Source organism: Helicobacter sp. 23-1046 (assembly GCF_053654635.1).
Window position 1 is genome coordinate 57,672 of the sequence record NZ_JBSIUS010000002.1, and the last position, 115,343, is coordinate 173,014.

Annotated in this window: 111 protein-coding genes and 3 pseudogenes (2 of these 114 cut by a window edge); 51 read left to right on the forward strand and 63 right to left on the reverse strand. The window is 39.9% G+C overall.

The annotated features are described in order from the left end of the window. Positions 1-561, forward strand: partial view of a CNNM domain-containing protein gene (locus ACWIUJ_RS06660; RefSeq protein ID WP_454169808.1) — the 3' portion only. 426 nt of this gene lie to the left of the window's left edge; the window shows 561 of its 987 coding nt (coding positions 427-987); its start codon lies off the left edge, out of view; the stop codon is at positions 559-561. A gap of 57 nt (positions 562-618) precedes the next feature. Continuing rightward, positions 619-1,659: a CNNM domain-containing protein gene (locus ACWIUJ_RS06665; RefSeq protein ID WP_454169810.1), complete on the forward strand. Its 1,041-nt coding sequence runs from the start codon at positions 619-621 to the stop codon at positions 1,657-1,659. A gap of 4 nt (positions 1,660-1,663) precedes the next feature. Here the strand turns inward: ACWIUJ_RS06665 and ACWIUJ_RS06670 are convergent, their stop codons facing one another. The 3 genes from ACWIUJ_RS06670 to gspM are packed head-to-tail and all read right to left on the reverse strand — an operon-like array spanning position 1,664 to position 3,686. Further along, positions 1,664-2,737 carry a cation diffusion facilitator family transporter gene (locus ACWIUJ_RS06670; RefSeq protein ID WP_454169811.1) on the reverse strand — a complete coding sequence of 358 codons (1,074 nt, stop codon included), beginning with the start codon at positions 2,735-2,737 and terminating at the stop codon, positions 1,664-1,666. Next, complete coding sequence (locus tag ACWIUJ_RS06675; protein ID WP_454169813.1) at positions 2,737-3,114, reverse strand: hypothetical protein; 378 nt, start codon at positions 3,112-3,114, stop codon at positions 2,737-2,739. The genes ACWIUJ_RS06670 and ACWIUJ_RS06675 overlap by 1 nt, the downstream gene beginning before the upstream one ends. Positions 3,115-3,122: 8 nt before the next feature. Next, the gene (gspM, locus tag ACWIUJ_RS06680) at positions 3,123-3,686 is read right to left on the reverse strand and encodes a type II secretion system protein GspM (RefSeq protein ID WP_454169815.1); all 564 of its coding nucleotides are present in this window, start codon (positions 3,684-3,686) and stop codon (positions 3,123-3,125) included. 247 nt (positions 3,687-3,933) lie between these two features. On the opposite strand from gspM, the gene ccoN reads away from it, so the two are divergent. From ccoN to ung, 13 genes are all read left to right on the forward strand, one after another. Continuing rightward, positions 3,934-5,397 (forward strand): cytochrome-c oxidase, cbb3-type subunit I, encoded by a 1,464-nt coding sequence (ccoN, locus tag ACWIUJ_RS06685; protein WP_454150381.1) that lies wholly within the window; start codon positions 3,934-3,936, stop codon positions 5,395-5,397. Between the two features lie 17 nt (positions 5,398-5,414). Then, complete coding sequence (ccoO, locus tag ACWIUJ_RS06690; RefSeq protein ID WP_454150383.1) at positions 5,415-6,134, forward strand: cytochrome-c oxidase, cbb3-type subunit II; 720 nt, start codon at positions 5,415-5,417, stop codon at positions 6,132-6,134. 9 nt (positions 6,135-6,143) lie between these two features. Continuing rightward, positions 6,144-6,362 carry a cytochrome c oxidase, cbb3-type, CcoQ subunit gene (locus tag ACWIUJ_RS06695; protein WP_454150385.1) on the forward strand — a complete coding sequence of 73 codons (219 nt, stop codon included), beginning with the start codon at positions 6,144-6,146 and terminating at the stop codon, positions 6,360-6,362. Between the two features lie 13 nt (positions 6,363-6,375). Then, on the forward strand, positions 6,376-7,257 hold the full coding sequence (ccoP, locus tag ACWIUJ_RS06700) for a cytochrome-c oxidase, cbb3-type subunit III (protein WP_454169817.1): 882 nt from the start codon (positions 6,376-6,378) through the stop codon (positions 7,255-7,257). A 14-nt stretch (positions 7,258-7,271) separates the two neighbouring features. Beyond that, complete coding sequence (locus ACWIUJ_RS06705) at positions 7,272-7,475, forward strand: DUF4006 family protein (RefSeq protein WP_454150388.1); 204 nt, start codon at positions 7,272-7,274, stop codon at positions 7,473-7,475. Between the two features lie 166 nt (positions 7,476-7,641). After that, a complete protein-coding gene (locus tag ACWIUJ_RS06710; protein ID WP_454169819.1) occupies positions 7,642-8,430 on the forward strand; it encodes a hypothetical protein in 789 nt (262 codons plus the stop codon). Positions 8,431-8,439: 9 nt separating this feature from the next. Then, complete coding sequence (locus tag ACWIUJ_RS06715; protein ID WP_454169821.1) at positions 8,440-9,057, forward strand: hypothetical protein; 618 nt, start codon at positions 8,440-8,442, stop codon at positions 9,055-9,057. Continuing rightward, entirely contained in the window at positions 9,054-9,374 is a 321-nt protein-coding gene (locus ACWIUJ_RS06720) for a hypothetical protein (RefSeq protein WP_454169822.1), read from the forward strand. Before ACWIUJ_RS06715 ends, ACWIUJ_RS06720 begins: the two co-directional genes overlap by 4 nt. Then, positions 9,374-10,135: a hypothetical protein gene (locus ACWIUJ_RS06725; protein ID WP_454169824.1), complete on the forward strand. Its 762-nt coding sequence runs from the start codon at positions 9,374-9,376 to the stop codon at positions 10,133-10,135. The genes ACWIUJ_RS06720 and ACWIUJ_RS06725 overlap by 1 nt, the downstream gene beginning before the upstream one ends. A 13-nt stretch (positions 10,136-10,148) precedes the next feature. Then, a complete protein-coding gene (locus ACWIUJ_RS06730; protein ID WP_454150398.1) occupies positions 10,149-10,529 on the forward strand; it encodes a hypothetical protein in 381 nt (126 codons plus the stop codon). Between the two features lie 63 nt (positions 10,530-10,592). Further along, positions 10,593-10,823 carry a YdcH family protein gene (locus ACWIUJ_RS06735; protein WP_454150400.1) on the forward strand — a complete coding sequence of 77 codons (231 nt, stop codon included), beginning with the start codon at positions 10,593-10,595 and terminating at the stop codon, positions 10,821-10,823. 3 nt (positions 10,824-10,826) lie between these two features. Continuing rightward, a complete protein-coding gene (gene gatC / locus ACWIUJ_RS06740; protein ID WP_454169826.1) occupies positions 10,827-11,105 on the forward strand; it encodes an Asp-tRNA(Asn)/Glu-tRNA(Gln) amidotransferase subunit GatC in 279 nt (92 codons plus the stop codon). A 28-nt stretch (positions 11,106-11,133) separates the two neighbouring features. Then, complete coding sequence (ung, locus tag ACWIUJ_RS06745; RefSeq protein WP_454169828.1) at positions 11,134-11,859, forward strand: uracil-DNA glycosylase; 726 nt, start codon at positions 11,134-11,136, stop codon at positions 11,857-11,859. 9 nt (positions 11,860-11,868) lie between these two features. Here ung and mnmA read toward each other — a convergent pair whose 3' ends face one another. Continuing rightward, complete coding sequence (gene mnmA / locus ACWIUJ_RS06750) at positions 11,869-12,903, reverse strand: tRNA 2-thiouridine(34) synthase MnmA (protein ID WP_454169830.1); 1,035 nt, start codon at positions 12,901-12,903, stop codon at positions 11,869-11,871. A 172-nt stretch (positions 12,904-13,075) separates the two neighbouring features. On the opposite strand from mnmA, the gene ACWIUJ_RS06755 reads away from it, so the two are divergent. The 8 genes from ACWIUJ_RS06755 to infB are packed head-to-tail and all read left to right on the forward strand — an operon-like array spanning position 13,076 to position 20,682. Then, positions 13,076-13,924 (forward strand): ATP phosphoribosyltransferase regulatory subunit, encoded by an 849-nt coding sequence (locus ACWIUJ_RS06755; RefSeq protein ID WP_454150408.1) that lies wholly within the window; start codon positions 13,076-13,078, stop codon positions 13,922-13,924. A gap of 9 nt (positions 13,925-13,933) precedes the next feature. Beyond that, positions 13,934-15,187, forward strand: a complete 1,254-nt coding sequence (locus tag ACWIUJ_RS06760; RefSeq protein ID WP_454169832.1) for an adenylosuccinate synthase — start codon at positions 13,934-13,936, stop codon at positions 15,185-15,187. Between the two features lie 23 nt (positions 15,188-15,210). Further along, entirely contained in the window at positions 15,211-15,636 is a 426-nt protein-coding gene (locus tag ACWIUJ_RS06765) for a flagellar FliJ family protein (protein ID WP_454169834.1), read from the forward strand. Then, positions 15,633-16,400, forward strand: a complete 768-nt coding sequence (locus tag ACWIUJ_RS06770; protein WP_454150414.1) for a MotE family protein — start codon at positions 15,633-15,635, stop codon at positions 16,398-16,400. The genes ACWIUJ_RS06765 and ACWIUJ_RS06770 overlap by 4 nt, the downstream gene beginning before the upstream one ends. 16 nt (positions 16,401-16,416) lie before the next feature. After that, on the forward strand, positions 16,417-16,881 hold the full coding sequence (locus ACWIUJ_RS06775) for a tRNA threonylcarbamoyladenosine biosynthesis protein TsaB (protein ID WP_454169836.1): 465 nt from the start codon (positions 16,417-16,419) through the stop codon (positions 16,879-16,881). A 15-nt stretch (positions 16,882-16,896) separates the two neighbouring features. Further along, entirely contained in the window at positions 16,897-17,820 is a 924-nt protein-coding gene (gene thrB, locus ACWIUJ_RS06780; protein WP_454150418.1) for a homoserine kinase, read from the forward strand. 21 nt (positions 17,821-17,841) lie between these two features. Further along, the gene (locus ACWIUJ_RS06785; RefSeq protein ID WP_454169838.1) at positions 17,842-18,072 is read left to right on the forward strand and encodes a DUF448 domain-containing protein; all 231 of its coding nucleotides are present in this window, start codon (positions 17,842-17,844) and stop codon (positions 18,070-18,072) included. A 36-nt stretch (positions 18,073-18,108) separates the two neighbouring features. After that, entirely contained in the window at positions 18,109-20,682 is a 2,574-nt protein-coding gene (gene infB / locus ACWIUJ_RS06790) for a translation initiation factor IF-2 (protein WP_454169840.1), read from the forward strand. On the opposite strand, the gene ACWIUJ_RS06795 is transcribed toward infB, so the two are convergent. The 4 genes from ACWIUJ_RS06795 to ACWIUJ_RS06810 form a co-directional block, all read right to left on the reverse strand. Next, on the reverse strand, positions 20,679-21,728 hold the full coding sequence (locus ACWIUJ_RS06795; RefSeq protein WP_454169842.1) for a type II secretion system F family protein: 1,050 nt from the start codon (positions 21,726-21,728) through the stop codon (positions 20,679-20,681). The two genes, infB and ACWIUJ_RS06795, sit on opposite strands and share 4 nt — an antisense overlap. A 12-nt stretch (positions 21,729-21,740) precedes the next feature. Next, positions 21,741-23,240 carry a GspE/PulE family protein gene (locus ACWIUJ_RS06800; protein ID WP_454169844.1) on the reverse strand — a complete coding sequence of 500 codons (1,500 nt, stop codon included), beginning with the start codon at positions 23,238-23,240 and terminating at the stop codon, positions 21,741-21,743. Positions 23,241-23,246: 6 nt separating this feature from the next. Beyond that, positions 23,247-24,962, reverse strand: a complete 1,716-nt coding sequence (mshL, locus tag ACWIUJ_RS06805) for a pilus (MSHA type) biogenesis protein MshL (protein ID WP_454169846.1) — start codon at positions 24,960-24,962, stop codon at positions 23,247-23,249. Between the two features lie 135 nt (positions 24,963-25,097). Further along, on the reverse strand, positions 25,098-25,226 hold the full coding sequence (locus ACWIUJ_RS06810; RefSeq protein ID WP_454169847.1) for a hypothetical protein: 129 nt from the start codon (positions 25,224-25,226) through the stop codon (positions 25,098-25,100). A 107-nt stretch (positions 25,227-25,333) separates the two neighbouring features. On the opposite strand from ACWIUJ_RS06810, the gene ACWIUJ_RS06815 reads away from it, so the two are divergent. Both ACWIUJ_RS06815 and ACWIUJ_RS06820 read left to right on the forward strand, forming a co-directional pair. After that, entirely contained in the window at positions 25,334-27,127 is a 1,794-nt protein-coding gene (locus ACWIUJ_RS06815) for an HsdM family class I SAM-dependent methyltransferase (protein WP_454169849.1), read from the forward strand. Then, positions 27,127-27,951 carry a restriction endonuclease gene (locus ACWIUJ_RS06820; protein ID WP_454169851.1) on the forward strand — a complete coding sequence of 275 codons (825 nt, stop codon included), beginning with the start codon at positions 27,127-27,129 and terminating at the stop codon, positions 27,949-27,951. Before ACWIUJ_RS06815 ends, ACWIUJ_RS06820 begins: the two co-directional genes overlap by 1 nt. A 36-nt stretch (positions 27,952-27,987) precedes the next feature. Here the strand turns inward: ACWIUJ_RS06820 and pstB are convergent, their stop codons facing one another. From pstB to ACWIUJ_RS06845, 5 genes are all read right to left on the reverse strand, one after another. Continuing rightward, positions 27,988-28,737, reverse strand: a complete 750-nt coding sequence (pstB, locus tag ACWIUJ_RS06825) for a phosphate ABC transporter ATP-binding protein PstB (protein ID WP_454170032.1) — start codon at positions 28,735-28,737, stop codon at positions 27,988-27,990. 194 nt (positions 28,738-28,931) lie between these two features. Further along, on the reverse strand, positions 28,932-29,792 hold the full coding sequence (pstA, locus tag ACWIUJ_RS06830; RefSeq protein WP_454169853.1) for a phosphate ABC transporter permease PstA: 861 nt from the start codon (positions 29,790-29,792) through the stop codon (positions 28,932-28,934). Between the two features lie 163 nt (positions 29,793-29,955). Continuing rightward, a complete protein-coding gene (pstC, locus tag ACWIUJ_RS06835; protein ID WP_454169855.1) occupies positions 29,956-30,900 on the reverse strand; it encodes a phosphate ABC transporter permease subunit PstC in 945 nt (314 codons plus the stop codon). A 91-nt stretch (positions 30,901-30,991) separates the two neighbouring features. Further along, complete coding sequence (locus ACWIUJ_RS06840; RefSeq protein WP_454169856.1) at positions 30,992-31,180, reverse strand: hypothetical protein; 189 nt, start codon at positions 31,178-31,180, stop codon at positions 30,992-30,994. 39 nt (positions 31,181-31,219) lie between these two features. Then, positions 31,220-32,113, reverse strand: a complete 894-nt coding sequence (locus ACWIUJ_RS06845; protein WP_454169857.1) for a substrate-binding domain-containing protein — start codon at positions 32,111-32,113, stop codon at positions 31,220-31,222. A 256-nt stretch (positions 32,114-32,369) separates the two neighbouring features. On the opposite strand from ACWIUJ_RS06845, the gene ACWIUJ_RS06850 reads away from it, so the two are divergent. Both ACWIUJ_RS06850 and ACWIUJ_RS06855 read left to right on the forward strand, forming a co-directional pair. Beyond that, positions 32,370-33,239, forward strand: coding sequence for a winged helix-turn-helix domain-containing protein (locus ACWIUJ_RS06850; protein WP_454169859.1), 870 nt, complete (start codon positions 32,370-32,372; stop codon positions 33,237-33,239). Further along, positions 33,181-35,250, forward strand: a complete 2,070-nt coding sequence (locus tag ACWIUJ_RS06855) for an ATP-binding protein (RefSeq protein WP_454169860.1) — start codon at positions 33,181-33,183, stop codon at positions 35,248-35,250. The genes ACWIUJ_RS06850 and ACWIUJ_RS06855 overlap by 59 nt, the downstream gene beginning before the upstream one ends. 104 nt (positions 35,251-35,354) lie before the next feature. On the opposite strand, the gene ACWIUJ_RS06860 is transcribed toward ACWIUJ_RS06855, so the two are convergent. From ACWIUJ_RS06860 to ACWIUJ_RS06870, 3 genes are read right to left on the reverse strand one after another with little or no spacing between them, the layout of a single operon-like run. Beyond that, positions 35,355-36,809, reverse strand: a complete 1,455-nt coding sequence (locus ACWIUJ_RS06860) for a phospholipase D-like domain-containing protein (RefSeq protein ID WP_454169861.1) — start codon at positions 36,807-36,809, stop codon at positions 35,355-35,357. After that, positions 36,809-39,730, reverse strand: a complete 2,922-nt coding sequence (locus tag ACWIUJ_RS06865; RefSeq protein ID WP_454169862.1) for an AAA domain-containing protein — start codon at positions 39,728-39,730, stop codon at positions 36,809-36,811. The genes ACWIUJ_RS06860 and ACWIUJ_RS06865 overlap by 1 nt, the downstream gene beginning before the upstream one ends. After that, a complete protein-coding gene (locus ACWIUJ_RS06870; RefSeq protein ID WP_454169863.1) occupies positions 39,643-40,152 on the reverse strand; it encodes a protein kinase domain-containing protein in 510 nt (169 codons plus the stop codon). Before ACWIUJ_RS06870 ends, ACWIUJ_RS06865 begins: the two co-directional genes overlap by 88 nt. Positions 40,153-40,391: 239 nt before the next feature. Here ACWIUJ_RS06870 and ACWIUJ_RS06875 point away from each other — a divergent pair, with 239 nt between their 5' ends. Next, on the forward strand, positions 40,392-42,059 hold the full coding sequence (locus ACWIUJ_RS06875) for a hypothetical protein (RefSeq protein ID WP_454169864.1): 1,668 nt from the start codon (positions 40,392-40,394) through the stop codon (positions 42,057-42,059). Positions 42,060-42,885: 826 nt separating this feature from the next. Here ACWIUJ_RS06875 and ACWIUJ_RS06880 read toward each other — a convergent pair. From ACWIUJ_RS06880 to ACWIUJ_RS06930, 11 genes and pseudogenes are all read right to left on the reverse strand, one after another. Next, positions 42,886-45,213: pseudogene (locus tag ACWIUJ_RS06880) on the reverse strand (type IIG restriction enzyme/methyltransferase); the annotation flags it as partial. Between the two features lie 153 nt (positions 45,214-45,366). Then, positions 45,367-45,987, reverse strand: coding sequence for a DUF7149 domain-containing protein (locus ACWIUJ_RS06885; protein WP_454169865.1), 621 nt, complete (start codon positions 45,985-45,987; stop codon positions 45,367-45,369). Between the two features lie 139 nt (positions 45,988-46,126). Then, positions 46,127-46,939, reverse strand: coding sequence for an aldo/keto reductase (locus tag ACWIUJ_RS06890; protein ID WP_454169867.1), 813 nt, complete (start codon positions 46,937-46,939; stop codon positions 46,127-46,129). A 164-nt stretch (positions 46,940-47,103) separates the two neighbouring features. After that, positions 47,104-48,417 carry an MBL fold metallo-hydrolase gene (locus tag ACWIUJ_RS06895; protein WP_454169869.1) on the reverse strand — a complete coding sequence of 438 codons (1,314 nt, stop codon included), beginning with the start codon at positions 48,415-48,417 and terminating at the stop codon, positions 47,104-47,106. 38 nt (positions 48,418-48,455) lie between these two features. Beyond that, positions 48,456-49,712 carry an NAD(P)-dependent alcohol dehydrogenase gene (locus ACWIUJ_RS06900; protein WP_454169871.1) on the reverse strand — a complete coding sequence of 419 codons (1,257 nt, stop codon included), beginning with the start codon at positions 49,710-49,712 and terminating at the stop codon, positions 48,456-48,458. A gap of 143 nt (positions 49,713-49,855) precedes the next feature. Then, a complete protein-coding gene (locus tag ACWIUJ_RS06905; RefSeq protein ID WP_454169873.1) occupies positions 49,856-50,824 on the reverse strand; it encodes a carboxymuconolactone decarboxylase family protein in 969 nt (322 codons plus the stop codon). 100 nt (positions 50,825-50,924) lie between these two features. After that, a complete protein-coding gene (locus ACWIUJ_RS06910; RefSeq protein WP_454169875.1) occupies positions 50,925-51,527 on the reverse strand; it encodes a sugar O-acetyltransferase in 603 nt (200 codons plus the stop codon). A gap of 13 nt (positions 51,528-51,540) precedes the next feature. Then, positions 51,541-52,812 carry an aldo/keto reductase gene (locus ACWIUJ_RS06915; RefSeq protein ID WP_454169877.1) on the reverse strand — a complete coding sequence of 424 codons (1,272 nt, stop codon included), beginning with the start codon at positions 52,810-52,812 and terminating at the stop codon, positions 51,541-51,543. Positions 52,813-52,833: 21 nt separating this feature from the next. Continuing rightward, positions 52,834-53,331: a flavodoxin gene (locus tag ACWIUJ_RS06920; protein WP_454169879.1), complete on the reverse strand. Its 498-nt coding sequence runs from the start codon at positions 53,329-53,331 to the stop codon at positions 52,834-52,836. A 182-nt stretch (positions 53,332-53,513) separates the two neighbouring features. Next, the gene (locus tag ACWIUJ_RS06925) at positions 53,514-53,945 is read right to left on the reverse strand and encodes a (R)-mandelonitrile lyase (RefSeq protein ID WP_454170034.1); all 432 of its coding nucleotides are present in this window, start codon (positions 53,943-53,945) and stop codon (positions 53,514-53,516) included. Positions 53,946-54,032: 87 nt separating this feature from the next. Further along, on the reverse strand, positions 54,033-55,058 hold the full coding sequence (locus ACWIUJ_RS06930; protein WP_454169881.1) for an aldo/keto reductase: 1,026 nt from the start codon (positions 55,056-55,058) through the stop codon (positions 54,033-54,035). Positions 55,059-55,191: 133 nt separating this feature from the next. Between ACWIUJ_RS06930 and ACWIUJ_RS06935 the strand changes: the two genes are divergently transcribed. From ACWIUJ_RS06935 to ACWIUJ_RS06950, 4 genes are all read left to right on the forward strand, one after another. Further along, entirely contained in the window at positions 55,192-55,497 is a 306-nt protein-coding gene (locus ACWIUJ_RS06935; RefSeq protein ID WP_454169883.1) for a hypothetical protein, read from the forward strand. A 50-nt stretch (positions 55,498-55,547) separates the two neighbouring features. Next, a complete protein-coding gene (locus ACWIUJ_RS06940; protein WP_454169885.1) occupies positions 55,548-55,949 on the forward strand; it encodes a hypothetical protein in 402 nt (133 codons plus the stop codon). Further along, entirely contained in the window at positions 55,946-56,482 is a 537-nt protein-coding gene (locus tag ACWIUJ_RS06945) for a TIR domain-containing protein (RefSeq protein WP_454169887.1), read from the forward strand. The genes ACWIUJ_RS06940 and ACWIUJ_RS06945 overlap by 4 nt, the downstream gene beginning before the upstream one ends. Positions 56,483-56,664: 182 nt before the next feature. Beyond that, on the forward strand, positions 56,665-57,615 hold the full coding sequence (locus ACWIUJ_RS06950) for a DNA-methyltransferase (protein ID WP_454169888.1): 951 nt from the start codon (positions 56,665-56,667) through the stop codon (positions 57,613-57,615). Here the strand turns inward: ACWIUJ_RS06950 and ACWIUJ_RS06955 are convergent. The 9 genes from ACWIUJ_RS06955 to ACWIUJ_RS06995 all read right to left on the reverse strand — a co-directional run bounded on the left by ACWIUJ_RS06955 (position 57,593) and on the right by ACWIUJ_RS06995 (position 64,911). Then, a complete protein-coding gene (locus tag ACWIUJ_RS06955) occupies positions 57,593-58,150 on the reverse strand; it encodes a hypothetical protein (RefSeq protein ID WP_454169890.1) in 558 nt (185 codons plus the stop codon). The genes ACWIUJ_RS06950 and ACWIUJ_RS06955 overlap by 23 nt on opposite strands. Then, positions 58,147-58,353: a helix-turn-helix domain-containing protein gene (locus ACWIUJ_RS06960; protein ID WP_454169892.1), complete on the reverse strand. Its 207-nt coding sequence runs from the start codon at positions 58,351-58,353 to the stop codon at positions 58,147-58,149. Before ACWIUJ_RS06960 ends, ACWIUJ_RS06955 begins: the two co-directional genes overlap by 4 nt. 445 nt (positions 58,354-58,798) lie before the next feature. Next, positions 58,799-59,344, reverse strand: coding sequence for a ClbS/DfsB family four-helix bundle protein (locus tag ACWIUJ_RS06965; RefSeq protein ID WP_454169894.1), 546 nt, complete (start codon positions 59,342-59,344; stop codon positions 58,799-58,801). Between the two features lie 121 nt (positions 59,345-59,465). Continuing rightward, the gene (gene rnhA, locus ACWIUJ_RS06970) at positions 59,466-59,894 is read right to left on the reverse strand and encodes a ribonuclease HI (protein ID WP_454169896.1); all 429 of its coding nucleotides are present in this window, start codon (positions 59,892-59,894) and stop codon (positions 59,466-59,468) included. Continuing rightward, complete coding sequence (locus ACWIUJ_RS06975; RefSeq protein ID WP_454169898.1) at positions 59,869-60,975, reverse strand: hypothetical protein; 1,107 nt, start codon at positions 60,973-60,975, stop codon at positions 59,869-59,871. Before ACWIUJ_RS06975 ends, rnhA begins: the two co-directional genes overlap by 26 nt. A gap of 43 nt (positions 60,976-61,018) precedes the next feature. Continuing rightward, the gene (locus ACWIUJ_RS06980) at positions 61,019-61,852 is read right to left on the reverse strand and encodes a peptidylprolyl isomerase (RefSeq protein ID WP_454169900.1); all 834 of its coding nucleotides are present in this window, start codon (positions 61,850-61,852) and stop codon (positions 61,019-61,021) included. Positions 61,853-61,877: 25 nt separating this feature from the next. Beyond that, positions 61,878-62,573, reverse strand: a complete 696-nt coding sequence (locus tag ACWIUJ_RS06985) for a CheB methylesterase domain-containing protein (protein ID WP_454169902.1) — start codon at positions 62,571-62,573, stop codon at positions 61,878-61,880. Positions 62,574-62,582: 9 nt separating this feature from the next. Then, a complete protein-coding gene (locus ACWIUJ_RS06990) occupies positions 62,583-63,422 on the reverse strand; it encodes a CheR family methyltransferase (protein WP_454150487.1) in 840 nt (279 codons plus the stop codon). A gap of 55 nt (positions 63,423-63,477) precedes the next feature. After that, positions 63,478-64,911 (reverse strand): Do family serine endopeptidase, encoded by a 1,434-nt coding sequence (locus tag ACWIUJ_RS06995; RefSeq protein WP_454169904.1) that lies wholly within the window; start codon positions 64,909-64,911, stop codon positions 63,478-63,480. 240 nt (positions 64,912-65,151) lie between these two features. On the opposite strand from ACWIUJ_RS06995, the gene ACWIUJ_RS07000 reads away from it, so the two are divergent. Then, on the forward strand, positions 65,152-65,979 hold the full coding sequence (locus ACWIUJ_RS07000; RefSeq protein ID WP_454150491.1) for a hypothetical protein: 828 nt from the start codon (positions 65,152-65,154) through the stop codon (positions 65,977-65,979). A 2-nt stretch (positions 65,980-65,981) separates the two neighbouring features. Here ACWIUJ_RS07000 and ACWIUJ_RS07005 read toward each other — a convergent pair whose 3' ends face one another. Next, the gene (locus ACWIUJ_RS07005; protein ID WP_454169906.1) at positions 65,982-66,536 is read right to left on the reverse strand and encodes a hypothetical protein; all 555 of its coding nucleotides are present in this window, start codon (positions 66,534-66,536) and stop codon (positions 65,982-65,984) included. A 70-nt stretch (positions 66,537-66,606) separates the two neighbouring features. Beyond that, entirely contained in the window at positions 66,607-67,740 is a 1,134-nt protein-coding gene (tgt, locus tag ACWIUJ_RS07010) for a tRNA guanosine(34) transglycosylase Tgt (RefSeq protein ID WP_454169908.1), read from the reverse strand. 124 nt (positions 67,741-67,864) lie between these two features. Between tgt and ACWIUJ_RS07015 the strand changes: the two genes are divergently transcribed. Genes ACWIUJ_RS07015 through ACWIUJ_RS07040 form a run of 6 tightly spaced genes read left to right on the forward strand, consistent with a single transcriptional unit; the run spans position 67,865 to position 75,590 of the window. After that, the gene (locus ACWIUJ_RS07015) at positions 67,865-69,355 is read left to right on the forward strand and encodes a TrkA C-terminal domain-containing protein (protein ID WP_454169910.1); all 1,491 of its coding nucleotides are present in this window, start codon (positions 67,865-67,867) and stop codon (positions 69,353-69,355) included. Continuing rightward, on the forward strand, positions 69,356-70,414 hold the full coding sequence (gene aroB, locus ACWIUJ_RS07020) for a 3-dehydroquinate synthase (RefSeq protein ID WP_454169912.1): 1,059 nt from the start codon (positions 69,356-69,358) through the stop codon (positions 70,412-70,414). Between the two features lie 22 nt (positions 70,415-70,436). Further along, complete coding sequence (locus ACWIUJ_RS07025; RefSeq protein ID WP_454169914.1) at positions 70,437-72,164, forward strand: mechanosensitive ion channel family protein; 1,728 nt, start codon at positions 70,437-70,439, stop codon at positions 72,162-72,164. A gap of 46 nt (positions 72,165-72,210) precedes the next feature. Then, the gene (locus ACWIUJ_RS07030; RefSeq protein WP_454169916.1) at positions 72,211-73,512 is read left to right on the forward strand and encodes a MiaB/RimO family radical SAM methylthiotransferase; all 1,302 of its coding nucleotides are present in this window, start codon (positions 72,211-72,213) and stop codon (positions 73,510-73,512) included. Next, on the forward strand, positions 73,499-75,214 hold the full coding sequence (locus ACWIUJ_RS07035) for an AAA family ATPase (RefSeq protein WP_454169918.1): 1,716 nt from the start codon (positions 73,499-73,501) through the stop codon (positions 75,212-75,214). Before ACWIUJ_RS07030 ends, ACWIUJ_RS07035 begins: the two co-directional genes overlap by 14 nt. After that, positions 75,195-75,590, forward strand: coding sequence for a hypothetical protein (locus tag ACWIUJ_RS07040; protein ID WP_454169920.1), 396 nt, complete (start codon positions 75,195-75,197; stop codon positions 75,588-75,590). Before ACWIUJ_RS07035 ends, ACWIUJ_RS07040 begins: the two co-directional genes overlap by 20 nt. Before the next feature lies 1 nt (position 75,591). Here ACWIUJ_RS07040 and ACWIUJ_RS07045 read toward each other — a convergent pair whose 3' ends face one another. The 3 genes from ACWIUJ_RS07045 to ACWIUJ_RS07055 form a co-directional block, all read right to left on the reverse strand. Beyond that, positions 75,592-76,170 carry a toxin-antitoxin system YwqK family antitoxin gene (locus ACWIUJ_RS07045; RefSeq protein WP_454150508.1) on the reverse strand — a complete coding sequence of 193 codons (579 nt, stop codon included), beginning with the start codon at positions 76,168-76,170 and terminating at the stop codon, positions 75,592-75,594. An 84-nt stretch (positions 76,171-76,254) separates the two neighbouring features. Continuing rightward, positions 76,255-78,741, reverse strand: a complete 2,487-nt coding sequence (locus ACWIUJ_RS07050; RefSeq protein WP_454169922.1) for a hypothetical protein — start codon at positions 78,739-78,741, stop codon at positions 76,255-76,257. Positions 78,742-78,881: 140 nt separating this feature from the next. Then, complete coding sequence (locus tag ACWIUJ_RS07055) at positions 78,882-80,090, reverse strand: tetrahydrodipicolinate N-succinyltransferase N-terminal domain-containing protein (protein ID WP_454150512.1); 1,209 nt, start codon at positions 80,088-80,090, stop codon at positions 78,882-78,884. 208 nt (positions 80,091-80,298) lie between these two features. Here ACWIUJ_RS07055 and ACWIUJ_RS07060 point away from each other — a divergent pair, with 208 nt between their 5' ends. Continuing rightward, a complete protein-coding gene (locus ACWIUJ_RS07060; RefSeq protein ID WP_454150513.1) occupies positions 80,299-80,799 on the forward strand; it encodes a flavodoxin in 501 nt (166 codons plus the stop codon). Between the two features lie 64 nt (positions 80,800-80,863). Here the strand turns inward: ACWIUJ_RS07060 and ACWIUJ_RS07065 are convergent, their stop codons facing one another. The 4 genes and pseudogenes from ACWIUJ_RS07065 to ACWIUJ_RS07080 form a co-directional block, all read right to left on the reverse strand. Beyond that, on the reverse strand, positions 80,864-83,986 hold the full coding sequence (locus tag ACWIUJ_RS07065; protein WP_454169924.1) for an efflux RND transporter permease subunit: 3,123 nt from the start codon (positions 83,984-83,986) through the stop codon (positions 80,864-80,866). 166 nt (positions 83,987-84,152) lie between these two features. Continuing rightward, positions 84,153-85,568, reverse strand: a complete 1,416-nt coding sequence (locus ACWIUJ_RS07070) for a methyl-accepting chemotaxis protein (protein ID WP_454170036.1) — start codon at positions 85,566-85,568, stop codon at positions 84,153-84,155. 3 nt (positions 85,569-85,571) lie between these two features. Beyond that, a pseudogene (locus ACWIUJ_RS07075) lies at positions 85,572-86,156 on the reverse strand (PDC sensor domain-containing protein); the annotation flags it as partial. A gap of 129 nt (positions 86,157-86,285) precedes the next feature. Beyond that, positions 86,286-86,873: an NAD(P)H-dependent oxidoreductase gene (locus tag ACWIUJ_RS07080; RefSeq protein WP_454152010.1), complete on the reverse strand. Its 588-nt coding sequence runs from the start codon at positions 86,871-86,873 to the stop codon at positions 86,286-86,288. Positions 86,874-87,030: 157 nt separating this feature from the next. Between ACWIUJ_RS07080 and ACWIUJ_RS07085 the strand changes: the two genes are divergently transcribed. From ACWIUJ_RS07085 to groL, 5 genes and pseudogenes are all read left to right on the forward strand, one after another. Further along, the gene (locus tag ACWIUJ_RS07085; protein WP_454169926.1) at positions 87,031-88,314 is read left to right on the forward strand and encodes an NTP/NDP exchange transporter; all 1,284 of its coding nucleotides are present in this window, start codon (positions 87,031-87,033) and stop codon (positions 88,312-88,314) included. Positions 88,315-88,373: 59 nt separating this feature from the next. After that, positions 88,374-88,985, forward strand: coding sequence for a nitroreductase family protein (locus tag ACWIUJ_RS07090; protein ID WP_454169928.1), 612 nt, complete (start codon positions 88,374-88,376; stop codon positions 88,983-88,985). Between the two features lie 100 nt (positions 88,986-89,085). After that, a complete protein-coding gene (locus ACWIUJ_RS07095; RefSeq protein ID WP_454169930.1) occupies positions 89,086-89,253 on the forward strand; it encodes a hypothetical protein in 168 nt (55 codons plus the stop codon). A gap of 224 nt (positions 89,254-89,477) precedes the next feature. Next, a pseudogene (gene groES, locus ACWIUJ_RS07100) lies at positions 89,478-89,744 on the forward strand (co-chaperone GroES); the annotation flags it as partial. 27 nt (positions 89,745-89,771) lie between these two features. Continuing rightward, positions 89,772-91,406, forward strand: a complete 1,635-nt coding sequence (gene groL / locus ACWIUJ_RS07105) for a chaperonin GroEL (protein WP_454150521.1) — start codon at positions 89,772-89,774, stop codon at positions 91,404-91,406. Between the two features lie 94 nt (positions 91,407-91,500). On the opposite strand, the gene ACWIUJ_RS07110 is transcribed toward groL, so the two are convergent. The 15 genes from ACWIUJ_RS07110 to ACWIUJ_RS07180 all read right to left on the reverse strand — a co-directional run bounded on the left by ACWIUJ_RS07110 (position 91,501) and on the right by ACWIUJ_RS07180 (position 105,077). Beyond that, positions 91,501-91,755, reverse strand: a complete 255-nt coding sequence (locus ACWIUJ_RS07110; RefSeq protein WP_454170038.1) for an outer membrane beta-barrel protein — start codon at positions 91,753-91,755, stop codon at positions 91,501-91,503. A 69-nt stretch (positions 91,756-91,824) separates the two neighbouring features. Then, positions 91,825-92,091 carry a hypothetical protein gene (locus ACWIUJ_RS07115; RefSeq protein WP_454169932.1) on the reverse strand — a complete coding sequence of 89 codons (267 nt, stop codon included), beginning with the start codon at positions 92,089-92,091 and terminating at the stop codon, positions 91,825-91,827. Between the two features lie 296 nt (positions 92,092-92,387). Next, on the reverse strand, positions 92,388-93,014 hold the full coding sequence (locus ACWIUJ_RS07120; RefSeq protein ID WP_454150525.1) for an outer membrane protein: 627 nt from the start codon (positions 93,012-93,014) through the stop codon (positions 92,388-92,390). Between the two features lie 282 nt (positions 93,015-93,296). Next, entirely contained in the window at positions 93,297-94,262 is a 966-nt protein-coding gene (gene hemB, locus ACWIUJ_RS07125; RefSeq protein WP_454169934.1) for a porphobilinogen synthase, read from the reverse strand. 10 nt (positions 94,263-94,272) lie between these two features. Further along, on the reverse strand, positions 94,273-95,565 hold the full coding sequence (locus ACWIUJ_RS07130) for an ArsS family sensor histidine kinase (RefSeq protein WP_454150529.1): 1,293 nt from the start codon (positions 95,563-95,565) through the stop codon (positions 94,273-94,275). Between the two features lie 93 nt (positions 95,566-95,658). Next, a complete protein-coding gene (locus tag ACWIUJ_RS07135) occupies positions 95,659-96,261 on the reverse strand; it encodes an energy transducer TonB (RefSeq protein ID WP_454169936.1) in 603 nt (200 codons plus the stop codon). Continuing rightward, complete coding sequence (locus ACWIUJ_RS07140) at positions 96,254-97,039, reverse strand: ABC transporter ATP-binding protein (RefSeq protein WP_454169938.1); 786 nt, start codon at positions 97,037-97,039, stop codon at positions 96,254-96,256. Before ACWIUJ_RS07140 ends, ACWIUJ_RS07135 begins: the two co-directional genes overlap by 8 nt. 10 nt (positions 97,040-97,049) lie before the next feature. Continuing rightward, positions 97,050-98,108: a FecCD family ABC transporter permease gene (locus ACWIUJ_RS07145; protein WP_454169940.1), complete on the reverse strand. Its 1,059-nt coding sequence runs from the start codon at positions 98,106-98,108 to the stop codon at positions 97,050-97,052. Between the two features lie 8 nt (positions 98,109-98,116). Continuing rightward, the gene (locus ACWIUJ_RS07150) at positions 98,117-98,875 is read right to left on the reverse strand and encodes a class I SAM-dependent methyltransferase (protein ID WP_454150537.1); all 759 of its coding nucleotides are present in this window, start codon (positions 98,873-98,875) and stop codon (positions 98,117-98,119) included. An 8-nt stretch (positions 98,876-98,883) separates the two neighbouring features. Beyond that, positions 98,884-99,945, reverse strand: coding sequence for an ABC transporter substrate-binding protein (locus tag ACWIUJ_RS07155; protein WP_454169942.1), 1,062 nt, complete (start codon positions 99,943-99,945; stop codon positions 98,884-98,886). 124 nt (positions 99,946-100,069) lie between these two features. Next, positions 100,070-101,947, reverse strand: coding sequence for a menaquinone biosynthesis decarboxylase (locus ACWIUJ_RS07160; protein ID WP_454169944.1), 1,878 nt, complete (start codon positions 101,945-101,947; stop codon positions 100,070-100,072). After that, the gene (locus tag ACWIUJ_RS07165; protein WP_454150543.1) at positions 101,948-102,418 is read right to left on the reverse strand and encodes a hypothetical protein; all 471 of its coding nucleotides are present in this window, start codon (positions 102,416-102,418) and stop codon (positions 101,948-101,950) included. Beyond that, complete coding sequence (locus ACWIUJ_RS07170) at positions 102,408-102,767, reverse strand: AtpZ/AtpI family protein (protein WP_454150545.1); 360 nt, start codon at positions 102,765-102,767, stop codon at positions 102,408-102,410. Before ACWIUJ_RS07170 ends, ACWIUJ_RS07165 begins: the two co-directional genes overlap by 11 nt. 2 nt (positions 102,768-102,769) lie before the next feature. Further along, positions 102,770-104,077 (reverse strand): glutamate-1-semialdehyde 2,1-aminomutase, encoded by a 1,308-nt coding sequence (hemL, locus tag ACWIUJ_RS07175; protein ID WP_454169946.1) that lies wholly within the window; start codon positions 104,075-104,077, stop codon positions 102,770-102,772. Positions 104,078-104,156: 79 nt separating this feature from the next. Next, entirely contained in the window at positions 104,157-105,077 is a 921-nt protein-coding gene (locus ACWIUJ_RS07180) for a DMT family transporter (protein WP_454169948.1), read from the reverse strand. A 124-nt stretch (positions 105,078-105,201) separates the two neighbouring features. Between ACWIUJ_RS07180 and ACWIUJ_RS07185 the strand changes: the two genes are divergently transcribed. Then, positions 105,202-105,834 carry a LysE family translocator gene (locus ACWIUJ_RS07185; RefSeq protein ID WP_454169950.1) on the forward strand — a complete coding sequence of 211 codons (633 nt, stop codon included), beginning with the start codon at positions 105,202-105,204 and terminating at the stop codon, positions 105,832-105,834. 7 nt (positions 105,835-105,841) lie between these two features. Here ACWIUJ_RS07185 and htpG read toward each other — a convergent pair whose 3' ends face one another. Next, positions 105,842-107,707 (reverse strand): molecular chaperone HtpG, encoded by a 1,866-nt coding sequence (gene htpG, locus ACWIUJ_RS07190; RefSeq protein WP_454150554.1) that lies wholly within the window; start codon positions 107,705-107,707, stop codon positions 105,842-105,844. Between the two features lie 262 nt (positions 107,708-107,969). On the opposite strand from htpG, the gene ACWIUJ_RS07195 reads away from it, so the two are divergent. Genes ACWIUJ_RS07195 through ACWIUJ_RS07205 form a run of 3 tightly spaced genes read left to right on the forward strand, consistent with a single transcriptional unit; the run spans position 107,970 to position 112,091 of the window. Further along, positions 107,970-108,143, forward strand: a complete 174-nt coding sequence (locus tag ACWIUJ_RS07195) for a hypothetical protein (protein WP_454150556.1) — start codon at positions 107,970-107,972, stop codon at positions 108,141-108,143. Then, positions 108,079-110,892 (forward strand): TonB-dependent receptor, encoded by a 2,814-nt coding sequence (locus ACWIUJ_RS07200; protein ID WP_454169952.1) that lies wholly within the window; start codon positions 108,079-108,081, stop codon positions 110,890-110,892. Before ACWIUJ_RS07195 ends, ACWIUJ_RS07200 begins: the two co-directional genes overlap by 65 nt. Positions 110,893-110,930: 38 nt before the next feature. After that, positions 110,931-112,091 carry a cytochrome-c peroxidase gene (locus tag ACWIUJ_RS07205; protein WP_454150560.1) on the forward strand — a complete coding sequence of 387 codons (1,161 nt, stop codon included), beginning with the start codon at positions 110,931-110,933 and terminating at the stop codon, positions 112,089-112,091. A gap of 34 nt (positions 112,092-112,125) precedes the next feature. Here ACWIUJ_RS07205 and ACWIUJ_RS07210 read toward each other — a convergent pair whose 3' ends face one another. Both ACWIUJ_RS07210 and ACWIUJ_RS07215 read right to left on the reverse strand, forming a co-directional pair. Then, a complete protein-coding gene (locus ACWIUJ_RS07210) occupies positions 112,126-112,887 on the reverse strand; it encodes a carbonic anhydrase (protein WP_454169954.1) in 762 nt (253 codons plus the stop codon). A gap of 130 nt (positions 112,888-113,017) precedes the next feature. Then, positions 113,018-113,695 (reverse strand): lysophospholipid acyltransferase family protein, encoded by a 678-nt coding sequence (locus ACWIUJ_RS07215; RefSeq protein WP_454150564.1) that lies wholly within the window; start codon positions 113,693-113,695, stop codon positions 113,018-113,020. A gap of 132 nt (positions 113,696-113,827) precedes the next feature. On the opposite strand from ACWIUJ_RS07215, the gene mqnE reads away from it, so the two are divergent. Continuing rightward, complete coding sequence (gene mqnE, locus ACWIUJ_RS07220; RefSeq protein WP_454150565.1) at positions 113,828-114,994, forward strand: aminofutalosine synthase MqnE; 1,167 nt, start codon at positions 113,828-113,830, stop codon at positions 114,992-114,994. A gap of 32 nt (positions 114,995-115,026) precedes the next feature. Next, a protein-coding gene (lpxC, locus tag ACWIUJ_RS07225) for a UDP-3-O-acyl-N-acetylglucosamine deacetylase (RefSeq protein WP_454150567.1) crosses the window boundary here: on the forward strand, positions 115,027-115,343 show its start. 592 nt of this gene lie beyond the right edge of the window; only the first 317 of its 909 coding nucleotides appear in the window; the start codon lies at positions 115,027-115,029; its stop codon lies off the right edge, out of view.

Sequence of the window (115,343 nt, forward strand, 5' to 3'; positions counted from 1 at the left end):
ATTACATTTTTGTTTCGCAAGGATAATGTAACAAAAATGAGTCGCGATGAAATCCTCGCTCTAATGGAAATGGGGGAGAAAAGTGGCTCTCTTAGCGCACTTGAAATGGATGTGTTAGAGCATTTAATCTTGCAAAAAAATCTTTACACAAAAGATATAATGACTGATAAAAGCCTTGTTTTTAGTTTAGGTTCTGATACGAGCCTAAAACAAGCCCTTGTAGAATCTAATAAGCGGACTTTTTCGCGTATCCCTCTTGTCTCTTATGATGAGCACGGCGCACAGAGCGTTTCTACACTTGCTCATCGCAAGCGCATTTTACACGCTAATCTTAATGGCGATGGTGAGCAACGATTGGATTGCATCGCCAAACCAATGCGCAAAGTTAAGGCAGATATGCCTGTGTTAGCTTTGCTTAGACTTTTTGTGATGAAGCGAGAGCATTTGTTTGGCGTGGTGGAATCGAGCGCGACAGATTCTAATGGTGCGTTTGTGGGCGTGGTAAGTTTAGAAGATGCGATAAATGCCGTGCTTGGTGTGGGCGACTTGCAAAAGCATTAAGGAGATTGGCGTGAGAGTTTATAATGATAATTTTAGACGACAAGTGAGGTGCAAGCGATGACTTTGTTAATCATATATTGCTCTGTGGCAATCGTTTTTAGCTTCATTTGCTCTATTTTTGAATCAGTGTTTTTAACTACCACACAATCATTTGTAGAGAGTTATGCCAAAAAAAGTCCCAAAATTGGCGGATATTTAAAATACCAAAAGGCAAATATTGATGAGACAGAGGGTGCGATTTTGGTGCTTAATACCTTTGCGGTAACGGCGACAAGCACAGGCATAGGAATCGAGCTTGCCGAGCTTTATGGTGAGGAGTGGCAATTTATCGGGTCGAGCATTTTCGCGGTAGTAATGATTTATGTAACGGAGATTTTCCCAAAAACACTTGGGGCGATTTACTGGAAAAGGCTTGTGCCTATTGTGTCGGTGTGCATTTATTATTTAAGCAAGGTAACCTTTCCATTTGTATATATAGCGAAGTTTCTTATGCGCGTGTTTTCGTTTGGGGCAAAAGATGGCACAAGCCGTGATGAAATCCTCGCGGCGAGTGAAATTGGCAATAAGGGCGGTGCGCTTGGCAAGGTAGAGAGCGATATGGTGGGGAATCTGCTAGCGTTGCAAAATATGCAAGTGGCGGATATTTTAACGCCGCGCAAAGTCGTCTTTGCTCTGCGTTCTAATGACACCTTGCAAAAAGTTATCAATGAAAAGTATATCACGCCATATTCTTATATCCCTGTATTTGAGGAAGATAGCGAGTTTATTGTAGGCATTGTCTCGACACAAAAGATTCTCACTATCGCATTGGAAGGCGGGCAAAAAAGACTTGTATCAGAGTTTATGGAATCTGTGGATATTGTGCCTGATGATTTAAGCGTAACAAAATTGCTTAATTTGTTTATGGTGAAGCGCGGGCGAATGTTTGTCGTGCAAGATAGATATGAGCAGTTTTTTGGAATCGTAACTTTTGAAGATGTGATTGAGGCGTTGCTTGGTGAAGAGATTGTCGATGAGTTCGATGTGGCTAAAGATATGCAGGAGCTGGCAAAAGAGCGTCAAATCCGCAAAAAACATCAAACGCAAAAAAAATCATAGCAATCTACAACCATTTGGGGTTGGTGGTAAGGCTTACAGAGAGCCAGATTCTATAACTTGGAATCGCAAGGGCTGCCTCTATTTCCTCGCGAATGGCATCTAGGTGCGCCACAGGGACATTAAAGTCTTTGCCCACCAAAATATTTATCTCTATCATAAAGAATCTGCCTGATTTTGCCGTGTGTGTGTCATAATCACTAAAGCCATATTTTGCGCTCAAATGCTCCATAACCGCACTCACTTTTTCATCAAGCTCTTTTGGCGCGACCATTATTAGGTCTTTAAAGTTTGCGATGGCAATTTTAGTGGGGCTCACGCAAAGCAATACTGAAAGCACGCAAAGCAATGCGGGGTCAATGTATTTTGCGAGCGAGCGAGATTCTTTGAGGTTTGTTGTGTGTAGAATCTCAAGCGGACTAAAAAATACCCAAACCATACCAAAGGCGACAATCGCGCCGAGATAAAGCACACAATCAATTTGCCACTCAATATTATCCACCTTAATTAAATCAGATTCTAAGTGTTTGTATGCAATGTGTGTATAAATAAATAACGCCAAGCAAAAAACAAACGCACACACTCCATATATCGCCGCTCCGCCTACATCGACTTCATATCCACCACCAAATATGCTAGAAAGCGAGCTTATAAAAGCAAACACGCACACAAAAATAAGCACCAATGATTTAAAAAGATTTACCATTGGCTCAAAGCGCACATAGCCGTATTGAAATATATCATCATCTTCTTTATAAATGTAGCGAGAGGTAATCACACTTAGCGCACCAAGCCCCACGCTTATAAGTGCGACAAATCCATCAAAGATTATGGAGAGTGAGCTTATGACTATGCCAAAACCAATGCCAAAGATTGCCAGCACCAATGCGCTAAACATCGAAACTTTAAGCACTTTTTGTTCTTTTGTATTTTGCACTTTTGGACTGCTTGTCGCTTGCAAATGAGAATCTAAAGGGGTAAAATCCTTTTTTAGACGAATGGATTTGCCATAGTTTTTTACTCTGGCGAGTGTTTGGCTAAATGGTGTGCTGTGGGTTGATTGGGTGGAATCTTTAGCCATTACAGCCCGATTTGTTCTGAAATTTTGATACGCGCATTGTGCCCGTTTTTGTTAATAGTGATAGAATCTTGCGCAATATGCAAGATGACAAAATGTGGAGTTTGCCCGACAGGATACCAAGAGCCACTAATAAGAGCCCTTTTATTCATAATTGCCTCTAAAACCAACACGCTTGCTTTTTCTTGCTCATCATCATTATCCGCTATTGTTATTTCTTGCTTTGTAAAAGGATTGTGTGAGATAGTTTTTGGATTTTTGGTGTTTTGAAGTTTTTTACCCAAATCTTGCGCACACGCCTTATCGCAAGCGATTTGCAAGTCTTCACAAAAACTCATACTAACGCACATCGCACTTGCTAGAAAAATTTTATACCACATTGTATTTCCTATATTCTCATATCTTGGATAAGCATTTCAAATACTAAAGAATCTTGCGCGCCAATCTCGATAAAATCAAGGCTCATATATTGTTTGCTTAGATTCTCAAGCGCAATAATAAACTTTGCCATATCGCCAAATTCGCCACTTCCTTTTAACACTATAATGCCAAGTGCTTCATTTTCAATTTGCACGGAGTGAATGCTAAGTGCGCTATTTTGGGCGAGCGTGATGATAGTCTCAAGATTCTCAAAAATGGTGTTGTTTGGTGTGTAGATGTTTTGTGCTAAGGATTGCAAGATTGCGTTAGATTCATTAAGTTTATCTATCATTAGAGTTTTGCTAGATTGGATAGAGCTTTGTGAGTGCAGAGCTTCGTTGTAGATATTTTGCAGAGCTTGGGTGTCCTCATTTGCTTGTGTTATAAGAATCTTGGTGTGCGTATTTTGCTCTCGTAGCGGGGTTATAAGATAAGCTAAACAAATACTAAAACACACCAAAAGCACGCAAATAAAAGCTAAGTGTTGTTCTCTTGGGCTTAAGAGTTGCCACTTGGTGTTAAAAAATTGCATTTTTACCCTTATGATAATTATAGAGTTTTGAGAATCCAGAGAGATTCTTTAATGGTTTTATTCCATAATTTTTACTATATTTTGATTTATGCAACAAAAAACATTCCATATTTTCATAATGTGTAGAGAAATTTTTACGCGTAGGACGAGGTTTTGTCTAATATTTTTGATATTTTTGATATTTTTCTATTTTACTTTTATAGAAAAAGTGTTACAATACAAGGTTATCACAAATTAAGGAGTGGATATGCAGGAAAATGCTTTAGAATATGATTATTCCATAGCAAAGTTGTTTGTATTCTCTGTGCTTATTTTTGGGTTTGTGGGCTTGCTGATTGGTGTGATTATCGCCTTTCAACTTGCTATCCCTGAGCTCAATCACTTGGCTTCAGAGTATGGAATCTTTGGGCGGTTAAGACCATTACACACAAATGGGATTATTTATGGATTCACGCTTAGCGGTATCTGGGCGGCGTGGTATTATTTAGGGCAAAGAACACTTAAAATCAGCTACCTTGAGCACCCATTCTTGCGTGCTGTTGGACTTTTGCACTTTTGGGTGTATATCGTGCTAATGGCTTTAGCAGTGGTTTCGTTATTCGCAGGATTGACACAATCTAAAGAATACTCAGAGCTTGTATGGCAACTTGATATTATGGTGGTTGTCGTATGGGTGCTATGGGGCATTAGCCTTTTTGGTAGTATGGGAGTAAGACGCGAAAAGGTTATCTACATTTCGTTGTGGTATTTTATCGCTACATTTGTGGGAATCGCTACGCTCTACATATTTAATAACCTCGCTGTCCCAACAGCTCTTGTCGCTGGGGTTGGAAGTATTTTCCATTCTATCTCATTTTATGGTGGGACAAATGATGCGATGGTGCAATGGTGGTGGGGACACAATGCGGTGGCATTCGTCTTTACTTCGGGGATAATCGGGATTATTTATTACTTCCTTCCTAAAGAATCTGGACAAAGAGTATTCTCTTATAAACTTACGCTATTCTCATTTTGGGGACTTATGTTTATTTACATTTGGGCTGGCGGACACCATTTGATTTATTCTACTACGCCTGATTGGATTCAGACTTTGGGTTCGGTGTTTTCTGTGGTGCTTATTTTGCCTTCTTGGGGGACGGCAATCAATATGCTTCTAACAATGCGCGGGCAATGGCATCAAATTAAAGAATCTCCAATTATTAAATTACTCATTTTGGCTTCTACATTTTATATGCTTACCACGCTAGAGGGACCGATTCAATCTATCAAGTCTGTGAATGCGCTCGCGCACTTTACAGATTGGATTATCGGGCATGTGCACGATGCGGCACTTGGCTGGGTTGGATTCACTATCATTGTGGCGGTGTATCATATGGTGCCAAGAATCTGCAAGCGAGAGATTTACTCAAAAGGTCTTGTTGATTTCCAATTTTGGATAATGACCATAGGCATTATATTCTACTTCTCAAGTATGTGGATTGCAGGTATCACACAAGGTATGATGTGGAGAGCTTCAAATGAATATGGAAGCTTGATTTATAGCTTTATTGATACAGTGCGTGATATTGTGCCATATTTCTATATTCGCGCTATTGGCGGGACTTTATACTTGATTGGCTTTATTGTGTTTATCTATAATATTTTGATGACAATGACTTCAGGTAGAATCCTAGATAAAGAGCCGGCGAATGCTACGCCTATGGCAGCTTAAAATGAGGGAGGTTGAAGATGTTTAGTTTTTTAGAAAGAAATCCATTCTTTTTTACGCTTGCTTTTTTGGCGGTATTTGCTATCGCTGGGTTGGTGGAGATTCTTCCCGGTTTTGCTAAGACAGCGCGACCTATTGAGGGATTAAAGCCTTATAGTTTGCTTGAGACTGCTGGCAGACAAGTGTATATCAAGGAGGGTTGCTATAACTGCCACTCTCAGCTTGTGCGTCCATTTAGAGCAGAGACTGAACGATATGGAGCGATGAGTTTTAGCGGAGAATATGCGTATGATAGACCATTTCTTTGGGGTTCAAAGCGCACAGGTCCAGATTTACATAGAATCGGCGATAGAAAGTCAAGCGATTGGCACGATGGACACATGTGGGAGCCTACTTCTCGTGTAGCTGGCTCGATAATGCCTTCATATAAGCATTTGTATAGCAAAAATGTTGATTTTGAGACAGCTTTTGCTGAGGCTTATACACAAAAAGTTGTTTTCAAAGTGCCTTATGACATTGAAGGTGGAGTGCAAATTGGCGCAGATGAGTATATCAAAGGACAGAGAGATACACTTGGCAAGGCGCAATCAATCTTTATGCAAGAGGCAGGAGTGGTTGTCGATGAAATGGTAAGTTCTGAGGTTAAGGAAGCATATAAAAATGGCGAGGTAAGAGAGATTGTCGCGTTGATTGCTTATATGAATAGTCTTAGCCAAAAACGCAGAACACCAAGCAAATAGGGGTTTGTTATGGATACACAAAGTGTTATTGTAGAGTTTATTACCAAGTATGCGAATGAACTTTATACAGGGATTTCTTGTCTTTTTGTGATTCTCTTGTATGGCTACATTTATCACTTGTATTCATCACAGGCAAAAGGCGAGAGAGATTATGAAAAATACGCAGACCTAGCTCTTAAAGATAATTTGAGTGATGCGCTCATAGAATCTAGAGAGACAAAAAAGTAAGGGAGGGAAGCAAATGCAATGGTTTAATTTAGGTGATAATGTAAATGCCCTAGCACTACTTGGTGCAGCGGTCATTTTGATACTAACGGTGGTAATTTTTGGTTTATATCTTAAAAAAATCAAAGATATGAAAAGCGAAGGCGAGGCGATAGACCACAACTGGGATGGAATCGGCGAATACACAAACGATATACCAATCGGTTGGGTAGCGTGCTTTATAGGTGTGCTTATTTGGGCATTTTGGTATTTTTTTGTGGGTTACCCACTAAAGAGCTTCTCACAAATCGGGCAGTATAACGCAGAAGTGCAAGAACATAATGCTACTTATGCGAGTAAATGGGATAGCCTTGATACCAATGAGCTAAAAGAAATGGGCAAGGGAATCTTTTTAGTCCAATGCGTGGAGTGCCACGGACCAAATGCTGATGGAATGGATAATAAAGCACAAAACCTTACCGCTTGGGGCAAAGAAGAAGGAATTGTTCGCACCATAAAAATGGGAAGCAAGGGACTTCTCAATGATAATGGAGATGAAATGGAAATGGCGGCACTTGATTTCATAGAAGACAAAGACGCTAAGGCTGTGGCGGCGTATATTATGCAAGAAATTTCTGCCATTAAAAAGACTAAGAATCCAGAGCTTGTAGAGCAAGGCAAGGTAGTGTATGAAGAAAATTGTGCATCTTGCCACTTTGCAGATGGCACAGGTAGAGTAGAGGGCGATATGATTGGAGCGGATTTGACCAAGTATGGCTCACAAACTTTCTTGCAAGAAGTGCTAAAGAGCGGAAAAAGAGGCAACATCGGTATAATGCCTTCTTATGATTATGCAAACTTTGCACCTAAGCAAGTAGAGGCACTCAATATATTCATTCAGTCGCTTGAAAGCGAATAATTAAGGAGGCTATGATGGATAAGTTATTTGGATTAAACGGATTGGCAGGATTTGCTTTGGCGGTTGTGGTATTGCTAAGTGTCGTTGCTTTTTTAGGGACTTGTGCGATTTTGACACAACAAGAGCAGGCGACAAATTTCTACAAAATAGAGAATCAAAGTGATATAAAAGAACGAGGCAACAATGTTGCTGACTTTTATAAAAATGTAAAGGAGTAACCTATGGGACTTAGTTTAATAGAAAAATTACTCGCTGCGCTCATTATTTTAATGATGCTCACAACGATTGCTATGCCATTTATTCCTGAGTTGTTTTTGCATTTAATCTAACACAGGTTGGGCTTTGAGAGTTATTTTGTTGGTGTTTTGCGCGTTTGGACTCTTCTTGAGTGCCAAAGATGCGGAACATAGATTGACTGATAGCTCTATGCGCCCTTTAGATTCTGCTGGATATGGGAATCTCGCTTCTTTAAGCAGGGATTTTACTCCAAACACACTTCCACATATTTTAAATGGCACTTCGATGCCTAGAGATGAGTATCTTATTGATGATGAGGGAGAGAGTAGCGAGTCTTTTGTCTTTAATCCTGACAACTTACTTGTGCCAAAGAGCGTGGATTTTGTGGAGCGATTAAGCGCGGAACTTTACCAAAAAACGGGTTTTGTGCTAAAAATTGCTCTTGTGCTTGACACAAACGCGACACTGCAAAAACTCCAAACACAATTTTTTGGTGATTTCCCACCAAGCGCAAACTATCAAGACAATGCACCCCAAGATTCTCAAGCGCGAAAGAATCTTACCAATTTGCTTTCTTTAAGTTTGCAAGAGCCCTATGCGTTATTTTTGTTTTTTGCCGATGAGAAAAAAATCGATATTATTCAAAGTCCCAAACTCTTTAATGATGAGTCGTTGTATTTTGAGTATATGGCACCGCTTTTACCACAAAAGGGCGAGGAGCTAGATTCTAAGCGTATTTCGGCGATTATGCTCAATGGATATAGCGAAGCGGCGGATTTGATTGCGAGTCATTATGATGTGAAGTTGGAGTTTAATATGCCACGAGATGAGAGTGGAAGCAGAGATTTTGTGAGGGTAAGTATGTATGTTATGTTGCTTATTTTGCTAGGCACGCTTGGATTTGTGTATATTACCTCAAGGTTTCGCTCAAAATAAAGGAAAAAAATGAACAAAAATTACTGGCCTATTGCTATTGTTGGGATTATTGTTTTTGGTATGGTGATTATTAGTGTGGGAGTGTGGATTGCTGTGAAAAATCCTGTGGTTGATGAGCGGATATTTGGCGAAAATAAGCGCGTGATTGATGAACATATCAACGATGTCCTTAGAGAACAACGATTTTTTGAGAATCTTGCTAGCGTGGCTTTTAGCACAGGTGGAGATACCATAGCATTGCAAAATCCTTATGATAAGGCAAATACGCCAAATATCTCAAACCACACGCCAGAGTTTTTTCGCATTCACCCCACAAATCCGTGCGTGATAGAGATTATTCCTAAAGGCGCAGAGTTTAGCGATTTTGAGAGTGCGAGTGTGAAAGTGCATTTGAGCTCACTATCTGAAGGTTTTACAGATATGAGCACATTTAGCTTTGATGAGCAAAGTATTAGTGGGACAACACCCTTGTTATATGAGTTTGCTCCCAATGACATCTTTTTGCTAAAAAGTGGTGTTTATACGATGGAAGTGAGCGTGCAACTCACCAAAAAGCCATTGCAAGGTGTCCCACACACGGACACACTCAATGCGTTTTTTACGACAAAGGTGGAGATTCTCAAATGAGGGTGCGCCATAGCCTTGCGTCTAAAGATTCTAAGAGTGGATTTGTTTTGATTGAGACTCTGCAAGGACTTGTTTTATGTGCTTTTGCCCTAAGTCTTTGCTTCGCGCTCGCGCCATTTATGTCTCATAAGTTTGCCATTACACAAGCAAGTCTTGCAAGCGGTGCGCTTTATCCACAAATCCTAAATACCCCATCGAGTAATTTGGAGCTTCATAGCGCGAATAAAACTTTTGTTTTCTCAAAACACACTTTAAGGAGGCAGGATTTGGCACTTCCTATTTCGCTTACTTATTTACACATTGTTTCTGTGCGCTAATGCAAAAATCTCGCCAAACCAAATCCAAATATGTTATTTGTGCTTCGCGCTTTCGCGCTTCACTCTCCATAGAAATGCTTTTTGCCATCATAATTTTTGGGATTATAGGCGTTGTGTGTGCAAGTGTATCGCTAAATTTCACACGCTTTATCGCTCAAGGCTCACTTAGCAATGTCTTAGATTCTCACATCGCCATTTTGAAAATACAAAATTTGCTTGCTAAAAGTGTGGGGCTTCATATCACGCATAACGAGGCGCGTTTTTATATCCCAAATACGCAAAAACTCTTTGGTTATGGGGATAAAACCTTTAGCGAGGCAAAAATGACAAATGGGACGCTTCTGCCAAGTATACCGCTAAAAATCGCTCATATTAGCGATAGGACAGCGATATTTGCTTCTAGTGTGGCGGAGCATACTTTTAGTGTTGATGAAAATATGTTGTTTGTGTGTGGAGATTCTACAGGTGCGATGAGTGAGTTTATCACCCAAATTGTCGCAGTTAGTGTCGCTAAAAATGCTATTACGCTAAAATCCTCGCCACCAAAGAATTGCAAAATTGCCCTACCTTTAGAATCTCCACATTTTCATTTGAGCCATTCTCTTAACACACTTTGGCTAAATGGTGAAGTTTTACTCAATGGAGTGAGTGATTTTAGTTTGACACTTTTGCCCTCAAACTTTTTGCACTTTAGATTCTGTGTTGCTCAAAAATGCTTTGAGGGTGGAAGTATCATTAACGCCCAAATCACAAGTTTATAACCAAAGGCATTAGATGGCACACAATCAATGGCACTGCACACACAAAAGGGCGTTTTCCACGCTTTATGGGGTATTTGTCCTTGTTTTTGTTTCTATGTGTGTGGGGTTTGTGGTGCTGTATTCACCTATTGCGCCTATCGCTCATATTCACGCTAAGACACAGCTTGATTTGTATGAAAACTCCCTTTATGAAGCGACTTTAAACTGCTTAGACAATTTTGGTTTTGATGAGTGCAAGAATGTAGAATTTGTGTTTCCTCACAATTACACAGCCAAAGCAGTGATAAGCGACTATGATGGCGTGTATTTGCTTGATACTTTTGTAAGCTTGCAAAATCCCATTACCACCACACAACAAAGTATCATAAACCGACATATTGTGCTAAAAAAGTAGCGTTTTTATGATATTTTTTGCCAAAATATTTTACAATATGGTAAATTTTTTAAGGAGTGCGTAATGTTTCACGAATATAGAGATGAGGTAACCAAGCTAAAGACCAACAATGCACATTTTGCTAAGATTTTTGATGAGCACAATGAACTTGATGATAGAATCACAAAGATTGAAAATGGCGAGGAAGTCCTCCAAGATATGGAGCTTGAAGTGTTAAAAAAACAAAAGTTGCGATTAAAAGATGAGGCGTATGCGATGATTTTAGCCTATCGCAAAGAACAAAAAGGCAACTAAGATATGCAAATCGATGACACACTGCTTGCTAAGTTAGAGCGATTGGGGATGCTTGAGATTAGCACACAGAAAAAAGAGCAAGTCAAATCTCAGCTTAATGAGATTTTGAAGTTTGTAGAGAATCTCAATAATGTAGATGTCCTCTCTCAAACTCAAAAAGAGGACAAAAATACTCCATTGCGCGCGGATGAAGCGGTGCAATCCCACATCGCAGCAGATGTCTTGGCGCATTCCCCGCACGCCAAAGATGGATTTTTTATCGTGCCAAAAATTATTGAATAACCCATTGGTGCGAATAGAACCTAAACAAATGCGCCTAGATTCTATAAAATTGCCCAATGAATGGAAAGAGTTGCTTCACAAAGAATTGCAAAGCGATGAATTTGAGCGCATTAGAGCGCATTATTATCAAGCGTTGCAATCAGGCGCAACCATTTATCCACCACCAAACCTTACTTTTAATGCTTTCAACCTTACACTCCCTAAGGACATAAAAATCGTTATTTTAGGGCAAGACCCATATCACGGAAGTGTGCGGGTGCGTTTGTCTAGCGTAGATTCTCATAATGTTTGTGAAATCCCTCAAGCAATGGGATTATCTTTTAGTGTGCCAAAGCCTTTGCCTCCACCACCATCGCTTAAAAATATTTATAAAGAACTCGCTCAAAGCGTGGGCTTTAAGATTCCAACACACGGCGATTTAAGCGCGTGGGCAAGAAAGGGTGTATTTTTGCTTAATAGCATTTTAAGCGTGGAGGCACACAAGCCCACTTCACACAAGCATTTTGGTTGGGAGGGGTTTAGTGATAGCGTGATTAGTGCGATTTCGCTTCACTGCGATGGCGTTGTATTTTTGCTGTGGGGGAATTATGCTAAGAAAAAAGCCACGCTCATTGATGCAAGCAAACATTGTATCATTACCGCACCACACCCAAGTCCTTTGGCACAAGGATTTGTTGGCAGTGGAGTGTTTTTACAAGCAAATCAATACTTGTCTGCCACACAAGGTAGGGCGTTTGATTGGAATGTAGAATAATATGAGAATCTAAACAATCACACCACCACCAAGCACCACTTCTCCATCGTATGCCACTAATGCTTGTCCCTTTGCTACACCAAAGGCTGGTTCTTGTAGCTCTGCAGTGATAATATCATCTTCAAGGTGCAATGTTGCCTTTATAGGTTCGCTACGATAGCGGATTTTGACTTCGTATTCCCCGCCACTAAAGTCTTTTGGCAAGGAGCGATTTTGTGCTCTCACGCGCATTATTTTGAGCTCCTCTTTTGTGCCCGCGATAATTTCGTTGGTTTGTGGATTTATATCCATTACATAATGTGGTTCGTGCGCGCCAAAGACGCTAAATCCCCTGCGCTTCCCAATAGTGTATTGCATATAGCCTTTGTGTTCCCCGATTACTTCGCCTTTAGCGTTTTTGACTTTTCCTGTTTGCTCGACTTGTTCGTATTTTTTTAGTATATCAATATAATCACTTTCCACAAAACAAATTTCTTGGGAATCTTTATAAGTTTCAAGCGTGCCTAAAAATGGCAACATTTTTAGCGCAATGGGTTTAATATCGCTTTTTTTACGCCCACCAAGTGGAAAGATAATGGAATTTATAGAATCTTGACTGAGCGCGTAGAGAAAATAACTTTGGTCTTTGGTGGAGTCAAAGGCTTTTTGGATTCTCTTTATACCATTATAATCACAGATTCTCGCGTAATGCCCTGTGGCGATAAATTCCGCACCAAAGCCCTTTGCTTTTTCAAAAGCCAATCCAAATTTGATATGTGGATTACAAATAGCGCAGGGATTGGGTGTTTCTCCTCGCTTGTATGCCGCGATAAATTCCTCATATACGATTTGTTTAAACTCGCTTTGTGCCTCGATAATATGAAATTCTAACCCCAAATGTTTAGCGACTTTTTGGCAGTTTGCGATAAAGACTTGGTGTTTTGCCTCTTTGTCGTGCAATTTTAGATAAATGCCAATTACCTCATAGCCTTGCTCTTGCAATAAATGCGCACAATACGAGCTATCTACACCGCCACTCATTAAAAGTGCCACTTTTTTTTTCATTCATATTCCTTTGTTGTTTCAATGTTGTAGAGTTGCATTACAATAAATGGGCTTGGATTGTAAAATATTAAAGTAAATCTTGCTCGCCTAAAGCCTAAATCTTATAGCGCAAAGAGATTTTGTGCTATAATGCGAGATTTTGGAACAACAAAACAATAACAGGATAACTAAAATGATTTTAGAGCACGAGTTGCCTCAGGGTAGCAAGTTGTATTTTGGCAAATCCGCAAAGATTAAGCGCAATATAGAATCTTTAGCGGTAGAAATGCTACATAAAGAAGATTACAAAGAGATTGCTACGCCTACTTTTAGCTTTCTAAGCCATCAAGATGATTTTTCAAATCGCGATATGATTCGCATAAGTGGGGAGGAAAATCATCAAATTGTTTTGCGTTATGATAGCACCATTGATGCGATGCGCCTTATTACCAAGCGTATCGCACGAAGCTCAAGCCATAAAAAATGGTTTTATATCCAGCCTGTGTATGATTATCCCACCACAGAAATCCATCAAATTGGCGCGGAAAGTTTAGAATCTACATCGCTCACGCCCATTATTGAGCTTTCTACAAACATCATTAGTGCGTTTGATTTGCACCCTACTTTGCAAATTTGTAATCAAAAAATCCCCTTGCTCTGCGCTAAACACTTAAATGTGGATATTGAGTTTTTTAGCTCGCCAAATATAGAATCTATTGCCAAAAAGGCACATTTTCTCCAAGAGCTTGTAGAAGTGCATAGCAAACAAGACATTCAAAAGTGCCTTAACAATGTGCCAAATTTCCTTACCAATGAATTGCAATCAATGCTTGAGTGCGTGCAATCTTGCACTTATGAGCACATTATTTTTTCTCCATTGTTGTATGCGCCGGGAGGATATTATGAGGATTTGTTTTATAGAATGTTTTTAGATAACCAGATTCTTGTTATTGGTGGGCGTTATGTGATTTCAGATACGCCATCTTGTGGTTTTGCGATTTATACGGATAATGTCGTAGAGAATCTTTTAAAGATTGATTAGAGGTGAAGTATGGCAGATTTGGTTGTTGGGATTCAGTGGGGCGATGAGGGCAAGGGCAAGATTGTAGATTTGCTCGCTAAAGAATATGAATATGTCGTGCGCTGTGGTGGCGGGCATAATGCAGGGCACACTATCGTTTATAATGGCACAAAATACGCCCTGCATTTAATGCCATCAGGGATTCTCTACCCACATTGTAAAAATATCATTGGCAATGGCGTGGTGATTAACCTTAAAGCACTTTGTGAAGAAATGGCAAATTTTGGAAGCATAGAGCAGTTACAAGGGAGATTGTTTATAAGTGATAAGGCGCATATCATTTTGCCTATGTATGAAGTGATTGATAAAGCAAAAGAGTCTTTTAAGCAAAAAGACGCTATTGGCACTACGGGTAAGGGCATAGGACCAGCCTATACGCAAAAAATCGCACGAAATGGCATTCGCGTCATTGATTTATACAATCCGCAAGTGTTACAAGCAAAAGTGCAAATTATCGTTAATGATTATGCGTTGTTGCAAGAAACATATAATTTTAGCTTGCCTAGCGTGGATAGCATTATGAAAGAATTGCGTGAGTATGCGCAAACAATTACCCCGCTTGTGAGCAACACCACCGAGCTTTTATGGGAGGCACAAGACCGTGGCGCAAAGATTCTGTGTGAAGGCGCACAGGGGAGTATGCTTGATGTAGAGCACGGCACTTATCCTTTTGTAACAAGCTCTAACACTTTGGCTTCAGGGGCGTGTAGTGGGAGCGGTCTTGCGCCAAAGGACTTAAAGCGCGTTATTGGGATTGTAAAGGCGTATTGCACGCGAGTTGGCAATGGGGCATTTCCAACCGAAGATTTGGGCGCAGATGGCGAGTATTTGCGCTCTAAGGGAGCAGAGTTTGGCACGACTACGGGGCGAGCACGCCGTTGTGGGTGGTTTGATGCCTTAGCGGTGAAGTATGCTTGCAGGCTCAATGGTTGTGATGAACTTGCTGTGATGAAACTTGATGTTTTTGATGGGTTAGATTCTATTAAGGTTTGCACGGCATACCAACAAAATGGCAAGCACATTCACTCTATGCCCACAGATTTTAGCGATATTACTCCCGTCTATACAGAATTACGCGGTTGGGATAGCGTGCAGGGCATTAGAGAGTTTAACAAACTTCCTAAAAATGCGAAAGAATATATTGCATTTTTAGAGAATCTCATCGGGGTAAAAATTTCATTTATCTCTACAAGTCCTGAGAGAGAAGATATTATTACAATCTAAACATTAAAAGATTTGGAGGTATAATGAGGACACCATACTCACCATTAGTGGATATGAGAAAAACCGCACTCACCAACCACGAACATAAAATGATGCAAAATACTTTTGCTATCAATCAAACGCAGGGCCAAATTGATGCGCTTAATGCCGAAATCGCTATGATTAGATTCCCAGAATCTGGGGAATATAGCGCGTATAAAGCAATTTCTTATACGAAAAATACATTATTGCTTGAATTAGATTCTTTGCTTGGCGAGCTTGCTAATCTTAAGGCACAAACAAAAGTCCTACAAGAAGAATACAGAGTGCTTAATATCGAATATGAAAAAATGCAATACCTTGAGACAAGGGAAATGGAGCGCAAAATGAAAAAACAAAAAAAATCACAGCAAAGAGCAAATGATGAAATGTCTATTTTACTGTATAGCAAAAAAGGGGGGATATTATGAGGTCTTATATCAAGCACATAGGATTATTAGGGATAGCGAGCGCAAGTGTCTTTGGCGCACCTGCAAATAACACAAACTTGCTTGATTGCAATATAATCTTTGAGCAACGCAAAGGTGAAATACGACAAGAATTGCAAGCCATTGATGAGCGACAACAAGCATTGCAAGTTTTGCAAAATGCCACCCAAGTCTTTTTAGACGAAAAGGCGCGCAAACTTCAGGCTCAAGAAAAAAATATTGATGAAAAAATCATCGAATTCCAAAAGGCAAAGGAATTCGCCCAAGCAGAGTTCAAAGCTCAAAGTGAGCAAGTAAGTCTTGATATGAAAGCAAGAGAAGAGTATGTCCAAGAGCTTATAGCGCGCAATGAGGAATTGCTAGAGAAGATTCAAAAAGTCAGCAATGATAAAGTTATCCAAACTTATATCCAAATGAAAGACGCCAAATCCGCTGCAATTATCTCGCAAATGAGCGAAGATGAGGCTGTGGAAATCCTCTCTAATATGGATTCTAAAGATATGGGAAAAATCCTTGCTAAAATGGACGACCAAAAAGCCGCAGCCATTACACAAAAAATACGCAACCCAAACGCTAAAAAGCCAGATGAGCTTCCAAAAAGCCCAGATGTGCCACAAATTGATATGAATGAAAATACAGATATTCCTAATGTAAGCACTTTGTCAAATGAATCAGAAAATGAGCAAGACAATGCAAATGAGCCCCAGCCCCAAGATTCTACGCAAGAAAATCCACAAGGACTCTAAACAATAAGGAATCATAATGGCAAGTTTGGTGTTAATAAGTATAAACTCTCCACTCATAGCAGGTTTGTATGAAAATAATACACTCATAAAACACTACGAAATACAAGGACACACAAGTGCCGCGCTAAATAGTCTTTTTGGCGATATTTTTGCGTCTCATATAATTATAGATTCTATCTTTTATGCCAAGGGACCGGGGCGATATAGCGCGCTTAAAAGCACGCATATTTTTTTACACACATTGAGCGTTATTAAAGGATACGCGCTTTTTAGCACTCAAAGTTTTTATTTTAATGATAATGCACCTATCCACGCTTTTGGGGAAAATTATTTTATGCAAGAAAATGGTAAAATCGTGCTTAAGAGTGCGAGCGATAGCAATGTTTCTTTCGCACAAAATGGATTTTGTTTGCCAGCAGTGCTTAATCCACAAGATTTTGATAGGCAAAATGAACCACTTTATATTTTGCCACCTGTGTGATTGTAGGGGGAGCGTATGTTAAAAATTATTGTGCCTGCCACAAGTGCGAATCTAGGACCGGGCTTTGATAGTTTGGGGTTAGCCTTAGGGTTGTATAACACGATTGAAATTACACCATCTGTGATTACGAGCGTGCAAATAACGGGCGAGGGCAAAAATTCTACACATTTAAGAACACACAATGTCTTTGTAAAAATTTTTAATCAAATTTTGGCGCGATATAATGTAAGGGCGGAATGCAAATTTTTATTTCATAACGAGATTCCTGTGGCGCGTGGGCTTGGTTCTAGTTCCGCAGTGATTGTTAGTGCGATTTATGCGGCTTTTTTGTTTATGAATCGTCCCATTGATAAGCAAGAGATTCTCAATATCGCCATAGAATATGAAAAACACCCAGACAATGTTACTCCCGCTGTATTTGGGGGATTTAATGTAGCGATTTTAGAATACAATGACCTTCCCAGAAGGACCAAAATCCAATTTAGACAAAATGTTGTCCATATTCACGCGCCTATTCCTAGCGAGATTCGCGCGGTGGTTGTCGTGCCTAATAAAAGTATGAATACCAAACTCTCAAGAAAAGCCCTTCCAAAACTCTACAATGCCAAAGATTGTGTGTTTAATCTCTCTCACGCTTCGCTTTTAAGTGCGGCGTTTCTCACGCACGATTGGGATAAACTCGCCATCGCAAGTCGCGATAAACTTCATCAAAACGCTAGAATGAAAAATTTTCCAATTTTGTTTAAGATTCAGAGCATTGCCTTGCAAAACGGCGCGCTTTTAAGCACATTAAGTGGTTCTGGTTCATCAATTTTAAGTATTTGCCACGCTCAATCAAGCAAACATTTAGCACAGATTCTCTCCCAGCATTTCCCTAAATACAAGGTTTTAGAGCTAGGCTTTGATAATGAGGGTGTGCGAAGAGTGCAAAAAGTGTAAATTTAGTAAGGTTTTGGTATAATGGCAAAACAAGTGCGAATGTGTGTGGTTTGTAAGGCAAGATTTCATCAAAGCGAGCTCTGTCGATTGCAAGTAAAAAAGGACGCACAAAATCAATCCATTATAGGGTTTTTTAGTGGAGCGGGGCGGAGTTTTTATGTGTGTGAATCGTGCAAGGGCGCACCAAAAACACTTAAAAGTATTATGAAACGATTCAAAGCAATAAACGAAGATTTTAGCTTTGAGCGATAATGAAGTGCAATTTAGATTTGTAGGAGTAAAGAGAATATGGCAAAGGTTGAGAAGGTTCGATTAAGCGAAATCGGGCAAGAAGTTGGGAAAAGTGCCAAAGACGCATTTATAGCGGCAAAAGAACTAGAGATTGATGTAAAGACAGCTTCTTCTTCAGTTACCATTCAAGAGGCAGAGGTGATACTCAATTTTCTTATGACAGGAGAAAAGCCAGATTCACCCAAAGGAAAAGAATCACCAAAAACTCCCAAAAAATCTACGCCAAAAGAAAAAAAATCAACCAAAGACGAGGAGAGTAAAACTAAAAAAACATCTCCAAAAACGACAACCACGCCAGCCCAAGAACAAGAAAGTGTAGAATCCAACCCCCAACAAGAGCAAAAGCAATCCCAAGAGAAGAGCTCGCGTCCCCCAACCCCGCTAGGGTTGCGTATCGTGCGTAGAAATCAAGCACAAGAGGAGAGCCAACCAAAGCCAACCCCAAAGCCCAAGCAAAGTGTATTTATTAGTGCGCAAGAGCTTCTTAGGCAAACTGAAGATTCCCAAAATGCTACAAAAACCAAAAAGCCAAAGCCAAAATCTACTCCACAAAAGGCTCGCGATGGCGAACATACAATGGACATTAAAAGAGATATTGATTTTGAGCGCGATGAAGATGAGGAACAAAATGAAATTATGCTCCTTGATTTAAACGAACAACAACTGCGCGATGAAGATGAGGAAAATCGCATAAGGCAAGCCATCACTGATAGAGTGCAAGTGCATCGCAAAAGTCCGTGGATGAATGAGGGCTCTATACGAAGAGGAGGCAAAAAGCCTAAAAAATACACGCAAAAAGAAGAGAAAAAAGAGCTTCAAAGTGTGATTTCTATCCCGCAAGAAATCCGCGTGTATGAATTCGCCGAACGCTCGGGCAGAGAGCTTAAAGATGTGATAAAAGTGCTTTTTAATTTGGGTGTAATGGCGACAAAAAATGATTTTTTGGATAAAGATTCTATTGAAATTTTGGCAGAAGAGTTCAATATACAAATCAATATTATTGATAAAATGGCTGATTTGGTGGATATTTATGAGGAAAGTGCCACAGATTCTAACTTAAAAGAGCGACCTCCTGTGGTAAGCATTATGGGGCATGTAGACCACGGGAAAACTTCATTGCTTGATTATATCCGCAATTCTCGAATCGCAAGTAAGGAAGCAGGCGGGATAACCCAGCATATTGGCGCATATATGGTGGAAAAAAATGGCAAACATATTAGCTTTATCGACACGCCCGGACACGAAGCCTTTAGTAGTATGCGTGCAAGAGGTGCGCAAGTAACCGACATTGCAATTATTGTCATTGCTGCTGATGATGGTGTCAAACCCCAAACTATTGAAGCACTCAACCACGCGAAATCTGCTGGAGTGCAGATTATCATCGCTATGAATAAAATGGATAAGCCAAATGTCAATCCAGATAAACTAAAAGCAGAATGCGCAGAGCTTGGATTTACACCCAATGATTGGGGTGGAGAATATGAATTTATCCCTATTTCTGCTAAGAGTGGCGAGGGTGTAGATTCTTTGCTTGAGACTATTTTAATCCAAGCCGAAGTGCTTGAGCTTCGTGCGAGATTTGAAGGAAGGGCGAAGGCCATCGTGTTAGAGGGTAGTTTGGAAAAAGGAAGAGGTCCTGTGGCAAGTGTAATTGTCCAAAGCGGTGTGCTAAAAACGGGTGATTGCGTGGTGGCTGGCACTGCTTTTGGGAGAATCCGCGCGATGAGTGATGATATGGGCAAAACAATCACCACACTCACACCCTCAAGCGTGGCGCAAATTGTGGGATTATCAGAAGTGCCAAGTGCTGGGAGCGAGTTGATTGTGGTTGAGAGCGATGCGAAAGCACGCCAATACGCGCAAAAACTTGCTTTATATTTGCGACAAAAAGAACTCAGCAAAAGCACAAAGGTTACTTTTGAAGAGCTTGGAGATATGGTGGCAAAGGGTTCACTTAAGGCTCTGCCAATTATCATCAAAGCAGACACGCAAGGAAGCCTTGAGGCAATTAAAACAAGCCTTGAAAAACTTAGTAATGATGAGGTGTATATCAATATCATTAGCGCAGGTGTGGGTGGGATTACCGAAAGTGATGTGAGCTTAGCAAGTGCGAGTGAAAATAGCTTTATACTAGGTTTTAATGTTCGTCCAACGGGTAGCGTAAAGGCAAAAGCAAAAGAACTTAGCGTAGAAGTAAAAACCTATTCTATCATTTATGCCCTTATTGAGGATATACAAGGGCTTATCTCTGGTATGATGAATCCAACTATCACAGAGGAAAACACAGGGCAAGCCGAAGTCAAAGAAACCTTTACTATTCCAAAAGTTGGCACGGTGGCAGGTTGTATGGTGGTAGATGGTAAGATTGAACGCGGCATTAAAGTGCGCCTAATCCGTGATGGCGTGGTGGTGCATACAGGGCAAATTGCTTCACTTAAGCGATTCAAAGATGATGCCAAAGAAGTGGCTAAGGGCTATGAGTGTGGCATAATGCTAGAAAATTACAATGATGTAGCTGTGGGCGATGTGTTTGAAACATTTAGAGAAGTCGCTCACAAGCCCAAAATCTAAAATACATTTGCGCTCATATCCCACATCGGCACAAACACTCCTAATGCCAAAAGCACAATGAGCCCACCCATAAGAATACTAAGTAGTGGCTCTAGCATTTTTAAGGCATAGTCGGTTTGCTCGTTGATTTGTTCTTGGAGATTCTCATATACCTTTTTTAGCATAACGCTCAATTTAGCACTTTTTTCTCCAGCACTAATAAGAGCGATATTTATCCCATCTAGCAAGTCTAGCGCGACTATGGCTTGACTTAGGCTTTGCCCGCTTTTAATGCGCTCTAGCACTTCTTTAAACCTTGCCTTTAGCGCGGTATTTTGGACAATGTCGCTTGATAAGTTGAGGGCTTCATCAAGTGGCATTGCGCCCTGCAAGCAACAAAATAGCGAAAAGCAAAAACCTTGTGATTCTCGTAATTTATGGAGTTTGCCAAAAAACACCACGCGCAAAAAAATACTATCAAAAGCGAATCTTATATTTTCATTGCTTTTATATAAAGCACTTAAAATAGCTATCCCCCCACATAAAGCCACGCCAAACACTACCCCAAACACACTGAAAAAATCATACACCCAAAGCATTAGTCTTGTATAAATAGGCAAACTTACTCCAAGCTCTTCAAAGAGCATTACAAATGGTGGAATCACAAACCAAATAATGGCAAAAAACGCAAATATCATACTCACAAAAAGCATAAATGGATACATAAGTGCCTGCTTCGTTTTAGAAGCATTTTGTGCGCGTTTTTGGAAATAAATGCTTAGTGTATTGAGCACTACGGCTAGATTCCCACTTTTTTGCCCTATGCCGACAATCACACAGCTAAATTCACCAAAAACATTTTTATGGCGCAAGAGTGCTTCACCTAAGTTAAGCCCGCTTTTTACGCTTGTATGCAAATCTACAAGTATGCGCTCAAGTCTTTTGTTTTGACTTTGAATGGCACTAATGCAATCAAGTAGCGGGATACCAGATTCTATAAGCACGCTAAATTGGGTAAAAAATATATGCAAGTCTTTAGGAGTAATGTTTTGAAATCGCTCTAACATAGCTAGCCTGCCTTAGCACACTCTATAAATTTCATCAATACTACAAAGCCCCTCACTTAATACACGCTCAATGCTTTGCTTTAGGCTTATCATAGGGATTTTTCTGTGTTTATCTCCATTAAGAAATGCCTTAAACTCCTCACTTTGGGGGAGCACTTCACTAAGCAAAATTCTCCCACTAAACCCGCTATTATTGCAATACGGACACCCTCTAGCCCGAAAGAGTGTATCTGGCAGGGTGAGATGAGCACAAAGACTTGCGTATATTTGCTCGTTGTATTCATTATAAAAGTCTTTTTTGACTTCTATTTTGCAGTGGTGGCAGAGCTTGCGTGCCAATCGCTGTGAAATGAGAAGGAGCAAATTTTGCGATAAAGTCTCAATCCTACCACCTAATGCTAAAATTCGCTCTAGCGCACCAAGCGTATCATTAGCGTGCAAAGTGGCAAAAATAAGATGTCCTGTGAGTGAGGCTTGCAATGCAGATTCTAGCGTTTGGGAATCACGGATTTCTCCTATCATCATTACATCGGGGTCTTGGCGTAATGCTCCGCGTAGAGCCTTTTGAAAACTGAAATTATATTCTTCATTAAGCAAGACTTGAATAAGTCCATCTATGCGGTATTCAATGGGGTCTTCAAGGGTGATGATTTTTTTGCTTTTATCGTTAATGCAATCAAGCATTGCATAGAGCGTGGTGCTTTTACCACAGCCTGTGGGACCTACGAGCAAAATAACACCGCTTGATTTATATAGCTCTTTTTTAATAAGGTGCAATGATGGTGTATCAAAGCCAAGTTTATGGATTTGTAATCCCTTCGCGCTCTTTGCTAAGATTCTAATCACTAGACTTTCTCCTCCAATATTTGGCATTGAAGAGAAGCGAAAGTCAAATTCTTCGCCATTAAAGACTTTAGAGAATCTCCCATCAAGAGAGCGTCTATTTTCACTCATATCAAGTTTGCACTCTAACTTTAATCTTGCAGAAAGCACGGCAAAGATTTCCTGCGATAGCTCAAAACTTTTTACCAAAATGCCATCAATGCGATTACGAATGATACCACCATTGGCGTTAAGCTCAATGTGAATGTCGCTAGAGTGTGATTGTAAGGCGTGCAACAAAATAAAATCAAGCAATTCTACAATTTCTTTGCTATTTTGTTCTGCGTTGTGTGGTTTGGGTATGGGGGTTGATGAGAGATTTGCAGGAGTATCTGTAAGCATTGCAAGCCTAGAGCGCAGATTCTTGCTTAGCACGATAAACTTTGCATAATCCCTCGCCTTTTGGTAAAAAAACGAAAAGTCCTTTATTTGCTCGCATTCAACGCATAAATGTGGAAACTTCTTTTGCAAGTGAAATAAAATGGTTTGTTGTTTTTTTGCACCTGTGGAATCTAGCGCGATTTTTATGCTTGTCTCATCGATGTTATAAGCAAAACAGCGCATTTTATCCACAAAGCTAAATTCAAGCGCACCAAAGGCGTTAAAATCAATTTGTTCTAAAACTTTCATACACATTTATTCATCATTTGGCTCGTTTTCACGCGCTTCATCTTCAAGTGGCAATGGAGCAAACTCTTCATTATGCTGGGTTTGACTTATTGTAGAATCTATTTCTATGGTTTCTTGCTTTGGAATAAGTGGAGTGAGGATTTGAAATCCATCTAACCCAGAATCTAGTGCGACCTTATCACTTGGATTCATAATTTTTGGCGAGATGACAATAACCATTTCTTTGGTGTTTTGCACATTTTTTCTCCAACTAAAGAAGTATTTTAATAGCGGAATTGAGCCTAAAATAGGAAGTTTTTTGGTGGTTTTTGTCTGTGTTTTATCAATGAGCCCGCCAAGCACGATTCGCTGTCCATCTTGGAGTGCGACAAGAGAAGAGAGGTGCTTGGTAGAGAGATTTGGCGGTGCAGATAGCGCGGTGGTTTGACTTTCTACTGAGCTGTCTTTTGTCTTGGTAATGGAGGGATTGATTTTTAAGATAATGCGATTATTTTGAATGCTAGGCGTTACATCAAGCAAGATTCCAGCAAACACTGAAGGATAGGCTTGCGAGGCATTTTGCACAGAAGTGCCTTGAGTGGTGGTTTGATAAGTGGTGCTTTGAGAATAGCGCAATACACTCCCCACGCTAATGATAGCAGGTTGATTATTAAGGGTTAGCACTTTTGGATTAGAGACAGATTCTACTTTGCCATAAGTTTGTAAAAACTCTACAATACGCTCAATGCTTACCCCTTGAGAGAATATATTGATTGCATAGCCATTACCAGAATCGCTAAGCACGCCAGAGCTAGCACCATTTTCACTGCTTGGTGTAAGAGTGGAGAGATTTGTAAGGTTAAAAAACTGCTCCCAATCTATCCCATAAGTGCTTGAATCTGTGTGCTCGACATTAAAGATATTCACATCAATAAGCACTTGAGATTGCATTTTTACCGCTAAGGATTCTAAATACTTTTCCACCCTGCTTATTTGTGTAGAAGTGCCCGTGATAGTGAGAAGTCCAGCACCTTTGTTGATGATAATGTCTTTTTGTTGCTCGTTTGGCTTTTGGATTGTAGGGATATACCAATCTCCGGGTCGATAGGCAATATTATAGATTTCATTCTCAAGTTCGCCCCAAAAGTCCATCTCATCAATGGAGTAGATTTTTGTCCCACTTTTGCCCGTGCTAAGAGTATGCCCTGCAGCCTTGTTGAGTGCCATTTTGTGCGCTTGAGAATCTTGGGGTAGCAATCCCGCATTTTGATAGTTTGAGTAGTTTGATAGGGTGTTATAGCTATTTAGGTTAGTTTGAGAATCTTGGGAGAAAAAGACATCAGTGTTACTTGAGCCTACACGCGCAGTGGAAATATAGTTAATCGCAAAGGTTTTGGTTTGCAATCCCCAAATCTTCACCACATTTTGGTTAAGTTCGTATTGTATATCGTTTTCTTTTAAAAGCACCTCCAGCACTTGCTCTAAGTTAGCTTTGTGGAATTTTAGTGCCATTTTTTTGGTGCTAAGGAGCTCAAGTGCTACATCTTGCGCATATACGACGCTCACACTGCATTCTGTGGCAATTTGGTGTAAAATTTTGGCTGGTTCGGTGTGTGCGCTTAGAGTAATATCGCAGGCAAAAGTATTTACAAAACATAAACTAACAATATTCATTGATTTTTTGAGAATCCATTTCAAACTATCGTGCGACAAAATCCCCTCCATTGGATTAAAGTTTTTCATTCTTAAAATCATTTATAAACAAAAAATATTCCAATTTCGTCCAAATTTATACAATATAAAATAATTTTGTAATTATATTTAGAGATTTTGGCTTTTTAAGATATGTTAGCAAATGCTTAAATATGGCAGACTTCTTTATAAAATGTCGCATTTCGCCACTTCGCAGACAAAAATCATCTCTTTGTGGTTGCTAAATTCTGTCTTGCCCGTGCTAAATGCTTTGAAATCAAATTCGTATTTGTGGGTTGTGCCGTGAGTTTGCAAAATCTGTGTGATTTGCTCTAATGAAATTTTGTTTTGGCTTAAGATTTAAGCGTTTAAGTTTATTTTTGCTATAATGCCAAGTTGCTATTATACTCCAAAGGAATACAATGACAGCAAGGTTAGCTTATAGAGAATTATCGCAAAATATTCAACGCTTCCCCATTGACGATATAGAAAAAAGCATAGCCAAATACGCTATTGAAACAATAAATCTAAATCATACAGAGCTAAACTTATTTGCTAATAACTATAATGAATCCATTGTAAGTATTTTGCGGGACAATAAAACACCGATTTGCTTTGATATGCTTAATGTTTTGTTTGAAAATCTGCTTGATAAAAATAAAAAAACTGAACTTGGCATCATATTTACCCCGAAATACATTACCGACTTTATTTGCAAAGAAACTTTTTCTAAGTTTGATAGCTTAAATGAAATTAAAATCATAGACCCTTGCTGTGGGTGCGGAATATTTCTTATATCTGCCATTGAGATAATAAAAAAACAAACCCAAAAAAGCATAAAAGACATTATTAAAAATCAAATTTTTGGGCTAGATATTGATAAAGAAAATATCAAAAAAGTGGTTTTACTTTTGAAAATTATGGGTTTATTACATAATGAAAACATAGAAGATTCTGATATAAATATAAAGTGTTGCGATAGTTTAGCGACAAATTGGAATCAAATATTTGATACGCAGTTTGATTGTATAATCGGCAATCCTCCCTATGTAAATCCGCATTCTTTACCAAAACAACAGGCAATATTTTTGAAACAAAACTTCAAAACAACAAGTAGTGGTGTTTTTAATATTTTTTACGCATTTATTGAGCTAGGCATAAAATTTCTAAAGCCAAATGGATTTTTATCATATATTGTGCCAAATAATTTTTTTACCATTAGTGCTGCAAAAACATTGAGAGATTTTATAGAACCTTATCTTTGTGAGTTGATTGATTTTAAAGACAATATGATTTTTAAGCCGACAAGGACATATAACGCAATCATAACTCTCACACACAATGAAAACAATCATATAAAATATACAGACATAGAAAAAACTTCCAACATACAACATCGCCTTAACAATATTACATACAAAATGTTAGATAAAAACGATATTTTTGCGGATAAATGGAGGTTTTTAGATTTTAGCGTGGAGGAAAATATCAAAAAAATTGAAAATCAATTTTTTGTATTAAAACCTTTTATAAATACAGGTATTGCCACACTAAAAGATGAAGTATATCGAGTGGATTTTGATGGGGAAATATTTTTTAAAAAATTTAATGGCAAAAAATATATTATAGATTTTCAGCTTATAAAACCCATTTATAAAATTCCAGAGATTAAAAATTCAAAACAAAACGGATATTTTATATTTCCATACACAATCAAAAATAATGTAGCTGTGATTATAGATGAAGCCACAATGCAAAACAAATTTAGCAATACATATAACTATCTATTAGCACGAAAATATGAATTAGATTTACGAGATAAAGGCAAAACAAATCCTGTGTCTTGGTATGCTTATGGACGCACGCAGGGACTAAATAAATATGGCAAAAAATTGCTTTTTAGCACTTTTGGAGCAAAACCTAGCTTTATGCTTATTGAGGATAAAACAGCATTATTTTGCAATGGATATGCCGTATTTGAAAATGACATTATAGAATTAGAGATTTTACAAAAAGTGCTAAATTCTCGTCTTGTTGAGTATTATATTAAACACACAAGTTATCAAATTGAGGGCGGATATTATTGCTACCAAAAAAAATACCTTGAAAAATTTAGTATCCCTTATTTCGATTCAAAAGAAAAAGAATTTTTACTAAAAGCCAAACAAAGCGATATTGATACATTTTTGCTTGATAAATATGAGGTAGTTTTGTAATGTTTGTATATCACTTTTTGCAAGAATTTAAAAGTTACCTTGAAAATGCCATTTTACAAAATGGCGAAAAAGGCTTTAGCGACATTATACGGTCGCAAAAACCGATAAATTGTATCCACGAAATTATCAAGCAAGATTTGGTTAAAAATGGCGTTGCAGAAAACAATATTTTTCCACCTCTGCATAGCTCAAAACCAGAAATCAAACTAGCAGGTTTTTTAAAGCAAAAAGACCAAGATATTTGCGTTACTCCAAATAATATTCCTAAAGACAAAATCCTTATAAATTGGGGACCATTAAGTTTTGAAAATAAAGAAGATATTTACGGTTTTGAGTTCTCTCAAAATTGTTTAGTAATCAATATTCGCTCCCAAATGCGAAGCATAGCCAAAAATACCGATACACTTTTTGAGAGGACATTTGCTGAAAGTCTTAACTTGCATATGCGCTATCCCAAAATGGTTTTAGGAGAATTTTATCTTATACCTATTAGGGAATATAGCCTTGAGTTATCAAAGAAAAAGCAAATAAGTTTTGAAGGCAAAATGACAAATATTGAAAAGTATATCTCATTTTTTAGTGCTATAAGTGGTAGAGATTCTGCTGACACAGATTTATGGAAATATGAAAAATGTTGTTTAATGATTGTGAATCTAGATTCGCAAAAACCATTTTTCTACAATAATAGCTATGAGCTAAAACACGATAATATTATTTCCAAAGATTTTCAACTAGAATATGCAGATATAGGTTTTAACTCGTTTATTGGGGATTTGTTAAAAATTTATGATGAGCGATTTTTGATTAGCAATATTAAAAACTAAACGATTAGTTTTATGTTGTAATATTTAGCACAAATCCTACCCAAATCGCCCTGCGATATAATCCCTTGTTTTTTTCTCTTTTGCTTCATCGCTAAAAATCACTTTGGTTTTGTTAAACTCCACCACTTCGCCTAGCCAAAAAAACGCCGTTTTATCGCTGATTCGCATTGCTTGTTGCATATTGTGCGTAACGATGATGATGGTGTATTTGGTGCGCAAATCTTTGACTAACTCTTCGATTTTTAGCGTAGAGATGGGGTCTAGCGCGCTTGTAGGCTCATCCATCAAAATCACTTCGGGGTTGATTGCTAGGGCGCGAGCGATACAAAGCCTTTGTTGCTGTCCTCCGCTTAGAGACAAAGCAGAATCTTGCAATCTATCTTTGATCTCATCAAAAAGTGCGACATTTTTTAGGCATTTCTCCACGATTTCATTAAGCTTATTTTTGTCCTTGATGCCGTGTGTTTTGGGACCAAACGCAAGATTTTCATAGATACTCATAGGAAATGGATTTGGCTTTTGAAACACCATTCCCACCTTTTTGCGAAGCAAATTGACATTATAATTTTTGTAGATATTTTTGTCGTTGAGTAAAATCTGCCCCTTAATCTTGCAACCCTCCACAAAGTCATTCATACGATTGAGGCTTTTTAGCAAAGTGCTTTTGCCACAGCCACTAGGACCGATAAAGGCAGAAATCTCATTTTCTTGCAACTCCAAATTGATATTTTTTAGCGCACGAAAATTGCCGTAATACAGATTCATATCCTTGATTTTAAACGCCACGCCCATTTTTCTCTCCTTATTTTGTTTGGTATCCACGATTTATTGTCATATTGAGGCTTTGAAAAAGCCGAAATATCTCTAGATTCTAGAATGTGCATAGAGATACTTCGGGCTTTGCCCTCAGTATGACAAGCCATAGATTGCCACGCTCACGCTTTGCGCTCGCTCGCAATGACAATGCAATTTCTCTCTCCTTATTTTTGCAGTTTTTTCACTGCGAGGTTTGAGAGCAGGTTTATCCCCACCACGACAAAAAGCAAGATTACCGCTGTGGCATACGACTGCTCGATATAAAGCCCCTCGCTTAAAAGCGCGTAGAGATGCACGCTTAATGTCCGTCCAGAATCTACCGCAGAAGCCACCTTTGCCACGCTCCCAGAAGTATAAAGCAATGCCGCGCTCTCCCCGATAATGCGCCCAACGCCTAAAATCACCCCGCTTAAAATCCCGCTTAACGCGCAGGGCAACACCACGACAAAAATCGTTCGTAGTTTCCCCGCACCTAGCGCGAAGCTCCCCTCTTTGTAGGCACTAGGGACGGATTTGAGCGATTCTTGTGTGGCGGTTAAAATCAAAGGCAAAATCATCACCGCGAGTGTAAGTGCGCCCGATAGCATACTCACGCCCATTTTGAAATAGATGACAAAAGCTAAAAATCCAAAAAGCCCATACACAATGCTAGGAATCCCCACTAGCACTTGTGAAGCGAGGTTTATCACGCCCACCACCGCGCTATTTGGCTTGGCGTATTCTTGTAAGAAAATCGCCCCAAAGATTCCAAAAGGAAGGGCAAAGCACAGCGACAACGCAATCATAAAAAGCGTGTTGATAATCGCAGGTGTCATCGAAGCATTTTCACTCGAATACTCCCACTCAAAGAGTTCCGCGCTTAAATACGGAATGCCTTTTAGCAAAATGTAGCCAACGATAAGCGCGATTGTGGCGAGTGTGAATCCCACGCCCACAAACATAATCCCCCGTAAAAACAGCGAGAGAAAATCCTGCGCCTTTATGGTGGCTATCATTTGCTTGTCGATTTTGTCTCTAAATCCCATTTAATCGCCCCTTTTTAGATTTTGCTTGTCATTGCGCTTACAATGACAAAAACACATTGTCATATTGAGGTTTCGCTAGAAACCGAAATATCTCTAGATTCTAGAATGTAAAAAGAGATACTTCGAGCTTTTGCTCTTAGTATGACAATGGAGCGTGTAAGCCCTACGCCCTTTTCTTTATTGCCAAAAAACACGCGTTTATCAGCAAGATAAACACAAACAGCACCGCACTTGAAGCAATGAGCGCGTCTCTGTGAATCCCGCTTGCGTATCCTAGCTCTAGCACGATATTTGTCGTCATCGTCCGCACGCCATCGCTTATGCTTTGTGGTATCACGGGTTGATTCCCCGCGATTACGATTACCGCCATAGCCTCACCGATTGCCCGTCCTATGCCTAAAATCACACTTGCCAAAATCCCACTTTTTGCATCACGCAACACCACAAAAAACACCGCCCGCTCCACACTCGCCCCTAGCGCGATTGCGCCCTCAAAGTAGCTTTTACTCACCGCTTCAATGCTGCTTTTTGACACCAAAATTATGGTGGGTAAAATCATCATTGCAAGTAGCACAGACGCACTTAAAAGCCCCTTGCCATTTGTCTCAAAGATTTGGGAGAAAAACGGCACAACCACAATAAGCCCAAAAAATCCATACACAATACTAGGAATCCCAGCCATTAGCTCAACCAATGGCGTTACATAGCGATTTTGTCGCGAAAAATACGCTAAATACACCGCGCACAAAATCCCAAAAGGCACGCCAAAGGCAATCGCTAATCCCGTTACGAACACACTCCCCACAATCATAGGGAAAATCCCAAAGACTTCATTGAGTGGCTGCCACACATCGCCTAAAAGAAAGTCGCTAACGCCTATGCGATAAATCGTAGGAATCGCATTGCCAAACAAAAACACGCAAATCACAATAACCGCGAGGATACACACAATCGCGCTAAAGCCAAACATTACGCGCATTATGGATTCTAAGCTACAACACTCACGCGCAAATTGCTTTGCTTTTGGTGCGTTTTGGTGATGTTTGTGGGCTAAAAATCTCTGCAAGATTTTGCCCTGCTGTTTGAGCGTTTTTTTCTTTTTTGGCATTTTGGATTCCTAGTTTGTGTCAATTTTTCTGCTTTTATAATTTGTCATATTGAGCGCAAGCGAAATATCTCTAGATTCTAGAATCTTCTCTTTAGAGATACTTCGATTTTGCAAGCAAAATCTCAGTATGACAAAATCCCCCGTCATTGCGAGAAGTCGCGCTTTTAGTGGCGACTTCGTGGCAATCCACCCACTCCCTAGCCCCCTCTTCGCAAGGCGGGGAAGAAAAAAGTCCCTCCCCTTGCGGGAGGGATTTAGGGAGGGGGATTTTGTTTGCCAAAGCAATCCCGCTTTGTCATCGCTTAGTAACGACAAAGTCTTACTTCACTTCTTCCCATTTGGTAACTTTTCCGCTAAAAATCTCTTTGACTTGCTCCTTGCTTAAGCTAGTGATTTTGCTTTGTGGATTGACTATCACGGCTAGCCCATCGATTGCTAGCACTTCGGCTTTTAGCCCTGTGCTTAGCTCGCTCTCTTTTAGCTCACGGCTTACCATTCCTATGTCTGCGATTCCTTGCAGGACAGAGTTTATCCCTGTGGTAGAATCTGATTGCAAAATCTCAATATTTACGCTTGGATTTTGCGCTTTATAGGCTTCTTTGAGCTTTTCCATTAGCGGGGTAATCGAGCTTGAGCCTGCTACTACGATTTTGGCATTTTGGATTTTACCACTTAGCTTTTTGCTCGCTACTTTTTTGACATCGAGCGGAATGTATCCCGCCTTGCTAATCACTTCAGCATTTGCCTTGCTAAAGTCTAAAAAATCCCGCACCAACGCGAGTTTCTCTCCGCTTAAGCCCTTCGTTACGACATTAAATGGACGCGAAATCGTGTATTTTTTAATCTTAATGTTTGCTACACTTGGTTCAACGCCATCGATTTGCACGCCTTTTACCATTGGTTTTAACGAGCCTAGCGAGACATAGCCTATGGCGTTTTTGTCCTTTGCGATGCTTTGAAGCATTACAGCGGTGGAGTTTGTAATCTCTGCTTTTAGTGTCGTGGTATCGACTTTTTTATCGCCCTTTTTCTCCAAAAGCCCAAAAATCTCCACAAATGCCCCGCGCGTGCCCGAGCCATCTTCACGCGAGATAACATTGATTTTGCCTGTTTGTTCTGCCGCTTTTAGGCTATTTAAACCAAAACACATTGCTACTAAGGCGATTAAGCCCACCATTTGCGCGATTTTTGTTAATTTTACAATCGCTTTCATCATTTGCTCCTTTTTGTTTTAAGATGTTGCGAAGTTTGCGTAAATGCTAGCAAACGCGATATATCGCGCTTAGATTGCAATACACAACCAACACGAGCGAAATCATAACAACGCAATGTAAGAGCAATACACAGGGTTTTGTAAAATCTTTGTAAAATCTGCTTTTGCCAGAGATTTTGGATAAGAAAAAAGGCTAAAATTTCAACCAATCCTACGAATGTCAAAAAAAAAGCAAAACATAAAAAATGGAGGAAAAATGGCGCAAGATACACTGCTAACGCACAATATAGGGCAAAATAAAACCCAAAACGCCTATAATCAAAACGGGCTACAAAATAGCGCGCAAGAGGGCAATCCCGCGACAAAAAAGACGCAATATAACACCCAAAATCAAAACACTTTGCCAAACACGCAAAATCCCGCAACAGACAAGACACATAACGGGCAAAATCTTATCTATATCTTAGAAGATGATGAGCATATCGCCGAGCTCGTAGCCTACGCGCTCAAAAATCAGAATTTAAATTCTATGATTTTTGAAGATTCGAGCAGTCTTTATCAAGCCCTAAAGAGCGAGATTCCAAAGGTGCTTGTGTGTGATATTATGCTGCCAAATGAGAGTGGCTTAGAAGTGATACAAAAACTGCGTGCAAACCCAAAAACAAGCGGAGTGGCTATCATCGTGCTTAGTGCGCTAGGAAGCGAGTATGATAAGATTAACGGGCTAGATTTGGGCGCAGATGACTATCTCACAAAGCCCTTTTCTGCCCTAGAGCTAATCGCACGCATAAAAGCCCTAATGCGCCGAAGCAACACTACTATGAAAAAGGGCGAAATCTTGCAATACAAAGGGCTAAAAATACAGCCAAACTCACACAAAATCAGTGTCGATGAGTCCCCATTGCACCTCACAAGCAAGGAATTTGAGCTCCTTCTCTTACTTTTTACCCACCAAAATAATATTTTTAGCAAAGATGAGTTGCTCGAATCTATCTGGGGATACAGCGTGGAAAACACGCGCACAGTGGATATGCACATAAGCTCACTTCGCACAAAGCTAGGGATTTATGGCAAATGTATCACCAATATTCGCTCTGTGGGGTATCGCTTTGATGAGGTTTTATAAACGCGTTGAAAAAAAGAGTAGCAAAAACACTTATAGCCAAGACGCCCAAAATCTAATAAACCCACAAAATCCTAAAAATCCTCCAAACCAACCTAGCCAAACCCCCCACACAATGCAACATAGCCCAAACAATCTTAGCCAAAATCCCCACAAAAACTACAAGCCAAAGAGTCTATCGCGCAGGCTTGTGGCGTGGATTTTTGGGCTTATCGTAGCGGTGCAATCTCTTAGCATACTTATTAGTGCGGTGTTTTTACACCAAGCACACAGAGAGGAGCAATTTAGCGAGCTAGAACGATACGCAAACAAACTCGCAATATCGCTAGAGCAAAGCCTTGCGCAAAATCTCTTTGACAAGCTAGATTCGCCCTATCGTGTGAGTGTGATTGCGCTAAATGGAGAAGTGATTTTTGATAATAGGCTTGATATTGCAAGCCTTGATAATCACTTAGAGCGCGAGGAAGTGCAAAATTTATTGCAAGGCAGGGGCGATAGGGCAGCGCGCCTTTCAGATTCAGAATTGAAAGAAAATCTCTATTTTGCGCACTTTGTGGAGGCAAATCTAGATTCTCACGCTCAATCCACACCACAAACGCTCATTTTACGCATTAGCGAGGAAAAAGACTCGCTTTTTGTCGTGCTAAAAGATTTTGCGCCACTTTTTGGGACACTGCTACTTTTTAGCGCGATTGTGAGCGTGGCTCTTGGCATTTTGCTTGCACGCAAAATTTTGCAACCCATCAAAAATATCGATTTGTCCCACCCCATTCGCACCAATCCTTACACCGAGCTGCATATTTTTATGCAGCGCATCTCCAAGCAAAAAGGCAAAATCAAAAAGCAACTAAAGCGCATAAAGCAGGGCAAACTGCGCTTTGAGCTTATCACGCAAAATATGAATGAGGGCTTTTTAGTCCTTGATAGCGCGGGCAATATCACGCAATGCAATGAAAAGGCGTTGCAGATTTTGCGCCTCACACCAAACATACGACATATCAATATTTTTGCATTTTTGCGTGAGTTTGGCAATGCGGTGCAAAATAGTATAGATTCTGGAAATGAAGCCTTTGAAATCAGCATAAATGAGTATTTTTGCCACACGATTTGTATGCCTATTTTTGTGAAAAACAACCTTAAGGCGATAATGATTTTGCTCTTTGATAAAAGTGCCAAGCGCGATATTTTGGCGTTGCGAAAGGAGTTTAGCGCAAATGTAACCCACGAGCTAAAAACGCCACTATCTGTGATACTCACAAGCAGTGAAATGCTCTGCAGTGGGCTTGTGCAAGAGCGCGACAAAGACGCTTTTATCGCTAAAATCTACGCAGAATCAAAGCGACTTTTGGGGCTGATTGATAAGATTTTGAAAATCTCGTTTTTGGATAATGCGCTAGATAAAAACGGCGAGCAAAAAGAGCGCGTGAAGCTCGCAAATGTGGTAAAGCAGATTTTGCCAAGTATTGAAAATTTGGCGCGTGAAAAGGGGGTAAAATGCGAGTTTGTGGAGTGTGGAGAGTTTGTGGAGCGTGGCGAGTTTGCAGGGCGCGAAATGGGGGCGCAAGAGATTTTGGGAATCCCTGCGTTGCTTGAAGATATGGTGTATAATCTGTGCGAAAATGCGATTAAATATAGTGGCAAAAATGGCGTGGTAAAAATCATTGTGGAGCGCGAGAAAAATGTTGAGAAAGATGTTGAGAGTGGGGAAAATGGCGAACAAACGAGCAAAACTTTGAGCGAAAATAGCGCAAATGGCAAAAATGGTGCAAGTGGCGGTGATAGCGTGGTTTTGCGCGTGGTGGATAATGGCATAGGAATCGCATTAGCTGAGCAAGAGCGGGTTTTTGAGCGATTTTACTGCGTGGATAAGTCGCGGAGCAAAAAGCTAGGTGGCAATGGCTTGGGACTTGCCATAGTCAAGCGCATCGCAAAAATCCACAACGCCAAAATCTCCGTGCATAGCGAACTAGGCAAGGGAAGTGAGTTTGTCATCACATTCCCTGCATTTATGTAAATGCCTTTTGAAATGTTTTGCTCTCTAATATGCCCTGCAAAAGCATTTTTCCTAACTAATACCTTTACAATCCACAAAATCTTATCAAAATCAAAAAATCAACACTAGTTAAATTTAGCTATCTCTTTTTTAATGGATTGTTGGTTTTTATTGACAGTAGAGGTTTCACCTCTATTTTCTTTATCATCTTTATTTTCTCCACCAAAGCTTAGCCAATTAAAACTCCCTATAAGCATAAACTCATCATCACAGATTAGAATTTTTGAGTGATTATTATCTGTTTTAAGTTTAAAAAGTTGTGGAAATTTTGCTTGTAGCTCGTTAAAAAATTCCTTTGCTTTGTCATCAATGCCGACTTTATCGAATCGATTTCGTGGTTTCATTCCGTATTTTATGCAAACTTTCACACTTCTTTTTAGCGCGGATTCTATGTGTGTTTTGTAGATTTTTAGGATATTATCGCGCACCCACGGACTTTGGATATAAATGTGTTTTTTTGCATTTTCTAGCACATAGATAAAATACCTCTTATGCTCGCTTACTTCGATAGTCTTGCCATCGCTTAAATCAGGTGCAGATTCTATTTTTTCTTGGATTTGTTCGCTTGTAAGTTGCCTAAATTTATTTTCATTATCCTCGCAAGCGACAGATTTTGGATTTGTTGGGGTGAAATTTTGTGTGGCGATAAGTTTGTCAAAAAGTTTTGTAGCTATTGCGTCTATCTCATCTCTTTCATCAAGGACAAGAATTTTTTCATTTTCATCGGCATTTTTGTAAAAAAGACAAAGGTATCTTTTAAAAAACTTCCTTGTATCCTCCACTTCAAGGATATTGTTAATTTCAGTGCCAACTTCATTTTCATCATCACTAGCACTATCAAATTTTTGCAAATTCTCTGTTAAGATTTGATAGAGTGTTTTGTTCTCGCTAAATTCATCATATAAATTTTGCGTTCTTGGACGAGCAGAAAATAGCGGTTTTAGCTCTATGGAGTATTCGTTTGGCTTGTAGGCGAAATTTATATCCCCTGCTCTTTCAGCCACTTCTAGCACTTCGTTAAAAATGCCATCAAAAGCCACGAAAGCAACTTTATCGCGGATAATTTTTTCTTTTTCTTGTTTGAGTGTATCTTTGCCAATATTTGTTAGTTTAAGCACATTGTTGCCGTCTGTAAGCAAACCTTTTTGAATAAGTTCAGCTATGATGCTTCCATAAATTTCATCATCAAGCTGAGTAATCTCTTTTATTTTGCTAGCAACATTGATACCTTTGAGTTTTTCTAATTCTTTAACTATATTTAAGATAGAGATGATGATGGGGTGAATGGGCTGAATTTTAGTGATTTGGTATTTCACTCTTGCTTTATATACAGGACAAAACACTTCCTTTGTGTCATACCAAACAAAACCACTTTGTTCATCAATCTCTTCATTGTCATTTGTGATAATCTCGCTTGTTGGTGTGTTTGCGTAATAATCACTATATTTATGTGTAAGCAACTCCATTTTTGCCGTAAATTCGCGTTGTTGTGTGGCTGGTTTCACTTTTTTCTTAGCCATTATTTTTCCTTATCAATTATCTTACTCATATCAATCATTTCATAGTCTTCTTTATGTTTGCGCATATATTCTATGATTGTTACAAATGGATTTATCCCCTCACTCACACTTGCCCCATACAAAAACTCCATATCACCCACAATGATAAGCAGCTTTTTTGCTCTAGATAGTGAGACATTGAGCCGTTTTTCATCAGCGATAAAGGTGATTTTAGCACCACTTTTTTCTTTATTATCTTTGCTGTTTTTTGCCTTTGATGAACGCACGCAATCATAAATAATAATATCTCTATCACTTCCTTGAAAGCTATCGACAGTGCCTATATCAAAGCCATTGCGCAAGTCTTTATCTTCGACATTTTTTAATGATTGATAGTAGATTTTATATCGGTTTTTTAGCTGTTTTGTCCTATCTTGCAGTAGCTGTGCTTGGGCTTTGTATGGCGTGATGATTCCTATGCTGTGTGCTAGTTTTGATTTTTCTATGTGGTCTAGCAATATACTTAGCGTGGATTCTATCCATTTGACATTGCATTTATTGATTTTGCCTGTGCCTACTTGGCTATCCTCCCTATTATCTAGCTTGCTTGTATCAATCCACACAGCACTTGATTTAAAAGGTAGATTATGTGCTCTTTTGTCCTTAATCGCTTCTGGTTCTTTTAGCTCCCCCTCATAAAAGGCTTGGCTATAAAGCTGACAGATTGTATGCTCAGCGCGGTAGTTATAGATAAGCCTATGACAAAAATTATCTAAATACGGCACTATCTTTAACCTCTCAAACAATCGTTCAAAAAATGAAGTCCCCACTTCTTTTTTGGTAAAATCTTTTAGATTTGAGGCAACCTCATCATCTATCACAGGGGCTAGCTGCTTATGGTCGCCCACAAGCACGATTTTGCGCGCTTTTATGCAAGGCACTAAAAGTTCGCTCAAAGTCGCTCTCCCAGCCTCATCAACAATAGCAAAATCAAAAGCTATGTCTCTAAAATATTTCCACGAAGAAATACCTAGCAAAGTCCCAAACACAAGACGAATATTTTTCAAAAATAGCGTGGCTAGTTGTTCATTTTTGGTTTTTTGATTGTTGTTAGACTTTTTGTTTTCGGCCATTTCTGCTGTAATCGTTTGTAATGCCCTATCAAAGTTCATTTGCAATTCTTTTAGCTTTTTATCAATCTGTGGATTTTCATCACTGATGGGATTTGCCTTGATTCGCTCTCTATTATCTTTGATAAGTTTATTTAACACCTTTGTTTCGCTAAATTGTTTGGCAATATCGCTCATTTTATTTTCTTTGCCTATGCGCCAAATTTTATTTTCATATTCACAGATTTTTTCAAGCACATTATCCACTGCTTGGTTGCTTTGCGATGCGACTAAAATCCTGTAATGCCGATGTCGTTTTAAAATCTGACGAATCATTTCTGTGATAGTTGTAGTTTTGCCCGTGCCAGGGGGACCTTGGATTAGCAAAATCTCACTCTCACTATCTAGACTCATTGCCTTAATCACGGCTTCTTTTTGATTTTCATCTAAATTTTTATCAAAAAATTCATCAATTTGCACCAAAACATTTTCTTTTAATTCTTTTGGCTCGTTGATTTTTCGTAGGAGATTGGGAATTGTGGTTTGTCCCGATGTCAAAAGAGATAGTGCGTCATCTTTTTTAATCCACAGATTTTCCTCGACTTGATAGTCATAACTAATAGTGTGGATACTATTTTTCCATTTAGATTCATCAATTTTATTTGTGTCGTATTTGTCTAGTTTTATAGTTATTTCTTTTTTGGCTGGGTTTTGGCTTGCAATATTTCCCAACAACTCACTATTTGCATTCTCAATGACAACACTATCGCCGTTTTGAAAATCGCGTGCTTTGCTTAAAAACTCTTGGTTTTTGTTTTTCTCCTTTTTTAGATTTTTAAACTGCTTGGATATGGCAGTTTGTAAAATTGTATTTAATTCTTCCTTTTTCTCTTTATCCTTTTCATCATCAGTGTTGATACACTCAAAAGTTATGGTATCTTTTGCTCGGTTAAAACTCTTAAATAATGCTAGGGTTACATTTTTCTTTAAATCTATGGTTTCTTTTTCGGCACGAAGTAGCTCTTCCTCTGTGTAGATAGCTTTTTTGTCGATTTCAAGGCGTTTATTGCGATTTTGTTGTCTTATAAAGTTTTCTTTTAACGCATCTTTTATATCTTGTATGTCATCACACTCATAGCTATGATTGCGTCCCGTGGTTATAATAAAATCATTATCAAATTCTAACCCTTTGCGATAGAGTTCATCTAATATTTTTTGTTTTTCTAATATAGAAAAACAAAACAAATATGGCGACTCCTTAGCCGAACAACAAAACACCAAATCCCCACAAGCGATTTTGATTTCCTCGCGCTCACCGCTTTTATCGTTGCCAAAATCCCAATAAGACTTGCTGCTTGAAATTCTTTCATTTATATGACTTGTTATATCATCATCGTTATGAATCTCTATATATTTTTCTATCACGCCTTTAGAAAGGTTCAACTCAAAAATATAATTTTGCTTATTTTGTTTTAAGATTTTCCTTAGTTTAATGCCTAAATCATCAAGCGAGATTCTATCATTTGGATTGAACGCTGTCATTTTCATAACAAGCAAAAAGATTTCATTTTCGCTAGATTCTAGCTCATATTCTCTAATTTTTTCATAGACTTTATCCAAATCACTAGGGACTGTATAAATCTCATCAAAGCTAAAATCCTCAAAAGTCCCAAACAAAAGACTAAGCATACATAATCCAAATGAGAAAATATCCGCCCTTATGTCAATATTTGCTTCAATTTGCCCTAATTGTTCTGGTGCGTGGAATGTTTTATCATCACTGCCAAGCGATAAATAAAAATAGCTTTGCCAAAATCTAATAAAAATACGCAATTATCCCTATTTACTAGGATATTATCTATGCTTATATTGCCGTGAAATAGCCCTTTTGCGTGGATATATTTTATCGCTTCAAAAATCTGCAAATAACACTCAATAAGTCGGACATAATCCGTCCCATAATTTCGTTTAAAAATTTGTGGGTTTAAAGTATTATATTCCTCGCTATCTAAGCACTCTCTTATGGTATAGAAATACAAATCGTCCTCATCAATTTTAATATTGACAAGATTTTTGTGGGATATGGTGCTAATATCTTGTGCTAAATGTGAGTAAATTGCTTCGTTTGTAGGCTGTTTAAGAATGCGCTTGATGATAAATATTTTTTCGAGAACTTGTGTTTGATACTCGCCTTTTGACAACTCTTTGATAATTTCGTATTTGCCTAAGATTGTATGTCCTGCATTTTTATCCATAGTTTATCCTACTTGCTTTTTTTCAATGATTAAATTAAGTGGATTATTTCTTATCATTTTTGTGCCAAGATTTTATACAAATCTTGCTTTTGTGTTTGAATATTATACCTAAATAGATTACCAAAAATCGCAGATTTTAGCTTGGATTTTATCTTTGCCTGCTATCATTTTATAAATTTTCAAAACGCAATTTTTGCGTGATTTTACGCTTGCGCGATTTTCTTTATCAAAGGCATATTATGAGATTTTTTTCTTTGCTAATGTTTGTGGCGGCATTTATGTGTGGCAATGCAAGTTACTCTCCCCTCAAAGCCACCACGCAAGAATCTCCCTCGCAAGAAGCGCATTTGACTACCAAAGAATCTTCGCCATTTTTCTTACACACCGATGATTTGCTCTCCATCGCCGCGCTTACAAACGCGGATTTGCAAGATTCTCCATTCCTAAAAGATTTGCAAGCTAATCAAGCAGTCATTGCCATTTCAGATTTTAACTCTTTAAGCGAGTATCCAATCGATATAGAATTTCTCGCTCGCGCCGTGTTAAAAGACATTCTTGCTTCTAAAACACTTCGCCTTAGCAACGCCATTTCAGGCAACGCGCTACAAAGCGATAAAATGCTTGATTCTATCCGCGCTATGAGGAATAATAGCGAGTTTGGCGACATTATCCCAAAAGGCTCTCTTTTGCCGCCTAAGTATTCTTTGAGTGCGAGAATCTCAAGCCAAGCTAAAGCCCTATCAAGCATCAACAGCGTGGAGTATAGCTTTATTTTTAGCATTGTAAATTTGCAAAATGGCTTAGTGGAGTGGGATTATATCGAGAGGATAAAAAAGAGTGCTAAAGCCCCTCTGCCTAATTTTAGAGACGCAAAAATCACGCAATCCAAATACGGGCAAGCCTGCCTAAAATCCCCCCAAAGCAAAAAAATAAGCCTAAGCACAAAAGAATCTTGCGAAGTGGCGATTATTGAAATCTGGCAAAATAGCTTTGCTAGTATCCCTGCAAACAAAGCTATGCTTTTATACGAATACGCAAAAACAGGTTGCGCTCTAAAATCTGCCTTTGCGTGCAGGGCGTTAGGCGTGGCGTATAAATATGGCATAAAAGAAAATCTCAACACCATCGCAGAATTTAGTGGCAAAGACTATGGGCTAGCCTTAGATGAAAAAGAGCATATTTTATTGCAAGTGGATTTTGCCAAAGCAAAAAGCGCGTATAGCAAGTCGTGTGATTTGCGCGATGGCGGGGGCTGCTATAATCTCGCCCTAATGCAATATCATAGCGAGAATCAAGACTTACAAAAGGCGAGTGAGTATGCAAGCAAGGGGTGTAAGTATGGATTTAGCGATGGTTGCGAGCTAGAAAAAGAAATAGAGCAAGCCAAGAGTGAGAATCTAGAGCCAGAGGCTCTCACAAAAATCGCGCAATGTGAAGAGAATATCCCGCAATCTTGCGTTTCAGTGGCGTTTAACTATCATCACGGATTGCAAGGTGCGGTAAAAAACCAAACAAAAGCATCGCAATACTACAAAAAGGCTTGTGATTTGGGGTATTCGCATTCGTGCTATATCTTAGGAATGTATCAAGTGCAAGGCTATGGGCAGGGCGCAAAAGATATGCGCGAAGCTCTAAAAAATGTGCTAAAAGCGTGCAATGCCGACCCTGTGCGAGAATGTGAGGCAATCAACAAACTAGACCCCACAAAAAGGACACAACAACAATGCGTAACGCAAGGCAAGCTAGTCGCAGGAAGTGCGTGCCTAAGTGCTGGAGGGTTTTTTGAATCTGGCGTGGGGGTAAAAATGGATACAAATGAAGCGTTGCGAACTTATAAGCGGGGCTGTGATTTTGGCGTGGATATGGCTTGCGAGGCGTATAAAAATCTAAAAGAGCGCGTGCGCTAAATGGTGGCAATGACGGCGAGAAGCGCATAAGCAAAATCTAAAATGCTTGCGCCAAAAATTTTGTGCCAAAAATTTTTATGCAATGACAGCTTTAAAATCTAGATTCTAATCCGTCCGAAATTCTATTTCATAATTTATAATAAAGTCCATTTCTTCTTGTGTCAAATCATACAGCGGGCAGATTAGCCTATCGATTTCATCGATGATATGCTTTGATTTGCGGATTTTGTAGGTTTTTACGCCATTGCTAAAATCGTGTTTTTTCTATGTCGGATTCGTAGCGTGTGGCAAGTTTTTCTAGCTTTGTGATTATTGCTTTGCTAAATTTTGGGATAGAAAAACGCTCAAATTCATAAATAGAACTATCTCGCCCATTAGAATAAGCGGTTTTAAACCACCAAAAAAGATTGCTTGACATTAACGCCACAAGTAATTTTGCATTTTTTGCATTAAAATATTTTTCTTTGCTGGATTGCGTGGAATAGCTTGTGTATAAATCATAATATCCACCGCCCGAAGTGCGATAATAGATTTTCTCTTTGCCTTTCATAAGTGATTTTAGCGTTTGTTTTTGCGCGTAGATTTTTTGCATTATGGATTGTTCGATAGGCAATCCTATCTTGCAAAGTGCGCCCTCTTGGACAAAATCAAGTGAATCTGTAAAATCCATAGCTGCTATAAGGTCTTTTAGCGATTGGGTGGTGTATCGTCTATTTATTTTTGTCGTCATTAGGTGTTTTGTGGGTGAAAGCGTCTTGGTAAAGCTAATGACTGAGACTCTTTGCTCGGCGTTAGGAAACACTTTCATAGGACGATGTCCATAGCTACTCACTTTTATAAACTCGCAGTTTTCTAAAAGCATTTTATGCAAATCAATATTTGATTTGCTACTTGTAATGCTAAGTGGGACAATGTAGGCAAGATTGCCGTGTTGCTTGATGAGGTTAAAGCCTTTTTCGATAAAGAGTTTGTAAGTATCGCCCGTGTCGGCGTATTGATATTTCCATTGCTCTTTTGGTAGTTTTTTGTTTTGGCAAAAATCTTTTTGTGCTTTATTTAGCAAATCGCCATAGGGAGGATTGCCCACTATCAAATCAAAGCACATAAAATCCCCGTTTTTATCCAAAACTTCGGGGAACTCAAATCGCCATTCAAAATATGATTTTGCCTCTTTTGAGATAGATTCATAAGAGCGCATAGAATCTAGCAGGGCGATAAAATCTCTCTCCACAAATCCTCGTGGCTCGTTTGTAATGCCAAGTGTTTTGTGGTAATTAAACGCGATTAGGTAGTCGTTTAGATTTTTACGCGCTTCTTGCAATGCTTTTGGATTGGCGTTTGGCAATGTTGCATTGTCGATTCCACCATAGCCATAGGATTTTAGATAGTTTGCAAGGGTGCTTTTAAATTCTCGATATGCGGGGTGCGTTTTGACAAAAAGGCTTAAAATAAATTCTTTGGCAGATTCTATATTGCGTTTGTGTAAGCCCCGTAAATCCTCGTTTGTTTCGTTTTTATACGCGTTTGTGGCGTTTTTGTAGGATTGTATTTGTTTGGGTAATTTGATTTTCAAATCATCTAAAATGGATTTTATTTCGGCGACTTCTTCATCGGATTCGCCTAGTTTTCTATCTTTGTTTAGCAGGGCTTTTAGCTGGGATTCTAGCTTTTCTTTGCTAAAATTTATGTCTATGTTTGAGATAAGAGAGTTGCCACATTTTATGTTTATATCGATATTTGGGAGGGTTTGCATTTGGTGGATTGTAGAATCTAGATTTTCGTTGAATCCATCGTTTGAATCTGTCAAATAATAGCTATTTTTTAGCAATTCTATCCACAAGCGCAGTTTGCAGATTTCCACCGAATTGGGATTTATATCCACGCCAAAGAGATTATGTTCGATGATAGATTTTTTTAAGTTAAAAAGGGCTTTTTGGATTTTGTGATTTGGCTCATTTGGGCTTTGTGGCTTGGTGTAAGTAAAATCGCTTAAAACTAGCTCATCGCCGATAATATGCAACTCTTTGCTTAAAATGCTAGAATCTAATAACCCTAACTCATAATAGATTTTTATCATCTCATTGAGCGCGGAGACTAAAAAATGTCCGCTCCCAACGCTCGGGTCGCAGATTTTCACGCTTTTTAGCGTGGCTATGTGCTTTGCTATTATGGATTCTCTGTCGTTATGAGGGTTTTTGTCGTTGTGAGATTTTATTTTTACGGATTGCAACCCACCCCCTTTGTCCCCCTCCGCAAGGGAGGGGGAATTTTTGGCATTTTTAAGCCCCTCCCCTTGCGGGAGGGGTTGGGGTGGGGTAGATTTGACATTCGTATTTCTAGCGTGGCGGATTTCGCGGTAGATTTCGTATTCTATGTCGGCTATATTTTTGCATTGCCATTTGGGATTTGCTTCATTAAATCTTTGCACCACGACTTGTTGCAAATTTTCCTCGCATATATACGCGCTAATTGCACTTGGCGTGTAAAAAGAGCCATCTTTATACGCATTTATGCGCTCAAAGACATTGCCCAAAATGCTTGCATTTATGAGCGTGTCAGCTTCGTATTCCTCGCCACTGCCAAAATCATAGCTATCCAAAAAATCTAGCAAGTAGCGCAAAAGCGGGATTTTAGCGACATTTGAGATTTTGGATTTTTTGTTGTATTCGCTGTAAGGGAGCAATTGCTTATCGTTGCTTAGGGCGCGTATGTGAATGAGATTTTGCTCGATTTTACTTGGATTAAACAGCGATGAGTTGAGATAGGGCATAGCAAAAAATGGCGAACTTACATCGCGCTCATCGTGTGGCTTGGCAAAGACTTCAAAAAAGAGATTTTCTAAACTTTGAAAATCTTTTATATTTCTAATATTTAGGAATCTATGCGGGTTTATGCTTTGATTTTGCTTGGGATTAAATCGCACCAAATTTGCTTCGATGAGTTTCAAAAACAAGATTCTATTTAACCACAAAATAATAAGTGAGATAATGTTTTCTTGGGTTTTATCTGCTTCATCAGGCAATGAATCGATTATGTTGTGATAGAGTGTCCCGCTTACATTATTTGGGATAATGGTGTTTTTATTTTTATCCTTGCTCCCATCTAGGACTTTTAATCCCAAAATATAAAGCAACTCTTTATAAAACGCTTCGTTAATGTCGTTTTTGTGGATATATAATTCCAGCAAAAATTCTGGCGAAAACGCCTTGACAAAGGGCTTAATCTCGCTTAAATCTTTGGAATCTAGCACTTTTTGCAAATCCAAATACAGCGGTCTAAATTCTGCGTTAAAATGCTCACTAGTTAACTATTCTTTTAGCTCGTTGTAAAAATCCTCATTTGTTTTTTGCGCTATTTTTTCTATTTTTAAATCCGTTTGCTTTGTCAAAGATTTGTATTTGCCATAAAGATTGTTTTTGATATGCTCATCTTTGTATAAATATCTCTCAAATTCGCTCTCTTTGAAAATGAAAAATCGATAAAAATCCGTGATGATAATATACTTTATCTCAAACCTTGCCCCACTCTCTAAGCAACGCTCTTTTTCACGCAAATAATATAAAATCACTTCGTGCAACGCCTTTTTGTTGTAATGCTCCGCGCTTATCATTTCATTTGCATTGCTTGGTTTTTTTGCTTCGATAATCACTGCGATATTATGTTCTTGCATAAGGGCTAAATCAATCTCACTTTTGCCCTGTGATTTTTGCTTGATAGCCGTGCTAAATCCTAGTGATTGGAGCAATGGCGTAAGCGCGTTTGCCACCAAATAATCCTCGTTTTGACTCATAAGTGTTGGGAGATAATGATTGATTTTTTGTTTAAATTCTTTGTATTGTTGCTCGGGGACTTTGGAGTGGTAATACAAATCGCCCCCAAGAAAACTCGCAATCTCTTGAAGCGACTCTCTTATGTTTAGTTGAAGCATTTTTGTGTGCCTTTTGTCAAATTTGGCGCATTATAGCATTATTTTGTTTGATTTTCTTAATGGTGCAAGGTTGCAATAGATTCATAGCACTCCACTTAGAATGCGTTTTTGGCACAATTATAGATTCTAAACGCGACTTTTAACTATCCCAACCAAATTGTGATTTGCCCGTATCTAGCGCGCTCATTATCATCATATCGCTACTATCAAGCGCAAAATCAAAAATGCTAAAATTCTCACGCAGTCGCGTAGTGTTCGCGCTTTTTGGGATAGTGATAATGTCTTGTTGCACCAAAAAGCGCAACGCCACTTGTGCCACAGATTTGCCGTGCTTTTGTGCGATTTGTAGTAAGGTTTGATTATGAAAAAAATCTTTACGCCCAGCCACAAATGGACTCCACGATTGAAGCCTTGTGTCAGTGGCTTTCATCACCTCTCGCAGTGCCTTTTGCTGATGAAAGATATGCGTTTGGCATTGATTTATCGCAGGTTTTATCTCGCATTTTTTCACAAACTCCGCACAATCATTTTTCTTAAAATTTGAGATTCCAAGTGCTTTGATTTTGCCCTCTTTGTAGAGTTTTTCCATTGCCTTATACATTTGCTCTGCGTTTTTATAAGTATCGTGGATAAGCAATAAATCCAAATATTCAAGGCGCAATTTTTGCATCGACTCATCACATCGCCTAAAAGTCTCATCATAGCTCATATTGCTTGAAAGTTTGGTGGTGATAAAAAATTCACTTCGCTTTATGCCAAAATTTGCAATAGATTCTGCCATAGCGTTGCCCACCTCGCGCTCATTGTCATACATTTGCGCGGTGTCTATGAGCCGATAACCGATTTTGATTGCCTCGCTTATCGCCTCTTGCCCACTTTTGCCTTGTAATCCATAAGTGCCAAGCCCTAAAATTGGCATTTTGATGCCATTATTTAACTCTAAATATTCCATTGTCGCTTCTTTTTTGGTTGAATTTATGTGAATCTTGCGACAAATCTTTAAGATTTACCATTTTTACGCCTTTAAAATTTAAATTTTAAAAACGCAATTATAAAAGATGATAGTAGCTATCTGTCAATAGTGAATCGCAAATTTTAACAAAAAAAATCTGCAAATTATTTTGGATTTGCATTTACTTCTCGCCACCACGCGCTAAAATCGCCCTTTTTATACTCACTCCACAAAGGCACAATTTGCCCAACTTGTGGCGTTAGAAGCAAAAAATCAAAATTATTTTGTGATTTGCCCTGCAAATAAAGCGTGTAAATTTGCTCTAAAGGCTCGCTCCATTCGTGCGGTGCAAGGCGAAATTTAGAGTTATGCACGGGCATTATCGCTTTTGCGTTTAGCTCTTTTGCGATTTGTAGATTTTGGTGAGGGAATGTGTGGATTTGTCCCCACTGCGGATTATACTGCCCATTTTCTAAAAATGCTAAATCGATTGTGCCAAATCGTTTGCCAAACTCTGCAAAATGCGCCCCATAGCCACTATCGCCACCGATAAAGATTTTTTTGCTTTGTGAATTGTGTGAATTTTGCGAATTTTTATAGCGCGATTCGCGTGAATCTGTCGAATCTTTGTAGTGTGAATCTCGCAAATCTTGCGGATTTTTGCTTTGTGATTTGTGTGAATCCGCACCATACTCCACCAAAAAACTCGCCCACAAGGTTTTATCCCTATCAAGCAAACCTCTACTTGAATAATGCCTAGCCGTTAGACAATAAAAGCGCAACACCCCAAAATCCACGCTAAATTCCACATTTTCGTCCCAATCTAATTCCGTGATTTTATCCTCACTAATCCCCCACGCTTTGAGATATTTCCCCACGCCAAGCGGGACAATCGCGTGTTTGATTTTGGGTGAGAGTGCGCGAATGGTGCTTTTACTCAAATGGTCGTAGTGATTGTGCGTGATGAGCAAAAAATCAATCGTAGGCAACTCGATAGGCGCGTAAATATCCGCACCCTTAAAGGCATTTATCACAAAGGGCAGTGGTGCGGCATTATCTTGTAGCACAGGGTCAATAAGTAGCGTTTTGCCCGATAAATTTAGCATATATGAGCTATGCCCAAACCACACGAAACTATCGCTTTTTGCCAAATCGCTTAAATCGCTTTTTATGCTTGGAATCTCCACGCTTGAAATTTCAAGCAAAGATAGTTTGGTAAATTTCTTTTGGGATTTGTTTTCGGCGGATTCGCGCAAATCTTGCGAATCATCTGCATTAGATTCGCTAGATTTATTTGGCTCGAAATTTTGCGCTACGCCGTTTATGAAATGTGGTGAATGCGCGATTCGCGCCTTTGTGTCTTTTAAATCACTCAAAAAAATGCCCTCCATATTTAGCCACCAAAGCACCAAAGCCACGCACAGCAAGGCAAAAATGCCAAGTGTGTATTTAAAGATTCGCCATAGTTTTTTGCGCATTATTTTAAATTCCCTATTTAAAAACTTCAACCATAAATCTAACTCAAACTTCGCATATCAATCACAAAGCGAAAGTTTGCTTGTCCTTTGGCGACTTTTTTATACGCGTTGTCGAGCTCGGTTATGGGGATTAGCTCGATTTCAGGGTAGATATTATTTTTCACGCTAAAATCTAGCATTTCTTGCGTTTCTTTTATGCCACCGATAAGTGAGCTATAAATCTTGCGTCTAAATTGCCAAATCATCGCATTTGCGTCTAAATGCGGATTATCTTTTGGCGATGGCAGTCCCACGATTGCCATTTCTCCATACATTTTTAGCATTTTTTGATAGGCGTTTATGTCGTAGTGATAGGGGATAGTCGAAATAATAAAGTCAAATTCATTTGTAATTTGACTAAACTCTTTATCTTTGACATTGATAAATCGCTTCGCACCTAGTTTTAGCACCGATTCGCGCTTATCGACTATGTCAAATCCCGTAACCTCCGCGCCTAATGCCACCATATATTTCACTGCTAAATGTCCTAGTCCGCCAACGCCTGCTACGGCTACTTTTTGCCCCTTTTTTACCTTGCTAAACATTATAGGCGAATAAGTCGTAATCCCAGCGCAAAGCAAGGGCGCGACTTTTTCAATCTGTGCGGATTTTGGCACTTTTATGGCAAATTTTTCGCTTAGCACATAGTTGTTTGAGTAGCCACCATAGGTGTTTTCATTGCCGTGAAAGACATCTTTGCTATTGTAGGTAAAGACGGTTTTAGCGTTGGTGCAAAATTGCTCTTCGCTTCTTTTGCACGCTTCGCACTCACCACAGCTATTTACCATACAGCCGATTCCTGCGTAGTCGCCGACTTTAAATTTGCTGACTTTGCTCCCCACTGCGACTACGCGTCCTGCGATTTCGTGTCCGGGGACTATGGGATAAGTCGGTGCGTGGTGGTCGCCAGCGACTGAATGCAAATCGCTATGGCAAATCCCAGCGTAGAGAATCTCTATCAAAATGTCTCTCTCGCCTAGCGGGTGGCGCGTGAAAGTATGGGGTTTGAATTTAAAATCCTTACTAAAAGCTGCGTAGCCTTTGCTAGGGATTCGCCCTCCGCTTTTTGCCTGTGCTATTGCCTTATCTGTGCCGATGATTTGGGATTTGTCTAGATTTTGCCCGCTTGTTTGGGCTGCATTTGCATCGCTTACAAAGAGTGCAGAGCCTCCCAAAATCGCGCTTACACCAAGCGCACCCATTTTTGCAGAATCTGCGATAAACTCTCGTCTTTGTTTGTTTTGAATCGTTTGCATACTTGCTCCTTTATGATGTATTGAAAATCTCGATTCGAGATTTGTCGCAATTATAAACCCTGATACCAACTCTAAGTCAAGGGGAAAATCACAAATTTTTCAAAGATTTTGCAAAAAAGTCCAAAAAATTGCGTAGCAAGATTTTACCCCTTTGGCAATGCACTTAGCGCGTTTAGCGCACGCGGATAGCCAATGTATGGGATTAGCGCGGTAATGGTAGCAATGAGTGTAGCCCTGTCATTGCCCATATTAAGATTGCCTTGTATGTGTGCTTTGACTTGTGCGTCTGCCCCGCCGATACTTGCGACAAAGACAAATGTCAAAAGCTCTCTAAACTTCAAATCAAGCCCGCCTCGCGTGTAAAAATCCCCAAAACAATGCCCGCTTAAAAATCTGCGGATATGTTTCTCATCATCGGGCGCGGAGGCATTGCCTTTGTCGATTGCCTCCCCAAAGATTGCTCTTTGCACTTCTAGCCCTTTTTGGACGCGATTTTCTCGCGTGGTGGTGGCTCTAGATTCTAGAGGCATTGGGATTTTGCGCTGTTTAAAGACTTCATTTGTAGCGATGATAAATTCTAGCCCCTTGCCCATTCCAATGTATGGCGTGGCTTGGTAGCAGATTTCTTTTATCGCACTAGGATACACGCCCGCATTGAGACTAGCATTAAGCATATTTTTATACTCGCTTACTCCTTGCGTGGCGATAAGCGCACCAAGCGTTAGCATAAGTCGCTCTTGTTCCTCTAAATTTGTGTGGGAAAGCACTTCATCAAAGGCAAAATTTGCGTATCGCTCTAAAAATTCTGCGTCATTTTGTGCTAGCTCACCTAAGGCAAAATCTTTGCCAAAATATCGCTCTAAGTTTAATTTTGCTGTGTTTGTGAGGTTCATAGATTCTCCTTTGGATAGATTTTGGTTTGAGCTGTTATCGCTACTTGCGTTGTTTTGGTGTGGTGGCTTGCTATTTTCACTCGCGCTATCGCTACACGCATTGAAGCTCGCTCCTGCTAGGGTTGCCACGCTAAGCACGCCAGCGACTTTTGCGCTATTTTTGATAAAATCTCGCCGTTTTGTGCTTGTGAGATTTTGATTTGAGTTTGGATTTTGCATACTTACTCCTTTTTAAAATTTAAATTTTAAAACGCGATTTTTAAGTCTTGCTAAACTTGCATTTGCCAAAGATTTGCGCATTATAGCTCATACAAAACTTTTATATATTTTTGATGACTTTAGCGGGATTGCCACCGACTATGACATTTGGAGGAACATTTTTAGTTACCACGCTACCCGCTGCAATTATGGAGTTATCCCCAATGCTGACATTTGGACAGATTGTCGCGCCTATGCCTATCCACACGCGTTTGCCGATTTTGACAGGTTTGCAAAATGTCGTAGTGCGGTTGTGCGGGGCAAAATCGTGGTTTATGGTAACGATATTTACCTTTGGCGCGATAAATGTCCCTTCGCCCACTTCAATCCCACATCTATCCATAAAGGTGCAACAAGTATTGATAAACACGCCTTTTTCTAAGGTAATATTGCGTCCAAAATCCGTGTAAAATGGTGGCATAACCCACACGCTAGAATCTAGCCCATAGCCAAAAAGTTCGCTTAAAATCTCAAGCGTTTCCTCGCGGGAGCGGTAGCCAGCATTGAGATATGCGACTATTTTTTGCGCATTGGTAATCGCTTTAAACATTTCCTCCCAGCCCTCGCTTTGATAATTCACTCCCTCGCCACGCAAATCTTTCGCAAAAATTTCATTGCTAAAATCCACGCTCTCTAAACCCAATAATTCTTTAAGATTTTCCATTTTTGCGCCCCCTTTATTTCACCAGCCCTTTTATCGCTTCTCTTGCTTGTGTCTCCGTATTTGCGCCCACGATTTCGTGCGGGATATAGGCTTCTTCTAAATACGCGATTTCTTGCTCGCTTAGTTTCACGCTCATCGCACGCAGTGCTTCATCAATGTATTTTGTCTTATTTGCACCGATGATAGGCGAGCCAGCACCTTTGGCAAGTAGCCAAGATAGCGCAATCACACTCATAGGGACGCCATTTTTCTTTGCTAGCTCATTTACGCGCCCTGCGATGATTGTATCTTGCTCTTGCGTTTTGTCATATTTGCCCATTGCGGCTTTATCTGTCTTGCTGCGAATCGTATCAGTTTTCCACTCCGCTCGTGCCAAACGCCCAGAAGCAAGGGGCGAATAAGGCATAAGCGTAACGCCTTGTTGTTTGCAAATGGGGATTAGTTCGCGCTCGTCCTCGCGGTAAAGCAAATTATAGTGATTTTGCATAATGCTAAATGGCGTTAAGTTGTTGTCCTTTGCGATTTGTTGCATATTTGCAAACTGATAGCCAAACATCGCACTTGCCCCTAATGCACGGACTTTCCCAGCTTTGACTATATCGTGCAACGCTTGCATAGTTTCTAAAATGGGCGTGGTGTAGTCAAAGCGATGAATAATATAAATATCCAAATAATCCGTGCCAAGCCGTTTTAGCGTGCCATCAATCTCGCGCAAAATCGCCTTGCGCGATAAAATCCCCTCGTTAAAATACACTTTTGATGAGATGACGACATTTTCGCGCCTTGCGTGTTTTTTTAACGCTTTGCCTAAATATTCCTCGCTTGTCCCAGCGGAGTAGATATTTGCCGTGTCAAAGAAATTTATCCCCTTATCCAAAGCGTGTTTGATAATCGCCTCACTTTGCGACTCATCAAGCGTCCAATCGTGCAAAGTCCCTGCCTTGCCAAAGCTCATCGCGCCTATGCAGATTTGGCTAATCTCAATGTCTGTGTTGCCAACTTTGATGAAATTTACGCCATTTACACTGCGCGTGATTGTGGGTGTAGAATATGTGTTGTTCATTGTTGCTCCTTTGCTTGAGGGATTTTGGTTTGAGCTGTTATCGCTACTTGCATTGTTTTGGTGTGGTGGCTTGCTATTTTCACTTTCGCTATCGCTACACGCATTGAAGCTCGCTCCCGCTAGGGTTGCCACGCTAAGCACGCCAGCGACTTTTGCGCTATTTTTGATAAAATCTCGCCGTTTTGTGCTTGTGAGATTTTGATTTGAGTTTGGATTTTGCATACTTGCTCCTTTCATTAGATTTTACGCGATTCCCGCGCTATTTAGCCATTTGCGGATAGTGGATTTGTTTGCCCCGAAGTTAAATTTCGCTCCCTCTAGGACTTTGGCATTTGGCACGAGTTTTTGTATCTCGCGTGGCGCAGAGCCTAGCTCACTCCCACCGCTCGTGCAAAATGGCAATATAATCTTGTCACCAAAATCGCTTGATTCTAAAAAGCTAAACACCACAGGTGGCGCGCTATACCACCAAATAGGAAATCCTATAATGACAACTTCAAAACGCGCTATGTCGATATTGCCCGCAAGAGGAGGTCGCGAGCGTTTGTCCTTACACTCAATCGTGCTTCTACTTTGCTCATTTGTCCAATCCAAATCCGCGCTTGTGTAAGGCGTTGTGGGCGTGATTTCATACATTTCACAAGATTCTACGCCCCGCATTTCCCCCGCTACCTTTGTGATTGTCTGTGCGACTTCTTTGGTAATCCCACTCGCGCTAAAATACGCCACTAAAATATTCATACTTACTCCTTTAAATTTTAAAATTTCAATGTATTTTTGTCGTCCTTCGATTTTTTTGCAAAATCGAAATATCTCAAAATCATAGATTCTAGAATCTAGAGATTTTTGGGCTTAAAAGCCTTAAAAATCACAAGGTAGAGATATTTCGGTTTTATCCCTCAATATGACAAAAACTCCAAAATTTACTTTACCTTTTTTAGCGCGGATTTGTATTCCTCATCGCTTAGTTTTTCTAGCCACACGACATTTTGCCCATTTTTCACACCTGTGATGGCGATATGCGCGCCGTTTTGCTTGTCAGTCGCGCCGTGCCAATGCTTCACATTTGGCGGACAAAGGATTGTATCGCCCTTATGTGCGATTTGCACTTCGCCATTTTCGCTACCTGTGATGATTGTGCCTTGTGTTACGATGAGTGTTTGTCCCGCAGGGTGGGTATGCCACGCAGTGCGCGCACCTTTGCTAAACTCTACCAATCCCCCGCTAAACGCCCGATAAGGCGCGTCTTTAAAAAGCATTGTTACTTTGACTTTGCCGCTAAATATCTTATCATCGCCCTCAAATCCGCCCAAACTCCCCGCTTTGAGTAATTCTTGCTCTGCTGCATTTATCATACTCAAACCTCCTAAAATCACGCATAGCGCGATAAATTTGATAGATTTTGCTCCATTTGTCATTGTTGCCTCCTTTGCTACAAATCCTTATTTCGCCTTATAATTTGCCAGCCATTTCACGCGCTCAGGGTCTCTGTGGTCGATAAATTGCGTCTTGCCCGTGTCTAATTTAGCGATTTTTGCCCTGTCTTCGCTAGTGAGTTTGAAATCAAACACGGCGAAATTCTCTTTCATTCTCTCAAGTCGCGTAGTTTTGGGAATCACCGCGATATTACGCTCGATTAGCCAGCGCAAGATGACTTGTGCGGGGGTTTTGCCGTATTTTTCCCCGATAGATTGAAGCACTTTGTTGCTAAACATTTCACCTTTGCCCTCTGCGAAACTCGCCCAGCTCTGCACCGCAACACCTAAATCATTATTGATTTTTTGCTCATCAACTTTTTGAAAAAGTGGGTGCAATTCGATTTGATTTATCGCAGGTTTTATGTCATTAAACATACAAAAATCCGTGATTTTATCGGGGTAAAAATTACTCACGCCAATCGCGCGGATTTTGCCCTCTTTGTGTAGCTTGCTCATCGCCCTCCACGCGCCATAAGTATCATTATAAGGCTGATGAATAATGTATAAATCAACATAATCCACGCCTAACTTCTTGCAACTTAAATCAAACGCCTTTAGCGCGTCCTTTTCGTTTGTGTGGCTTATCCATAGCTTTGTTTCGATAAAGAGTTCATCACGCTTTATTCCGCCATTTAGCGCGGTTTTTATCGCCGCTCCTATGCCCTCTTCGTTTGCATACGCCTGTGCGGTATCGATGAGCCGATAGCCCACGCTTAGCGCGTCCTCTACGCATCGTTGCACTTCATTATTTGGAATCTGATATGTCCCATAGCCTAAAATTGGCATTTTCACGCCGTTATTAAGTTTGATAGTTTGCATACTTGCTCCTTTTTGATTTGGTTTTGCTTTGTTTTGATTTTGGTTTGTCGCACCTTTATTTGAATGCGCCATTACGGGCGCAACGCCTGAAGTCATAGCCATACTCGCTAGGGCGATTTTTCCCGAAGTTTTGAGAAACTCTCGCCGTTTAGAATCGCTTGTGTTTTGCATACTTGCTCCTTTATAATGTCTTTGTTTTAAAATTTAAAAGCTAAATTTGTCGCAATTATAAAACCTGATAGCAACTCTAAGTCAAGGGGAAAAACGCAAATTTTTCAACGAGTTTGCAAAAAAGCCTAAAAAAATGCAAGAAAGCGCGAAAAAATCTACAACATTTCTATGCTACAATCACGGCGTAAAAACCAACACAAAAAGACACAAAACAAGCAATATCAAAAGGCACACAATGAATCTCTACATTCTCACAGAGGAGCGACCAAAAGTTAGCACTTTGCGCTTTATCATCACGCGATTTTTGCGTGATAAAAAGTTTGTCGCATTTGTGGATAATCTTAGAATCTTGCCTATCATAGAAAATGGGCGGTTTTTGTTTGCCTATGAAATCATAGGCGTGCGGTGCAATAAAATCGCTAAAATCTATCATTGCTAACTAATCCACTTTATAATATAATTTCGTTTCACAAAACAAAAGGATTTAAAATGTCCAAAGAAAAACTAAAATTTTTAGAATTTATCCAAGCCATCATCACTAGAATGAATACAAACTCATTTCAAATCAAAGCTATGTGTATTGCCATTATTTCCGCGCTTTTTGCCATATATGCTACTACGCAAAATCCACGCATTATTACTATCACATTTATCCCATTAGTGATTTGTTGCTTGTTAGATTCATATTATTTGTGGCAAGAGAGGCGATTTCGTGCGTTATATAGCGAAGCGATAAAGAAAAATAGCAAAATAAAAGATTTTGATTTGAGTGCATTTGACAATTACCACAAAGGTTTGTTATCTTATCTCAACACATTTTTATCAATATCAATTTGGCTTTTTTATGCGCTTTTAGGCATTTTTAGCTTTGTATTGTGGTGTGTGATATGAAAAATGTTTTTTATAGTTTTCATTATGCGTTAGATAGTTGGCGAATCCAGCAGATTCGCAATATGGGCGTTGTGGAAAACCAAAAAATCTGTGAGCCAAACGAGTGGGAGGAAGTCAAACGCAAGGGCGATGCAAATATCGCAAAATGGATAAATGATAATATGCAAAATTGCGATTGCGTAATCGTGCTAATCGGTGAGCAAACACATACAAGAAAATGGGTAAAATACGAAGTCAAAATGGCAAAAGAGCTAAAAAAGCCTATTTTTGGAATATTTATCCACAAGCTAAAAGATTCTAATGGCAAAGTAAGCAAAAAAGGCAAAAATGAATTTAATATTACAGCATATCAAGCAAATGGTTATGCTGACATAAGAGAGAATTTAGAATCGTGGATAAATGAAAATACGACAAATAATAAGCTATTACTTTTTGTATTTTTAGCTTTTGTGATATTTGTTTTTCGCAATGAAATAAAAACATTATGGAATCGCACATTAAACAAACTAGGCAAATCAAATGTTAGTTTCTAGACAATCTACCAAATTTGTGGCAAATGTTCTATTGTTATTTGGCTACCAACGCATTGTTTTAAATTTGTGATTTTGTCTAGTTTATGGATAATGCGAGAATCATTATCTTATTGATTGGGGCACAAAACTTCAATGTTTGTATGCTAGAATACTGAAGTTATTTTTGTTCAACGAGGTTTTATATGACACAAACGCTAGATTCTTGCAATATATCAAACTTTATCAATAAAATACACTTGGGCAATTGCATTGATATTATGAAAAAAATACCCTCCAATTCCATAGCAACTTGCGTAACTGACCCACCATATAATTATGAGTTTTTTGGGCATAAATGGGATATTCGCGAGATAAATAGAAGGTGTGATAAGGCAAAAGATAACCCCAATATTTTAGTAAAGCATATACCCTATGGGAGTGGTTTGTCTGGAGGAACAAGAAATAAAAATTGGTATAAAAAGAATAGGGACAACATATTAGATTATCAAAAATGGGTTGAAGAATGGGGGGCTGAGTTATATAGAATATTAAAGCCAGGTGCGTATGCTTTTGTTTTTAATAGCAGTAGAACTGTTGCCCATATTCAAGTTGCATTAGAAAATGTGGGCTTTTATGCTAGGGATATATTTGTTTGGATTAGAAATAGTGGGATACCAAAAGGATTGAATGTTTCGTTAAAAATGAAAAAAGATGATAGACAGAATTGGGAAACTTGGAAAGAATGGCATAGTGCTACTAGAAATTGTTGGGAGGCTATATCTGTAACACAAAAACCACTAGAAAATAATTATATAAATACTTTAGATAAATATGGTGTTGGACTATTAAAAACCAAAGATAATACAAGTGAAAATTTTTTATCTAATGTATTTGAAAATTATAAACGAGACAAAAAAGATGATTTCAATGAACATATAACAATAAAACCAATATCATTGATAAAAAAACTTATTGAAATATCAACACCATTAAATAATGAGAATATCGTTATTGACCCATTTATTGGAAGCGGAACAACAGCAGTTGCTACAAAATCATTAGGAATTAACTTTATAGGTTGCGAAATAAATAATAATTATATAGAGATAGCAAAGCGAAGACTTGATAACACTAATTTAGATACTTTGTTTTGAGAAAGGCAAGTTCTTTAACTATATCAAACCCGCTATTTTGAACAATAAAGTCAAAAGTTGTTTTATATGTGTGGATTGTCCAACCACCATTTAATGCAGCTGTTATGGCAGCTGGTAAATTATCGTCTCGTAAGATTAAAAATATTGGTGTGTAGCCATTTTGTTTTAGTAATGCACCGTATTGTTTGAATTTTTTGAGAGTTCCGCTATCCCCAGAGCCGATTCTATATTTTGCATCAATAGCCATATTGCCTATAAAATAATCAACAGGTTTGTCAGTGCCAAACTCATTACTGACAGGCTCTCTAAAAGCTGGATTTGCCTTAAATAATTCTTTGGTAATTTCTTCCCAAACCGAGCCCAACTCCCTATTCCAATATTGCATATTTTCTTGCTTTTGTGAATATGTAATATCAAATAAATTCATAAGAATATCATTTGGTGGATTTGGATTGGCAAAGGTTTTATTTTGAAAACTTTTTTGGTAATGTGTTACAATTTTTGCCATTTCTATTTCATTGTATTTGCTATTCATAGTAACTCCTTGATTTTCACACCCAACGCATTAGCGATTTTTTCTAAACTCACAAGCGTGAGATTTTTCTCTGCTCGTTCAACCATACCTATGTATGTCCTATGCACACAGGCTTTGTCTGCTAATTGCTCTTGGGATAAGCCCTTGCTTTGCCGTATATTGCGTATGTTGTTGCCAACTTTTATGTTAATTGCGTGTTTCATACCTAGAATGCTACTAAAAAACATACTATAATTCTACATACTAAAGTTAGCATACAATACGAAAACCACATATATGGAGGATTTTACGCGCACAAAATGGGCGTGTGGAATTTATAGAGTTCGATTACCCGCGATTTAAAAGCCACAAAAATAACGCCCAAAAATCCATTAAAGAATTTGTGTGGATTTTGCAACGATAAAATGATATGACAACTAAGGCAAAAAACGCGTGCGGGAGAAAGAATTTGCTTGCTTTAAATTTTAAAATTTCAATGCTGTTTGTCATTGTGAGAATTTGCGACCTGAAAAAAGTTGCAAAATCGTGGCAATCTCAAACCAAAAATAACAAAACACAAGCACGACTCTAAGTCAAGGGGAAAAACGCAAATTTTTCAAACAAATGATAAAAATTGCGAAAAATGTAAAAATCTAACTTTTAGCGTTATTAGGTTTTATCTTTTAAGCCCATTTTTAGTTGCTTTGTCGCCCACGCATAGTGGCTAGAAGTGCTTGAAATCATATATGAGGCGAGCGCATTTGTGCCTGTGAAGCTAAAATGCCCCTTGCCAAATAGCTCATCGTTGCTAAATTGCTCGGCAAGGTTTATAATCCTGTTATGGCTTGATTGTAGAGAATCTAGCGCGTCTTGCAAACTCGTGCTTTGGTGCTTTTGCCAAATCTCTACATTGAGTTGTGGGTAAGTGCGCCAATTATACGGGGGAGGTAGAAATGGCGCAATCTCTGGCTTTTGTGTGAATCTTTCGCCCTCGCGCTCCACATTGTTGATGATAAAATCCTCTAGCATTGTATGCCATTCATAGAGGTGGATAAGCACATCGCGGGCATTTTTATCGCGTGCATTATCACGCAGTGGGCGGGCAAAATCCCTCTCCAACACATCGTTAGACGCGCTTTGGATAAGCCCCAAAAGCTTGGCAAACTCATCACGCATCGCTTGCAATAGCTCATCTTTATTGCGCGGGCGGGGCATATTTGTTTCCTTTTTGTTAGATTTAAGCTAGATTAAAAGGGCTAGATTCTTACATTTTGCGTGAATCTAGCGCAAAATCACAGACATTATATCATAAAGACCATAGATGACAATCGCAAATCTACTCATCTTGTTGGGCTTTTAGGGCTTGGGCTTTGGCGATAGCATCACATTGCTCATTAAGTGGCACTCCCGCGTGTCCTTGCACCCAATGCGCGATAATGGTATGGGGCTTTGCGACTTGTAGGTATTTTTGCCATAGTTCGGGGTTTTTTACTTTTTTGAAGTGTTTTGCTTCCCAATTTCTAAGCCAAGTGTTAATCCCCCCTACGACATATTTTGAGTCGCTGTATAAATGCACTTCGCAAGGCTCTTTTAATGCACTGAGAGATGCAATGACAGCTTGGAGCTCCATTTGGTTGTTTGTGGCGAGCTTTGCATTGCCTTGCACGATTTTTTGAACGCCATTAAACTCTAAGATTCCACACCAGCCTCCAGCACCCGGATTGCCAAGTGATGAGCCATCACAATATAGGGTTATGCGTTTCATTGTCGCACTCGGTGAGTTTGCTTATGACTTCAAGGCTTGCGATGGCGTTACAATTTGGACAGCGCGCGTTATAAAATGGCAAGATATGGTTGCATTCATTACAACGATATTCAAAGCGCAAGCCAGCCTTGTGTTTTGAATATTTTTGTAAGAGTGCGTAGGTTTCTAAATGAAATTGTTGTGTATTTGAGAGTTGGCTTGTATGTGTGAGATTGTCTTTTGTGGGCTGTTTAAGCCAGCCTTTTGCTTGATAGATTGCTTGAATGTGTGGATTTTTTATGTGTTCAAAAGGCACGCTTTTTTTTTCACTTTTCCAAAAAATATCAAAAAGATTCTCTATATGGGTTGCTTTCATTGCTTCTTGCCAGAAAACCCCCATACTTAAATCTCTGCATAATTCCAATATAACGCGCTCAAGTTTAGGAAAAGTATTTTTTATTTGCACGAGATTTTTGCACTTTTCACTAATGCTTTGTGTGCCCTCATAAATCACCAAGCATTGCAGATATGCGCGGGTAAGCGCGATATAATCCATATATTGTGTGGTGTTTGGTTGCTTGCCTTGCTCGCTTTGCCCATAGACTTCTTCTAGTGTATCTAGCGCGTGGAGCGCGTTTTGATGTTCGCCCAAGTGTTCATACACTTTAAGCAAACAATCAAGAGATTCTGTGTTGCGTGGATAGATTGAGAGAATCTCTAAAAACACTTCTTTTGCTCGTTGCAAAAATCCAGCACTCATATACGCGTTGCCTAACTCATAGAGAATCTGCACCTTTTGCTCTGAATGCGCGGTGTGCTCAAGCATACTCACATAGATTTTTATCGCTTCTTTGATATGTCCGCTTTTAGTATAGCTTCTGGCGATGAATTCTAAAGTTGGAATAGGGTTGTTGCTTAAGGTTAAAAATTCCTCCACGCCATCTTGTAGCCCTAAAAATTCATAGGATTTTTTAAGATTGTCAATACAATCTAGCCGTTTTTTTTCGCGCCATTTGTTGCGAATGAGGTCAATGCCAACGGCGCAAGCGATGATTCCAAGCAATAAGATGACACCAAAAATCGGGTCTTTATACCATTGCATAGAGCCTCCATTTGTTATGCAAGAGATAGTCTTTTACGATTCGCTATTCTCGTAAATATACGATTTTTGCGCTTGAGCGCACCTTTGCAAAGTGCTCTTGGATAATGCTTTGCTCTCTTTGTGCCATTATGCGTTGATTGACTAGGGGCTTTGCCTCTTCAAAACTCATTAGTTTGTGCCCCTTTTTTTCTATAATAAAAAAACTCACCAAAATATTATTTCCAGCATTGAGCACAGGAGTGAATTGCCCCTTTGGTGTGGAGGTGAATATTTGGGCTATTTGGTTGTTGAGTGAAGCGATGGAAATCTCCTCCTCTTGCTTTTCCACACCGCTAAAGTTTTTTTTGCGTTCTTTTATCGCTCTTTGAAGTAGAGCATCATCATTGCTACTATAACGCATTACTTTTACGCTAGATGGCACTTCAAATTGGCTTTTATGCTTGTTATAGTAGGCAAAAAGCTCATTTTCATCGGTGATATTGACATTGCTCGCGAGGATTTTTTGCATTAGTTCGCGTGTTTGGAGCTCTTTTTTGAGTTCAGCGCGATAGTCTTGGTAACCTATGCCATCTTTAGCGAGCTTAGAGATAAGTGCGCTTTTAGTAATGCCACTTGATGTAGCAATCCTAGTGATTTCATCATCAATCTTAAACTCATCAATGGTGATTTTAAATCGCGCAATTTCATCATCTTTTAGTCGTTCGTTGATAAGCAAATCAATAGCTTCTTTTTTGCCAATTTTTAGTTCTTGTTGGAGCTTTTTAATCTCATTTATTGTGATTGCATTTCCATTAACCCTAATCGCTACGCCTGCTATCACGCTTGCGTTACAAAGATTAAACACCCCAAAAAGCAATACCACATTAAAAAATTTCATTAGATTCTCCTTATAATTTAAGCAATTAAATGTCATAAGTTCCTGAATCATCGTCATCTTTATGCATATAATCTTTAAAGACGATGATTTTTTCAATGATTTTATTTAAATCAAGCACAAGCCTTGCTGCACCAATTTCTATGGCTTTTTTAGGCATTCCAAAAACCACACAGCTTTCTTTGCTTTGCGCGATAGTGAGCGCACCATTATCAAACATTTCTTTTAGTCCAATGCTCCCATCATCGCCCATTCCTGTGAGAATCACACCAAGCGCATTCCTCCCTGCTGTGTTATTTGTGCTACGAAACAAAATATCTACGCTTGGTTTATGGCGCGAGATTCTAGGACCTTCTAGGGGTTTTGCTGTGTAGTGCCCGCCTTCATAGCCAAGAGATATATGCGCATCACCACCAGCGAGATACGCACAAGATTCTTTCAGTTTTATTTTTTGGGTTACTTCACTTACCTCAAGGGCGGAGTTTGCATTCAATCGTTTGGCAAATGAAGTGCCAAAAGTGCCCGGAATGTGCTGGACGATAACAATCGGTGGCAAGCCCGTAGGGAGCGCACTAAAAATACTGCTTAATGTCTCCACACCGCCTGTGCTCGCACCAATGGCAATAAGTTTAGGACGCAACAAATCCTTACACGGCTTGCTAGGCATAAGCACATCGGGGTGGAGCTTTTGGCTTGGGTTTTGTATTTCGCTCTCTGGTATCATTGCCTGTCCTTAAGCATTACGCTTAATAAAGATTTTATGCCCAAGTCGTTCGGTGGTGTTGGCGATATGGTAGAGCGATTCTGAGTGTCCGAGATAAAAAGTCCCATCAGGTCTTAATAAATCAAACAATCGTTCTAAGATAGCAATTTGGTCATCTTTTTTGAAATAAATCAACACATTGCGACAAAAGACAATATCAAATTCTTCACTTTTAAATGGATATTTGGAATTAAAGAGATTGAGTGTTTTAAAAGTTATGATTTTTTTAAGGTTGTTTTTTGCTTTCATTACGCGTTCTTTTGGGCTTATATCATCAATGTCAAAATACTCTTCTAACACAGAATCTACCCATTTAGGATATTTTTCTAATTGAGGATTGACTTCATATACCCCCTTTTTTGCAAGCTCTAGCATTTGGGTATCAATATCTGTGGCGACAATCTCAATATCAGCCGAAGAATTATACACTTGCTTAGCGTAAAGTGCAGTGAGTGCAATGGTATAAGGCTCTTGTCCGCTCGAAGAAGCACAACAATAGATTTTGATTTTTGGCTGATTGCGAAAAAGCTCTGGCAACGCGCGGTCTAACATATCATCAAAATGAAAACTTTCTCTAAAAAAGTCCGTTTTGTTGGTGGTAAAAACATTGACAAAGCATTCTTTAACACTTTCATCTTTATCTACTTTTTGGAGCAACTCTCCAATATTATCGTGCGCCACTTCTTTGGCAAGTTTGTAGATTCTGTTTTTCATCATTGAAGCTTTAGAATCGTCAATGTGGATACCACAAATAGCGTAGATTTTGTCTTGCACGGCTTTTAATTCTTTGGGTGTAATGCTCTCAATCACTATTTCCCCTTATGTTATTTTAGTTTTGGTGAGATAGATTCTACAATAATTTTGCTTATTTAATGACAATAGTTTTTGTGCCACTCCTTGAATAGACCAAAATGCGCTTGTTTTTGTTTTTGTGCTTTGCTACGGCGGCACTAAAGTCGTTTAATCCTCTAATGGTGCTATCTTCAATTTGTGAGATAATGTCTCCCACTTCAAATCCAGCTTTTTGTGCTGGAGAATCTCGTTTGATTTCTACCACAATCACTCCTTGTGTATCATTTGGGATTTGATAGCGTCTGCGCACATTTTGTGTGAGTTCCCCCACGCTTAACCCATCAATGCCAGAAAGCGTTAGGCTTTGATTGTTTGATGGGAGCGGTGTTTGGTTGCTTGCGCGTTTTTCTTCGGTGAGCTCGCTAAGTGTTACTTGCGCTGTGCGCTCCTGCTTTTCGCGAATATATTTTATGCTTACTTGCTGTTTTGGAGGGAGCATTCCTATGGTGTTTTTAAGTTCTTGGGCGGATTTAATTTTTTTCCCATTGACTTCGATGATTAAGTCCCATACGAGCATACCAGCCTTTGCTGCTGGGCTTTGAGGCTCTATGCTGATGACTAATGCACCATCTCTGCGCCCATAAGTGTTTTTTAAATCCTCTCCTACATCTTGGATTCCCACGCCTAAGTAACCTCTCGTAACAGAGCCTTTTTCGATAAGTTGCTTAGCGATTTTTTTCACCATTTCTGATGGAATGGCAAATCCTACGCCGTGATTCCCACCTGTGCGGGATAAAATGGCTGTGTTAATGCCAATAAGCGCACCCCGAGAATCCACCAGCGCACCGCCTGAATTTCCCGGATTGATTGAAGCGTCTGTTTGGATAAAGTTTTCATAGTCGTTAATGCCAATGCCACTTTTATTAAGCCCTGAGACTATCCCCTGTGTAACGGTCTCTCCCACGCCAAATGGATTCCCAATGGCAAAGACAATATCTCCCACCATTACTTTATCAGAATCTGCGAAGCTAATCACAGGCAAATTGGTTCTATTGAGTTTGATTACTGCTAAATCACTTCGGGAATCTGAGCCAATGACTTTAGCGGTGTATTCATTATTGCTCCCTGAAAAACTCACTAAAATTTTATCCGCACCTTCGATGACATGGTGGTTGGTGATGATATAGCCATCTTTAGAGATAATCACGCCACTACCAAGAGAGCGGTCGATTCTATCGCGCGGAATCTGTCCATATATGTCTCCAAAAAACTGCTGAAAAAACGGGTCATCAAACATTGGGTGATTTGGCATTGCGTTAGAAACTTGCTTTTGAGTAGAGATATTCACCACAGCCTTAGTCGCATCACCTAAGGCAGACGCATAAGATTGAATGGTTTGTGATGAGGTTGCTGGATTACTGCGATTTTGCACAGCTGGGGCATCTTTAAACTCAAACGCATAAATGCCCCCAAAGACAAATGTGCTTAGAAGAAGAATTTTTTTCATTGTGTTGCTCCTTTTTTATGGAAGTAGATTCTCAATAAATCATTGTTTGTGGTTATTACGAGAATATTTTAATGCCCTTTCTTAAACGAAAAGTAATACAAAATATGTGTTTTTATGGAAGCAAATGAGAAAAATTGTAAAAGTGGCACAAAAAATGTATGTGGATTTTGTATATCTTATGCGTAGAATCTGCTAAACTTAGCATTAAGAATAAGGAGATTCTACTACAAGGCGGTAAGTATGGAGACAAAACGCGTTAATTTTAGTTCTGTTCCCGGACTAAGTATTGAGATTCCAGCACACTTTAAGGGTATTTATGATGGCGATGGGGTAGTGAAATACTTCCCAATGAAGAAGTTTAATGCACTCATTGCTAAAAACTATCGCAGGAAAAATGCCGAATATGCTTTTATTGAGCTAAAAGACTGCATTCAAAAAGAAAATGTTTCATTTGCACGCAGTATGCGCGAGCATTGCGAGGCAAGCGATTTGTATATCGAACAAAACATTTTAAGCCAAGAAGAAGATAAGTATTCTTTTAATTTCCAATGCCTTATTGCTAAAAGTCAAGGAAGCGAGCACATCAAAAAATCTGGCTATTTTTTTGTAAGTCTGCGCGATAGCTTTAATTTGAAAATTTTTATGCAAAACCTCACACAAGATAAATTTTGCAGTTATGTGTATTCAAAAGATGGCAAAGAATTTGTAAAAATAGATACAAGCAATGGTGAAGTCATCGATAAATATGAGTTTCCCACACATTTTTTAGACACAAACATTTTAAGCGCATTGCGTGAAATAACTGCGTATCTTTATACCATTGATAGGACTTATGTCAAAATGACTTCTTTTGTTGATTTGTTTGTGCTTTATAAGCAAAATTGGGACTACAATGGCAAATTTATCGGCAAGCAAAACTCGCTAAAAGATGAAGAGCTTGGTGAAATTGAGCCATTGAAGTATAAAGAGAGGATTCCACGCATAGTTATCCCACAAGAGGCTAATGCGAATTGGGAAAATCGCGAAAAAGAGCTTTTAAAGATTAACTCCACGCTAAAATGGGCGTAGCTTTAATACGCATCAAGCATATCAATGTTTATGTGTTGATATGCTCTGTTGCGATACTTTGCTACAATCTCCTTTATGACTTTACTTTTTTGCAAAGAGCCTTTGATGTAGTCGCCACCTTTTATTTCTTTATAAAACTTTGCTATTTCTATAAATTCATACAAAAACGCATTCATATCACTCTCAAATTCGACTATCTCATATTCTCGCACTAAGGCGGTTTTGCTCTTATTTCTTGGACTTTGAATGTATGCTCGTATTGGTCGCTTAATAACGCCCGGTATTCCTAGCTGATTTTCAAAGCATAATCTTTCATATATCTCTTCTTGGTAGGTCTCATTAGAGATTCTGCCCTTAGTTTTAAGTTTACAGAGCAATTCTACTTTAGAATCTAGCTCTTTTAGCCATACTCTACACGCATTATCATTGACTATCAAAAGAACTTTTGTTATATGTTCTGTAATGGTAAATTCTAAATCTTCCCATTTCTTTATAAAGTTCATTCGCCTTAGGGGAAAGGCTACAATGTTACACGGCAATTCATCTAAAATTCGCATTTGTTACTCCTTGTATCTTGTAATAATATATTTAATATAAACAAAATACCATTACCCTTGTTTAAATATTTTACACATCATTAGAGTTGAGTTGAGCAAGTGTGTCTTTTTTAAACCGCGTGAAATCCCCATTGATGATTGCTTTACGGGCATTTTGCACTAAAGTAAGATAAAAATACAGATTATGAATAGTGGCGAGGCGATGATAAGTAATTTCATTAGCACGGTAGAGGTGGTGTAGATACGCGCGTGAGTAATTCGTGCAAGTGTAGCATTGGCAGTATTCATCAAGTGGGGTGGTATCAAGTTTAAAGCGCGGACTTTTAATGTTAAGTTTGCCAAAAGTGGTAAAAATCGTGGCATTACGCGCATTTCTTGATGGCATTACGCAATCAAACATATCCACCCCACGCTCGATTGCTTCTAAGATATTCTGCGGTGTCCCAACGCCCATAAGATAACGCGGTTTATCCTTTGGGATAAATTCTATGCAAGATTGTATGGTGTCATACATTTCTTGGGCACTTTCTCCTACGGCTAATCCACCTATGGCATACCCATCAAATTCGCTTAATGCACTTAACTCTTGGGCGCATATTTTACGGAGCTCAAAGTCCGTGCCACCCTGCACGATAGCAAAAATATGATTGCTTTTAGCTTTGCCCTGTGCTTTTTGCGCCAAATGATAGTGTAATGACTGCTCCGCCCAATCTAGCGTCCTTTTTATAGAATCTTGCAAGCGTGAGAGCGGTGCTGGTAACCCGACCAAGTCATCAAGCACCATCATAATATCGCTATTTATGGCGTATTGAATATCAAGCACTTTTTGTGGCGTGAAAATATGTTTGCTCCCATCAATGTGAGATTTAAACTCAACGGCGTTTTCTAAGACTTTGACATTATCATTAAGGCTAAATGCTTGGAATCCACCGCTATCGCTTAAGTAATTTCCATTAAAGTTAGCAAAGTTGTGAATCCCACCGAGTGCGTTTAGATTCTCAATTCCACAGCGCAAGTAAAGATGATAAGTGTTTGCCAAAATGATTGGAGCATTTAAGTGGGTGGCAATGTCGTTGCTATCAAGAGCTTTTATACAGCCCTGTGTGCCCACAGGCATAAAAATGGGCGTTTGCACCTCTCCGTGTGAGAGGCGCATCGTGCCAGCGCGCGCGTGAGAATCTGTATAATCAACAAAAAAGTCCATCGTATTCCTTAAACAACAAAACAAAAAGCCATAAGTTTTAGGGCACTAAGATTGCATAATTTTGCTATAATCGCGCTTCTTAATAAACTTAAAGTTTGTAAATTTTTTCTCAAGGTAAAGTAATTTGAAAAAAACACTTATTCTAGCAGATGGCATTGTAGCAAAAATTTTCATTCAAAAGGTTGTGAGTCAGTATTTTGACAACAATCCTTATGTTATTATTGCCAAAGATTGCGCCACTTTGCCAAGTGAAATGCCAGATGTGATAGAATCTCATTTGCTTGATTATACTTCAAAGTTTCGTATAAGCGAGGTTTTTAGTAGCGATATTCAAGATATTTTTATTATCATTGAGAATCCCACAGAGCGATTTGTGCTTTATCGCATTATCCGCGAGATTAGCCCAAAGACGCGTATCGTGCTCTATAATAACCACGAATTTACCATACATACTAAAGACAACACAGAGAGCGCGACTCTCTTGCGAGAAGATTTGCGTTTAAATGGACAAAATGACGCAAATCTGGTGGTGATAGATTCTGAGAATTTGGTGGCAAACCGCCTTACGCAACGACTTGCTAATGTCCCTGTTATCCCAAGAGGCTTTGGATTAGAGCAAGGCGAGATTATGGAGGTCGCCGTGCCACCGGGCAGCATTTTTACTTATCGCTATATTGGTGCAATCGAGCAAAGAAAGTGGAAAATTGTGGGAATCTATCGCTTAGGTGAGCTTATTTTGTCTCGTAGAGACCTTGTAGTCTTGCCAAATGATGTGCTCTTAGTCGCTGGAGAAGCAAAAGTGCTCTCTGAGGTGTATCGTTTGGCAAAAAGTGATATTGGGCAGTTTCCCTCACCTTTTGGACGCGATATTTTTTTGTATATTGATATGGCGATTTCTAGTGAGAGTGAAGCATTTGTGTGCATTGAAGATGCGTTATTTCTCCATACACATCTTAAAAACAATCGTCTTGTTATCCAAGTGTTAAATCCTACTAATCGCGCGTTTTTAGAGCGACTTAATGCTATCAATGGCGAGGGAAGTCCAAAAGTAGAGGTCAATATCATTTATAATACAAGCAGTCTAAGCGCGCAGATTCAAAAAGATTCTGCTAAGCGACTTGGGCTTATTGTGGTAAATAGCGATATTTTTTCTCTTGTAAAAAATAGAGAGGCACTCTATCAATGCGCATTGCCCGTGCTAAAAATAGGCGCAAAACGCTTAAGCAAGGTAAAAAAGAGTTTTCTTATCGTGGGAGAAGGCTTGCAAAAGAGCGAAAACATTGCTTCGGTGATGTTTGATATTTCTAAGCAACTTAATATCACTTCTCGATTCTATGATTTTGACCCAGATTCTGCCCATCAACACGATATTATCTCGCATATTGAAAGCGTGGCAAAAGTCTTTAATGCAAAGCCAGAAATTTTGTATTCCTCCACGCAAAATCCCATTGTATTGTTAGCACAAAGTGATGAAGTAGTGCTACAATTTCTCCCATTTGATGTGGGTATTACCAAAAGCACGAGATTTTCCTTTCTTTCGATGGATTCTTATCGACTTTCGCTTGGTTTGGAGCGAGACCCACAGATTTTTATCCCACTTGGCAAAGGATTATAAATGCGCACCATATCTATACGCACACCATCAGCCCAATACCCCGTGCAAATTGGGAAAAGTAATGATTTAGAACCAATTACACATAATGGCAAGGTGCTTATTGTTACAAACCCAAAAATTGCTGGGTTGTATTTGCCTGCGATTATGGAAAAGATTGAAGCAAAAGAAGTTTTTGTCTGCACTATCCCTGATGGCGAGGAATACAAAAATATGCAAAGTATCGAGGCAATCTTGCAGAGTGCCTTTACTCATCGCTTAGATAGAAAGTCGCTTTTCATCGCTTTAGGTGGTGGCGTGATAGGCGATATGGTGGGGTTTGCTAGTGGGATTTACCAGCGAGGCGTGGAGTTTATCCAAATCCCAACTACACTTTTAGCGCAAGTGGATTCTAGTGTGGGCGGGAAAACAGGTGTAAATAACGCTTTTGGCAAGAATCTTATCGGAGTGTTTCATCAACCAAAAGCCGTGTTTATCAATACGGATTTTTTACAAACACTTCCAAGCAGGGAGTTTAGCGCAGGGTTAGCAGAGATTATCAAAATGGCGGTGTGCTTTGATAAAGATTTTTTTGCGTTTTTACAAGAGCGGTTGTGTAATCACTCTTTGCAGGAGTTTTGGAGTGATTATGAGAATCTTCAATACACCATTGCCAAAAGCGTTGAAATAAAAGCCAAAGTGGTGGAGCAAGATGAAAAAGAAAGTGGGATTCGCGCAGCACTTAATTACGGGCACACTTTTGGGCACGCTATTGAGAATCTCACTCATTACACAACCTATCTACACGGCGAGTGTGTGGCGATTGGAATGTGTTTAGCAAATGCTTTAGCGCGAAATCTTGGTTTATTAAGCGCAGATGAGGAAAAAAGTATCAAAAGTTTGCTACAATCGTGCAATTTACCAACACACTTTGATATTGCTCAAAAGGAAGCGTTTTATGAGCGGTTGTTTTTGGATAAAAAGAGCACACATCGTGCCATTACTTTTGTGTTGCCAAATCATATAGGTGGCGTGTGTATGCGCAATGATATAGATAAGCAAGCAGTGCTTAAGATTCTCTAATTTTACGATAAAAGGGCAGTCGGTGAAAAAAATAAAAATTGTTGTTTTGTCATTGTTTCTCGCGTTTGGTGGTGTGAGTGCTGAGCCTAATATCACCCAAAATGAGCCCCAACAGCCAAATCAAAACCAAGATAACAAACTTTTTATAAGCGAGCAAGATTTAGAAAAAACACTCAAACAAACTTCCCAAGCCCTAGAAGCAAAAAGCATTAACAACGCGTGGTTTAAACAATACTCCAACATTAAGACATACAATATGCTTGAGAGTGATATTGCTCAAATAGAGCGCAGTATCAAAGAAGCCAAAGAAAAAAGAGATGTTTCTAAGATTAACCAGCTCAAAGGCACGCTTACTACCATTCAAAAACAACGCGAGATTCTGCGAGTGTATGCGGATAATCCTTACGCACAACTTTTAGAGCCACCAGAAATTAAAGATGAGCCACATATCACAAATCCTATACTTATTGTGAGTGGATATTTGTTTATCAAAGAACTCAAAGAAAACCAGCACGCCCTCACTCAAAGCGAGGAAAGTCTCCAAGAACTTCTTAATCTTGTTTTATTGGAGTTTGATACACTTTCTTCGCTAAAACTTATCACCAAAGATGTAGGCAAACAAAGAGAATATGAAAATGCAAGCAACGAGATTGAGCAAATGATACAATCCTTGCAATCCGCACAAATGATTTTTAAGACTTCTAACACAGTGTATTTTAAAAATATCGAAGATGTTATTATGCGATTAAATAGCGAGATTAAAGCGCAATTTATTAAGATGATTTATATTGGCGTGAGCATCGCATTTATCTTTATTATTGCTTTTTTTGTGAAGGTCGCATTGCGTAAATATATCACAGATTCTAAACGCATTTATACTGCAAGCAAAATCATCAATTTTTTTAACCTAAGCCTTGTCGGGCTTATTTTCCTTTTTGCGTATTTGGAGAATGTAACTTATGCTGTGGCGATTGTGGGTTTTGCTTCGGCTGGTTTAGCCATTGCAATGAAAGATTTGTTTATGAGTTTGCTTGGGTGGTTTGTCATTGTGCTTGGCGGAAGCGTGCATGTGGGCGATAGGGTAAAAGTCATTAAAGATGGGGCAATATATGTGGGTGATGTGCTTGATATTTCAGCATTGCGTATTACTATTTATGAAGATGTAACACTCACTTCATATTTACAAAATCGCAGGGCAGGGCGTATTATCTTTATCCCTAATAATTATATTTTTACCACCTTGCTTGCGAATTACACTCACGCTGGGATTAAGACGGTATGGGACGGGGTAGATTTTAGCATTACTTTTGATAGCAACCATAAAAAAGCACTAAAAATTGCCACTGAGATTGCCAAAAAATACTCTAAAGGATACACCGAAGTAACCAAAAAACGAATGGAGCACATTAAAGATAGATTCTCATTGCGCAATATGAATCTAGAGGCGCGGGCATATTGTATGATAGAGCCAAATGGCATACGAATTTCACTCTGGTATCAGGCAAATGCGTATTCTACGCTTGGCATTAGAAGCGCGATTTCAACGGAAGTTATCGAGGCGATTTTACAAGAAGATGACATTCATATCGCTTACCCAACGACTAAAGTCGTGCCCACAGGAAGCGATGGACGAGGAAACAAACCCTTTTATGAGCCACTTAATCTTAGTGAGGCAAAAAAGAAACGCAAAAGAGGCGCACCTGAGCCTATCGATGAAAGAAAAGATGATAGCTCGATTTATGGAGTATAGATTCCCATTTGCAAAACAAGCGAAACAACACACATATTGAGGATAAATGATGAAAGTATTTTTTAAAACCTTTGGCTGTCGAAGCAATCTCTTTGACACACAAGTAATGATAGCAAACCTCAAGGAATATGAATGCGTGCAAAGCGAGCAGGAGGCAGATATTATTGTGATAAATTCTTGCACCGTTACAAATGGTGCTGATGCGGGCGTGCAAGGCTATATTAACAAATTTAAAAACGGAGATAAAAAAATTTTTTTTACAGGTTGTGGTGTGCAATCAAAAGGGCAACCAAATTATGAGCGCAATTTGTTGCAAGGGGTGTTTCCCCATAGTCTTAAGGAGCAAATTAACACGCTATTAAGCCAAAAGGAGCGGTTTTTCTACCCAGAGAGTGCTCCTAATCACATTGATTCTACCATTGTGGAATCATTTGTAGGCAAGCAAAGGGCGTTTATTAAGATTCAAGAGGGTTGTGATTTTGCGTGCAGTTATTGCATTATCCCCAGCGTGAGAGGCAAGGCGCGCAGCTTCCCTAAGCACGCAATCTTAGAGCAAGTTAGGCGACTTGTGGATTGCGGCGTGAGCGAGGTGATTTTAAGCGGGACAAATGTGGGGAGTTGGGGAAAAGACTTGCAAAAAGAGAATCTTGCTACTTTGTTGCGCGAAATTTTTACTATTTCTGGGCTAAAGCGCGTGCGAATAGGAAGTTTAGAGCCTAGCCAAATAGATAGCGAGTTTTTAGACATAGCGATGCACGAGAAGTTAGAGCGACATTTGCATATTGCCCTGCAACACACAAGCAATACAATGCTTGAGATAATGAATCGTAAAAATCGCGTGCAAAGTGATTTAGCACTTTTTGCCCACTTGCAACAACAAGGCTTTTTTTTGGGCACGGACTTTATAGTCGCCCATCCGGGCGAGAGCAAGGAAGTATGGGAGGAAGCATTGGCGAACTTTAAGACATTTAAACTTACGCATTTGCACCCTTTTATTTACTCGCCTCGCGTAAATACTCCCTCAAGTATGATGAAAAACACCACCAAAGGTGATGAAGCAAAGGAGCGATTGCATTTGCTTAAAAATTTGGTAGCACAAGAGAATCTAAAAGCACGACAAAAACTCGCACATTTGCAAACCCCGCTCAAAGTTTTGATAGAATCTAGTCGCAAAGACACACATTTTGATAGTCATTGTGCTAAGGGAGTGAGTTTCGTGGGCTTAGACCAATATTTTAATAGAGTTATTATTTCGTGCGATACACCTAAGGTTAGCTTGAAAGTCGGTGATTGGGTGGAAGTCAGAGAATATGAAGTCAGCAAAGAGGGCACTTATGCAAAAATCTAAGAATCTTATCGCTTTTATCATAACGCTGTGCGTGATTATACTCCTTATAGTGTTTTGGATTTTTCGAGATGATACGAAGTTGTTAAGTCCTTATGAGTTTGCTCAAATTATTGAGAGAACTCCGCCATACAAGCTGGTTGTGCAAGATGATATGATGTATTTTAGCGTGGAAAACCAAAACTACAAAGTCGCTAGGGATAGCATTGATTTGCACACGCTTAATCCAAGAATCGCCGTGAGTGTGAAGCCAAAAAGTGGAGGATTCTTAGATGAGGTTGGGCTTTTTGTGCTTATTTTTATTGGGCTTGCTGTGATAGTTAAGGCGATTTCAATGCTTTTTGCCCGTCCTCCAAAAGAGCCAATCAAAAGCACGGACAATGGCATAAATGGGCTTGATATAAACGCAAATAATTTAAGTGGGACGATTGGGGGAAAAAATCCAAGTGTTTTAGATAATGATTTTTTACAGCCCAAAAATCAAAGTGTCGTTACTTTTAAAGGTGTGGCTGGCATTAGTGAAGTCAAAGAGGAGCTTTTAGAAATCATTGATTATCTTAAAAATCCCAAAAAATACCAAGATTTGGGAATCTCTTTGCCAAAGGGTGTGCTTCTTATCGGTCCTCCCGGAGTTGGCAAGACAATGATTGCTAAGGCAGTGGCTGGAGAGGCGGGCGTGCCATTTTTATATCAAAGTGGCTCAAGTTTTGTGCAAATTTATGTGGGAATGGGCGCAAAGCGTGTGCGAGAGCTCTTTATGAGGGCAAAGGCAAAAAGCCCTAGCATTGTCTTTATCGATGAGATTGATGCAGTCGGTAAAGCGCGTGGAGGGAGTAGAAATGATGAGCGAGAAGCGACATTAAATCAGTTGCTTACAGAAATGGACGGCTTTGAAGATTCTAGTGGTGTGATAGTCATTGGCGCGACTAATAAAATTGATGTGCTTGATGAGGCACTTTTGCGTCCTGCACGCTTTGATAGGAGAATCTATGTGGATTTACCAGATGTAAGTGAGCGGGAAAAAATCCTTGAAGTGTATTTAAAAAACAAAAAATATGATTTTGATAAAAACGAAGTGGCACGCTTGTGTGTGGGCTTTAGCGGAGCGGCTATTGCTGCATTGGTTAATGAAGCTGCGCTAAACGCACTAAGGCGTGGGAGTTTTGTTATCCAAAAAGAAGATATTTTAAACACCAAAGATAAGGTGCTCTCAGGCAAGAAAAAAGTGCTAAGCTTTAGCGAGGAGGAAAAAAATATCCTAGCCACTTATCAAAGCGCAAAAGCCCTAAGCGCGTATTGGTTGGATATTGATTTTGATAAAATTTCGCTCATTAGCGAGAGTTTTAAGCAAATTGATAAAGAGCTTGTAAGTAAGGCAGAAATGAGTAATAAGATTAAAATGTATCTTTCTGGAAGCGTGGCGGTGGAGATGATATATAATGAAAGCTTTAGCAACGCAAAAGAGGATTTAGATAAGGCAAAAGAAATCGCCTTCCAAATGTGTGAGCAATATGGAATGGGCAAACATATTATGCCAGAGAGTGGCGATGTGGTGGAGATTTTAGAAGATTCCAAAAAGCAAATGCAAGAGTTCTTTGCCAATGCTAAGCCATTACTTTCAAAACTTTCAAATATCTTGCTTACAAATGAAAAACTCCACAAAGAGCAGATTAAAGATTTGCTTGATGAAAACTACTTCGCCTAACTTTACCATTAGTGATGAGAATCTCGCCTTTGAGCGCACCATTGCTTTTGTTGCTATGCGTTATGAGAACAACCCTTATGTGCGCATTGGCAGGGATTTTACTGTATTTAGCGAGGCATTAGATTCTATCAACGCTAATAAGCGCATTATAAGGTGCATTGGGATTTTTTCACAAAAGACACTTAAAGTGTTTATGCAATCTTTAGCCAACAGGCAAAATGCGCTTGATACACTTCGATGCTTGCACGCAAAAAAAGTGGCATTAGAGCTGTTTTTGTGCGATTGTGAGAGTTTTTTGCCACCAGCTCTTTTGGGGTTGCAAGCATATTGCCAGCTTTTTTGTTTTAAATGTGGCGATACAACCACAGGTATTTAATTCAATTTCTTGCGAGAATCTCTCGCTCCTCTACTTGTTTTCCATTTTCATAGCGGATAGTTTTTTTGAGTTCGCCTAGTGGCGTGTAAAATTTAGAAGTGCCCACCAAAAGGTCATTTTGATATTGTTCCTCGCTTTTTATCGCGCCGTAGTAATAGTATTGTATAAGTTCTCCATTTGCCTTGCCGTGAGTGAAGTTAAGCTCTCCTCGCAGTTGCCCATTACTATAAAAGTGCTTTGTAAGCCCGTGTTGCTTGCCATCTAAGAAGTGGATTTCCCACGCAAGCTCGCCATTGACATAATATATTCGCACCACTTCACCTATGCCTTTTGGAGCTTTTTGCACGATTTTTGGTAGAGGGGGGTTCATAGGGGCTGGTTTTTGCACTTTTATTGCTGGCTCTTGTGGTTTTGGCTTTTTGGGTTTTGGTTGTTCTTTTGGCTCTTGTGCTTGGGCATACGATTCATTTGATGGGACGAAGTTCCACGCAGGCGCAGCACTCATATCATATTGCGTTTGCAAGCACGCTACAAAGCTCAAAGTAAAGACAAGCACACCGCCAATACACAATCTAACCATAACTGAAGCCCTTTACTCAAAATGTGGCAATACTACCACAAATTTCGCAAAATATGCGACAATGCTATCAAAATCATCGCCTTTTTAAAACCATTTTACATATTTTACGCTTAGACTATGGGATTGACCGCCATTATATGCAAGCCCATTATAACTCACGCCAAGCTCGCTTACTCTACTTATAGCGCGTGAAAAGCTTGCATCGACATTGGCATAAAAAAGAGGCAAGTAGATTCTCGCTTCATCGCTAAATATACCATTTTGGAATTTTAATGTGGGTTTGTTGTTTGGAGAATACCGTCCACCAACAAGAATTGAGTAACGATAAAACTGCCCTATAGCTTTGTAATATTTCATACTTGCGCTTAGTTGTGGTAAATGCACATTGTGCGTTGGATAGACCTCATTTGCTAGCGCGCCTTTTTCAATCTCAAAGCCAGCAACTCCCATCAAATCATAGCTTACTCCAAGCTCGGGGGCAATGTAACTCATAGAATCAAAGTAATACGCCATTCCCCCTCGCACTGCGCCACCGATATGGTAGGTAAAGGTGCTTGCATCATAAAGGTTTTTGTTTTCTTGGGCGTTGATTGTAAGATGCGTTAAAGTGCTACGAAGATTGGATTTGAGATAGAATTGTTTGTTTTCATCTGATTTTAGTAGCTTAATGTGCGCCATTCCACCTTGCGCCACATTAGCACTCAAAGTCGCATCAGCAACGCTCAGTTGCGATGTTGTGGAATTATACTCATAGCCTAAATACACAACGCCAATACCCAAATGTCCAAAATCACGCTGAACTCCAGATATAGCTCCTCCCGCGTAGGTGTGAGATTTGGTGTTATTCACGCTAAGATTCCCATACAATCCATAAGGAATGGCAAATGTGCGCTTTTTTTGCCAATTTGAAGTGTCAATTTTTTGGGCTTGTGTATCTTTGTTTGTTTGCTCCTTGCTTTCTTGTCTTTTGATAGCTGTGCGGTAGAAGTGATGATAATTGATAGAATCTAAGATATTTTGGATAATCACAATTCGGCGTGTGTCGTTAAGTTGGATAGATTGCAGAGCACTCGCACCAAAGGAGTTTGACGCATTTGCACCCAAGCTAAAGCCATTTCTGCCGGGCACATCAAAAAGTTCTAAGCCTTGCGTTGGTGTCAAATGGCTAAAGTTTATACTGCCCGCAGGTGCATTTAATATGACTTTATCATAGCTATACACACCATCTTTTTTATCCACATTTGCCCCAAGTGAAACTTTAATAGCACCGGGCTGGATAATTAGATTCCCTACATTGGCATTCATATAGAGGTGTTCGTCATTCATACCCTGTGCGGCGAAAGTATGGCTATTCCATATATCATAGTTATTATGCAGGGTGATACTAAAGTCCTCAATGTTAAGATTAGTAATAGAGCCGTTGATATGAGCGTTTGTATTGGGGTTATACCCGATATTTTGGTAAAGTGTGAGATTGGTGATAGTCCCACCTGCATTGTTGAGACGCGACACATTTGTGCTTGTTGTGAGATTGGTGATAGTCCCACCAGAATTAGTAAGATTAGTGATAGAGATATTTTCTAGCGTTTGGACTACTCCACCGCTTATATTAAGGGTGGGAAGTCCTTGTTGCGGATTGCTTATGAGCGCGACATTCCCGCCACTCACATTTATAGTGTTTATGGCGTTATTGGTTATACGATTGACATTTCCACCGCTGATGGTAAAGGTTGTAATTGTGTTGTTGCTTACATTATTGAGCGTCCCGCTCTCGTTTCTTACTTCACTTATAGTGCTTGATGTAAGATTATCTAGCCTCCCTCTTTGTCGTATGTCAAACACATTGACACCTGTAATGCTTGTGATAACACCACTTGGCGCGTTTTCGATATTAGCTACATTGCCTTTTGTAGAGGTGATATTTGCTATTGTGTTGATAGTCCCTGCGTTATAGATTCTATCTACGAGGTGATTTCCAGCCACTCCACTAACCCCGCTTATAACTCCTCCTGCGTAATTATTCAGCACACCTAAGTGCCCAAACCCATTTCTCCCTATGACAACTCCCTCGCCTAGTATTTGTCCGCTATTTAAGATTGTCCCAAGATACCCACTGACATTGATTCTCCCATAACCATTTCGGTTGATTATCCCTCCATTATCTACGCGGAGAGTTATAAGCTGTGAAGCTGTCCTACTTGTGCCAATGTATAAAGAATTGCCATCAGAGCATATAGGCGTAACACATTGAATAGAGCCACCACGCCTCACGGCGATTTCCTCTACGATATTATTCCTTGTGGTGCCCGCATAGATTCCCAACACAGAGATTTGATTGACTACTTCTACTCTAATTTTATCGCCCGTTTGAGTATAAGCAGAATCACGGATTTCCAAGCGTCTAAGAAAATTTGCCACCGCGCCATCATTTCTCCAAGTGCCACTTCCATCTCGAATTATTGTTGAATTATTCGTAAGCGTTTTGTTCCCAGCACCGCCCTGCCATTGGTTATAGCTTGCAAACAAAAAGCAAGGGATACACAACAAAATGCCAAACCAGATAACGCGCATATTTCTTTAATAAATCCTAAATTGTTTTAATTCTTTAAATATAAAATTTAGGTATTGTAGCTAAAAAACGGGGGGGGGGGGGGTAAAAATTGGAAATTTTAGGTGCAATTTAGGCAAATAGGCTTTGTGTAGCCTATTTGTTAATGTAAGTCTTTGTTGAGTTCAATTTGACGATTTGAGCGAAATGCAATCATTCGCCCACTTTTAGAATCTTGGCGGAAGTGTAAGCCGTTTTTGCCACTTAGCTCACGCCCTTTGTAGAGCCCATTTGGATTGATACTAAAGTCTTCATTTATTTGTGCGATTTTCTCTGCCTCTGCTTTGTCGATTTCAAACACCGTGCCAGCAAGCACGGCGATACCGCCATCGACTATGCAGCCATCGCCTAGACTTATGCCTGTGGAGCTATTTACGCCTAGCAGGCAGTTTTTGCCAATGCTAATGGGCGCACTATTTCCCCCGCTAAGCACGCCTAGTATGCTCGCGCCACCGCCTACATCGCTTCCCTCGCCTACGATGACACTAGAGCTGATTCTCCCCTCATTCATACACGCACCAAGCGCACCTGCGTTAAAATTCACATAGCTAGCTCCGGGCATTTGCGTGTATCCACCGCTTCCTAGATACGCACCAAAGCGCGTTTTAGCAGAATCTAGCAAGCGGATATTGTCATATTGTGGGACTACTTGCATAAGATAGCGCGGGAATTTATCCACAAAATCGATATGTGGGAACTTACCACGCATTTTAAGTGTGATTTCATTTTGGCGTAAATACGCTAATTCATAGGGCTTATTGCCACTCCAAGCGACATTGCTAAGAAGCCCAAAGATTCCATTAAGATTAAGCGAGCGCAGAGGGGCTTTGCCAAGTGAGAGGGCAAGGAGCTTCATATACGCACTCTCCACACTTGCACACTCTTCATCGGCATACAGCACACAGAATCTGTATTTCGCTTCGCCATTTTTGGTGGTGAGTTTGTTTTTAACCAATGCCTTTTGGAGCTCCAAAAGCACTTGGATATTTTTATGGGTGCTTATATCGCTTAGAGCTTCGCTTAAAAATGGCACATAGAGCTCTAATGCCTTTTTGATAAAGGCTTCATTCACGCCATATACCGCTTCACTCTCATTTTGAGAAATGAGGCAATCCCCAACCTTAGCCGCGCTTAAAAGCACCGCAAAACTCCCTAGATTCTCACCTTGCCAATTGAGTACAGGATAAGTGGCATTGAGCACTTTGCCTGCTTCTATCTTGCCAATATCTACCCGTGCAATGCCAAAGCCAAGTGGCGCACGATAGCTAGAATCTTTTTGAAATTTATCTACAAATACTTTAAAATCTTGCATAGTTTTCCTTTAATTAAAATTCTATATTGCGTTGGAGAATTGGGATTGTAACAAAAATTGCATAATCTTTGTGTGAATTTTGGTGTGATTATTGCAAATGTTAAAAAATTTTTATACAATCCCAAACATTAAGTAGAGCGTTTAAAGATTCTATCTTAAAATGACTTCTATCTTAAAATCATAATTTTACACTTCAAAGGAGTTAGCAATGAGTTCAGTTGGAATCTTTTATGGGAGCGATGGCGGAAATACACAAGGTGTAGCGGACAAAGTAGCAAAGGCACTAGGTGGCGATGTGAAGCTCTTTGATGTAGCAAAGGCGCAAAAAGAGGATTTGCTAGGACTTAGCAACCTTATCCTAGCGACACCAACTTATGGTGCTGGCGATTTGCAAGATGATTGGGACGGCTTTTTAGGGCTTTTTGGCGATGATGATTTCGCGGGCAAAACAATCGCGCTTGTTGGCTTGGGCGACCAAGATACTTATAGCGACACTTTTTGTGATGGCGTTTTTCACATTTATGAAAAAGTAAGCAAAAAGGGCAAAATCATCGGGCAAACTTCAAAAGATGGTTATGACTTTGATGAGAGTCGAGCGGTAGTCGATGGCAAGTTTGTAGGGCTTGCGATTGATGAAGATAATCAAGGCGACCTCACTGATGAGCGCATACAAAATTGGGTGAATGCTATTAAAGGACAATTCGCCTAAATCTCTACAAATCTAATACAATTTAGAGAATCTAATGCAAGAGATTCTCTAATCCTCCCTTATTTCATCTCATTTTTTCTTTGATTTTTGCGTGCAAAAGTTCCCCAAAACGCGCTAAGTAGCTATAAAATAATGGCACGAAAAACACCGCGACAAATGTCGCTGCGAGCATTCCGCCGATTACTCCCGTGCCGATAGAATGCCGTGATAGTGCGCCCGCGCCACTAGAGAGTGCCAAAGGCAACACGCCTAAGCTAAAGCATAGCGAAGTCATCACAATGGGGCGAAAGCGCAATTTTGTCGCGCTAATAGCAGAATCAATAATGCTTAATCCCTCTTTCTCGCGCAAATGCGTGGCAAATTCCACGATTAGTATCGCATTTTTAGCACTCAATGCAATCAAAACAAGCAAGCCCACTTGGAAATATATGTCATTATCTAGCCCGCGCAAAAATGTCGCCAAAATCGCGCCAAATACACCAAAAGGCACGGCACTTAGCACCGCTAGGGGCATTAGCCATTTTTCATACTGCGCGACAAGAATCAAAAACACAAATATAAGTCCAAAGATAAACGCCACACTGCCACTGCTAGAGCTCGCCATCTCTTGGTAGCTTGAGCCCGCATAGGCTATGTCATATTCAGGTGGCAAAACTTCGCTTGCAACTTCTTCTAGGGCTTTCATCGCTTCCCCGCTAGAATACCCCATATTTAAAAATCCCTGAATCTGCGCTGCGGGGAAAAGATTAAAGCGATTGATGATTTCAGCCCCCACGATGCGCTTAAAAGAGATAAGCGAGCTAAGCGGGATTAAATTATTATCGCGCGATTTTACATAGATTTTGCTTAAATCCTCTGGCGAAGTGCGGTAGCTAGAATCTGCTTGCATCATCACGCGAAAAGTCCTATCAAAGGCTTCAAAATTATTGACATAATAGCTTCCAAAAGTCATTTGCATTGTGGAAAACACATCATTGATATTGACATTGAGCGCACTTGTGGCTTCTCTATTGAGCTCTACTTCGTATTGAGGCGTATCCACCGCAAAGCTCGTAAAAATCCTGCTAAATTCTGCCCTCGCACTTGCTTTGGCGATGATTTCATCGACATATCGCTTGAGTTCTTGTGCTGAGCCTCCGCCCCTGCTTTGTATGTAGGCATTTACCCCGCTAGAATCAAGCCCGATAATCGTGGGGGCTTGCCCGATGATAAACCTCGCATTTGGGTAGGCATCAAGCTCTTTTTGCACATCGCGGATTATTGCTTTATCGCTTTGTCCCTTTCCTTTGCGCTCACTCCAATCAATAAGCCTCTCAAATGCGATTCCGCCGTTGTTTTTAAAGCTCCCTGCCAAAAAGCTAAAGCCTGAAATCGTAGTTTGCTCGGCGATTAGCGGATTTTGCTGCATTGTGCGTATGAGGTGTTTTTGCGTTTCAATAGTGCGAGAGAGTGCGCTCCCCTCTGGCAAAAGCGTATGCACCGTTATGATTCCCATATCTTCGTTTGGCACAAGCGAAGTTGGCGTGTTTTTAAATAATCCAAATGTCGTTAGCACAATCACACCAAAGAGACACAGCATTAGCAAGCCTCTTTTAAGCGCACGAGCAAGCGAAATCGAGAATTTAAAGGTAAGTTTTTCAAAAAAGAGATTAAAGATTCTAATAGGCTTAATGGGCTTAGTATGCCCGCCTTTAAGAAATAGCGCGCAAAGTGCGGGCGTGAGTGTGAGTGCGACAAAGCCTGAAATCACCACTGAAACGACAATGGTAATGGCAAATTGGCGATAAAACTCCCCGCTAAAGCCACTCATAAAGGTTACAGGTAAAAACACCGCGCTTAGCACAAGCACGATGGCAACTACGGGTCCTGTAATCTCGCGCATAGATTCTATGGTGGCTTCTTTCGCGCCTAAGTGCTTTTGGTGCATTATGCGTTCGACATTTTCAATGACGATAATCGCGTCATCGACTACGATTCCGATGGCTAAAATAAGCCCAAAAAGCGTTAAAAGATTTATGCTAAATCCAAAGGCATACAGCCCCGCAAAAGTGCCGATGATAGACACAGGGATAGCAATCACAGGGATAATAGTCGCCCTAATATTGCCCAAAAACACATAAATCACAAGCACGACAAGCACGATAGCTTCGATAAAAGTCTTTATCACTTCATTTATGCTTGCGGTGATAAATTCTGTGGGACGATATGGGTTTGAGTAGCTCATACCATCGGGGAATTTTTGGCTTAAGAGTGCCATTGTTGCATTGACATTATCCGCGACTTCTAGCATATTTGCCCCGGGCTGAAGCGTGATACGAATCGGCACGCTAGGTGTGTCGTTATAATAATTATCCGTGAGATAATCTCGCGCCCCTAGCTCCACACGCGCCACATCGCGCAGTCGCAACGCCGAGCCATCAGAATTTGCACGGATAATGATTCTCTCAAACTCCTCTGGCGTGGATAAAAGCCCTTTGGTGATAATGCTATAAGTAAATTCTGCTTTTTTCACAGGCTCTTTGCCAAAATGTCCGGGCGCAAATTGCGCGTTTTGCTCTTGGACTTTGCTTAGCACTTCTAAGGGTGAAAGGTTGTATTGTTGGAGTTTATCTGGCTCTAGCCATATCCTCATCGCATAATCTTGCAAACTCCATAGCTCCACGCCTCCCACGCCTTGTATGCGCTTGAGCTCATCGATGACATTGAGCAAAGCATAGTTTGCGATAAAAAGCTGGTCGTGCACGGGATTGTTAGAGTAGAGATGATACATTCCAATAGGCGCGGTGGAGCGTCTCTCCACCGTTACGCCTAGTCGTTGCACTTCGCTAGGGAGCTGTGATAAAACGGCTTGCACGCGGTTATTGACATTGACAAGTGCTATGTCTGGGTTTGCGTCATTGCTAAAATACACGCTTATGCTAAGCTGTCCTGCCGAACTAGAGCTAGAACTCATATAAATCATATCTTCCACGCCATTTACGCTACTCTCAATGATACTCGCTACGCTCGTGGAGAGCGTTTTGGCACTTGCACCGGGATAATTTGCATTGATAGTGATTTGGGTGGGGACGACTTTTGGGTATTGCTCTATGGGGAGTGAGCGCATACAAAGCAACCCTGCGATGATGATAATGATAGCCCCCACGGTAGAGAACGCGGGGCGGTTTATGAAAAATTTGGAAAACATTTGTGTGGATTCTCCTTGCTTGGTTTTAAAATTTAAATAGATTTACGCTGTGTCTTGGTGCTTAACGCAAAATTTGCAACACACAAAATCTAAAAATGCAATTATAAAACCTGATAGCAACTCTAAGTCAAGGGGGAGAAGTGAAATTTATATGATAATCTTTGGGTTAGAATTTCTTTTTGCGCACATCGCTCAAAATCTCTGCAGCAATTCCATCAATGGCGTTGCTGACATTTTGTGAGTTATTGGCAATTTGGACATTTTTTAGCGTAATTGCTTCTAATTGCCCGATAGATTCGTTGATTTGTGTGATTCCTGCTGCCTCCTCCTTGATAGATTCAGAGACATCATTGATACTTTGCACGAGCAAATTGACATTTGCTTCGATTTCGCTCAATGATTTGGCGGTTTTTTCTGCGAGTTTTCGCACTTCATCAGCCACTACGGCAAATCCTCGCCCGTGCTCGCCCGCTCGTGCAGCTTCAATCGCAGCATTAAGTGCGAGCAAGTTTGTCTGGTCGGCAATGTCTCTAATCATTCCTATAATGTTTTTAATGTCCTCTGCTTGGCTTGTAACCTGATTTGTTCTATCGGTTACATTTTGCATAGAAGCCGTAATTTGCTCAATGGCACTTGCAGATTTTTGAATACTTGCTGATTGCGAGTTTGTGCCTTCTGTGAGGTTGTTAATCGCATCTTTTAGTTCTTTGCTCTTAGATTCTAAGGCATTTGCAGAATCTAGCGAGGCTTGAAGCATTTTTCTAATTTCAGCACCTAGCGTATTTGTTACACTCTCTACGCGTCCTTTTGCATCCTCTAGTTGTGCTGTAAAATCAAGGCTAGTATAAGAGTCAAAGACACTTTCAATGGTGTTGGTGTTTTTGCCAATTTTTGATTGCAAAATTTCTAGCATAGTGTTAAGCACATCTTTGAGCTCTGCAAGTTTTGGGTGTGCTGGGGTGGCTTGAATGCGTGCGGTAAAATTCCCATTTTCTACTTCTTTTGCAGTTTGTGCAGCTTGGCTAATCGCTAGGCTATCTTGCTCTAAAGATTGCTTTGTCTTTTTGATATTATCATTGATAGCCATAGCAATCGTGCCAAATTCATCTTTAGAGGTAATATTAAGCATTTGGGTTTGTGTTTTTTCGTGGTTGAGGTAGGCAAAAAATGCCAAAATTGCATTTGAAATGTGATTGAGGGGCGAGAGCAAATAATTGATAACAAGATAAAGGATAAATCCAGCGACAACAGCAAAGCCAAGTCCGAGTAAAAACTGCAAGATTCCTAATTGTGTAATGGGGTCGTGAGTGTTTGCGAGAGGATTCATACTACAAAGTGTGTAGAGCGCAAATTGCGTATCTTTGGAGGTCTTGCATTGTGCAAGTTGCACCACTCCGTTATGCTCGATAGTAAAATCCTCAAAATCCGCAGTAGAATCTGAAATTTTGCGAATTTGTTGAAAAAACGGGTCTTCTTTAAAAATCAACTCGTGGTTACTTGCGGCAAATGGGATATTATTTTCACCCATAATGAAAATATCAGCATTGTTTTTGGCCGCAAAATCATCAAAGTGCTCTTGCATCGAAGAGAGCGGTATATCCACCCCAGCGACAAAAACAAGCGCATTATCTTGGAATATTGGATACACATAAGAGACTACGGGGATATTTAACCCCACATCAATATAGACATCTGTTTGAAACAACCCCTTTTTCTCTACCGCTCCAATATACCAAGGGCGTGTGGTTACATTAAAATCTACATTCCATTCCCCACCGATAATACCAAAGTCTTTGTATGGTTGATTCTCAAAAATAGTGTTTGTAACGATTTCACCACTAGGCAAACCAATATAGCTCGCCGATGTCCTTGAGGCTTCTTGGTGGAGTTTAAAGATTGGTCCTGTGGTGTGAATCACATCGTTTTTGGAGTGCAGTTTGGAGGAGGGGATTTGCTCTAAGATAGTTACAAGCGATTGTATGGAGGCTTTAGAATCTTTGTTGATTTGCTCAATAAGCATATCCACGACACGCAATTCATTCGCCTGTGCTTGTATAGCAGATTGCAGGGCATTGGTTTTATTCATTTTCCAAGTGATAATGCTCACCGCAAACATACTGCAAACGGTGATAGCACTAGCAATGAGTGCAACCTTTGTTTTGACTTGCATTGGCTTCCTTGCAACGAGATTGAATCCATATTCAAACAAAAGTCTTATTGTAGTATTTTTTTTTTACAAAAAACAATACAAAAGAATAATTTTTTACGAGTTACTATTGTGATACAAATTTTATATTGCTTACCTAAAATTCTCTCGTATATGCGCTATTAGCTTGCGTTCCCATTCCTCAAAATTTGGGTTTTTATGCACATCATTTGCCATAAAGCTCGGCAAAAAGCGACTAAATCCCAAAAATTCAAAAATCTTATAAGTGTGCATAAATAGCTCATCTACACCGCGCCCATCAAAAAACTCTCCCACTTCGTTAAACGCATACAGCGGGGCATTCCAAGAAGTGCTTAACATCATCGCCTTACCAGCACACAGCCCACCACTGCCATAGCGTTTGTTTCTATCATTTTTGCTACGCCCATCACTGCTATACAAAATCCCAGCAGCCTCAGGTCCTATGGCTTCATCAAAATATTTTTTCACAATCCACGGCTCACCCATCCACCAGCCCGGGAATTGCAAAATCACGCAATCCGCCCATTTCCATTTTGCCACTTCACTTTTTGGCTCATAGCCTTGCGCTATATGCGTGATTTGCACTTCTATGCCGAGATTTTTTAGCTCACTTTGCATTATCGCACAAAACGCTTCATTTAACTTGCCTTTAGATTCTCCATATTCCATACCGCCATTTAGAATCAAAGCCTTTTGAATTTTGTTATTAAAGTCGTGTTTCATTGTGATTCTCCTTGAAAGTCTTTTTTTGTATTTTGCAGAGTATAGCATTTTTGGTAAAACCAAGTTGGCAATTTTGCCGTTGCTGCTATTGGTAAAAACAATATACAATCGCATTAAAATTTAAAGGATTGCAATGAAAAAACTACAAATACTCTACAAACTCTTTAGCCTAAAACAAGGCGAATTTAAGATTCTCTCTCTATCATTTGTTTTTATTTTTGTGATTTTTAGCTCTTATTCGTTGCTTCGCCCCATTCGCGATGCGTTGGGGCTTACAGGTGGTGTGTCGAATCTAAAATGGCTCTTTTTAGGGACATTTGGTGCGTGTATAGTTGCTTCACTCGCGCTTATGTGGCTATCTACGCGGGTTAAACGGCGATTTTATATCGACTTTGTGTTGGTATTTTTTGGGCTCAATTTGCTTATCTTTTATGGTGCGATGAAGGGAATCGCCCCTAAATCAAGCGAATATGTGTGGCTTTGTCGGGTGTTTTATGTGTGGGTGAGTGTGTTTAATCTCTTTGCGTTTTCTAGCGCGTGGAGCTTGCTAAGTGATATTTTTAGCAAGGAAGCAAGTCAAAGGCTCTTTGGCATAATCGCTGCTGGAGCGAGTCTAGGCAGTATCGCTGGCTCTGCAAGTGTGAAGTTTTTAATCGACTACATTGGCGTTAATAACCTTATCTTTGTCTCAATGTTGCTTTTAGGATTTGCGTTAATGCTAAAATATGCGATGATTGCCGAACTCAAACGCTTTGAGAGTGCTGAATCTCTGGCGCGATTTGACAAAACAATCGGCGCGAAAAATCCCTTTGTCGGATTCTCACTTATCATCAAATCACGCTATTTGCTGGCACTTTGTGCCTTTGTCTTGCTACTTACAAGCGTATCAACCTTTCTTTATATGGAGCAAGGGCGAATCATAAGTGGGCTTTTTCCCACGCGTGAGGCGCAAATCGCCGCCTTTGCAAATATCGATTTAATCGTGCAGAGCCTCTCACTCTTTATCCAAATCTTTTTAACCGCCAAAATCGCGCAGTTTTTTAGGCTTACCACAATGCTAGGCGCACTTGGATTTATCGTAGGGCTAGGCTTTGTAGTCCTTGCATTCACTCACCCTGCGTTTTTGCCATTTATCATCGTAATGTGTGTGCGCAGAGTGGGCGAATACGCCCTAGTCAAACCCGCAAGGGAAATGCTCTTTGTCCCGCTAAGCAGCGATGAGAAATACAAAGTCAAAAATTTCATAGATACGGTGGTCTATCGTGGTGGAGACGCGCTCTCTGCGCAAGTGGAGGGGATTTTTGCAAGTTTTGGCATAATGGTGGTGCTCCTTGTAGGCGCGGTGATTAGCTTTGTGTGGGGGACTTTGGGAGTGTTTTTGGGCAAAAAATACCACAAACTAGAAAGCCCATCTTAAAAATTTACGAAGTTTTGTTAGCATTGCTTCTTTAAAAATTTTGATTTTAAGGAGCAAAAATGACTTTTGAAGAATCCTTGCAAGCGCGACACGCGTGCAAAAAATTTAGCGATAAGGAAATCCCAAGTAAAGATTTAGAGGCGATTTTAGAGGCTGGGCGATTAGCACCCAGTGGCTATGGCTTTGAGCCGTGGAAGTTTGTCGTGGTGGGCAAAGAGTATAGCGCAGAGCTAGCAAAAGCCTGCTACTCCCAAGAAAATGTCGCCACTGCAAGCCATAATATTGTGATTTTAGGGCGAATGGATTTGCGTAGCAAAGATGAGTTTGCGCGTAAGCAAGTTCGGCGATTTGCCACAGATGAAGCGCATTTTGAGCAGATTTTGGGAATCTACACAGGCTGGGCAGATGCGTTGAGCGATGAGCAAATCTTTCACTTTAGTCAAACCCAATGCCACCTCCCGCTAATGCAAATGATGAATGCCGCGATATTTAAGGGCATTGATTCGTGCGCGATTGGCGGGTTTGAGCGTGATAAAGTGGAGGCGTTTTTGGGCGTGAAAAAGCCCTTTGGCGTGGCGGTAATCCTCTCACTTGGCTATGGCGCAAATCCACCAAAACACAGCAAAAAGCGACAAAGCAAAGATGAAGTAGTGGAGTTTTTTACAAAATAGCACAACACTATTTAACATTGCCACATTTGCAAACATTAGCCAAATCTTTGTAGTGGCAGTGATAGGGATTTGGCAAGAATTGTAGCGATGTAATTATTGAATGTGGCATTTGCATTCTGTGAATCTAGATTATATTCTCCCTATTTCGCACAGGCAACCCCCGCAATTAAAGAATCTCCTTGCTCCAAATACTATTGATTTTCACAATATCACAAAACACCGCGTTAATTTGTGTTTGCTGGCACAGCTTGATGTCGTGGCAGTTTAAGGCATAACATTTTGTTTAGAGTTTTGTCGTTGCATCGAGCTTGCAAGCGAGAAAATATGGGTTTTATTCCATTACTTACATTTTTATTGTAAATAATATTTAGTCTATTACACTAAATATTATTTATTCATTTACTATAAGATATTGACTTGTTTAACAAAATATTATACAATTTACGCACTTAAGATTTTTAAGTGCTAAATTTTACTAAAAAAGGAGCAAATATGAAATTCAAACCACTTGGAGAGAGAGTTCTTATCCAAAGACAAGAAGAAGATACCAAGACAAGTTCAGGTATCATTATCCCTGATAATGCAAAAGAAAAGCCACTAATGGGCAAAATCAAAGCCATTGGTGATAAGGCAGCTAAGGAATACCCCGCGCTAAAAAATGACCAAACGGTTGTTTTTGAAAAGTATAAGGGCAGTGAGATTAAGCTCGATGGCGTTGAGTTCATCGTCTTAGAATCTAATGATATTTTAGGTATTATCGAATAAATCACAACAAAGGAGAAAACTATGGCAAACAAAGAAATTCATTTCTCAGATTCTGCGAGAAACAAACTTTATGAGGGCATTAAACAATTAAATGATGCTGTGAAGGTAACAATGGGACCACGCGGGCGCAATGTGCTTATCCAAAAGTCTTATGGTGCGCCAAATATCACTAAAGATGGTGTGAGCGTGGCAAAGGAAGTCGAGCTTGCTGACCCTATTATGAATATGGGTGCACAGCTCGTAAAAGAAGTCGCTAGCAAGACTGCTGATGCAGCTGGTGATGGCACGACTACGGCGACCGTGCTCGCTCACGGAATCTTTAAAGAGGGCTTACGCAATATCACCGCTGGTGCAAATCCAATCGAAGTCAAGCGTGGTATGGATAAGGCAGCACAAGCTATCATCGATGAGCTTAAAAAGAGTAGCAAAAAAGTCGGTGGTAAAGATGAAATCGCTCAAGTTGCTACCATTTCTGCAAACTCTGATGAAAAGGTTGGTAATTTAATCGCTGAAGCAATGGATAAAGTCGGCAAAGACGGCGTAATCACCGTTGAGGAAGCAAAGGGAATCAACGATGAACTAACCGTAGTTGAGGGAATGCAGTTTGATAGAGGTTACCTCTCTGCGTATTTTGTAACTAATGCTGATAAAATGATTGCTCAGCTTGAAAATGCCTATGTGCTTTTAACAGACAAAAAAATCTCTAATATGAAAGAGATTCTACCAATCTTAGAGGCGACAATGCAAAGTGGCAAGCCACTTTTGATTATCGCTGAGGACATTGAGGGCGAGGCTTTGACTACTTTAGTAGTAAATAAACTTCGCGGTGTGCTTAATGTCTCTGCGGTTAAAGCACCCGGCTTTGGCGATAGGAGAAAGGCAATGCTCCAAGACATTGCGATTCTCACAGGTGGTGAGGTCATAAGCGAAGAACTTGGCAAAAGTTTAGAGACCGCGAGTTTGCAAGATTTAGGACAAGCAGCGCGCGTTGTCATCGATAAAGACAACACAACCATAGTCGATGGCAAGGGTAGTGCAAAAGCAGTCAAAGACAGAATCGCGCAAATTAAAACCGAGATTGCTAACACCACAAGCGATTATGATAAAGAAAAGCTCCAAGAGCGACTTGCTAAACTTAGCGGTGGTGTGGCAGTCATCAAAGTCGGTGCGCCAAGCGAAGTGGAGATGAAAGAGAAAAAAGATAGAGTAGATGACGCACTTAGTGCGACAAAAGCAGCGGTTGATGAGGGCATTGTCATCGGTGGTGGCGCGGCTCTTATCCACGCGACTAAAAAGGTGAATCTAAAATTAGAGGGCGATGAGCTTATCGGCTATGAAATCATTAAACGCGCGATTAAAGCTCCGCTTGCTCAAATCGCACGAAATGCGGGATTTGATAGTGGCGTGGTGGTCAATGAAGTGCAAAATGCAAAAGACACTATCGGCTTTAATGCGGCTAAGGGCGAGTATGTAGATATGTTTAAAGCTGGGATTATCGACCCGCTTAAAGTCTCTAGAATCGCATTGCAAAATGCAGTCTCTGTCTCAAGCCTGCTTCTCACCACAGAGGCGACAATCAATGAGATAAAAGAAGACAAACCAGCCCCAGCAATGCCTGATATGGGTGGTATGGGAGGAATGGGCGGAATGATGTAGTCCGCCCACAACTCCTAGATTCTCTAACTTTTAAGTCCTAAAGAGAGAATCTCTCTTTAGGCAATCCTTTATCAATCAATCTCTTTACATTTGTTTAAAAACTAAAGACATATCGCGCCACCGCATTGTAAGTATTTTCGTAATCCAATCTCCCCGTTATATCGCCATCGACTATATTATTTGCAAAGAGTGGCATACGCAATGCTATTTCAATGCCGTGATGAGAGGCAATGTTTGTGCGTAATCTCACATTAAGTGCGAAATCAAAGCTATTTTTTTTAAATGTCGTAGCGAGAGCTTTCATTGCAAGGAATGCCTTATTGTGCCACGCGTTGCCACCAAGCCCGATAAATCCACCAAAGCTGACATTTCGGTGCTAAAAATTACCTAATAAATCTCCATTTTACGCCATAGTTAGTTAAACAGATTGTATTCCTTGCTTACTAAAATCATTAAAAGAAACATTGGCATAATATCTTCGTCCAATGTGGAAGTTAAAAAATTGCTTATATCCAGCAAGCAGACCGTATCGTTCCCCTGAGGCTATTTCAGTAACTATACCCTGTTGAGCGATAGTTCTCTGTGCTTTAAAATCACCCCGACTCGCTTCTACTCCTACAAACACGCCACTTTCTCTGCTATTGCTATGTTTGTTTAGAGCAAGGTTTATCATTACTTTATTCATTTTTAATTTCCTTTGAATGTTAATTTTTGCTTAAATTATAAGCACTGCCACACATTTATACCTACCCGCACCCCCCAAAAATAACTTAAAAATGAGGATAAATTTGTGCAAAATTACTTTTTGTAAAATCAAATCAAGACAAAATGATAGTTGTGAATGCAAAAAAGTTCAAAGCAAGAATGTGCGATAGATTGGAGAATCTAGATACTCTTTTTACTATGAATTTTAGGGTATCTAGATTCTTGATTGCTTTTAAAGCAACTTCTAAAATTTAACACTTAAAAAATACACTATCCCTAAAAGCTAAAAATATATCGCGCAGTTACGCTGTAACTGCTCGAAAAATCAACTTTTGAGTCGAGTGCTGCATCAAAAACGGTATTTGCTAAAAATGGCACTCGCGCGGCTATTTCAATGCCGTGATGGGAAAAAAGATTTGTGCGCAAACCTACATTAAGTGCGAAGTCAAACCCTGTGGTGCTCACTTTTAGTCCCAAATCTTTGGCATCGGTGAGAATCTGATTAAACCAAGTGTTTGCACCAAGTCCAATACCAACAAAAGCACCAAAATCAAAATGTTCTGTTGCTATAAAGTTACCCAACAAATCAACATTAGCACCATAGTTAAGGAAGCTAGTGAGCTCTTCGCCACCCGTTCCACCACTTACACCTAAACTTTGTTGGAATGATATATTGGCATAATATCTTAGTCCAATGTGGGGGTTAAAAAATTGCTTATATCCAGCAACCAAACCATATCTCATTGCATCTTCTGTTTGGGTTGCTAATGCTCCTGCAAGCTGTCCTGTGATTCCAATGTCGCCATAGCCAACTTCTGCTCCGACAAACACGCCACTCTCTTCTGCCATTACTCCACTTGCTAAAGCACTAGCCAAAGCAAGGCTCATAATTCCTTTTTTCATCTGCTCTCCTTATGGATTGAATTTCTGCCTGTTTTTTTTTTTACAAACTTTAACAATTAAATTTCACGCTTGGAGCGCAAGTTTAATGTTTAAAGATTCTCAATCAAACAAAACATTGGGAGGAATTCTATCTACCCCCCCCCTTAAATACAGCTTAAAAAATAGAGGAATTTTGCAAAAAAATGCTTCTTTTTACAAAAATACAAAAAATAGCAAACCCCCCTTAAAATTCAAGGGAATTTTTGCGTAAAGCTAGAGGAGCGGAATTGTAAATGTAGCAGTTTAGAGAATCTCAGCGAGCTCTTTGGTGTGATAAGAGATAATTATATCCGCCCCCGCGCGCTTAAAGCCAAGCAAAGTCTCAAGCATAACCTTTTGATAATCAATCACACCCGCTTTTGAAGCGGCTTTTAGCATAGCGTATTCGCCACTGACATTATACACCGCGAGGGGCAAAAGTGTGCGCTCTCTAATATCACGCACAATGTCTAAAAATGCCAAAGCAGGCTTCACCATTAAAATATCCGCCCCCTCTTTTTCATCATTTAAGCTCTCTAGTATGGCTTCTCTGCGGTTTGCTGGGTCTTGTTGATAAGTCTTCCTATCGCCAAAGCTCGGCGTTGAATCTGCCACATCGCGAAATGGACCATAATACGCGCTGGCAAACTTGGTAGAATACGCCATTATTGGGAGATTGACAAAGCCCGCCTTATCAAGTCCATAGCGCAATGCGCCTATGCACCCATCCATCATTCCGCTTGGGGCTATCATATCTGCGCCACTTTGGGCGAGTATTTGAGCTTGCTTGACTAAGATTTCTAGCGTGGCGTCATTATCCACACTTTGAGTTTTTTTATCGATGATTCCACAATGTCCGTGGCTGGTGTATTCACAAAAGCACAAATCCACAGTTACAAACATTTGTGGGAATGTTCGCTTGATTTCTCGCAATGCCACCGCGACAATGCTATTTTCACTTAACGCACTTGAGCCAATAGAATCTTTATGCGAGGGAATGCCAAATAAAATGATATGAAAAATTTTAAGTTTGCAGAGATTCTCTACTTCTTTAAGTAATTCATCGACACTAAGTTGAAACACGCCCGGCATTGATGGAATCTCATTCCTAATGCCTTTGCCCTCTATGACAAAAAGCGGATAAATAAAGTCCTCTAAGCGCAAATGTGTCTCTCGCACGAGATTGCGTGAGTGCTCATTTAGTCGTAATCTGCGAAGTCGTGCAAACATTGTCTCCCCCTTAGAGTATGTGTTTATCAGCAAATGGTTTTTGTGGGTGGTTTTTAAGGTTGCAGAAATTATCCACCACGCAACCTTTAATCATAAAAATATTTTTCCCATCTTCGTGGAAATATTTTAGCGCAAAATTTTGGTTATCAAGTGTGTTTTTAATGATATACATTCCTAATCCAAAACCGCCTTGATGACTCTTTTTAGAATCTTTAAAGTAGGGTTTGAAATATTCAGTGATTTTGTGTTTGAGTGGTGCACCTAGATTCTCAATATAAAGGCAATCATCTTTGGTATAAACACACACCTTGCCATCGGTGGAGTATTTTATCGCATTATCAAGCATATTTTTTGTCGCAAGGCTAAAAAGCTCAAAGTCCGCCTTAATGAGCGCGTAGGGAGATTGTAGAGTGATTGGGCTTTGTGTGTTTGTGTCAATGAGGAGCATTTGTTCGTTATGCTCGATTAAATGTTGGAGTAAAAATTCGCTTTTTTTGATTGTGTGTGCTTTGGAAGTAAGTTGTTCGAGTTTGGCAAATTCGTTAATAAGCTCATTTAGCCGACTAAATACCGAGCATAATCGCTCTTTTTGCGCTTCGCTCTCAAGCATTTCAGCAGCGATTCTTCCTCTTGTAATTGGCGTTTTAAGTTCGTGCATTATAGAGCGCAAAAATAAAAATCGCGCCTCATTAAGGGCTTTAATTTTATTGGAAAATTTGTAAAATTCATTGGCGAGCAAGTCAATTTCATCTTTTGGATTTTTTTTAATGGGGATATAGTCGCTTTGATGTGATGAGAGTGTGGCTATTTGCGCACGCAGTGTGTTAAGCGGGATTAAGGCGCGGAGTAGTAAAATAAAGACAAAGGTCAAAATAATAATCCCTGCAAGCGTGATAAAATACAAACTTTCGTAAGAATGCGTAATGGTGTCTTTGTATAAAATCGCCTCTTCGTGGTTTTCTAATAAAATGTAGATTCCATTGGTTGTCTTACGCATTTTTGCCACCGTGCCAAAGAATCCGGGCGGGAGTTTATCTTCTTCTTGCAGTCGCTCTTTGAGTATGTCCTGCGTTTCTACAAATCCAAGCTCACGCAAGTATCGCTTGACAATATCCGCACCACCGCCAAATGCTCCAATTTGGTTAATGGTTGTAATGATTTGGTTGTATTTTATGTCGCGGAGTTCTTGCTCATCTTCAATTTTATCTTTGATAAAAAAGTAAGAAAATGCAAAAAAAGCAAGCAAGGCAGCGATAAATAAAAAAGTGATTTTAAAAAATATCGAATGCCAAAAGCGATTCATTGTCGTGCCCTTTTAAAATATTTATGCCAAAGATTGTAGCAAAAATGCGTAATGCTTTTTACAAACTTGCATTAACATTTGTGATTCTAACACTTAGCGTTTTATATTATAATTTAGACTTGTGCGTATTATGCGTTCATTTTGTGGTTTGGGAAAATTTCTAGAGGCTTTTTTTAGCGTCTTTAGCGCGTGCTTATCAAGTGTATCAAGCCCACTGCTTTGCGTTATATGCTCATTTATTATATTTCCACTTGTTGTGATAGAAAATTCCACTGCTACCATACCCTTAAGCCCCATTGCTGAGAAATTTGGTGGATATTTATGCTCTTTTAGAATGATGTTTTTAATTTTTAGCGCGTATTCATCATCTTGGGAATGAGAGTTTGCTATTTGCTCTGGGCTTTGTGTGGTTTGTTGTTGTGGGTTTTGTGTAGAATGAGTAAGAGAATCTCGCTCTTTTGTTGTTTCTTGCTTTGGTTTTTGGATTGGTTTGTTGAGCTCTAATTGTTTGTAGTTCTTGTGCGTGGAGGGCTTAGATGCACTTTGAATCTGTGATAAAGCAATGCTAATGGTATGTTCGCTTGGAGTATTTGGGGTGATAATGGAGTGATTGCCTAGCAAAAAATAACAAAACGCTCCCACATAAAGGACAAGTGCAATGCAAAATGCAAGGAGATTGTCGTTGTTTTTAGTCATTGTGAGATTCTTTGTGATTGAATATTTGGCAAAAGTATCGCCCATTATTTGGCAAATCTATGCGCGTAGAGTGTATGTCATAGAGCGCGTTAATGTGAGATTCTCTTAGTGCATTATCCGCATTATCATACACCAAAGTGCGACCTTGTTTTATCATTAACACCTTATGTGCGATGAAGCATTGCTCGGGGTGATGAGAGGTGAGCAAGATAGTTTTTTGCAAGGATTTAATAATCTCAAGCAACTTAAAGGAATAGGATATATCAAGCGCACTCACGGGTTCATCAAGGATAACAATCTCGCTCTCTTGGACAAGCGCGCGTGCGATGAGCCCAAGTTGCCTTTGCCCGCCACTTAGGGTTGTGAAATTATTATAGGCTAAATGTGCTATGCCAAATCGCTCTAAAACTTCTATGGCTTTTTGCTTATCTTGCTTGGAGTAAGAAAAGAGCGGAGCGCGAGCAAATCGCCCCATTATCACTACTTCAAGCAAACTAAATGGCAGACTTGTGTAGTGAATCTGGGGCACATAGGAGAGGAGCTTTGAGCGAGCGAGATTTGAGAGGCGCGCAGATTCTAAGCCATTAAGCAAAATATGCCCACTATAATCAACTATGCCTAAAATTGCTTTAAGCAAAGTGCTTTTGCCCGAGCCATTCGCACCCAAAATACACACAATCTCACCTTTTTGCACGCTAAAGTTTATGGTATGCAAAATGGGTTTTTTTTGCAAACTTACACTAAGATTATCAATGTTTATAATGCTAGATTCTCGCATTGTATCCCTTTTAGACTAAACGCTTTTTAGTGATAAAAAGCACCAATGCAAAAATGGGAATCCCAAAGAGTGCTGATAAAATGCCAATGGGGATTTCTGTGCTGCTTACACTGCGCGCCAAAGTATCACAAAAAAGCAAAAAAAGCCCCCCAAAAAGTGCGCAAAAAATAAGCATAAATCGGTGTGATGCGCCGATTAAAAATCTCGCAATATGTGGCACAACAAGCCCTATCCAGCCAATAAGCCCGCCAAGCGCGACACTACAACTCGCTAAAAGTGTGGCTATCACAATAAAGAGCAATCGCACTCTGCGCACATTCACGCCTAGCGCAGAGGCACTTTCATCATCAAGATTGATAATATCAATATGACGCGAAAAAACCAACGCACAAATAAAACTTAGCACAAATACAACGCTAAGAATGATTAAGGCAGTTTGCTTAATGTGTATGTGCGCTAAAGAACCCATAAGCCAATACACAATATCTGGCAAGGTATTGTATGGGTCGGCAAGAAGCTTTAACACACTCACTCCTGCGCCAAAAAATGCCGAGCTAATCACACCACCCAAAATAAGCATAAGCACACTTTTATATCCATCAAAGACAAAAGAAAGGAGCATTGCCACGCACATTGCCAAGAATCCAAAAACAAAACATAAAAGCTCAATGCCCACCATACTAAAGCCTAAAACCATTCCAAGTGCCGCACCAAAACTCGCGCCATTAAGCACGCCTAAGATTCCGGGTGAGACAAGAGGATTCCCAATCACGCCTTGATAGAGCGCACCAGAGAGCGCGAGTGCTGCACCAATAATGATAGCACCAAGAATGCGTGGCAGGCGAATAGAATGTATCACATAGCTTTCTTTTGTAGTGTCTTGGGGAGAATCTATGCTAAATAATAGCTCAAACACACGCTCATTTGCAATCTCATAATTTCCTAAAGTAAGCGCGTATATGCTTAGAGCACACAAAAGCACGCATACAACAATAATGGAGAAAATTTTTATGCGAATGCCTGTGTCTTTTTGCGTCTGTGTATTTTTAGGATTCCATATCTTTGGCATCGCGTGCCTTAGATGTGAGAATCTTTAGCGATATATGCGATGCCAATTTCGCGTTTATGCGTATAGGATACTTCGCCATTTTGTGCGTGAGAGCGCACATATTCTGCGATGAGTTTTTCGTTTGGCACGCCATTATGCACGCGCACATTAAATATCATATCCTCAATGGCTTTTTCAACGCTACTTGTATGTAGGAAGCTCGATTCCATAAATTTATGCGGTGGAATCTTGTAGCCAAGCTCATCAAGCCATTGCAACACTTCTGGCAATCCTGTGGGAAGCTCAAGCTCTAAATTATGCTTTTGTAAAATTGCACTCGCAAATGGAGATTCCCTATATCGTCCCCAACCCACATAGCAAAAACACTCTTTACACATTTCTAAGGCTTTTTTGAACCCTTGTTTGTTATTCATCGCTGGAGTCATCGAAGCAAAGGCAATGTCAAAACTTTTTGTGGGTGTGAAATCCTCCCATTTCGCGCAAATGGTATGAATGTTATCACCACCAAGCTCACTTGCATCTTCTTGTAAAAATTTTAGCATTTCCTCCGCGCAATCTACACCCGTGATTTCTTTTGCTTCAGTATAGAGTGCAAGGCTAAATCGCCCATTCCCGCAACCAATGTCAATGATATGCTTATTTGTGAAATCCGCGCCATTTGCTCGAAAAAAATCTAAAATCTCAAGTGTATCTTTGGCTGGAGTTTTGAAGCGCGGATAATTTCGTGCTTTCATATTCCACACATCGGCTATATGTTTGTTTTGCATTTTTCCTCCTATTGTCCTCTTGCTTTGTATCGTTCGCCGTGCCCGAAGATTCTCTCATAGTTTGCGCTATCAAGGGGTTGCAAAAATTGCTCAAAAAAGTCAAAAATAAGAGAATCTATTTCCTTTTGGCTTAATAATTCAGGATGCACGCGAGAAAACGCCCAAGGCACACCAAGAATCTGCATTATGCTAGGTGGCTTCATTAGCCAATTACTTGGCGTTGAGGGGGCGTAATAGACCTTTTTTTCTCGCACAGCGCGTAAGTTCTGCCAATCTTGTGTTGGATTTTGTAATATATCTTGGTAAAGTCCAATTTCGCGCACAAAGATAATGTCTGGGTCTTTTTTGAGTAAAAACTCAAAGTTTATGCTTGAGATATGCTCCATTTTGCCTAACTCTTCGCAAGAGAGGACATTAACCCCGCCTATTTGAGAGACTAAATCACTTGGTTCATTTTTGCCACATTGGCTTTGTAAGCCATCAACTCCTTGTGCGAGATAGACTTTAGGACGATGAGTGATTTTAGCGCGCAAGGCATTGAGGGTTTTTTCACTCGATTCTATAAACGCTATAAGCGCGTCTGCTTTCTCTTTAATATTTAACGCTTCTCCTATGGCTCGTATGCTTTGGGGATATTTGGTGCTATCAAATGCGGGGATTTTAATAGTTTTTATCCCCGCGCTTTCATAGGCTTGTATAACTTCATCTTGTGTAGATTCTAAGAAAAACACAATATCGGGTTGCAGGGCGAGTATTTTTTCATAGCTTGTCCCCTTGCCACCAGCGTGCATTCCTAATATGGGTAGTTGTGCCACGCCTTTAGGCATAAGCGTAATGTCTTCAGGGTAGGGCTCATAATTTAGTCCAATAAGTCCTTGTGGATAAAGCAACTCAAGCATTACGGTAATGGGTGGTGCAACCCCAAAGATTTTAAGTGTTTTTTCTTGTTCGCTAGATTGCTCGCTTTGTTGCGTTTCTTGTGGCGTTTGCTCATCTTTATCCCCACACGCACTAAAGCCCACAACCAAAAGCATACTAAAAAGTGCGCCATAGAGCCATTTAGCATTCATATCTACTCCTTTTAAGCTGATAGATTCTCTCTATCATTGGTGAATGGTAGCATTTTCTCTATAAAATTTTACTTAATATATAAAAAATTATAGTATTTTTACAATATTTTGGCGTTTTACTTTGTTAATGGTGTTTAAATCCCGTGATTTGATAATAGCGCAAAAAGTCATCATCTCCATCTTGCAATAATCCTTTTTGCCTTAGACCATCGATGATAGATTGCGTGCAGTCCGTTTCTTTGGGCCACTCTCGCTCATAGCCATCAGCCTTGCTTTTATCGCTCGCATCGATAAAAACCACACCACTCTCCACCCAAATATCGCGTTTAGCATCAATGTTATTTGTAATACGCCAAGTTAGCATATATGGATTGCTTAAATCATTTTTGTGCCAATCAAGCACAAAAACAATCTTTAGATTCTTTGCAAGTTCGCCTAATGGAGTGCTTTGGAAAAGTGATTTGAGACTTTTGTCCTTTTTTTGCACGCCTAGTATGCAGATAGGATTGCGCGTATCGGTGAAATATTGCTCTAATGAATGGACAAATGGGAATCTTTGGCGCAAACATTGCAGTAAATCATCATTAGAGCGCAGGATAAAATTCGTATCTTGTGCCTTTTCCTCACCTAATGCCTGCACGCCAAGTTTGCCACCAAAGGCAAAATTTGGGCTTGAATGGTCGAGTGCATCACAGATTCCCTCGCTAATAAGCAAGGAATCCAAACCAAATCTATTAAGCACATAGCGAGCAAGAGCCTCATAATCTCGCAAATTAGGCGCGTCTTCATCGACAAAAATCGCGTGTTTGACAAAGCTCATTTGTCCAACTCCCCAAAATGCGTGCATAAGCTGCATAGCGTGTGCTGGGTATTGTGGGGCGATGCGCGCAAAGATAAGGTTATGAAACACGCCACACTCTGGCATAGAGTAATCAAGCAATCCGTGTGCGGTTTTTTGAAGTAGGGGCAGAAAGACACGCTCGGTTAAATATCCCATATATTTGTCTTCTAGTGGTGGTTTCCCCACCACAGTGGCAGGATAGATAGGATTTTTTTTCATTGTGATAGCACTTACTTCAAGCACAGGATATGGTTCTATGGGTGTGTAAAATCCTGTATGGTCGCCAAATGGTCCCTCTTCGCGCATATTATTGGGATTTACCCAGCCCTCAATGACAATATCTGTGTCATAAGGCACGCAAATATCGTTAGTAAGGCATTTAACCACGCGAGCATTTTTCTCACGGATAAAACCATAAAGCAATAACTCATAGATTCCTATGGGTAGCGGGGCTTGCCCGCACCAGATATACAGTGGGTCGCCACCAAGCGCAATACTTACAGGCATTTTTTGATTTGCCTTTTTATAGTCGTTAAAAAAATGATTAGAATCTTTGTGAATTTGCCAATGCAAGCCAAGATGAGATTTATCATACACTTGCAAGCGATACATTCCTAGATTTTTTTTCTCTCCATCTAAAGAGTGCGTATAGACTTGCCCCATCGTGATAAACGGCCCTCCGTCATTTTCCCAAGTGGTTAAGATAGGGAGTTCATAGAGGTTTATTTCTTGTTGTCTTACTTCTTGGCAAGGCGCAGTGCCTTTGTGAATTTTGGGAAAAATATGGCGCAAGGCATAGAGCTCTTTGAGTTTTAGGAGTTTGGCTAAAAGCGTTTTTGGCGGGCTGGCGTTAAGCAGAGATTCTATGTGTTTGGCAATGATGTCTGGTTGTTTTTGGATAAGGAGGTTTAGCCTTTTGTGTGAGCCAAAGATATTCATAAGCACAGGGATTGTAAATTTTTTGTTGGTTTTTGTGTCGATAGGGTGAGTGAAAAGCAGTGCTTTAGAATCTTTTTTCTTTACTTCAATGTATGCAAGATGTGGGATTTCAAGGTATATATCAAGTGGTTTGTCAATGATTTTTAGTTCATTATGGTCGCGTAAAAATTCTATAAGTTTTTGCGTGTTGCCAAAGTCTTTGAAATCATTTGCCTGCTTCATTTAGGCGACCTTTATCATTATCACTGCGCCAAGCAATGTCGCTACAAGTCCGCTTCCAATGCCAAAAAGCAGTGCTTGAGGTTGCATTAAATGCACCTCAATAAGTGCTAAGATTCCTATGATTAGCACGATGTAGCTAAGCATTCGTAGAAATGAAAGGCTTAATCTCGTGCCAACAATAAAGCGCGAAGAGAAGGGAATCTTTTGCTTGTTTTGTTCTTCTTGCGTATCATTAGATTCTTCATCGACACAATCTTTTGTTGTGTTTGTATCGATATTTTGCGTTTGGAGCTGTTGGGATTTGATTTGACGCAAGATTCCGATAAAAGAACTCCCACAAACCACACTAAAAGCAACAAAACCAAACCCAAAACTACAAAGAGAATCTCTCCCAAAAAACGCACAAACAAATGTGCCACAAATGCCAATGCCAAACCACATTGCGATACATACATTGCGTTTATTTGTCATAAGGACCCTCATCATCTTCATCATCAATGTGTTTGTTATGTGCATTGTATGCGTAGCGCGGATTATCTGCTAGACTATCGAGCTCTCTTTTATGTCGTTTATATGCCTTATATACATTTAAAATCGCTGCTGCTATGCCCCAAAAAATCCCAAGCCATAGCAACCAACCAATATCGGTGAGTTTTTTTAACAACCACCCAAGCCCGAACCCAAGCAACACGGCTACCACCATAGAAATCCCAAGACTTAAATCATACGCCCCTTCTACGACCTTAGCAAGGCGAGGTTGTGATTCACAATCTTTAGCATTTGTGTTTTCTTGTGATGGGTTTGTGCGATTGTTTGGCATATTTACACTCCTTGAGCGATTTCTAAAAAGCTCTCTCTTGCGGCATTTATGCTAAAGTGTATTTCATCTTCTCCCATTGCCGTGCAGATAAATCCTGTTTCAAATTGCGAACAAGCCAAATACACACCTTTTTTAAGCATTTTTTGATGAAAGAGCGCGAAAGTTTTTGTATCGCTTTGTTTTGCGTCATCAAAGTTTTTTACAGGATTTTGATTGAAGAAAAATCCAAACATTGAACCACGAACGCACACTTGCAATGGGATTTTAGCCTCTTTTGCGCCATTTTGGAATCCACAAGTAAGTTTGTTGGCGAGATTCTCAAGGTTTTTATAAATGTTTGGATTGCGTTTGAGTTTCATAAGTGATGTGAGTCCTGCGCTTACAGCGATTGGATTCCCGCTGAGCGTGCCTGCTTGATACACCGCTCCCACAGGCGATAAGAGTTTCATAATCTCATCTCTACCACAAAACGCAGCGAGAGGCATTCCCCCGCCAATGACTTTACCAAAAGTCGCCATATCAGGCAACACATCACAAAACTCTAAACTCCCACGCAAGCTAGCACGAAATCCACTCATCACTTCATCAAAGATAAGCACCGCACCAAATTCATCACAAAGATTTCGCAATGCACTTAAAAAATCCCTATCCGCAGGCACAAGTCCCATATTTCCAGCGATTGGTTCGATGATGACGCACCCCACACCACTACTATTGTTTTGACTTATCTCAAAGCATTGTCTTACAGAATCTATATCATTATAACGCGCTACTAAAGTGTGTTTGCTTATGTCGCTTGGCACACCGGGCGAGCTTGGATTCCCAAAAGTGGCACAGCCACTCCCCGCACTCACAAGCAAACTATCGCTATGCCCGTGATAGCAACCATCAAATTTGATAATATCATCTTTTTTGCTGTATGCTCTTGCTACTCGAATGGCACTCATTGTCGCCTCTGTGCCAGAGCTTACAAGGCGCACTTTATCAATACCATCATAAATGCTTATGATTTGCTTTGCCAAAGCGGTTTCAATCTGTGTGGGTGCGCCAAAACTAAGCCCATTTTTGGTCGCTTCTAATACGCTTGATTGTATATCATCATCACAATGCCCAAAAATAAGCGGTCCCCAACTTTGCACAAAATCAATATATTTGTTGCCATCTTCATCATAAATATACGCCCCTTGCCCTTTTTTAATAAATGGTGGCACACCACCGACAGAATTAAACGCTCTCACAGGTGAATTTACACCACCTATAATGACTTGTTTTGCCTCGTTAAAATCATTGATACTTTGGACTAGATTCATATATTCCCCTCCAACATTAAAGTTTTTAGCATTATAATTTGGCTTGGCTTAAAATTCTAATAATTTTGATAAAATCTTTTTAAGTTTTAGCCCGCACAAGGATAAGTCCTCCAGCGATAATCCCACCAATGCCAGCTAGCACCATAGCACTTGGGAAACTATCGCCCAATATTAAGCCCAAAAACATTGAAAACACCACATCTAAATATCCCACTCCAGCGATAATACCAGCTTTTTTTGCTACGCCATAGGCTTTGGTGATATGAAGTTGATACAACACCCCTAGCACACCCATAACTACAATGATAATCCAAGACTGAGCACTTGGTATCGCAAATGGAGCAATGAGAAAGTCAAGATTCTCTACATATACGCTTGGTGCGTAATATCCAGCGAGCATTGAAAGCAGTGGCATCAGCGTGCCAACCACCAAAAAAGAAAATACAATTTGTTCAGTGGCATAAAACTTTCGCAATCGCCTCGCACTCGTAAGTGCCAACGCACTAAAAAATCCACTCATCACGCCAATAATGGTGTTTTTCATATCAAATCCTGTGTGAGCGTCATCTTGCACCCAAGGGTGTGAGACGAGGAGCACACCTAAAAATGCTAGCGCGATACCAAAACTTCCTCTAAAACCAATTTTTTCATCAAAGAGGATAAAAGCGATGAATGCAATAAAAATGGGCGAAGTTTTTTGGAATGCGAAAGCCCCACCAAGAGAGATGTGTGAGACATTGTAAAAAAACAAATACAGCGAAACCGCCCCCGCAAATCCACGAAATATGAGTAACCAAAAATGCCCGCCTATCTTATGAAATCGCAATCGCCAAAGCAAATACAGCATACAAATACAACCAATAAAGTTGCGGAAAAACACCACTTCAATCGCGGGCATTTCATCGCATACAATCTTCGCGCACGCTCCCACTAGAGCAAACTCAAGGCAGGCTAAAATCATAAAATATAAACTCAAATGATGTTTTATGACCCTTAGCATTATAACCCCTTGAAATCCTTGTAGATTCCAAGAATTATAAAACAAAAATATCAATCTAAAACATATAAAACAAAAAGTATTTTATGCTACACTTTTGCGAATTTAACGCATTGTGGGGAGCAGTATGGAATCTTTAAGCCTTGTGAGTGTTTTTGTGGTTGGGTTTATCGGCGCGATAACACCCGGACCAGATATTTTGCTTGTGCTTCGCTATGGATTAAATTTTGGACTTAAGTATAGTATTAGCGCGTTTTTAGGCATCGCGAGTGGTTGGGTGATTTTTTTAGGCGCGATTTATTTGGGATTATCAGTATTTTTAAACACGCCAATATTTCAGTTGGTTGTGAGCTTTGTTGGGGGGCTGTATTTGGGGTATTTGAGCGTGTGTATGCTTCGTGCAAAAGTCGATGAAAAAGCCCTGCAAAACCAAATTGATAAAAAAGAGCATATTCCTAAGGGCGTGGTGTATTCTTATTGCAAGGCATTATTTATTAACCTCTCAAACCCAAAGGCTATCCTCTTTTTTACCACTATTATCGTGCCATTTATGGGTGTGGATATTGGCACACCGCTTTTAGTGCTTTACATTTCTCTTTGCACGCCTTTTTGTCTTGTTATTATCGTGGCAAATTTCGCACGCAAACTTGTAACGCCTCGAGTTTTTGTGTGGATTGATAGAATCTGTGGCGTAGTGTTTGGAGCATTTGGGGTGTTTTTGTTTTATGGTGGGATTTTGCTGGCAATGGATATGCCATAGAATCTCTTTATAGAGATTCTATAATAAGTGTGTTTATGCGTTCGCTAAAGTCTTTGGCGTCTTGTAAGTTTTGTCCTTCTGCTACAAGTGCGCTATCAAAGAGCAAATGTGCGATTTGAGCGATTTTTTGCTCTTTGATTTTGCCATTTTTGAGTTTAGCAAAAATGCTATGATGAATGTTAAGCTCAATGTCTGGTTTAGATTGTGGGGCTTTTTGTCCCATTTGGGCGAGGAGTTGTGCCATCATTGGATTATCATTTTGGCGTATAATGCTTATGGGTGCTTGTTGCATAAGGCTTGTAAGTGTGATTTCTCCCACTTTTTCACCTAAGGCATTTTTAAAGCCCTCTAAGATTGTTTCAAACTCTTTTTTTGTTTTTTCATCGATTTGTTCATCGCCAATTTCGCTTAGTGCGTCTTTGGTGCTAATGTTTTTTAGTGGCACTTTATCGTATTCGCCAATGCTTGGGATTACCATTCCATCAATTTCATCGCTTAAGAGAAGCACCTCAAAGCCTTTATTGTGGAATTTTTCTAGTAATGGTGAGTGCTTGAGAATCTCTTTATTTTCTCCAAGCAAGTAATAAATGCTTTTTTGGTCTTTATTCATAGAATCTTTGTAGTCTTTAAGCGAGATAAACTCACGCGTATTGCTCTCAAAGCGCAAGAGTTCTAAGATTTTTTCTTTATTTTCATAATCGCTATAAAGACCCTCTTTAAGCACCTTACCAAATTGAGTATAAAATTGTTTAAAGATTTCCTCTTTTTTGGTGAGGTTTTTAATCTCGCTTAGGATTTTTTTTGTGCTCGCAGATTTAATGTTTGCGAGAATCTTGTTTTGTTGCAAGATTTCTCTACTAACATTAAGTGGCAAATCCGCACTATCAATCACCCCACGCACAAATCGCAAATACGGCGGCAAAAGTTCTTTATCATCATCAGTGATAAACACGCGTTTGACATAGAGTTTTATGCCACTTTGATAATCCACTCGGTAAAGGTCAAATGGCGCATTTTTAGGAAAGTAAAATAAAGTCGTGTATTCTAAATTCCCCTCCACTTTGGTATGCACATAATGCAGTGGCTCGCCATTATCGTGCGCAAAAGATTTATAAAATTCATTATAATCCTCTGGCTTTAACTCTGCTTTTGGTAATGTCCAAAGAGCTTTTGCCGAATTTATTTGCTCGATTTTATCCTCTGTATTTTTGCCTTGTTTTTTGCTCTCTTCTTCGCTAAGCGTTTCGGTGAAATGCAAAAAAATTGGGAATCCAATGTGTTGAGAGTATTTATCGATAATGCTTTGAATCTCCCAGCGCGAAGCATAATGCTTTTGGTCTTTTTTAAGATAAAGCGTGATATTTGTGCCAAATTCCTCTTGCACGCATTCCCCGATTTCATACTCACCCTTGCCCTCGCTTATCCACGCATACGCTTTGTCCTCACCTGCCTTTTTGCTCTGCACCACCACTCTATCTGCCACCATAAAGGCGGAGTAAAAGCCCACGCCAAATTGTCCAATAAGTGCAGAATCTTTTTTCTTATCTCCACTTAGTTGTGAGAGGAAGCTCTTTGTCCCAGATTTTGCGATTACGCCTAAATGCTCTTTCATATCCGCTTCATTCATACCAATGCCATTATCACTAATGCTAAGCGTGCCCTTTTTCTCATCAAATTGAATATCAATGCGCGGAGTAAAAGTAAGATTTTTATATTTTTCATCACTTAGTGTGAGATAAGAGAGCTTATCAAGTGCGTCAGAAGCGTTGCTCACTAGCTCGCGTAAAAAGATTTCTTTGTGCGAATAGAGCGAGTTAATCATTAAATCCAAAAGTTGGGTAATTTCTGTTTCAAAATGGTGTTTCGTTGCCATTGCAAACTCCTTGAATGATAAATTTTAGTGCATTGTAGCAAAGAAAAGTAACACAACCCAAAACTTTAGTTTATTTTATCAATAATCCTTATATAGAATCTATAAACTTTTATAAATCAAATCACTAAATATTTACACATAAAAATCCAAAATAGTAGCAATTATTGCCAAAATATTAAAATATTTTAGCATTTAAGCGAGTTTTTATTTTAGATTTATTATAATCAATCCCAATTCTATAATTATCATTAAGGATTTATTGGTGAGAAATACCACTATTTTATTTAGATTATCAATAGCCACTCTTAGTTTATGTAGTGTGGTATTTGGAGATTCTATTTCGCGTCAAAGCATTATGTATTTCGCTCAAAATGAGCAAGATTCCACAATGGCAAACACAAACAACTCTGCCCCCCCCCCCTCAAGGAGAAAATAGCAATGGCAAAACCGATGAGAAAAATTTACAAAAAGTTCAACTTGGCAAAAGCACAGCCATCGCAGAGAGGGAGTTTGAAACTTATAACTCAGGAGCGCAAGTGAATCGCCATATATTAGAATCTATCCCAAATGGCAATGGCGATATTGGAAGCGTGCTAAAGATTTTGCCAAATGTGCAGTTTGATAACGCACAAGGTAAATCCTCTACTGCAGGTGAGATTGACTTAGCGAGCATAAGCATTTCAGGCGGGCTATTTTTCCAAAATAATTTCCAGCTTGATGGCTTTAATATCAACAACGATATAAATCCTATGGGAAACAAAGTCTTTGGGAGCTCTAATCATCAACAATGGGGGAGCACTGCTTCGCAAGGCTTGCCTGTGGATACAAGTTTGCTCGATTCTATCACCGTGCTAGATAGCAATGCAAGTGCGGCGTATGGACGCTTCACAGGTGGCGTAGTGGAGGCAAATGTGCGCAAACCACGACAAGATGATGGCGGTATCAAAGGCTGGCACGGCAATATTAGTTATCAAATCACGCAGGGCAATGCAATGCCTAATGCGTTTTCAATGACGCGATACCATATCCACGAGCTTGAGTGGGAGAATTTCATAAACTCCACAAGCGAGTATTATCAGCCAGAGTTTATCAAGCACGCCATTAGAGCAAATGTGGAGGGCTATGCTACCAAAAATCTTGGCATTATCGCCTCTTTTAGCACGATTAGGAGCTATATCCCGCTATTTGCTTATACAAACACATATAGTGCAGGCACAGAGGCAGGGGGCAAAAAAGACCAAAAGCGCGTAAGCGATAATTACTACATAAAAGCACATTATACTCCAAACGAAAAACTCACTATCGAAGCAAATATAGCGTATATGCCTCAAGATAACACTTACTATCGTCCCAATGTCAAAGACAGCTATTTTGATTTACAAAGCGGGGGAATCCAAAGTGGGGTTAAAGCACTCTATCAAGCCTCCATTGGCTTATTAACCACACAAATTGGCTACAACTTTATGCAGAGCAGTCGTGATTCTCAAAGCAATTTTTGGGCGACTTGGCGATATAGCGAGGGTGATAAAAATTGGGCGTATTCACCCACCACGACTAGACGCACGGTCTCTCAAGGTGGCTTTGGCGATATGGAGCAGACTTCTCATACTCTAAATTTTAAAAGCGATTTTGACTTTGAGGAGTTAGAGATTTTGGGCATTACGCATAATTTTAAAGTCGGTGGCGAAGCAGGGTTTAATAGTGCTATGCGTAATCGCGCAAATGGATATTATATTTTTAGTGGGTATAATCTAAATGGACTGGGCAGAGATTATGTCGTTAATCTTAATGGTGGGAGTTGCGGGGTGGATTCTCTAGGGCTTACATCTTGCTCGGAGGCGACTACAAATTATGGTGGGGCGAATTATGACGAAACTTGGCAGGGGCAGTATTTCAATCAAGTGCGTGCTCACGCTCCGGGCAAAAATGTCTTTAACACAGTCTCGTATGGAATCTACGCAGAAGACGATATGGAAATAGATTTAGGTAAAGTAGGGGGACTTAATGCACGCATTGGGTTGCGTTTAGATGGAGATAATTATATGAGTAAGCACACACTTGCCCCGCGATTTTCTACAAGCTATAAAACTCCCGTGAAGCAAGATTGGCGCACGCAGCTAACCTTTGGGGCAAACCGCTACTATGGGCGCAATATGCTTACTTATAGAATCTATGATGCTGATAATGCCGAGCAAAGTTTGAAATATTATTACCGCACGAGTGCGCAAAGTGATTGGATTTTGTCAAGCGCAGACCACCCGATAACTTCTACGATTTTTAGCAAACTTAAAGTCCCCTATGATGATGAACTAATGGTTGGGATAACACAGAATCTAGGGATTTTTAGTATGAGTGTAAAATATATCCACCGCGATGGCAAAGACCAAATCTATCGCACAAGGCGAGATTCTAGCATTCCCCGTCCTGATGAATCGCATTCTAGTAGTAGCTATATTTATAGTAATGGTGGGAAATCTCGCACCGATGTCATAGCACTCACTTTGCAAAATATAAAGCCAATCATCACGCAAGGAATTGCGCATAATTATTTGTTTAGCTTTGATTATACGCAAAGCAAACGCGATTATAATCCCTATCTTACAAGCACGGATTATAATGCAAACTTATTTGATGTAGTGCTGTGTGAGGGCAAACTCGCTTTTTATGGGCAGTGCTTTGAGCAACCTGAAAATTTCGTGCGTCCTTGGACGCTACGCTTTACCACCACGCACGCCTTTGCGTTAAAGCGCACCAAATGGATTATCAATAATTTCTTTCGTTTCCGCAGTGGATATAATAGGCGATTGCAAATTTGGAATAAGCAATATAAAGACTACCAAACAACTCGCCCAAACATTTATCAGCAATATCAAGGACCGGGCTTTGATGCGAATTTTGATTTTTTAGACCAGTATGCAACTAGAGAGATTAGGTGGGCGTTTAATTGGGATATGCGAGTGGGCACAGAATATCTCATCACAAAAAGTGGGCACACAATTTATGTCAATGTGGATATAAATAATGTGCTTAATTTACGCAATGAGACGACACTCACCACAGGCAGTGCGAATCTAGATGGCGGTGGCGATGTAGCAAGTGCATATAATGCAAATGCGCTCAGCTATACCGCAAAGGCGTATGAGCTAGGTAGGCAATTTTGGGTGCAGGTGGGGTATAAGTTTTAGGCTATAAATTCAACTTACAAAACAACAAAGGAGCAAAAATGAAGAAAATCGGTGTGGTAATAGTATTTTTATGGTGTGTTGGCGGGCTTTTTGAGCTAGTGGGTGCGGAATCCAAACCAAATATCAACAAACTTCGCGCAATGTATAGCAATAAAGATTCTAGCAAATGGACTAAAGCACACATTGATGAGCGAATCTTGCGTGAAATTGCAAAAGATTTGGGGTTGCCAAATCATACAGATAAGGGCAATGAGGCGAAAATCCGCGCTCATATTGAGCTAAGGGCACTACCCTTAACGCCACCTTATCCGCAATCTAATCCCTTTAGCGAGGAAAAACGCGCTTTGGGCGAAAAGCTCTTTAACGACCCGCGTTTATCAAAAAGCGAGCAAATTGCGTGCGCCTCTTGCCACGATAGATATTTAGCCTTTGGCGATGGCAAGCCATTAAGCCACGGGCATAATAGACAGGTAGGACGCAGGAATGCGCCAAATATTATGATGAGTGCTTTTAGCACGGAGAATTTTTGGGACGGGCGGGCAAAAGATTTGGAATCTCAGAGCCTCTTTCCCATTGCCGACCCAAAGGAAATGGCAAGCACAGCGGATAAAGCCGCTAAAAAACTTAATGGCATTAAGGAATATAAAGATGAATTTCAAAAGGTTTTTGGCACGCGTAAAATCACTAAAGAGTTAATGGCACAGGCTATTGCCACTTATGAGCGAAGCCTTATGCCAGCTCAAACACGCTTTGATTTGTTTTTAAACGGGGAATCTAAGCGATTAACCGATAAAGAAGTTTTAGGCTTGCATATTTATCGCACTAAAGCACAATGCCTTAACTGCCACAATGGCGTGGCACTCACGGATAATAAATACTATAATTTGGGCTTGCATAATTATGGTAGAGAGGGCGAGGATTTAGGACGATATGAGGTTACAAAAGACCCTCTTGATATGGGGAAGTTTAAGACTCCCACACTGCGCCGTGTCGCGTTGAGTGGTCCATATTTTCATAACGGAAGTTTTCGCTTTATGCGAATGGTGCTAATGCACTATAATATGGGATTTTTTGGCGGGAATCCAACGCCAGAGCAAAAAAACGACCCACTTTTCCCAAAAACAGACCCGCTTATTCGTCCTCTTGGGTTAAATCTTGAGGAATTTGAGGCATTAGAAGCATTTATGAATGTGTTGTAAGATTCTGTGAAATATCACAGAATCTTTTGAATCGTTATGGTTGGACAAAAGTAACTACTCTGCCGTTGATTGGTTGTATAGGGCGAGCGTTTTGCTTGAGGATTGCTCCAAGTTGTTCAAGTTGCTTTGCAGATGCTTGGATAGTATCTTTCATAACGACCCAAGTTACATTGCCACTGCAAGGCGGAGTAGTCAAACTCCCTTGAAATGTGTAATACGCACTTTTGCTTGGCAATAAAGTGCTAAGCGAAATTCCTTTTAGCTTAAGTGGTTTTGTGTCATTGAGCTTTTTTGGTGTAGCCTTTAGTAGTGCTTCTAGCGCACCATTTTGTTCGCCATCTTGGATAAACACGCCGACCACAAGCAAGTTGCCATCAGTATCCTTATGCACTAAATGCACTTCAGCAGGATACGCCTTGTCATTTATTTGATTTTCAGATGGGGTATGGAAATGCAACTGCACGAGCTCATAAGATTTGTTATTAAAGCCTAGTGTCCCAGCATTATCAAATCCAACTTGCAATGTATGTCCGTTATTTACGATGTCTCGCGCTTTGCTTGCATAAGAATCTTCAATAGCAAAGTTAGGATTTGTCTTTGCCTTTTTTGCCTTAGATTCTACGATGTTGATTGGTGATTGGAGCTTTTCTGTCTTGCACGCTGCAAAACTGCTATCCAAATCCCCCCATTTTGCTGGACCCTCATCGCCTGTATATCCCCAATGTGTGTGATTCTCTGCTAGAGCAAATCCACACAAACACGCCACGAAACCTAAAGTTTTGAGAACTTTATTCATAGGAAACCTCCAATACATTAAAATGAAAATACGCTGATATAGTATCTTTTTTTTTTACAAAAATACGCCTAAAATTTGATGGATTGGTTATATAAATGACAATATATTTATACAAACTCCATTATGTAAGTTATGAATTTGTCGGCATATTGCCAGAATCTGGTGCGTCCATTTTGTCTTTAAAGATTTTTTTTGCTTCTTGTAGGCTTAAGTTATCCACTCTAAAACTTTCTAACGCATAAAATTCAATTTTACAAAAAGGTTTTGGGATAATAAATTTATCCCAAGTCTTAAGTTGCCAATACGCGCTACATTTCACGCGCAATGGCACGATTGGCACGCTAGCTTTTTGACTCATAGCGATGATTCCATCAGCGATAGAGTGGCACGGACCTCTTGGACCATCGGGCACGACACCCACATCATAGCCATTTTTTAGTAGTTTTAAAGAATCTATGAGCACCTTTAGCCCACCTTTAAAGCTTGAGCCTCGCAATTCTTTAAGCCCAAAGTAAGTGCAAAGTTTTGCCATTGGCTCGGCATCGAGGTGCTGTGAAAAAATTATATGGAAATTTTTCGCCCTTTGTGGGTTTAGCTTTTTTAGACGCGGTTTAAAGTAGAGTAAAAAAAGGATTGGGAGCATTAGGATTTCGCCGTGCCAAAAGCCAATAATAAAATTTTGCTTAAAGATTTTTTCATCAATATAAAAACGATGACGCGTGAAACAATATAATATCCATATAGCGATAAATCCAAGTGGTGGTATCAGCACAGCAGCGAGTTTGCGCCGAAATTCTCTTAATTCCATTGTTGCCTTTCATTAGTCATTGTATAAATGTGGTATGAAAATCGCATTTATAAACGCATAAATTGTAGCTAAAGATTTACATAAACGCGTTATTTTATGATGAAAATTATCATTTAACAAGGACAACAAAGAATGCGTGCCAAAGAGTCAAAAGAAATTTTACAAAAAGCCATAAACAACGAGAATCTCAAAGCAAGCGAGTTGGTTAAACTCTATGAACTTGATATTTTTACGCTTGGTGAGGCGGCAGATTCTATCCGCACGCAAAAATTTGGCAAAAAAACTTTTTTTAACATTAACCGCCATATTAACCCAAGCAATATTTGTGCGGATATTTGCAAGTTTTGTGCGTTTTCAGCCCATAGAAAGAATCCAAATGCCTACCAAATGAGTTTAGGGGAGATTATCAGTCAAGCATATAATTCCTATCAAAATGGTGCAAAAGAAGTGCATATCGTCTCAAGCCACAATCCAAACTATTCGTATGGGTGGTATATGGATATGTTTAAAGAAGTGCGTAAGGCTTGCCCAGAGATTCACATAAAGGCAATGACTGCGGCAGAAGTGGATTTTTTAGACAGGAAATTTAACAAAGGCTATAAAAGAGTGCTTGAGGATATGGCAGAGGCGGGCGTGGATTCTATGCCGGGCGGTGGTGCGGAAATCTTTGATGAAAAAGTGCGCGCATACATTTGCAAAGGTAAAGTAAAATCTCATAGGTGGCTTGAGATTCACCGATATTGGCATTCGCTTGGGAAGATGAGTAATGCGACAATGCTCTTTGGGCATATAGAATCCAAAGAGCATAGAATCGACCATATCCTGCGATTAAAAGATTCTCAAAACTCTAAAGAGCGCGTAGAGAGTAAAAGCGGAGGATTTAATGCTTTTATTCCATTGCTCTATCAAAAGCAAAACAATTATCTTAGGGTGGAGAATTTCCCAAGCGGACAAGAGATTTTAAAAACAATCGCCATTGCACGCATAATTTTACAAAATATCCCACATATTAAGGCATATTGGGCGACTTTAGGGCTTAATCTCGCCCTTGTCGCGCAAGAATTTGGCGCAGATGATATGGATGGCACGATTGAGCTTGAGAGTATCCAATCTGCCGCAGGAGCAAAAAGCAAAAACGGAATCACAAAGCAAGAGATTATCTCCCAAATCAAAAGTGCAGGGTTTATCCCTGTGGAGCGAGATTCTTTGTATAATGAAATTTGTGATTACACACAGGATATACCACAGGCGACACGCACAAACATATCGCTAAGTGATAGCGCAGGGAATGTGGGCTAAAGTGCAAGAGGCAGAAATTTAAGGAGGCAACAATGAAACAAAAAACTATCGGCAAAAAAGTTGAATTAGTGGGAATCGGATTGCACAAAGGCGTGCCTGTCAAAATGACGCTAGAGCCATTAGCTCCAAATAGTGGGATTGTGTTTTATCGTAGTGATATGGGTGTGAGTATCCCGCTATGCCCTCAAAATGTGATAGACACGACAATGGCAACGGTGCTCGCCAAAGATAACGCGAGGGTTTCAACCATTGAGCATTTGCTCTCAGCCATTCACGCACACGGAATCGATAATCTCAAAATCACCCTTGATAATGAGGAAGTGCCTATAATGGACGGCAGTGCGATAGG

Bases quoted from the DNA above. Each gene is read 5' to 3' on its own strand.
- ACWIUJ_RS06665 (WP_454169810.1), top strand. From the start codon at position 619: ATGACTTTGTTAATCATATATTGCTCTGTGGCAATCGTTTTTAGCTTC.
- ACWIUJ_RS06670 (WP_454169811.1), bottom strand. From the start codon at position 2,737: ATGGCTAAAGATTCCACCCAATCAACCCACAGCACACCATTTAGCCAA.
- ACWIUJ_RS06675 (WP_454169813.1), bottom strand. From the start codon at position 3,114: ATGTGGTATAAAATTTTTCTAGCAAGTGCGATGTGCGTTAGTATGAGT.
- gspM (WP_454169815.1), bottom strand. From the start codon at position 3,686: ATGCAATTTTTTAACACCAAGTGGCAACTCTTAAGCCCAAGAGAACAA.
- ccoN (WP_454150381.1), top strand. From the start codon at position 3,934: ATGCAGGAAAATGCTTTAGAATATGATTATTCCATAGCAAAGTTGTTT.
- ccoO (WP_454150383.1), top strand. From the start codon at position 5,415: ATGTTTAGTTTTTTAGAAAGAAATCCATTCTTTTTTACGCTTGCTTTT.
- ACWIUJ_RS06695 (WP_454150385.1), top strand. From the start codon at position 6,144: ATGGATACACAAAGTGTTATTGTAGAGTTTATTACCAAGTATGCGAAT.
- ccoP (WP_454169817.1), top strand. From the start codon at position 6,376: ATGCAATGGTTTAATTTAGGTGATAATGTAAATGCCCTAGCACTACTT.
- ACWIUJ_RS06705 (WP_454150388.1), top strand. From the start codon at position 7,272: ATGGATAAGTTATTTGGATTAAACGGATTGGCAGGATTTGCTTTGGCG.
- ACWIUJ_RS06715 (WP_454169821.1), top strand. From the start codon at position 8,440: ATGAACAAAAATTACTGGCCTATTGCTATTGTTGGGATTATTGTTTTT.
- ACWIUJ_RS06720 (WP_454169822.1), top strand. From the start codon at position 9,054: ATGAGGGTGCGCCATAGCCTTGCGTCTAAAGATTCTAAGAGTGGATTT.
- ACWIUJ_RS06725 (WP_454169824.1), top strand. From the start codon at position 9,374: ATGCAAAAATCTCGCCAAACCAAATCCAAATATGTTATTTGTGCTTCG.
- ACWIUJ_RS06730 (WP_454150398.1), top strand. From the start codon at position 10,149: ATGGCACACAATCAATGGCACTGCACACACAAAAGGGCGTTTTCCACG.
- ACWIUJ_RS06735 (WP_454150400.1), top strand. From the start codon at position 10,593: ATGTTTCACGAATATAGAGATGAGGTAACCAAGCTAAAGACCAACAAT.
- gatC (WP_454169826.1), top strand. From the start codon at position 10,827: ATGCAAATCGATGACACACTGCTTGCTAAGTTAGAGCGATTGGGGATG.
- ung (WP_454169828.1), top strand. From the start codon at position 11,134: ATGCGCCTAGATTCTATAAAATTGCCCAATGAATGGAAAGAGTTGCTT.
- mnmA (WP_454169830.1), bottom strand. From the start codon at position 12,903: ATGAAAAAAAAAGTGGCACTTTTAATGAGTGGCGGTGTAGATAGCTCG.
- ACWIUJ_RS06755 (WP_454150408.1), top strand. From the start codon at position 13,076: ATGATTTTAGAGCACGAGTTGCCTCAGGGTAGCAAGTTGTATTTTGGC.
- ACWIUJ_RS06760 (WP_454169832.1), top strand. From the start codon at position 13,934: ATGGCAGATTTGGTTGTTGGGATTCAGTGGGGCGATGAGGGCAAGGGC.
- ACWIUJ_RS06765 (WP_454169834.1), top strand. From the start codon at position 15,211: ATGAGGACACCATACTCACCATTAGTGGATATGAGAAAAACCGCACTC.
- ACWIUJ_RS06770 (WP_454150414.1), top strand. From the start codon at position 15,633: ATGAGGTCTTATATCAAGCACATAGGATTATTAGGGATAGCGAGCGCA.
- ACWIUJ_RS06775 (WP_454169836.1), top strand. From the start codon at position 16,417: ATGGCAAGTTTGGTGTTAATAAGTATAAACTCTCCACTCATAGCAGGT.
- thrB (WP_454150418.1), top strand. From the start codon at position 16,897: ATGTTAAAAATTATTGTGCCTGCCACAAGTGCGAATCTAGGACCGGGC.
- ACWIUJ_RS06785 (WP_454169838.1), top strand. From the start codon at position 17,842: ATGGCAAAACAAGTGCGAATGTGTGTGGTTTGTAAGGCAAGATTTCAT.
- infB (WP_454169840.1), top strand. From the start codon at position 18,109: ATGGCAAAGGTTGAGAAGGTTCGATTAAGCGAAATCGGGCAAGAAGTT.
- ACWIUJ_RS06795 (WP_454169842.1), bottom strand. From the start codon at position 21,728: ATGTTAGAGCGATTTCAAAACATTACTCCTAAAGACTTGCATATATTT.
- ACWIUJ_RS06800 (WP_454169844.1), bottom strand. From the start codon at position 23,240: ATGAAAGTTTTAGAACAAATTGATTTTAACGCCTTTGGTGCGCTTGAA.
- mshL (WP_454169846.1), bottom strand. From the start codon at position 24,962: ATGAAAAACTTTAATCCAATGGAGGGGATTTTGTCGCACGATAGTTTG.
- ACWIUJ_RS06815 (WP_454169849.1), top strand. From the start codon at position 25,334: ATGACAGCAAGGTTAGCTTATAGAGAATTATCGCAAAATATTCAACGC.
- ACWIUJ_RS06820 (WP_454169851.1), top strand. From the start codon at position 27,127: ATGTTTGTATATCACTTTTTGCAAGAATTTAAAAGTTACCTTGAAAAT.
- pstA (WP_454169853.1), bottom strand. From the start codon at position 29,792: ATGGGATTTAGAGACAAAATCGACAAGCAAATGATAGCCACCATAAAG.
- pstC (WP_454169855.1), bottom strand. From the start codon at position 30,900: ATGCCAAAAAAGAAAAAAACGCTCAAACAGCAGGGCAAAATCTTGCAG.
- ACWIUJ_RS06845 (WP_454169857.1), bottom strand. From the start codon at position 32,113: ATGAAAGCGATTGTAAAATTAACAAAAATCGCGCAAATGGTGGGCTTA.
- ACWIUJ_RS06850 (WP_454169859.1), top strand. From the start codon at position 32,370: ATGGCGCAAGATACACTGCTAACGCACAATATAGGGCAAAATAAAACC.
- ACWIUJ_RS06855 (WP_454169860.1), top strand. From the start codon at position 33,181: ATGGCAAATGTATCACCAATATTCGCTCTGTGGGGTATCGCTTTGATG.
- ACWIUJ_RS06860 (WP_454169861.1), bottom strand. From the start codon at position 36,809: ATGGCTAAGAAAAAAGTGAAACCAGCCACACAACAACGCGAATTTACG.
- ACWIUJ_RS06870 (WP_454169863.1), bottom strand. From the start codon at position 40,152: ATGGATAAAAATGCAGGACATACAATCTTAGGCAAATACGAAATTATC.
- ACWIUJ_RS06875 (WP_454169864.1), top strand. From the start codon at position 40,392: ATGAGATTTTTTTCTTTGCTAATGTTTGTGGCGGCATTTATGTGTGGC.
- ACWIUJ_RS06885 (WP_454169865.1), bottom strand. From the start codon at position 45,987: ATGCTTCAACTAAACATAAGAGAGTCGCTTCAAGAGATTGCGAGTTTT.
- ACWIUJ_RS06890 (WP_454169867.1), bottom strand. From the start codon at position 46,939: ATGGAATATTTAGAGTTAAATAATGGCATCAAAATGCCAATTTTAGGG.
- ACWIUJ_RS06895 (WP_454169869.1), bottom strand. From the start codon at position 48,417: ATGCGCAAAAAACTATGGCGAATCTTTAAATACACACTTGGCATTTTT.
- ACWIUJ_RS06900 (WP_454169871.1), bottom strand. From the start codon at position 49,712: ATGCAAACGATTCAAAACAAACAAAGACGAGAGTTTATCGCAGATTCT.
- ACWIUJ_RS06905 (WP_454169873.1), bottom strand. From the start codon at position 50,824: ATGCAAAATCCAAACTCAAATCAAAATCTCACAAGCACAAAACGGCGA.
- ACWIUJ_RS06910 (WP_454169875.1), bottom strand. From the start codon at position 51,527: ATGGAAAATCTTAAAGAATTATTGGGTTTAGAGAGCGTGGATTTTAGC.
- ACWIUJ_RS06915 (WP_454169877.1), bottom strand. From the start codon at position 52,812: ATGCAAAATCCAAACTCAAATCAAAATCTCACAAGCACAAAACGGCGA.
- ACWIUJ_RS06920 (WP_454169879.1), bottom strand. From the start codon at position 53,331: ATGAATATTTTAGTGGCGTATTTTAGCGCGAGTGGGATTACCAAAGAA.
- ACWIUJ_RS06925 (WP_454170034.1), bottom strand. From the start codon at position 53,945: ATGATAAATGCAGCAGAGCAAGAATTACTCAAAGCGGGGAGTTTGGGC.
- ACWIUJ_RS06930 (WP_454169881.1), bottom strand. From the start codon at position 55,058: ATGCAAAACACAAGCGATTCTAAACGGCGAGAGTTTCTCAAAACTTCG.
- ACWIUJ_RS06935 (WP_454169883.1), top strand. From the start codon at position 55,192: ATGCAAGAAAGCGCGAAAAAATCTACAACATTTCTATGCTACAATCAC.
- ACWIUJ_RS06940 (WP_454169885.1), top strand. From the start codon at position 55,548: ATGTCCAAAGAAAAACTAAAATTTTTAGAATTTATCCAAGCCATCATC.
- ACWIUJ_RS06945 (WP_454169887.1), top strand. From the start codon at position 55,946: ATGAAAAATGTTTTTTATAGTTTTCATTATGCGTTAGATAGTTGGCGA.
- ACWIUJ_RS06950 (WP_454169888.1), top strand. From the start codon at position 56,665: ATGACACAAACGCTAGATTCTTGCAATATATCAAACTTTATCAATAAA.
- ACWIUJ_RS06955 (WP_454169890.1), bottom strand. From the start codon at position 58,150: ATGAATAGCAAATACAATGAAATAGAAATGGCAAAAATTGTAACACAT.
- ACWIUJ_RS06960 (WP_454169892.1), bottom strand. From the start codon at position 58,353: ATGAAACACGCAATTAACATAAAAGTTGGCAACAACATACGCAATATA.
- ACWIUJ_RS06965 (WP_454169894.1), bottom strand. From the start codon at position 59,344: ATGCCCCGCCCGCGCAATAAAGATGAGCTATTGCAAGCGATGCGTGAT.
- rnhA (WP_454169896.1), bottom strand. From the start codon at position 59,894: ATGAAACGCATAACCCTATATTGTGATGGCTCATCACTTGGCAATCCG.
- ACWIUJ_RS06975 (WP_454169898.1), bottom strand. From the start codon at position 60,975: ATGCAATGGTATAAAGACCCGATTTTTGGTGTCATCTTATTGCTTGGA.
- ACWIUJ_RS06980 (WP_454169900.1), bottom strand. From the start codon at position 61,852: ATGAAATTTTTTAATGTGGTATTGCTTTTTGGGGTGTTTAATCTTTGT.
- ACWIUJ_RS06985 (WP_454169902.1), bottom strand. From the start codon at position 62,573: ATGATACCAGAGAGCGAAATACAAAACCCAAGCCAAAAGCTCCACCCC.
- ACWIUJ_RS06995 (WP_454169904.1), bottom strand. From the start codon at position 64,911: ATGAAAAAAATTCTTCTTCTAAGCACATTTGTCTTTGGGGGCATTTAT.
- ACWIUJ_RS07000 (WP_454150491.1), top strand. From the start codon at position 65,152: ATGGAGACAAAACGCGTTAATTTTAGTTCTGTTCCCGGACTAAGTATT.
- ACWIUJ_RS07005 (WP_454169906.1), bottom strand. From the start codon at position 66,536: ATGCGAATTTTAGATGAATTGCCGTGTAACATTGTAGCCTTTCCCCTA.
- tgt (WP_454169908.1), bottom strand. From the start codon at position 67,740: ATGGACTTTTTTGTTGATTATACAGATTCTCACGCGCGCGCTGGCACG.
- aroB (WP_454169912.1), top strand. From the start codon at position 69,356: ATGCGCACCATATCTATACGCACACCATCAGCCCAATACCCCGTGCAA.
- ACWIUJ_RS07030 (WP_454169916.1), top strand. From the start codon at position 72,211: ATGATGAAAGTATTTTTTAAAACCTTTGGCTGTCGAAGCAATCTCTTT.
- ACWIUJ_RS07035 (WP_454169918.1), top strand. From the start codon at position 73,499: ATGCAAAAATCTAAGAATCTTATCGCTTTTATCATAACGCTGTGCGTG.
- ACWIUJ_RS07040 (WP_454169920.1), top strand. From the start codon at position 75,195: ATGAAAACTACTTCGCCTAACTTTACCATTAGTGATGAGAATCTCGCC.
- ACWIUJ_RS07045 (WP_454150508.1), bottom strand. From the start codon at position 76,170: ATGGTTAGATTGTGTATTGGCGGTGTGCTTGTCTTTACTTTGAGCTTT.
- ACWIUJ_RS07050 (WP_454169922.1), bottom strand. From the start codon at position 78,741: ATGCGCGTTATCTGGTTTGGCATTTTGTTGTGTATCCCTTGCTTTTTG.
- ACWIUJ_RS07055 (WP_454150512.1), bottom strand. From the start codon at position 80,090: ATGCAAGATTTTAAAGTATTTGTAGATAAATTTCAAAAAGATTCTAGC.
- ACWIUJ_RS07060 (WP_454150513.1), top strand. From the start codon at position 80,299: ATGAGTTCAGTTGGAATCTTTTATGGGAGCGATGGCGGAAATACACAA.
- ACWIUJ_RS07065 (WP_454169924.1), bottom strand. From the start codon at position 83,986: ATGTTTTCCAAATTTTTCATAAACCGCCCCGCGTTCTCTACCGTGGGG.
- ACWIUJ_RS07070 (WP_454170036.1), bottom strand. From the start codon at position 85,568: ATGCAAGAGCACTTTGATGATTTTGCGGCCAAAAACAATGCTGATATT.
- ACWIUJ_RS07085 (WP_454169926.1), top strand. From the start codon at position 87,031: ATGAAAAAACTACAAATACTCTACAAACTCTTTAGCCTAAAACAAGGC.
- ACWIUJ_RS07090 (WP_454169928.1), top strand. From the start codon at position 88,374: ATGACTTTTGAAGAATCCTTGCAAGCGCGACACGCGTGCAAAAAATTT.
- ACWIUJ_RS07095 (WP_454169930.1), top strand. From the start codon at position 89,086: ATGTGGCATTTGCATTCTGTGAATCTAGATTATATTCTCCCTATTTCG.
- groL (WP_454150521.1), top strand. From the start codon at position 89,772: ATGGCAAACAAAGAAATTCATTTCTCAGATTCTGCGAGAAACAAACTT.
- ACWIUJ_RS07115 (WP_454169932.1), bottom strand. From the start codon at position 92,091: ATGAATAAAGTAATGATAAACCTTGCTCTAAACAAACATAGCAATAGC.
- ACWIUJ_RS07120 (WP_454150525.1), bottom strand. From the start codon at position 93,014: ATGAAAAAAGGAATTATGAGCCTTGCTTTGGCTAGTGCTTTAGCAAGT.
- hemB (WP_454169934.1), bottom strand. From the start codon at position 94,262: ATGTTTGCACGACTTCGCAGATTACGACTAAATGAGCACTCACGCAAT.
- ACWIUJ_RS07130 (WP_454150529.1), bottom strand. From the start codon at position 95,565: ATGAATCGCTTTTGGCATTCGATATTTTTTAAAATCACTTTTTTATTT.
- ACWIUJ_RS07135 (WP_454169936.1), bottom strand. From the start codon at position 96,261: ATGACTAAAAACAACGACAATCTCCTTGCATTTTGCATTGCACTTGTC.
- ACWIUJ_RS07140 (WP_454169938.1), bottom strand. From the start codon at position 97,039: ATGCGAGAATCTAGCATTATAAACATTGATAATCTTAGTGTAAGTTTG.
- ACWIUJ_RS07145 (WP_454169940.1), bottom strand. From the start codon at position 98,108: ATGCCAAAGATATGGAATCCTAAAAATACACAGACGCAAAAAGACACA.
- ACWIUJ_RS07150 (WP_454150537.1), bottom strand. From the start codon at position 98,875: ATGCAAAACAAACATATAGCCGATGTGTGGAATATGAAAGCACGAAAT.
- ACWIUJ_RS07155 (WP_454169942.1), bottom strand. From the start codon at position 99,945: ATGAATGCTAAATGGCTCTATGGCGCACTTTTTAGTATGCTTTTGGTT.
- ACWIUJ_RS07160 (WP_454169944.1), bottom strand. From the start codon at position 101,947: ATGAAGCAGGCAAATGATTTCAAAGACTTTGGCAACACGCAAAAACTT.
- ACWIUJ_RS07165 (WP_454150543.1), bottom strand. From the start codon at position 102,418: ATGACAAATAAACGCAATGTATGTATCGCAATGTGGTTTGGCATTGGC.
- ACWIUJ_RS07170 (WP_454150545.1), bottom strand. From the start codon at position 102,767: ATGCCAAACAATCGCACAAACCCATCACAAGAAAACACAAATGCTAAA.
- hemL (WP_454169946.1), bottom strand. From the start codon at position 104,077: ATGAATCTAGTCCAAAGTATCAATGATTTTAACGAGGCAAAACAAGTC.
- ACWIUJ_RS07180 (WP_454169948.1), bottom strand. From the start codon at position 105,077: ATGCTAAGGGTCATAAAACATCATTTGAGTTTATATTTTATGATTTTA.
- ACWIUJ_RS07185 (WP_454169950.1), top strand. From the start codon at position 105,202: ATGGAATCTTTAAGCCTTGTGAGTGTTTTTGTGGTTGGGTTTATCGGC.
- htpG (WP_454150554.1), bottom strand. From the start codon at position 107,707: ATGGCAACGAAACACCATTTTGAAACAGAAATTACCCAACTTTTGGAT.
- ACWIUJ_RS07200 (WP_454169952.1), top strand. From the start codon at position 108,079: ATGAGCAAGATTCCACAATGGCAAACACAAACAACTCTGCCCCCCCCC.
- ACWIUJ_RS07205 (WP_454150560.1), top strand. From the start codon at position 110,931: ATGAAGAAAATCGGTGTGGTAATAGTATTTTTATGGTGTGTTGGCGGG.
- ACWIUJ_RS07210 (WP_454169954.1), bottom strand. From the start codon at position 112,887: ATGAATAAAGTTCTCAAAACTTTAGGTTTCGTGGCGTGTTTGTGTGGA.
- ACWIUJ_RS07215 (WP_454150564.1), bottom strand. From the start codon at position 113,695: ATGGAATTAAGAGAATTTCGGCGCAAACTCGCTGCTGTGCTGATACCA.
- mqnE (WP_454150565.1), top strand. From the start codon at position 113,828: ATGCGTGCCAAAGAGTCAAAAGAAATTTTACAAAAAGCCATAAACAAC.